The organism is Streptomyces sp. NPDC093568 (genome assembly GCF_044764945.1).
In the GTDB taxonomy this organism is placed as follows: domain Bacteria; phylum Actinomycetota; class Actinomycetes; order Streptomycetales; family Streptomycetaceae; genus Streptomyces.
Genome location: NZ_JBIWJD010000001.1, coordinates 115,344 through 229,337, shown reverse-complemented (window position 1 = coordinate 229,337; position 113,994 = coordinate 115,344). Strand labels below are relative to the sequence as shown.

The following is a 113,994-nucleotide window of genomic DNA, read 5'->3' as shown; positions in this document are numbered from 1 at the left end:
ACCCTGAAGGGCTCCACGGACGGCGAGAACTGGACCACCCTGGACACCCGCACCGGCGAGTCCTTCTCCGAGCCGTTCCAGACCAAGACGTACGAGATCGCCAATCCCGCCGAATACCGGCATTTCCGGCTTGACATCACCAAGAACAACGGCGGTGACATCCTTCAGCTCGCCGACGTCCAGTTCTCCAAGGGCGGGAGCGCGGATCCGATACCGCAGGACATGCTCTCGCTCGTCGACCGCGGCCCGAGCGGCTCGCCGACGGCGAAGGCGGGCGCCGGCTTCACCGGCAAGCGGGCACTGCGCTACGCCGGACGGCACACCGCCGACGGCAAGGCGTACTCGTACAACAAGGTCTTCGACGTCGATGTGGCCGTCGGGCGCGACACCCAGCTGTCGTACCGGATCTTCCCGTCGATGGCGGACGGCGACCGGGACTACGACGCCACGAACGTCTCCGTCGACCTCGCCTTCACCGACGGGACCTATCTGAGCGATCTGAGGGCGACCGACCAGCACGGGTTCCCGCTGACCCCGCAGGGGCAGGGAGCCGCCAAGATCCTGTACGTCAACCAGTGGAACAACGTGGCCTCGCGGATCGGGTCGGTCGCGGCCGGCAAGACCGTCGACCGGATCCTGGTGGCGTACGACTCCCCCAAGGGCCCGGCGAAGTTCCGGGGCTGGCTGGACGACGTGGCGCTGAAGGCCGTACCGCGGGAGAAGCCGAAGGCGCATCTGTCCGACTACGCCCTGACGACCCGCGGCACCAACTCCAGCGGTGGCTTCTCGCGCGGCAACAACTTCCCCGCGACGGCGGTGCCGCACGGGTTCAACTTCTGGACCCCGGTGACCAACGCGGGCTCGCTGAGCTGGCTGTACGACTACGCGCGGTCCAACAACGACGACAACCTGCCGACGATCCAGGCGTTCAGCGCGAGCCACGAGCCCAGCCCCTGGATGGGCGACCGGCAGACCTTCCAGGTGATGCCGTCCGCCGCGTCCGGCACGCCCGACCTGGGCCGTGCGGCCCGGCAGCTGGCCTTCCGGCACGAGAACGAGACGGCACGGCCGTACTACTACGGCGTGCGGTTCGACAACGGCCTCAAGGCGGAGATGACGCCGACCGACCACGCGGCCGTCATGCGCTTCACCTACCCCGGTGACGACGCGAGTGTGCTCTTCGACAACGTCACCGACCAGGCGGGGCTGACGCTCGACAAGGAGACCGGGACGTTCACCGGCTACTCCGACGTGAAGTCGGGGCTGTCGACGGGGGCGACCAGGCTGTTCGTGTACGGCGTGTTCGACGCGCCGGTGGACGAGGGGGCGTCGAGCGGGGTCAAGGGCTATCTGCGGTTCAAGCCCGAGAACAAGACGGTCACCCTGCGCATCGCCACCTCGCTCATCAGCATCGACCAGGCGAAGGACAACCTGCGCCAGGAGATCCCGGACGGCACCTCCTTCGACACCGTGAAGAGCCGGGCCCAGCGCCAGTGGGACAGGCTGCTCGGCAAGGTCGAGGTCGAGGGCGCCACGCCGGACCAGCTGACCACCCTCTACTCCAGCCTGTACCGGCTGTACCTGTACCCGAACTCCGGCTTCGAGAAGGTCGGTTCGAAGTACCAGTACGCCTCTCCGTTCTCGCCGATGCCGAACCCGGACACCCCGACGCACACCGGCGCGAAGATCGTCGACGGCAAGGTGTACGTCAACAACGGCTTCTGGGACACCTACCGGACGACCTGGCCGGCGTACTCGCTGCTGACCCCGGGCCAGGCGGGCGAGATGGTCGACGGGTTCGTGCAGCAGTACAAGGACGGCGGCTGGACCTCGCGCTGGTCCTCCCCCGGCTACGCGGACCTCATGACCGGCACCTCCTCGGACGTCGCGTTCGCCGACGCCTACGTCAAGGGCGTCGACTTCGACGCGAGGTCGGCGTACGACGCGGCCGTGAAGAACGCCACGGTCGTGCCGCCCTCGTCGGGTGTCGGCCGCAAGGGCATGACCACCTCGCCCTTCCTCGGCTACACGAGCACCGACACCCACGAGGGCCTGTCGTGGGCGCTGGAGGGCTACCTCAACGACTACGGCATCGCGCAGATGGGCCGGAAGCTGTACGAGAGGACCGGTGAGAAGCGGTACAAGGAGGAGTCGGCGTACTTCCTCAACCGCGCCCAGGACTACGTGAACCTGTTCGACTCGAAGGCCGGCTTCTTCCAGGGCCGCGACGCCCAGGGCGACTGGCGGGTCGAGTCTTCCAAGTACGACCCGCGCGTGTGGGGTTACGACTACACCGAGACCAACGGCTGGGGCTACGCCTTCACCGCCCCGCAGGACAGCCGCGGCCTCGCCAACCTCTACGGCGGCCGGGGCGGGCTCGCGGACAAGCTCGACGAGTACCTCTCCACCCCCGAGACGGCCTCGCCCGACTTCATCGGCTCCTACCCCGGTGTCATCCACGAGATGACGGAGGCCCGGGACGTGCGGATGGGCATGTACGGGCACTCCAACCAGGTCGCCCACCACGCCCTCTACATGTACGACGCGGCCGGACAGCCGTGGAAGACGCAGAAGAGCGTGCGTGAGGTGCTCTCGCGGCTGTACACCGGCAGCGAGATCGGGCAGGGCTACCACGGCGACGAGGACAACGGCGAGCAGTCGGCGTGGTTCCTGTTCTCCGCGCTCGGCTTCTACCCGCTGGTGATGGGCAGCGGCGAGTACGCCGTCGGGTCCCCGTTGTTCACCAAGGCGACGGTCCATCTGGAGAACGGCCGGGAGCTGGTCGTCAAGGCGCCGCGGAACGGCGACCGCAATGTGTACGTCCAGGGCCTGAAGGTCAACGGCGTTCCGTGGAAGTCGACTTCGCTCCCGCACTCGCTGATCGCGAAGGGCGGGGTCCTGGAGTTCGACATGGGCTCGCGGCCCTCGTCCTGGGGCACCGGCAAGAACGCGGCGCCCGTGTCGATCACCCAGGACGACAAGGTGCCGACACCGCGGGCCGACGTGCTGAAGGAAGCGGGCGCGCTGTTCGACAACACCTCGGCGACCAACGCGACGGTGACCTCGGTGGACCTGCCGACCCAGGAGGCGGCCAAGGCGGTCCAGTACACGCTGACCTCGTCGGACCGCACCAAGGCGCCGGCCGGCTGGACCCTCCAGGGCTCCTCGGACGGGACCGAGTGGACGACCCTGGACCGTCGTACCGGTGAGTCCTTCAGCTGGGACCGGCAGACCCGGGCGTTCTCGGTGAGGACGCCGGGGACGTACGAGCGGTACCGCCTGGTGCTGGACGGCGAGGCGATCCTCACGGAGGTCGAACTCCTCGCCGGATAGCGGTAGTTGACGTAATCGGCTCGGGGGAGGCGTCCGGCACGGCGCCTCCCCCCTGCTGACAGATCGTGATCGCCGTGCCTATGATGCGGGCGATGAAGAACTTCTCCTCTCGTGGATTGGGGGAATCGTCCGCGCAAGGTGAGTGCTGATGGCATCTCACTTCGCGAACGCGATTCCGACCCGCCTGTCGATGTGGCAGCGCGTACGCGAGTACGCCGTGCCACCGTCCATGATCGAGACCGCGACCGCGCGGCGTGCCACCGGTGACTGGGCCGGGGCCTGCGCTGCCGCCCGTGTCGACGTCGATCTCGATCTGCGCGCCGTGCGCCAACGCCACGGCACCGAACTCGTCACCCTTCTCCGTGCGGACCTGCGTCGGCTGGCGCCGGATCTGCTGCGCTGGCACATGCCCCGGATCGCCCCCGACGGGTGGCTGCGGCCCGGCCTGACCCTCTCCCTGGCCCGCTATCCCGGTCGGCTGCATCTGGTGGTGCGTACGCCGCCGGCCTGGGCCGACGCCGGACAGCGGATGTCGCTGGCCCTGTGGGAGGAGTCCGGCAGCGGCGCCGTCCCCGGCCATCCGCACCCGCACCCCGACCGGCGGTTCCGCCTCGATCTGCACCGGCACCTCTGGGACGCGGGGCGCAGTGGCGAGCTGACGCGCCGATGTGCCGCCATCACGGCTTCCGACTCCTCGTGGGACGAGTCGAGTTGGGCCGAAGCGAGTTGGGCCGGCGAGGCCGAGCTGCTGTTGCGGGCCGAGGGCCGCGCCCGTGGGGCGTTCACCGTGCGCCTCGGCGCGCGCAGCCGCGCGGTGCTCGAACTCGTCGCCCCCGACGACAGCCACGTCCCGACGCTCCGGTCGCCGCGCCGGCCGTTGCCGCCCCAGGAGGTCGCGGCGCTTCCGGTACTGCCGGAGGCGGCGGCCCGGGTCCTGCCGGATCTGGAACTGCTGCGGGCCGGGCTGGTCACGGTCGACCGGCTGCATCCGCTGGTCGCCGCCGCGCTGCGGGCGTACGGCCCCGCTTCGGCGCCCCGTCCCGTGCCCGAGCCCGCCGATCCGCATCGGGTGGAGTGCCGGGGCGAGGTGCACCGGATCGCACTGCGGGACGGTGTGCTGACGGCGGTCGACCACCAACCGGCCGAACTGCGCCGGGAGGAACTGCTGGTGGCGCTCGGCGGCCCCGCGCTGCCCTGCTTGCGGGCGATCGACTCGGTGCACCGCAGCCCGCAGGCGCTGCCGGCGGTCCGGGAGCGGCTCGGCCACGGCGATGTCACCGGGGCGCTCGCGGTGATCGAAGGGCTGCTCGGTCCCGGCGCGATGCTGCGCGACGGACCGCTCCGGGAGGAGCTGGAGTCGGCCGCGGCCCGCCGCGTCGAGCACGGGCTCTTCCGTGCGGGGCTGGTCGCCGAGCATCCCGCCGCCGGTGGCGGGGCCGAAGTGCGGCGGGGCCGGCTCGACCGGCGTACGCCCCTCCCGTGGCGCCGCAAGCGCGGCAGCCGGACCCGGCCGCGTACCGGCCTGCCCCTCTGACCGGACGGATTCGTCCCCTCTTCTTCCCAGCCTTCGGGCTGTCCCGTTCTCTCGACCCCACCTGGTGATGCCCATGACTTCTCGTGCCCTGCTGTCCGTCGACCCCCAACTCCGCCTTGCCGAAGACCTCCTGACGCGCCTTCGTACGACCACCACCGAGCCGCGCCCCGACGAGCAGCTCGAAGCCCTCACCCTGGCCGTCGCGGCCGATCTTCCGGTGCTGCTCTGGGGCGAGCCGGGCATCGGCAAGACCGCGGCCCTCACCCAGCTCGCCGCTTCCCTCGACCTGCCGCTGACCACCGTGATCGCCAGCGTCCACGAGCCGACCGACTTCTCCGGGCTGCCCATCGTGGGCGACGACCCCGCCGTGCGGGGCGTGCCGATGGCGCCGCCGCAGTGGGCCGTGGAGCTCGTACGGGCCGGGCGGGGACTGCTCTTCCTGGACGAACTGTCCACCGCCACCCCGGCCGTCCAGGCGGCGCTGCTCCGGGTCGTGCTGGAGCGGCGGGTCGGCGCCCTCCAACTGCCGCCGGGGGTACGGATCGTGGCGGCCGCCAATCCACGCGCCTCGGCGGCGGACGGGTGGGAGCTGAGCCCGCCCCTGGCCAACCGGTTCGTGCACCTCTACTGGGTGTACGACCGGGAGGTGGTGGTGCGGGGTCTCGGCGGGGTCTGGCCCCGGGCCGAGCTGCCCCGTCTGGACCCCGATCGGCTGCCGGAGGCCGTGGCCTTCGCCCGGCGCGCGGTCTGCGGCTTCCTGGAGGCCCGGCCGACGCTGATCCACCGGCTGCCGAGCTCCGAGACGCGGCGGGGCGGGGCGTGGCCCTCGCCCCGGAGCTGGGAGGCCGCGCTCACCCTGCTGGCCTTCGGCACGGCCGCCTCCGTCTCCCGGGAGGTGCTGGCGCTGCTGGTGCGGGGGGCGGTGGGAGACGGGCCGGGTCTTGAACTCCTCGCCCATCTGGACCGGATGGACCTGCCCGACCCGGAGCTGCTGCTGGCCGATCCGGCCCGTGCCGAGCTGCCCGAGCGGGGTGACCTCCGGCAGGCCGCGCTGGAGGCGGTGGTCGCCGCCGTCGGGGCACGGCCGGAGCGGGCGCGCTGGGAGGCGGGCTGGGCGGTCCTGGTCCGCGCTCTGGAGACCGGCGCCCCGGACCTGCTGGTCGCCCCGGCCAAGGCACTGGCCGCGGTGCGGCGCGACGACTGGGCGGTGCCCGAGGCGGTGGAGCGGCTGACCGCGGTCGTCGGCCTCGCCGACCGCGCGGACCGGTCGGTGGAACGGGTCAGGGCCAAGAGCGCGGGGCGGGTGAGCGCATGACGGGAACCACGACGCGCCCCTTGCCGCGGCCGATGCCCCCGCCGCCTGCGCCGCGCCCGGTACGGGCGAACGTCCCGGCGGCACCGGTCCGGCGCGGCGGGCCCGACAACCCGGCCGGGGTCCCGCTGGACATGGAGAAACTGCTGGCCGCCCGGCTGCACGCGGTCAAGGTCCGCCCCTACCTCGCCGCCGCGCTGTTCGCGCTTCAGGTGGTGGAGGACCGTGCGGTGCCGACGATGGCAGTGGACGCGCACTGGCGCTGCTACGTCTCCCCGGGCTTCGTGGCGCGCACCCCGTTGGAGGAGCTGGCGGGTGTCTGGGTGCACGAGGTCTCCCATCTGCTCCGGGACCATCACGAACGGGGCGCGCGCTACGCGCGGGAGCAGGAGGGCGACGGGCCGGGCGAGCGAAGCGAGATGGGGGTCCCCCGGGCCGAAGGCTGGGGGAGGCTGCGCAGGAACATCGCCGCCGACTTCGAGATCAATGACGACATCTACGGCGACGGCCTGCCCCGGCCCACCGGGGCCGTACTCCCCTCTGTGCTGCGGCTGCCCGAGGGGCTGCTGATGGAGGAGTACCTGCGCACGGCGTCGCTGTCCGGACTCGTCGCCGATCTGGCCTGGCTGGACTGCGGGGGCGGCGCCGACGGCCAGGAACGGCCGTGGGAGCTGGGGCCGGACGGGGCTCATGGGCTGACCAGGCAGCAGCGGGACGCCGTGCGGTTCCGGGTCGCCGAGGGGATCAAGGGGCGTCCGGGCGAGGCCCCGGAGGGGTGGCGCCGATGGGCGGAGGAGGCCTTCCATCCGCCGCAGCCCTGGCGGCAGTTGCTGGGCGCGGCGGTGCGCTCCGCGGCCGGTGCGCCCGGCGTGGGCGAGAACCACAGCTACCGGCGCCCGTCCCGGCGCTCGGCCGCCGTCCCCGGGGTGCTGCTGCCGAGCCTGCGCCGCAACCCGCCCCGGGTCTGCGTGGTGATCGACACCTCCGGGTCGGTGAGCGACGCCGAACTGGGCGGCGCGCTGCTGGAAGTGGCGGCGATCTCCCGCGCGGTGGGCGGGCGCCGCGACCTGGTCTCGGTGATCTCCTGCGACGCGGCGGCCGGGATCGCGGCACCGATCTGCCGCGCCGAGGACATCGAGCTGATCGGCGGCGGGGGCACGGATCTGCGCTCGGGTTTCGCCCGGGCACTGCGCTCCGGGCCCCGGCCGGACGTGATCGTCGCGCTGACGGACGGCCAGACGCCCTGGCCGTCCGAGCAGCCGCCGTGCCGCACCGTCGTCGGGCTTTTCCCGCGCCCGGCGCCCGCCGTGAACGAGGACGACCCGGACTATGTCCCGGACACCCCGCCCTCGTGGGCACGTGTCGTCACCATCGGCTGACAGCGGCGCCGCCACGCCGGGGCGGCGCCGTCAGACGTCAGCCGAGGGCCAGCGTGAAGACGTGCAGATCGCCCTTGTCCGGCAGCCTCACGCTCGCGATCGTCCTCCCCTCCGGTGCGGTGAACGGCCGGGTGGCGAACACATAGGTGTCGACCGGATCCCGGTCCGCGCCCGGGACGTTCCGGTACGCGGCCCGCGCGACGACCTCGTTGCCGTACTGCACGGTGCCGGCGCCGCCGCCGACGGTCCAGTCGGTGAAGGCGAGGTCGACGGTGTCGGTGCCGCCGTCGGTGTAGGTGACGGTGGCCTTGGCCTGCTGGTTGCCGTTGACAGCACTGCCCAGGAACGACAACCGACGTGTGGGAGCGGCCAGTTCGATCGTCTGGCCCGCCGCCGAGACATTGTCCGGGCGCCCGCTCGGCGAGCCGGGCCAGGTGAAGGTCAGGCCACCGCCCACCGTGCCCTGCCCGCCCGGCGGCAGACCGGCGTCGGCGAGGGCCTGGCGGGAGTAGCTCCAGCCGCCTCCGTCGTAGTCGGCCTCGTCGTGGTCACCGGCGTCGTCGGACACACCGGTGTTGTTGTAGGCCGCGAGGAGAGTGCCCGGCGCCGCGACGGTCAGGGACACGGGCTGGGCGTACGAGGTGTCGCCCGATGTCACGGTGACCTCGACGGCGTAGAAGCCCTGGGCCGTACCGTCGGCGGAGGTCAGCGTGATCTCCTGCGAGCCGTCGGTCACCGTGCCCGCGGCGGGTGTCGCGGTGATGCCGGCGGGCGCGTCGACCCGGAAGCGCACCTCGGGGCCCGCTCCCCCGCTCATCGACAGCGCGCGGATGCCGACCTCGGCGCTCCCGCCGGGCGCGACGGTCGCCGTGGTCGGGCCGACGCCGATCTGGTACGGCTGCTCGCCCGCGCGGAAGGAGGGCGGCGCCTCGGACGCGCCCCAGGCCGGGGCGGGCGTACCGGAGAGGGCGAAGTCCAGCCGGCCGCCGTCCCGCACGAAGGACGCCGGCAGCCAAGGGCGGTCACTGGTAAGGCCGTTGACCTTCAGGGAGCGGATGTACGGGGCGTCGGCGGCCGCTCCCTGGGCGTGTACGGAGATGTCGGCGCCGTTCGGGCGGTCGATCTCGACGCGCGGGAACAGCGGTGAGGCGAGGACCAGTTCGGCGCGCGACGGTACCTGCGGGTACATGCCGAGCGCGGAGAAGACGTACCAGGACGACATGGCGCCGAGGTCGTCGTTGCCGGGGATGCCACCGGGCTCGGTGGACCACAGCTCGCGCATCGCCGCCCGGACGGTCTCCTGCGTCTTGTACGGGACGCCCGCGTAGGCGTACAGGTAGGGCACGTTGATGGACGGCTCGTTGTCCAGCTCGGACTTCTCCCCGCCGCTGCCGGTGAAGGCCCAGCCGCCGTCGGTGTCGTGGAAGAAGGCGTCGAGCCGTCGCACGGCCGCGTCACGGCCCCCCATGGCGGCGAACAGCCCCGCCGGGTTGTGCTGCACCATCCACGTGTACTGGGCCGCCGTGCCCTCGACGAACCCGTTGCCGGTGGCCGGGGTGAAGCCGGTGACCCAGCTGCCGTCGGCCTTGCGGTTGGCGATGTATCCGCCGGACGGGGTGGCCGCGGCGTTGAAGTTGTTCTGCCACCACTGGGAGCGCTCGGCGAAGGTCCTGGCCGTGTCCCGCTCCCCCGCGTCGGCGGCGAGCCGGGAGAGCGCGAAGTCGGCGCCGGACATCTCCAGCGTCTCGGCGGCGCCGCCCCAGGCGTTGGACACGGACGGCATGTAGTGCCGCTTCAGGTACTTGTCCAGGGAGGGGCGCTGCCCGACGGACAGCACGGGCTTGCCGGCCGGGGACAGGTCCTGGTCCGTGGGTACGGTCGCCGCCTTGACCAGCGAGGCGAGCGCGCCGCGCAGGTCGAAGTCCGTCCCCCCGAAGGCCCGGATGCCGGCCAGGGCGATCGGTGACGGATCCCCGTTCATGACGTGGGTGCCGCCCGCGCCGTGCAGCCAGCGGTCCCAGATGCCGCCGTTCTGCTGCGCCAGCTCGTACAGCGACTGGGCGATGTCCGAGCCGACGCGCGGGTTGAGGAGGGTGAGCAGCTGGACCTGGTCGCGGTAGACGTCCCAGCCGGAGAACGTGCCGTACTGGGCTCCGTGACCGCGGCTGACGGTGTGCACCTGGCCGTCGGAGCCCCGGTATCGACGGTCGGCGTCACTGATGACGTTCGGGTGCAGCAGGGCGTGATAGAGCGCGGTGTAGAAGGTGGTGCGCTCGGCGTCGGTGCCGCCGCCGACCCGGATCGCGGAGAGTCGCTGGCGCCAGGCGCGGTGCGCGGCGTCCCGTACGGCTTCGAAGGAGCGCTGCGGCGGGTTCTCCGCGGCGAGGTTGGCCTCGGCGCCGGCCTGGCTGACGTACGAGATGCCGACCTTGACGTTCACCGGTCCGGTACCGGGCGCGAACTCGACGTAGCCGCCCGCACCCTTCCCGGCGACGGGGCGGCCGCCGTTCGCGAACCCGCCGGTGCCGCCGCTCGCCTCGGTGGACCCGGGGTCGAGCCTGTCGTCCTGCCAGGTGCCGGTGGCCTTGAAGGCGCGGTCGAAGCGGGCGGTGAAGTGCAGCGTGTAGTACGGCCGTTGTCCTTCCCTATCAAGGTAGCCGCAGAAGTTCCCGGAGGTGACGGAGCCGGAGATCGTGCGGTCGCCGGGGTCGATCCGGACCGTCGAACCGGTGGAGCCCACCTCGGAGTTGGCGGTCCGGACGAGCAGCGAGGCGGGCTTGCCGTCCGGGAACGTGAAGCGCGCCGAGCCGGTACGGCCGGTGGCGGTGAGGTCGGCGGTCACACCGGACGCGAGACGGACCCGATATCGGCCGGGCTCGGCGGTCTCGTCGGCGTGGCTGAAGTCGGAGGCGTAGACGGCGTCCTTGGTGTCGCTCGCGGGCGAGGAGGTGACCTCACCGGCGTACGGGAAGAACGGGATGTCTCCGCTGCCGCCGGCACAGCCGGTGCCGGACATGTGGGTGAGGCTGAAGCCGCGGATGCGGGTGGCGTCGTGGTGGTAACCGCCGGGTGCGGCCGTGCGGGTGGCGTCTCCCCGGGTGTTCTCGGGGCTGAAGGAGAACATGCCGAACGGGGTGACGGCCCCCGGGAAGACATTGCCGCCGTTCTTGGTGCCGATCAGCGGATCGACGTACGACGTCGGGTCCTTGACCAGGTCCGGGGGTGCCGTCGGCGCCGCGAGGGCGGGGGTGGCGCCGCCGACCGCGAGCACGGCGGCGAGCAGCAAGGACGTACGCCTTGGGGACAGTCTGGGACGGAAACGCATGACGCGGCCCCTCCTCCTTCGGACGGGTCGCGCACCACGGGTCGCACAAGCCGCAGGGACAGTAGCGTGTGCCACCGGTACCACGGAAGGGCGCGTTCCGACGGGGACCACGCGGGGTGCTCACCCGCATGGGGCAGCCGGAGTTGGCCTGGCTGGCGCCGGTTGACGCCCAACTGGCTTGACATCGTTGTCCGTTGAGGCGGTAGAGTCATCCGGCAGACCATCAGACAACGTTGTCGCACCGCGACCTCGCCACAAGCCACGTATCAACCGGACGGTCCCACTTCCCCCCCTCGGGCCCGTTCGGCTCGCGGACCCGGTGGACAGCGGCTCACGCCCACCGGGTCCGCCCCGAGCGCCGGTTCAGCCCACTCGGCAGGGCAGAGCCGTCGTACTGTCGCCGCCGGCGCCGGAGACGACATAGCCGAACGTCGTGCTCTCGCCCCTATCGAGGGAGCCGTTCCAGCCGGCGTTGTGGACCATCACGTCCTGGCCGGTGTAGGTCGCGTTCCCGCTCCACAGGCTCTCGACCTTCTGCCCGGCCGGGAGCGTCCAGTCGACCATCCAGCCGAGCATCGGGACGTCTCCGGAGTTGGTGACGGTCACCTCGGACTGGTAGCCGCCCGACCAACTGCCGGTCGTGCGGCGGGCGGCCGAGCACTCACCGGGAACCGGGTCGGTCGGGTTGCCGGGCTCCTTGATGCCGGTCACCTCGCCGTTGCCGCCGTCGAAGACGATGTCGGAGCAGGAGTAGAAGGTCTCGGCGCTGTCCGAGCGCTGCCAGACCATGTAGATGAGATGGCGGCCCGACTTGTTCGCCGGAAGCCGCCCGGTCCAGGAGTAGTTGGCCTCGACCGTGCCCGGGGAGCCGTTGAGGGGCGGGTGGTCGACCGAGAGGAAGGGCCGTTCCTCCATGTCGGCCCAGGTGAGGGTCTTGGTCGGGTCGAAGCCGTCCTTGGTGAGGTAGACGTAGAACCAACCCGGGTGCGCGGCCCAGGCGTTGTAGGAGAAGTCGACGGTCGCGCCCGAGGTGAGGTGGGTGAGCGGCCAGTCCTTGCTGGGGGTGTTGAAGCCGGTGAAGTTGGTGTTGCCGCCACTGCAGAGCTCACCGTCGGGCACGAAGCCGCGGGTGCGGCCGGCGCCGTCGGAACGCAGCACGGAGAACCAGTTGTAGAACGGGGTGGTGCCGCTGACCTGCTGGGCCGCCTTGCAGGCCGGGTTGACGGGCTTGATCTCGCCGGTGTCGGTGAGCCCGTCCTGCCAGCACAGGAAGGTGCGGCTGCCGGGCTTCATGGGGGTGCCGTGGGCCTCCGCCCGGCTGCCGGTGGTCATGACGAGGGCGACGGCCGGGATGGTGGCGAGGAGGGAGATCAGGATGAGGAAGAGGGCTTTGGTGGGGGTGGGGTGGGTTAATCGGCAGGGGGTGTGTGAGGGGGGCGTCCGGTCGGCTCCCGTGCGCTTTTTTGTCAGGATCATGACATACCAGTCCGTTCCTTGAGGTACGGGCCGTGCGGGTGTGGGTGTGTACGGGTGCGCGGGTGTCACTGGCGGTGCCACGTGCGGGTGCGGGGCGGGAGCGGTCCGGGGCGGCGGGTTCCGGTCCACCGCAACTATGGGAGCGCTCCCACCCCGTCTGTTGCGGAAGGTAGCGCCGGGAGGCGTGGTTGTAAACGCTTTTGACAGCTGTCAATGGCGTGCCATGGCATCGCCGGTTCGGGTGGCGATACCTTCGTAAGTACGATCACGACGCGTATCGGCGTCCACACTGGCGGCCATGAGGCCTGCCACTGAGGACACCTGGATGATCCCTCCGGCCCGCGGTTGGACCTTCGATCAGGTCAAGCACTTGGAGCTACCGTTCGACTGGGAACTCGTGGACGGCAAGATCGTGCTCCGAGGACGGACCAAGTTCTGGCACAACCGGGTGCGGGACAAGCTGGCGGCGGCCCTGGAGGCGGCGCGCACCGAGCCGTACCAGGTCGTGTCCGAGCAATGCGTGATGGTCGACGACCAGAACACACCCAAGCCCGATGCGATCGCCTTCGACCCCCGAACGCTCAACTTCTTCGAGACTGAGTGCATCCCGGTGGCAAAGGTCTCTCTCGCCGTAGAGGTCGTCTCCCCCGGCTCCCGCCAGGACGACCGCGTACGCAAGCCCGCGCTCTTCGCCGCCAACAAGGTCCCGTTCTACTGGCGCGTGGAGTTGGACCGGGATCAGAGGCTCGCGGTGCACGAGTACTGGCTCAACGCGGACACACTCGCGTACTTCCCCGCGCCGTCCCACCCGGTCCACCAAGACAAGCTGATCACGGAACTGCCGTTTCCGGTCGAGATCGACCTCGACGCGCTCGTCGGATTCTGACTCCCGCCACGACACCGGGACAGGTCTCGACCGGGCCGGCTCACTTCACCGCGGCGGTCGCACATCCCGGCGCTGGATCGCCGCGGTGCCGCCCAGTTCGTCGAGGAGGTCGGCCAGCAGGGTGCGTGCCGTGTCGAAGGTGGCGGGGTTCGAGCGTCGACGCAGTCGTGCTTCCAGTGCCGCGCGGGCGCTCCGGGCGGCGGCCACGGCTTCCACTCCGCGGCGGGTGAGGGTGACTCGGCGGATTCGGGCGTCGAGGGGGTCCTGGATGCGCTCCACGTAGCCGAGCCGCTCCAGTTCGGCGACCGCCTTCGAGGCGCCCTGCTGGGTCATGTCGAGCTTCGCCGCGAGGTCGCTCACGGTCGGCTGCGCGTCGATCAGGTGCTGGAACACATAGCCGTGGGACATCCGCAGGTCGCCGAAGCCCCTTGCGGCCAGGTCCTCCTGGACGGCGGTGGTGGTGGCGAACCCGAGGAAGAGGGCGAGGCTGCCGAGGTCCAGGTCGCTGGGGGCGAGAGGCCGCTGAGGTTGCTGAGGCTGCTGCACGGTTCCAGGATCTATTGCACAACCATAGTTGTGCAACTACGGTTGTGCGTATGTCACCGTTCAGCGATCACCCTCACGTCCGCACCGCTGTCCGCTATCACGAGGCCGTGGCCCGGCTGGCCGCGCCCGAGGAGCTGGAGCCGTTCCTGCATCCGGACTTCGTCCACACGCAACTTCCCAATGCGCTGTTCCCGGCCGGTGCCGCCCGGGATCGCGCGGAGACCCTCGCGGCATCGCGGCAGGCCCGCACCCTCCTGGCGGAGCAGCGGTACGAGGTGATCAGCGCGGTAGCCTCCGGCGATCAGGTCGCCCTGGAGGTCAAGTGGTCCGGCACCCTGGCCGTTCCGTTCGGCGATGTGCCCGCGGGCCATGTGCTCCGCGCACACATCGCGGCGCTTCTGGATTTCCGGGACGGGAAGATCGTCGCTCAGCGCAACTACGACTGTTACGAGGGACAGGCGTTGGCCGCGCGCTGAGGGAATCCCGTGTTCCGGCTGAGCCCGGCGATGTCACGGGAGGAGAACGACAAGGGCCGCACCCCCCTGTGATCGGGGATGCGGCCCTCAACTGCCGAACTGCCCTGCCGTACCGCTTACTTGCGGATCAGGCTGCGCAGCACGTACTGCATGATGCCGCCGTTGCGGTAGTAGTCGGCCTCACCGGGGGTGTCGATGCGGACGACCGCGTCGAACTCGACGCCCGTGTCGGTGGTGACCTTCACCGTGCTCGGGGTGGTGCCGTTGTTCAGCTCCTCGACGCCCGCGATGGAGAAGGTCTCCTCGCCGGTCAGGCCGAGCGAGTCGGCCGACTGGCCGGCCGGGAACTGGAGCGGCAGGACGCCCATGCCGATGAGGTTCGAGCGGTGGATGCGCTCGTACGACTCGGTGATGACGGCCTTGACGCCGAGGAGGGCCGTGCCCTTGGCCGCCCAGTCGCGGGACGAGCCGGAGCCGTACTCCTTGCCGCCCAGGATGACCAGCGGGATACCGGCGGCCTGGTAGTTCTGCGAGGCGTCGTAGATGAACGACACCGGCGCGTCGGCCTGGGTGAAGTCGCGGGTGTAGCCGCCCTCGGTGCCCGGCGCGATCTGGTTGCGCAGGCGGATGTTGGCGAACGTGCCGCGGATCATGACCTCGTGGTTGCCGCGGCGCGAGCCGTAGCTGTTGAAGTCGCGGCGCTCGACGCCGTGCTCCGTGAGGTACTTGCCGGCCGGGGTGTCGGCCTTGATGGCGCCGGCCGGGGAGATGTGGTCGGTGGTGACCGAGTCGCCCAGCTTGGCGAGGACGCGGGCGCCCGTGATGTCGGAGACCGGGGTGGTCTCCATCGTCATGCCCTCGAAGTACGGGGGCTTGCGGACGTACGTCGACTCGGCGTCCCACTCGAAGGTGTTGCCGGTCGGGATCGGCAGGGCCTGCCACTGGGCGTCGCCCGCGAAGACGTCGGAGTAGGACTTGGAGAACATGTCCTCGCCGATGGCGTTCGCCACGACGTCGTTGACCTCGGCCTCGGAGGGCCAGATGTCCTTCAGGAAGACCGGGTTGCCGTCCTGGTCGGCGCCCAGGGCGTCACGGGTGATGTCCACCTTCATGGAACCCGCGAGGGCGTACGCGACGACCAGCGGCGGGGAGGCCAGGTAGTTCATCTTGACGTCGGGGTTGATACGGCCCTCGAAGTTCCGGTTGCCGGAGAGGACCGAGGTGACCGCGAGGTCGTGGTCGTTGACCGCCTTGGAGACCTCCTCCGGCAGGGGGCCGGAGTTGCCGATGCAGGTGGTGCAGCCGTAGCCGACGAGGTTGAAGCCGACCTTGTCGAGGTAGGGGGTCAGGCCCGCCTTGTCGAAGTAGTCGGTGACGACCTTCGAACCCGGGGCGAGGGTGGTCTTGACCCACGGCTTGCGGGTCAGGCCCTTCTCGACCGCCTTCTTGGCCACCAGCGCGGCGGCGACCATGACGTACGGGTTGGAGGTGTTGGTGCAGGAGGTGATGGCCGCGACCGTCACCGCACCGTGGTCGATCTCGTACGTCGAGCCGTCGGGGGCGGTCACGGTGACCGGGTTCGACGGGGCGCCGTTGGGCGCGATGGCCGGGGCGTCGGAGGCCGGGAAGGACTCCTTGCCCGCCTCGTCGACGTCGTCGACGTAGTTGCGGACGTCCTGGGCGAACTGCTGGGCGGCGTTGGCCAGGACGATACGGTCCTGCGGGCGCTTCGGGCCGGCGATCGACGGGACGACCGTCGACAGGTCCAGCTCCAGCTTCTCGGAGAAGTCCGGCTCGGCGGCCGGGTCCAGCCAGAGACCCTGCTCCTTGGCGTACGCCTCGACGAGCGCGACCTGCTGGGCGTCACGGCCGGTCAGGCGCAGGTAGTTCAGGGTCTCGTCGTCGATCGGGAAGATCGCGGCGGTGGAGCCGAACTCCGGCGACATGTTGCCGATGGTGGCGCGGTTCGCGAGGGAGGTCGCGGCGACGCCCTCGCCGTAGAACTCGACGAACTTGCCGACGACGCCGTGCTTGCGGAGCATCTCGGTGATGGTCAGCACGAGGTCGGTGGCGGTCGTGCCCGGGGTGAGCTCACCGGTCAGCTTGAAGCCGACGACGCGCGGGATGAGCATGGAGACCGGCTGGCCGAGCATCGCGGCCTCGGCCTCGATGCCGCCGACGCCCCAGCCGAGGACGCCGAGGCCGTTGACCATGGTGGTGTGCGAGTCGGTGCCGACGAGGGTGTCCGGGTAGGCCTGGCCGTTACGGACCATGACCGTCCGGGCCAGGTGCTCGATGTTCACCTGGTGGACGATGCCGGTGCCCGGCGGGACGACCTTGAAGTCGTCGAAGGCGGTCTGGCCCCAGCGCAGGAACTGGTAGCGCTCCTTGTTGCGGCCGTACTCCAGCTCGACGTTCTGGGAGAAGGCCTCGTGGGTGCCGAACTTGTCGGCGATGACGGAGTGGTCGATGACCAGCTCGGCCGGGGAGAGCGGGTTGACCTTCGCGGGGTCGCCGCCGAGCTCCTTCACGGCCTCACGCATGGTGGCGAGGTCCACGACACAGGGCACGCCGGTGAAGTCCTGCATGATCACGCGGGCCGGCGTGAACTGGATCTCCTGCGACGGCTGGGCCTGGGAGTCCCAGCTGCCGAGGGCGCGGATGTGGTCGGCGGTGATGTTCGCGCCGTCCTCGGTGCGGAGGAGGTTCTCCAGCAGCACCTTCAGGCTGTACGGAAGGCGGGCCGAGCCTTCCACCTTGTCCAGCCGGAAGATCTCGTACGACTCGTCGCCCACCTGCAGCGTGCTGCGGGCGTCGAAGCTGTTCGCCGACACGACAGTCTCCTTCTTTGATGTGCGCGTTCCCACCGCATCCTGCCGCCACGCCGACTCGGCCGATCCGCTAAGGTAAGGCTAAGTTAGGCAACCCTTACTCCGGGACCGTCGACGGCGTGTGGCTGCGGTACGCCTCGGCAGATATCTCGATGTCGAGATAACTCTAGTACATGGGGCCGGGATGGTCATGCCCAGGGTTTCCGTGTGCACCCTTTGCATAATCATGAGTACTGATGCATACTCTTCCTATGTCCAAGGTCCTCACCTCCCTCCCCACCGGCGAACGCGTCGGCATCGCCTTCTCGGGCGGGCTCGACACCTCGGTCGCGGTCGCCTGGATGCGCGACAAGGGTGCCGTCCCGTGCACCTACACGGCCGACATCGGCCAGTACGACGAGCCCGACATCGCCTCGGTGCCCAGCCGCGCCAAGACCTACGGCGCCGAGGTCGCGCGCCTGGTCGACTGCCGTGCCGCCCTGGTCGAGGAAGGCCTGGCCGCGCTGACGTGCGGCGCGTTCCACATCCGTTCCGGCGGGCGCGCGTACTTCAACACCACGCCGCTGGGCCGTGCCGTCACTGGCACCCTGCTGGTGCGGGCCATGCTCGAGGACAACGTCCAGATCTGGGGCGACGGCTCGACCTTCAAGGGCAACGACATCGAGCGGTTCTACCGCTACGGACTGCTCGCCAACCCGAACCTGCGGATCTACAAGCCCTGGCTCGACGCGCACTTCGTGACCGAGCTCGGCGGCCGCAAGGAGATGTCGGAGTGGCTGGTCGCCCACGGCCTGCCCTACCGGGACTCGACGGAGAAGGCGTACTCCACGGACGCCAACATCTGGGGCGCCACCCACGAGGCCAAGACCCTGGAGCACCTGGACACCGGCGTCGAGACCGTCGAGCCCATCATGGGTGTGCGGTTCTGGGACCCGACCATCGAGATCGCCGCCGAGGACGTGACGATCGGCTTCGAGCAGGGCCGGCCGGTCACGATCAACGGCAAGGACTTCGCCTCCCCCGTCGACCTGGTGATGGAGGCCAACGCCATCGGCGGCCGGCACGGCCTCGGAATGTCGGACCAGATCGAGAACCGGATCATCGAGGCCAAGAGCCGCGGCATCTACGAGGCGCCGGGCATGGCCCTGCTGTTCGCGGCGTACGAGCGCCTGGTGAACGCGATCCACAACGAGGACACCCTCGCCCAGTACCACAACGAGGGCCGGCGCCTGGGCCGCCTGATGTACGAGGGCCGCTGGCTGGACCCGCAGGCGCTGATGATCCGCGAGTCGCTCCAGCGGTGGGTCGGCGCGGCCGTCACCGGCGAGGTCACCCTCCGCCTGCGGCGGGGCGAGGACTACTCGATCCTCGACACCACCGGCCCGGCGTTCAGCTACCACCCGGACAAGCTGTCCATGGAGCGCACCGAGGACTCGGCCTTCGGCCCGGTCGACCGGATCGGCCAGCTCACCATGCGCAACCTCGACATCGCCGACTCGCGCGCCAAGCTGGAGCAGTACGTCGGCCTCGGCCTGATCGGCACCGGCAGCCCCACCGTCGGCGCCTCCCAGGCCGCCGCCACCGGGCTGATCGGCACCATGCCGGAGCTGCCTGAGGGCGGCGCCGAGGCCATCGCCTCGCGCGGCGAGGTCTCGGAGGAGGACGCCGCGCTGGACCGCGCCGCGATGGAGTCCGGCACGGACTGACGGCCACACGAGGACGGACCACGGAAGGGTCCGGTCGGACGCCACAGGCGTCGGACCGGGCCCTTTCTTGTGGCCCGACGCGCGTTACTTCCCGGCACGGGTCACCTTCCGGCACGGGTTCTCTCCGACATGCCATCAGTTCGCAAGGTCGGGGTAACCGAGAGGTACGCAACCCGTACCCGACTCCGAAGGGAGGCCTCCGTGGGCCTCACGTTCCGCAAGAGTTTCCGGATCCTTCCGGGAGTGCGACTGAACATCAACCGGCACTCCTGGTCCATCACCACCGGTGGCAGCCACGGCCCGCGACACACGCACAGCAGCACGGGACGTCGTACGACATCGATGGATTTGCCTGGACCTTTCGGATGGCGCCGCACTCGTTCGGCCAGGCGGCGTTGACACCCCGTCACCCGAATGGCCCCCCAGAGAAGGTGCCATCTCATATCTGAGATAACCTCAACCTCATGGCAGACGACTACCTCGTACGCATCGGCAAGCTCATCCGTGTCGCCCGGCAACACCGCGGCTGGACACAGGCGCAGCTGGCCGAGGCGCTCGGCACTTCTCAGAGCGCCGTCAATCGCATCGAGCGCGGCAACCAGAACATCAGCCTTGAGATGATCGCCCGAATCGGTGAAGCCCTGGACAGCGAGATCGTGTCGCTCGGGTACGCCGGGCCGATGCATCTGAGGGTGGTCGGCGGACGTCGGTTGTCCGGTTCGATCGACGTCAAGACCAGCAAGAACGCCTGCGTGGCCCTGCTGTGCGCCTCACTGCTCAACAAGGGGCGCACAGTGCTGCGCCGGGTCGCCCGCATCGAAGAGGTCTACCGCCTGCTGGAGGTGCTCAACTCCATCGGCGTGCGCACCCGTTGGATCAACGACGGCGTCGACCTGGAACTCGTGCCGCCGGCCGAGCTGGACATGGCGGCGATCGACGCCGAGGCGGCCGTACGCACGCGGTCCATCATCATGTTCCTCGGTCCGCTGCTGCACCGCATGGACCGCTTCAAGCTGCCGTACGCCGGCGGCTGCGACCTCGGCACCCGGACCATCGAGCCGCACATGATCGCGCTGCGCCGGTTCGGACTCGAAGTGGCGGCGACCGAGGGCCAGTACCACGCCACCGTCGACCGGTCCGTGCGCGTCGGCCGGCCGATCGTGCTGACCGAGCGCGGCGACACCGTGACCGAGAACGCGCTGCTGGCCGCCGCGCGGCACGACGGTGTCACGGTCATCCGCAACGCCTCGTCCAACTACATGGTCCAGGACCTGTGTTTCTTCCTGGAGGCGCTCGGTGTGCGCGTCGAGGGCATCGGCACGACGACGCTCACGGTCCACGGTGTGCCGACCATCGACGTGGACGTCGACTACTCCCCCTCCGAGGACCCGGTCGAGGCGATGAGCCTGCTGGCCGCCGCCGTGGTGACGGAGTCGGAGCTGACGGTGCGTCGCGTGCCGATCGAGTTCCTGGAGATCGAGCTGGCGGTCCTGGAGGAGATGGGCCTCGACCACGACCGCACGCCCGAGTACTTCGCCGACAACGGCCGTACCCGGCTGGTGGACCTCACCGTCCGGCCCTCCAAGCTGGAGGCGCCGATCGACAAGATCCACCCGATGCCGTTCCCGGGCCTGAACATCGACAACGTCCCGTTCTTCGCGGCCATCGCGGCCGTCGCCTCGGGCAAGACCCTGATCCACGACTGGGTCTACGACAACCGCGCGATCTACCTGACCGACCTCAACCGCCTGGGCGGCCGCCTCCAGTTGCTGGACCCGCACCGCGTCCTGGTCGAGGGCCCGACCCGCTGGCGCGCCGCCGAGATGATGTGCCCGCCGGCCCTGCGTCCGGCCGTGGTCGTGCTGCTGGCGATGATGGCGGCGGAGGGCACGTCGGTGTTGCGCAACGTGTATGTCATCAACCGGGGTTACGAGGATCTCGCCGAGCGGCTGAACTCCGTCGGGGCGCAGATCGAGATCTTCCGGGACATCTGAGTCACGCATGCCGCCGCACTCCGTGCGCCCCGCGGTGAAGCGGGTCGGAATCGGGTGCGGCGGCATCCGTGGGCCACTCAGTCCACCGGATGCCCCGGCGAGATCCCCCCGGCATCCCCAAGCCGCAACAACGGCCCGTCATACGCCCCGCGCCCACCCCACTCGACCGGGTCGAGGACGAAGCCGATGTGGTCGCCTCCGCCGACGCGGGTGATGATCCGGCCGACGAACCAGGCCGGTGCGTCCTGGAGGATGACCGCCCCGCCGTACCCCTCCCGCCAGCGCACCTCCCCCGCGTCCCGGAACTTGTCCTCCCGGTCGCCGGTGTGGCCGCCGAACAGCTCGGCGAGGGCGTGCTGTTCGCGGGCCAGCAGGTGCACGGCGAGGACCTCTGCGGTGCGTGCCACCCGGAAGGTGTGGTTGACCTCCGACAGCCACACCACGAACCGCACCGGCCGGATGGAGCACTGCGAGGCGAAGCCGACCAGACAGCCGGCCCGCTCGCCGCCCGCCGCGGCCGTGACCACGCACATGTCGGGGTCCAGCCGCCCGACGAACTCGTCCATGCCCGCCATGCCCACGCCGCTCCCGTCGCCCGTGACCGCGCCTGTTACATCACCTCACCACGGAGCGCGGGTCCATGCCATCCCTCCACCCACCCACCCATCCGTCCAGCCAGCCAGCCAGCCAGCCAGCCAGTGGACCGGCCACCCGTACGTCCCGCGGGTAGGCTCACCGATCATGACCGTCGCCCGTTCCGTCGTCCTGTTCGCCGTCGCCGCCCTGTTCGAGATCGGTGGTGCGTGGCTGGTCTGGCAGGGGATCCGGGAGCACAAGGGCTGGATCTGGGTCGGCGCCGGGGTCGTCGCACTCGGTCTGTACGGCGTCGTGGCCACGTTCCAGTCCGACGACAACTTCGGGCGCATCCTCGCCGCGTACGGCGGGATCTTCGTCGCCGGGTCCATCGCCTGGGGCATGGTCGCCGACGGCTACCGGCCCGACCGCTGGGACGTGCTCGGCGCGCTGGTCTGCCTCGCCGGGATGGCCGTGATCATGTACGCGCCGCGCGGCAGCTGAGCCGCTGGGCCTGAAACCGCCTCCCGGGGACTGAAACCCGCCTGAAGCCGTTCTGAACCGCCCCGGCCGCAAGCTCTGCGGCATGACGACAACGCCTCACGAACTCGCGATCGCCGCCACCGGGCTGCGCAAGTCGTACGGGGACAAGACGGTCCTCGACGGCATCGACCTCCAGGTGCCCACGGGCACGGTCTTCTCCCTCCTCGGTCCGAACGGCGCCGGCAAGACCACGACGGTCAACATCCTGTCGACCCTGATCTCCGCCGACGGCGGGCAGGCGCGGATCGCCGGGCACGACGTCACGGCCGAGGCGCACGCGGTGCGGGCCGCCATCGGGGTCACCGGGCAGTTCTCCGCCGTGGACGGACTGATCACCGGCGAGGAGAACATGCTCCTGATGGCCGACCTGCACCACCTCTCCCGCGCGGAGGGCCGCAGGGTCACCGCCGGCCTCCTCGAACGCTTCGACCTCGTCGACGCCGCGAAGAAGCCCGCCTCCACCTACTCCGGCGGTATGAAGCGCCGCCTCGACATCGCCATGACGCTGGTCGGCGGCCCTCGGATCATCTTCCTGGACGAGCCGACCACCGGCCTCGACCCGCGCTCACGGCACAACATGTGGGGGATCATCCGCGAACTGGTCTCCGGCGGTACGACCGTCTTCCTCACGACGCAGTACCTGGAGGAGGCCGACCAGCTCGCCGACCGCATCGCCGTCCTCAACGGCGGCAGGCTCGTGGCCGAGGGCAGCGCCGAGGAGCTCAAGCGGCTCGTTCCCGGCGGGCATGTGCGGCTTCGGTTCTCCGACCCGGGGCTCTACGAGCGGGCGGCGACCGCGCTGCGCGAGGCCGGTCGCGACGACGAGGCACTCACCCTGCAGATCCCGAGCGACGGCAGCCAGCGCGAACTGCGCGCCATCCTCGACTGGCTGGACGCCGCCGGCATCGAGGCCGACGAGTTGTCCGTGCACACCCCGGACCTGGACGACGTCTTCTTCGCCCTGACCGGCAGCCCCGTACCCACCCAGCCCACCGGTTCCACCGGTTCCACTGGTTCCACCGGTTCCACTGGTTCCGCCGACAAGGAGACCGTCCGATGAGCACCGCCACCCACGCTGTCCGCGACAACCTCACCATGCTGCGGCGCAACATCCTGCACGCCCGCCGCTACCCCTCCCTCACCCTGAACCTGCTGCTCACGCCGGTCATCCTGCTGCTGCTCTTCGTCTATGTCTTCGGCAACGTGATGAGCGCCGGCATCAACGGCGGCACAGCGAACCGCGCCGACTACGTCGCCTACCTGGTCCCCGGCATCCTGATGATGACCATCGGCGGGATCGCGATCGGCACCGCGGTGTCCGTGGCGATGGACATGACCGAGGGCATCATGGCCCGGTTCCGCACCATGGCGATCTCCCGGGCCTCCGTGCTGATCGGCCATGTCGCGGGCAGCGTGATCCAGGCGCTGCTGGCCCTGACCGTGGTGCTGGGTGTCGGGCTGGCCATCGGCTTCCGGCCCGACGCCTCGCCGATCGAGTGGCTCGCGGCGGCGGGGCTGCTCACGCTCGTCAGCGTGGCGCTGATCTGGCTCGCGGTCGGGATGGGCCTGGCGTCCCCCAACGCCGAAGGGGCCAGCAACGCCGCCCAGCCGCTGATGATCCTGCCCCTCCTGGGCAGCGCCTTCGTACCGGTGGACGCCATGCCGGGCTGGTTCCGCTGGTTCGCCGAGTACCAGCCCTTCTCGCCCTTCATCGAGACCCTGCGCGGCCTGCTCATGGGCACCGAGATCGGCACCCGGAACGCCGTCCTCGCGCTCGTCTGGTGCCTGGCCCTGACCGTGCTCGGCTACTGGTGGTCCAAGGCGCAGTTCAGCCGTGAACCGCGCCAGTGAGCTCCCGCACCGCCGCGACCCGCAACTCATCGCGCCCCAGGGCGGCGTACCTCGACCTCGCGTCGGCGTACGCCGCCCGGTCGGCGTTCTCGGCCGCCTCCCGGGACCGGGCCGAGGAGAAGGTGGGGAAGTCCCGCACCACCGGCATCCGTTCCGCCAGCGCCAGCAGCCGTACGGCCGAGGCGTCTCCCCGGGCGAGCCCGACGAAGCCGAGGGCGAGCAGGACCGTGCCGTACACCGGCAGTTCCACCGGGGCCCCCTCACGGGGAGAAGCGGAGGAGCCGGGGGAACCGGAGGAGCCGGTCAGCATCCGAAGCAGCCGTTCCCGCAGGTGCTCGGCCAGATCGGCCACCGGCTCCAGCCGGCCGTGCTGGGCGTGCGCCGCCACCGCGGCCGACTGCATCCGCAGCACCCATGTGTCCAGGAAGGGATCGCCGACGGCGCGCAGGCTGCTGTCCCGCAGCCGCTCCACGCCCTGGCGCCACAGTCCGAGACCGACCTCGGTGAGTCCCCGGCCCAGCGCGATCTCCGCCCGGACCGGCAGGTCGGAGGTGTAGGTCTGGGCGTCCTCGGGCTTCGGGGTCGACGCGGCGAGCCGTAGCCAGTACTCCGCCTCGTCGACCTCGCCACGGTGCAGGCAGGCGAGGACCAGCCCCCAGTGGATGCCGCCCGAGTCCAACCAGTCGCCGAACTCGCCGAACGCGTCGAGCGCGGCCCGCAGGTGGTCGTACGCCTCCGCGCCCCGCTCGGACTGCAGGCACAGCTCGCTGACCCGGCCGTGCCCGAGCAGTTGCATCGTCGGATTGGCGAGCGGCGACAGCGCGTCGAGCATCCGCCGGGCACACTCCAGCGCCCGTTCCGTCTCGTGCTCGGACTCCCACACGTAGCTGGCGACTCCGGACGCGATGCCCGCGAGCATGGGCTCGTCGGCGTCGCAGAGTTCCTGCAGGCGCTCGTATCGCGGCGGACGTATGTCCGGGACGGCGCACAGCACGACGGCCATCGCCCGCACGAGGGTGTCCGGCCGGGCGGGCGGCAGCCGGCGCAGGGTGACGAGCTGGCGTACGGCGTGCGGGCCGAGGCCCATGAAGACGCTCGCCGCGCACACCGCCGCCGCGCTGCGGGCCGGTTCCACGTCCTCGGGGTTCTCGGGGCCGGGGAGGAAGTGGGACAGCGGGCCGGCGGTCTCGGCCGCCAGGCCCGCGAGCCGGGCGTAGTTGCTGCCCGTGGCCCACAACGACGACAGCACCGCCGTGACGGCGGCGGTGGTGGGACCGTCGGTGCGGGCGAGCGCGTGGCGCAGGGCGAGCACGAGGTTGTCCTGCTCGGCCCGGACGCGGTTCCAGGACGCCAGCGGTTCACCGCTGAACAGCACGTCGTGGTGGGCCCGGCCGAAGTCCCGTGCCCACAGGAGGAAGCGGTCGGTCAGCACCTCGTCCTCGCCGGCCTCGCCGCGCCGGGCGGCGCTGAACTCCCGCAGTGTCTCCAGCATGTGGAAGCGGACCCCGGAGGCGTCGTCGCCCACCTTGATCAGGGACTGGCCGGCCAGCTGCTCCAGCAGTTCGAGCGCGTCCCTGGTCTCGCCGAGCACGTACTCGGCCGCGTCCGCGGTGAAGCCGCCGGGGAACACCGACAGGGCGCGCAGGGCCGCCTGCCCGTCGGGCTCCAGCAGGTTCCAGCTCCACTCGACCACGGCCCGCAGCGTGCGATGCCGCTCGGGCGCGTCACGGGCGCCGCCGCGCAGCAGCGCGAACCGGTCCCGCAGGCGGCGCGAGATGTCGGCCACGGACAGCACCCGCACGCGGGCCGCCGCCAGTTCCACGGCGAGCGGCAGGCCGTCCAGGTGCCGGCAGACCTCGGCGACCTGGTCGGCGGGCAGTTCCACGCCGGGCCGCGCGGCCCGCGCCCGCTGCTCGAAGAGTTCGACCGAGGTGGCCAGGGACAGCTCCGGCAGGGCGTGCACGGACTCCGAGGTCAGCCCCAGCGGAGCCCGGCTGGTGGCCAGCACCCGCAGCTCCTTGGACCGCGACACCAGCGCCTGTACGAGGGCGGCGGCGCCGTCGATCACATGCTCGCAGTTGTCGAGCACCAGCAGGGCGGGGCCGGGACCCAGCGCGCCGAGGATGCCGGCGACCGCGTCCTTGTCCGCGCCGCCCGCGAACTGCGGGCCCTCCCCGGCGCCGACGGCCGAGGCCACCTCGGCGGCGACGTCGTCGTCGGCGGTGACACCGACCAGGCTCACGAAGTGCACCAGCGGCTGCTCGGCCGTCCGGCTCACCGCGTGGGACAGCCGCGTCTTGCCCAGCCCGCCGGGCCCCACGACCGTCACCACGCGTGCCGCGCGCAGCAGCCCGGCCACGGCGGCGACGTCGGTGTCCCGGCCGAGCAGCGGGTTCGGTTCGTGGGGGACGCCATGGCGGGCGGGCGGCGCGTCCGCGCGCAGCAACTCCTGGTGCACGGACCGCAGTCCGGGCCCGGGGTCGGCGCCGAGGTCGTCGCGCAGCGCGCGGCGATAGAGGTCGTACCGGCTCAGCGCCGCCGCCCGCCCGGCCGTGGCGGCCTCGCAGCGCAGCAGCTCGGCCAGCACCTCCTCGTCGCGCGGCAGCTCTCCGGCCAGCTCGGCCAGCGGTGCGGCGGCCTCTTCCTGGCGCCCCACACGGGCGAGGGCGAGCGCCCGGTAGCGGACCAGTGAACGGTGGGCCCGGGTGCGGTCGGCGCGCAGTGCCACCACGGGATCGTGCACGTCCTCCCCCGCGCCGGCGCCCGTGCCGCCGTCCCACAGCGCCAGGCCCGCCTCGGCCTGCGCCAGGGCGCCCGCGTGATCCCCCGCACGCGTCCGCTTGGCGCTCGCCGTCTCGTGCAGCAGCAGCGCGGACGCGTCGACCTGGGTCTCGTCCAGCGCCAGCCGGTACCCGGTCGGTGTGCTCACGATCAGATCGGCGCCCAGCTGCCCCCGGAGCCGTGACACCAGGACCTGCACCGCCTTGCCGGGCCGCTCCGGCAGCTCGTCCGACCACAGCCCTTCCACCAGCCGGCCCGTGCTGCAGCCGGTGCGCAGCTCCTGCGCGAGCAGCGCCAGCAGTCCGCGCAGCCGGGGCGCGGTGATCTCCCGGCCGTGCCAGGCGACTTGGGACAGCAGGGTCAACTCGGTCGTCACGCGTGCAGACTAGCCGCGTGGACAGGGTCGGCGCCGCATGCGCTAAGCTTGGATCACGAGCTGGTCGCCGCGACTCGGTGCGACTGGTGATGCGTTGGTGGTCCAAGGAAAGACGCCCCGCTTCCTGCGGGGAAATGCAGGTGCAAGGCCTGCCCGGCGCTCCATTACGAGCCCGTCCGTGCAATGCGCGGACGGGCTCGTCGCGTTGCCGGTCAGTCGTCGGGGGCTCCGGCGCCGCTGAGGGCCCGGACCGTCTTCTCCGGGTGGGCGAGGGAGCGGGCGGCGAGGCGGAACTGGCCTAGCTTGTCGACGATTGTCTGCCCGACCGGGGTGTGGCCCCAGACGCTGATGCCCTGGTGGGTGCTGGGTTCCCAGGTGGTCTCGTCGATGACGAGGGGGTTCCAGCCGACCTCCCACTCGAAGCCGGAGGGGGTGCGGGCGTAGTAGGAGAGCTCCTTGTCGTTGGTGTGCTGTCCGATGGACAGGGCCATGTCGAAGCCGAGTTCGTGGACCCGGTCGTAGCTGCGGGCGAGGTCGTCCAGGGTGGCCGCCTGGATGTTGAGGTGCTGGACGCGGGTGCGGACCGGGTCGATCGGCAGGCCCCGGACGGCGGCGACGGCGATGGAGTGGTGGCGTTCGTTGACGCGCAGGAAGCGGATCTTGAGCTTGACGCCGCTGATCGTCTCGTCGATGCAGTCGGTCAGGCGGGCGTCGAAGACGGTGCCGAAGTAGGCGCGCGTCAGGGCGGGTCTGGTGGAGGTGATCGCCACATGGCCCATGCCCGCGTCGCCCGTGACCCACCGGGACGCGAGCATCCGCAGCGGCTCGGGCGACAGGACGGGAGTGGTGTAGATCTCCTGGGTGATGCCCTTGGGGCCGGGGAAGCGCAGCAGGCGTTCGACGCCGCGCTGGGCCGCCTCCTCGGCGGTTCCCTCGGCGCACGGCACGCCCTGCGCCCGGACGCGGGCCTCGATCCGCTCGAAGGCGCTGTGGTCGTCGACGTGCCACCCGGTCGCGACGACGTCCTCGGCGGGCCCTCTGCGCAGCAGGAAGCGGCACTCCTGGTCGTCGAGGCGGAAGCGCGTCAGACCGGTGTCGAGGTCGTCGTGGTGCATGCCGATGGCGTCGGTGCCGAAGCGGCGCCAGTCGGTGAAGCGGTTGGTCTCGATGACGAGGTGGCCCAGGCGCACCGCGCCGAAGACGCTCGTGTTCGTCGGCCTCATCGACTTCATCGACGGCCTGCCAGGAAGTCGGCGCACAGCCGGTTGAACAGCTCGGCGCGCTCGAACTGCACCCAGTGCCCGGTGTTGGCGACCTCGTACAGGTCGCAGTTGGGCATGCGGTCGGCCAGCATGCGGCCGCCGGACGGGCGGTTCACCTTGTCGGCCGCACCCCACAGGACCAGGGTCGGCACGGGCAGCCGGGAGAGACGGCGGTCGCGGGTGAAGTCCGTTCGCCACAGCGTGCGCAGCGCGTTCGGGCCGGACGGCCGGCGCAGCGGCGGCGCCGCGATCACCTCCGGGTCGACGCTGGCCTGGTAGCGGGCGTCGATCACCGAGTCGGGGACGTCGGCGGCGTTGAAGACGAGATAGGTGCGGATGAACTTCTCCAGCTTCAGGCGCGAAGGGCCGCTGCCCGAGTAGTAGTTGAGGAGGCTGTTCAGGCCGGGTGTGGGCAGGGCGCGGGTGGTGCCGATGCCGCCGGGGCCCATCAGGACCATGCGGTCGACCCGGTCGGGGGTGTCCAGGGCGAGGCGCAGGGCGCAGGCGCCGCCGTAGGAGTTGCCGACCAGGTGGGCCTTGTCCAGGCCGAGTTCGTCGAGCAGGCCGCGGACGTGCGAGGCGAGGTACCCGAAGGGGTCGGTGCCGTCCACGCCCTTGCTGCTGCGGCCGTAGCCGGGCAGGTCGGGGACGATGACCCGGTGCCGCTCGGCCAGTTCGGCGATGTTGCGGGCGTAGTTGGAGACGCCGGAGGCGCCGGGGCCGCCGCCGTGCAGCAGCAGGACGGGCGGGCCGTCGCCGGTCTCGGCGACGAAGATCTTCCTGCCGAGGACGTCGAGCAGCGACTCCCGCATCGTCGGCGGGCCGGTGGGGTGCGTGTTCATGGGGTTCCCTGGGCGGTGGTGGAGGTGGTCGCACGTGCGGCGGGGGTGAATCCGGCCGGGGGCGAGGGAAGTTGCGCGCCGGCGGGGGCGGCCGCGTAGACGTAGGCGTCGGGGCGCAGGGCGAGGGTGGCGGCCCGGTGCTCGGCCAGCCAGGCCCGCAGTACGCCGTCGTGGTCGACGACGGCACCCTCCGCCGGACGTGAGCCGGGCGGCAGGACGGTCAGCGCGGGGACGCCGTGGCGCTCCCACTCGGGTTGCGGGGTGGGCGGTCCGCCGTGCAGGAGCAGCCAGCGGCCGCCGAGCGCGTCGTCCAGGCGGATGCGGGTGCCGTCCTGGCCGGTGACCCATGGCTGGGGGATCTGGCGGCCGGAGGCCCTGGTGCGGGGGCGGGCCTGGAGGCCGTCGGCGTAGTGGGCGACGGGGATCCAGTGGGAGTCCTGCAGCCGGCCGCCGAAGCCCGGTATCCGGGTCAGCAGCGGCAGCAGCGAGTCCCGGAGCCGGGTGACCGAGCGCCGCCGTTCGGTGATGATCCGGCCGACGAACACCGCCCTTCTGGTCACCTCCTTGACGTGCGGCTTGCGTTCCGCCTCGTAGGAGTCGAGCACCGACTCGGGCAGCTCGCCGCGCAGCACCGCGTCGAGCTTCCAGCACAGGTTGGCCACGTCGCGCACCCCGGCCGCCATGCCCTGCCCGATCCACGGCGGCATCGCGTGCGCGGCGTCGCCCGCGAGAAAGACCCGGCCCGTCCGGAAGCGGGCGGCGAAGCGCACGTGGTGGCTGTAGACGGTGGCGCGCAGGATCTCGATCTGGTCCCGGCCGATCCCGTACCGGGACACCATGGCGTGGATCGCCTCGTCGGTGGTCAGGTACGTCTCGTCGTCGCCCGGCAGGACCGGGAACTCCCAGCGGTGGTGGCCCAGCGGTGTCGGGCAGTCGACCGCGGGGCGGGCCGGGTCGCAGCGGAAGCGCAGCCGGTCGTGGTCCGGCCACGGCTTGAGCATCCTGGTGTCGACGACGACCCAGCGGTCCTCGTACGTCCGTCCCTCGTACCCCACGTTGAGCTGGGCGCGGGTGAGGCTGGAGCCGCCGTCGGCCGCGATGACGTACCGGGCGCGCAGCCGTCGTACGGAGTCGTCTGCGGTGCCCACCACCGTGAGCTCGACGCCGTCCGGGGACTGGCTCAGCCGCAGGCACTCGTGCCGCAGCCACACTTCCACGTTGGGGTAGCGGTCGACGCCGTCGCGCAGGACCTGTTCCAGCGCGGGCTGGTAGAGGAACATCTGCGGCGGATGGCCGTGGCCGCGCGGGGTGGGGTGCGCGCTGAGGAAGGCGCGGCCGCGGGCGTCGACGAAGTCGAGCGGTCGGTCGGCCAGCATGTCCTGCTTGAGCCGGTCGGCCAGTCCGACCCGCTGCCAGATCCGGATGACCTCCTCGTCGGTGGAGATCGCCCGCGCCCGGGAGTAGATCTCGGCGTCGCGCTCCAGCACGACGACTCTGAGTCCCGCGGCGCCCAGCAGGTTCGCGGCGGTCACCCCTGTGGGCCCGTATCCGATGACCGCCACGTCGTAGGGGGCGTCTCCGGCCCCCTCGTCGGTTCTTCTCCCGGCCCTGTTCGCACCCATCAGGCCACCTCACTGTCGTCCCTGTCGCGGCTCTTCGCGGATCTGCACGGCCTTGCGCTGCTCGGCGTTGCCTTGCACTGCTCTGCGCGGCCCTTGCTGTAGTGGTCACTCCAATTGGAACGGACGCTACGGTAAGCTCGGCGTCAGGACCGGTCAAGTGCCGGCACGACGGGAAGGGCAGCTCCCATGACCAGGCCTCCGACGGCGCGCAGAAAGCGTGCGAACGGCGTGGAGTCGCGGCAGCGCATCCTCGACGCCACCGTCGAGATCGCCGGCGAGCGCGGCTACGAGGGCACGTCGATCGCCGCGGTCAGTGCCAAGTGCGGGCTCCCGGCGAGCTCGATCTACTGGCACTTCGAGGACAAGGACGACCTGATCGCCGCGGTCATCGAGCGCGGCTTCGCGGCCTGGCTGAGGGCCGTCGAGCTGCCCGGCGACGAGAGCGCGCCGCCGCTGGAGCGGGTGCTGGCGTTGGCGGCGAACGTGGCGAATTCGCTGGTCGAGGCGCCGGACTTCCTGCGCCTCGGCCTGATGCTCGCCCTGGAGCGCAATCCCGCCGGGCCCCGGGGCCGGCAGGTCTTCCTCGACGTGCGCGACATCGCGCGGCGGCGGATCGCGGACATGTTCCGCACCCTGTTCCCGTCCCTGGACGAGGACGTCGTACGCACGCTCACGACGTACGCCATGGCCGGCGCGGACGGGCTGTTCGTGCACCGGGAGATCGCCGGGGACGGTGTCGACCTGGCGGCGATGTTCGAACTGCACGTGCGGCTCGTGTACGAGGCGGCCGTCCGCGCGGCGGCGAGGAGCCACGGACGAGCCCGCCCCGCCCCGGAGAAACGGGCACATCCCCTCCCCACGGAAAGGCGACAGACCCCACCATGACCACCGCACCCCGCCGGATCGACGTCCACCAGCACCTCGTCCCGCCCCTGTACCGCGACGCCCTGGCCAGGGCCGGCATCGTCGAGGCGGGCGGTCGTGCCGTGCCCGACTGGAGTCCCGAGGCGGCCCTGGAGCAGATGGACCTGCTGGGCACCGAGACGGCGATCCTGTCCCTGTCCACCCCCGGCACCGGCTTCCTCACCGAACCGGACGAGGCGGCGGACCTGGCCCGGCGGCTCAACGACTTCTCGGCCGGCCTCGCCGCCCGGCACCCCGCACGCCTCGGCTGGCTCGCCACCCTGCCCATGCCCGACGTCACCGCGTCCGCGCGGGAGGCCGAGCGCGCCCTCGCCGAACTGGGGGCCGACGGGGTCACCCTGCTCGCCAACAACCAGGGCGGCTATCTCGGCGCCGCGGGCCAGGACGCGCTGTGGCGGGTCCTCGACACGCACGGCGCCGTCGTGTTCGTCCACCCGGCCGAGCTCCCCGCGCCCGCCGTGGACGGCATCCCGCCGTTCGCCGCCGACTTCCTCCTCGACACGACCCGCGCCGCCTATCTGCTCGTGCGCAACGGCATCCCGGGCCGGTACCCGGACATCCGGTTCGTCCTCAGCCACGGCGGCGGCTTCGTGCCGTACGCCTCCCACCGCATGGCGGTCGCCATCGCCGCCGACACCGGACGCAGCCCCCGCGACGTCCTGGAGGACCTGCGCGGCTTCTACTTCGACACCGCGCTCTCCTCCAGTCCCGCCGCCCTGCCCACGCTCCTCGCCTTCGCCCGGCCCGGTCACGTCCTGTTCGGGAGCGATTGGCCGTTCGCGCCGGCCGCCGCGGGCCAGTACTTCGCGGGCGGACTCGACAGCGGCGTCGATCCCGGGACCCTCGCGGCGGTCAACCGCGCCAACGCCGAAGCGCTCTTCCCGCGCCTGGCCGGCAGCCCGCCGGCGCCCCCGTCGCCCCGTCCGCTCCCGGCGCGGCTGCGCCAGTCCGCGCAGCGCGCCGGAGCCCGGCTCTTCTTCAAGCTCGTCCAGCCCGGCACCGACTGAGGTGCGACGCCTACTCGTTCAGCTCGGCCCAGACCGTCTTGCCGCGCCGCGCCTGCCGGGTGCCCCACTGCGCGGCGAGCTGGGCGACCAGCAGGAGGCCACGACCGCCCTCGTCGAGGACGCGGGCCCGGCGCAGGTGCGGGGTGGTGCTGCCGGCGTCGGACACCTCGCACAGCAGGGAGCCGGCCTCGGCGCCGTCCGGACCGCCGTCGGGCTGGGGGCGGATCAGGCGCAGGCTGATCGGCGAACGGCCGTAGCGGATGGCGTTGGTGACGAGTTCGCTGACCACCAGTTCGGCGACGAAGCCGAGTTCCTCCAGTCCCCAGGCGGTCAGTTGCCGGGTGACGTCCGCGCGGGCCCGCGCGACGAACGCCGGGTCGGCCTCCACCTCCCAGGTGGCGACCCGGTCGGCCCCGAGCACACGGGTGCGGGCGAGGAGCAGCGCGATGTCGTCGTCGGGCCGCGCGGGCAGCAGCGCCCCCAGCACGGTGTCGCAGACCGCCTCCAGGGAGGGTGCCGGGCGGGCGAGGACCTGGCACAGCGTGCTCAGGCCCGCGTCGACGTCGTGGTCGCGGGTCTCGATCAGACCGTCGGTGCACAGCGCGATCAGGCTGCCCTCGGGCAGCTCGACCTCCACCGTCTCGAAGGGCAGCCCGCCCAGTCCGAGCGGCGGTCCGCTCGGCAGGTCAAGCAGCTCCGCCGTGCCGTCCACGACCACCACGGCCGGGGGCACATGGCCCGCGCGGGCCATGGTGCAGCGCCGGGACACGGGGTCGTAGACGGCGTACAGGCAGGTGGCACCGATGTCTCCGCCGACATCGGCGTCCGGGTCGGCGTCGGGGTCCGTGCACGCCTCGGTGAACAGCCGCAGGACGACGTCGTCCAGGTGGGTGAGGAGCTCGTCGGGCGGCAGATCCATGTCGGCGAGGGTGCGTACGGCGGTCCGCAGCCGGCCCATGGTGGCGGCGGCCCGGATGCCGTGGCCCACCACGTCGCCCACCACGAGAGCCACCCGCGCGCCGGACAGCGGGATGACGTCGTACCAGTCGCCGCCCACGCCGGCCTCGGAGCCGGCCGGCAGATAGCGGTAGGCGACGTCGACGGCCGACTGCTGCGGCGCCTGCCGCGGGAGCAGGCTGCGCTGGAGGGTGATGGCGGTGGCGCGCGCGTGGGTGTAGTGGCGGGCGTTGTCCACGGCGACGGCGGCCCTGGCGACGATCTCCTGGGCGAGCAGCAGGTCCTCGTCGTCGTAGCGCGCGGCGCTGCCGTACCGGTGGAACTCGGCGACGCCCAGGGTGGTGCCCCGGGCGCGCAGCGGCACGACGAGCGTCGAATTGGCTCGCGGGCCGGCGGACTGCGCGTCGTGCTCCTGCCTGCTGGGCCGCCCGCTGCCCAGGGCGTCCGCGCACGCCGATCCCTCCGGACAGCTGTGCAGTTGCTGGGGCTCGATCGCCGGTGCCGGTCCGATACCGGCCGCCGGACCCTGGGCCATCCGGCGCAGCATCAGCGGGCCCTCCGCCGCGGCGTCCCGGCCGCGGAGCGCGGTGTCCAGCAGGTCGACGGTGACGAGGTCGGCGAAGTGCTCGGTGGCGAAGTCCGCCAGCTCCTGTGTGGTGCGGGCGATGTCCAAGGTGGTCCCGATGCGCATGCTGGCCTCGTTGATCATCGCCGACCGCCACTCCAGCCGCCGGTCCCGCTCCTCCTGGAACGCCTCGACACCCTGCTCCGACACCCGGTCCACGTACGTGGTCGACATCGCCACCAGCTCCCGCGCCGCCGCGCTGACCTGCTCGGCGTCGTCGCTCAGCCGGAGGATCTCCACGAGCAGCCGGTCGTTGACGATGCCCTGCGCCAGCCGGAACGCACGCAGCGTCACACTCATGGGCGCGCCGCGCCGGGCCAGTGCCCGGACGCGCTCCGCATCCTGGGGCGGCGGCTCGATCCGCTCGTAAGGGATGGCGTGCCGAAGCCCGTACAGGGCGGCCTCGATGTGATCGGCGACGTTCTCGGAGGCTATCCGGGCCACATCCGGGTCCTCCCACAGCAGCGGCAGTTCGCGCCGCAGGCTCCGTTCCACGTCGGCGGCGAGCTCGTCCGATCGCACAGCGAGCTCTTGCGCCGCGCGCGACAGAAGACGGCCGGCCGTGGGCTCCACACTCACGACGGTACGCCGGTCGCGCGCACGGCTCAGGGCGGACGGGCCGACGGGCGCCGAACCCCGTCAGCCGCCGCCGCGCAGCACCCGGGACAGTCCCAGCGCCGCCGTCCGCACGGCGGGCGCCAACTGGGCGGGGCTGAACCGAGAACGCGGCACCGCCACCGAGAGGGCGGCGACCGTGGTGCCGCCCGCGAAGACGGGCGCCGCGATGCAGCTCACGCCGAGCGCGGCCTCCTGCTCCTCGTAGGCGAGGCCCGAGACCCGGGTCTTCTCCAGGGCCATGCGCAGCCGGTCCGGGTCGGTGATCGAGTGGGGCGTGAGGCTCTCCAGGGGCCGGGACAGGACCTCCTCGGTCAGTTCGGCGCCGGAGAACGCGAGCAGGGCCTTGCCGACGCCGGTGCAGGTCAGCGGCAGGCTGCCGCCGATGCGGGAGGGCAGTTGGAGGGCCTCGTGACCGTGGATGCGCTCCAGGTAGACCACCTCCATGCCGTCGCGGACGCCGAGGTGGACGGTCTCGCGAGTGGCCTCGAACAGGTCCTGGAGGAACGGCAGCGCCGCCTCGCGCAGATCGAGCCGGTGCGGCACCAGCGAGCCGAGCTCGAACAGCTTCGCCCCGAGCCGGTACCGGTTGCCCGAGCGTTCCAGCCAGCCGAGGCGGACCAGGTCCGCCGCCAGCCGGTGCACGGTGGGCTTGGGCAGGCCGGTGCGCGCAGAGAGTTCCGACAGGCGGTACGGGCCGCCGCTCGGGCTGAAGCTGTCCAGGATGACCGCGGCTTTCTCCAGCATGCTGCCGCTCGTGTTGTTCCGTGCCACGGAACAAAGGTTGGTCGAACGTTGTGGCCCTGTCTATACCGGTGAGGCGATCGCCGCATGTCGCATCCCGCACCCTGGAGGTATCCCGTGTCGACCCCACCCGAAGGCACTCGCCCAGGCGTCCGCCCCGGCGCCGCGTGGCCGGACGCCGCCCCGCCACCGGCCGTCGTCAAGGCCGCCGACCTGCTCGCGGAGGCCGCCCGCACCGGGACCGCGTGTCCTCCGGTGCGCGAGTTGTTCGACGACGGCGGCGACCTGGAGACCGCCTACGCCGTACAGCGGCTGGGCGTCCGGCGCGGCCTGGACGCCGGCCGCCGGATCGTGGGCCGCAAGGTCGGCCTGACCTCCGTGGCCGTACAGCGCCAACTCGGCGTGGACCGGCCCGACTTCGGCGCCCTGTTCGCGGACATGGCCGTGCCGGACGGCGGCGAGGTGCCCGCCGGCCGGCTGCTCCAGCCGAAGGTGGAGGCCGAGGTGGCGCTCGTGCTCGGGCGGGACCTGCCGCACCGCGCCTGCACGGTCGTCGATGTGCTGCGGGCGGTCGACTTCGCGCTGCCCGCGCTGGAGATCGTCGACAGCCGGGTGCGGGGCTGGGACATCTCCCTGGTCGACACGGTCGCCGACAACGCCTCGTGCGGCCTGTACGTCCTGGGCGCGACCCCCGTCCCGCTCACCGCCGTCGATCTGCGGACCGTGACGATGACCATGACGCGGGGCGGCGGGACCGTCTCCGAGGGCACCGGTGCCGACTGTCTGGGCGGTCCGCTGAACGCGGCCGTGTGGCTGGCGTCCGCGCTCGCCGAGCGGGGCGATCCGTTGCGCGCGGGCGACCTGGTGCTGACCGGCGCGCTCGGTCCGATGGCGCCCGCCTCGGCAGGGGATGTGTTCGAGGCACATATCTCCGGGCTGGGCTCTGTGCGGGTCGGCTTCGCACAGGACGGGGGCGAGCTGTGAGCACCAAGGTCGCCGTCATCGGCTCCGGCAACATCGGAACCGACCTCATGATCAAGATCCTGCGGCTGTCGGAGACGCTGGAGATCGCCGCCGTGGCCGGCATCGATCCGGCCTCCGACGGCCTGGCACGCGCCCGCCGGCTGAAGGTCGCCACGACCCACGAGGGCGTCGAAGGGCTGGTCGCGCTGGACGAGTTCGCCGACGTGGAGATCGTCTTCGACGCGACCTCGGCCGGCGCCCACCGCCACCACGACGCGGTGCTGCGCCCGCTGGGCCGCGCGCTGGTCGACCTCACCCCGGCCGCCCTCGGACCGTACGTCGTCCCGCCGGTCAACGGCGACGCCCATCTCGACGCCCCCAACGTCAACATGGTCACCTGCGGCGGCCAGGCCACCATCCCGATCGTGGCCGCGGTGGGCGCCGTCACGCCCGTCCACTACGGCGAGATCGTCGCGTCCATCGCCTCCCGCTCCGCCGGACCGGGCACCCGCGCCAACATCGACGAGTTCACCGAGACCACGTCCGCCGCGGTCGAGCGGGTCGGCGGTGCCGCGCGCGGCAAGGCGATCATCGTCCTCAACCCGGCCGAACCCCCGCTGATCATGCGGGACACCGTGCACTGCCTGGTCTCCGACTGCGCGACCGAGGCGGTCACGGCGGCGGTCGAGGAGATGGTGGGGCGGGTCCAGGCGTACGTCCCCGGCTACCGCCTCAAGCAGAAGGTGCAGTTCGAACGGGTGCCGTCGGACGATCCGCTGCGGGCCCTGGCCGCCGGCGCGGGTGACGCCCTGAAGGGCTCCGTCTTCCTGAAGGTCTCCGTCTTCCTGGAGGTCGAGGGCGCCGCGCACTACCTCCCGGCGTACGCCGGGAACCTCGACATCATGACCTCGGCCGCGCTGCGCACCGCGGAACGCATGGCCGCCGCCCGCGCCCCGCAGGAGGCCTCCCGATGACCCGTCTCTACGTCCAGGACGTGACCCTGCGGGACGGCATGCACGCCGTCCGGCACCGCTACACCGTCGACCAGGCCCGTGCCGTCGCCGCCGCGCTGGACGCCGCCGGGGTCGCCGCGATCGAGATCGCGCACGGCGACGGCCTGGCGGGCTCCAGCATCAACTACGGCGTCGGCGCGCACACCGACTGGGAGTGGATCGAGGCGGTGGTCGACGCCACCCGGCACGCGGTGCCCACGACCCTGCTGCTGCCCGGCATCGGCACCCTGCACGACCTGCGGCAGGCACACGCCCTGGGCGTCCGCTCGGTGCGCGTCGCCACACACTGCACCGAGGCCGACATAGCGGCCCAGCACATATCCGCGGCCCGGGACATGGGGATGGACGTCGCCGGGTTCCTGATGATGTCCCACCTGGCCGAGCCCGCCGAACTGGCCCGTCAGGCCAAGCTGATGGAGTCCTACGGCGCCCATTGCGTGTACGTCACCGACTCCGGCGGCCGCCTCACCATGGACGGCGTCCGCGACCGCTTCCGCGCCTACCGCGACGTCCTGGACCCCGCCACCGAGCTCGGCATCCACGCCCACCACAACCTCGCCCTGGGCGTGGCCAACACGGTCGTCGCCGTCGAGAGCGGAGCGGTTCGTGTGGACGCCTCGCTCGCCGGGCAGGGCGCGGGGGCCGGCAACTGTCCCCTCGAAGCGTTCGTGGCGGTCGCCGATCTCATGGGCTGGGACCACATGTGCGACCTGTTCCCCCTGATGGACGCGGCCGACGATCTCGTACGACCGCTGCAGGACCGTGAGGTCCGGGTGGACCGCGAGACCCTCAGCCTCGGCTACGCGGGCGTGTACTCCAGCTTCCTGCGCCACGCGGAGACGGCCGCGGCCCGCTACGGGCTGGACACCCGCGGCATCCTCGTGGAGGTGGGGCGCCGGCGGATGGTCGGCGGGCAGGAGGACATGATCACGGACGTCGCGCTGGACCTGGCCGCCCGTGCGCGGGCCGCGTCCTGACCGCGACGCACCGCGCCGCGCCCCTTCGACGGGAGGGGCGCGGCGGGCGGTGTTCGGTGCCGGTGTCGACGCAGGTGCCGGTGTGGGTGTCGGTACCGGTGTGGGTGTCGACGCAGGTGTCGACTGCCGTCACGCCTTCGACAGGGTGATGTTCTTCTTCGCCACCGCGTGGAAGCGGGGCATGGGCAGGCCGCCCAGGCCTTCGACGGGGAAGAGCTCCACGATGGTGGCCTCGACGTCCGCCTTGCCGTGCTCGAGGGTGGCCGGGGAGGGCAGGCTCTTGTTCTGCCAGCGGTGCTTCTTGCCGTCGCACTCGGCGAGGGTGCCGCCGATGGAGTACCGGTTGGCGGACGCCTGCTGGCCGACGGAGGCGCTCACGAACGTGGGGCCCTTGCTGTCGCGGCAGGTGTAGGTGCCGGAGACGGTGACGGTGCCGTCCTCGGCCAGCGGGACCTTGCTGTCGACGGTCACGGTCTCCTCGGGCGCCGCTTTGGCGTCGGAGTCGGCGGGCGCCGAGGGCGCGGCGACCAGCAGGAGCAGAGCGGCGCCGACGGCGGTGGCGAGAGCGGGGCGCAGGGGCATGGGAAGACCTCCCGGGTGAGCGGAGTGGGGCCTTCCACTGGTACCCGGCCGATGCGCCCGGGGACGTGATCGTCACCCCTTCGGTGGCGAGTCCGACCCGAGCTTCGTGGATCGGTCAGAGAGTTGTCCGCGTGTTGTCACGGTTCACGGCGGGCCGTTCCGATGAGTTCGCAACGGGCGCATGGTCTACCCATATGGACGACCCACACGGCTCGTCCGCCCTATGTGGAGGTGCGCCATGTGTTCCCACCAGCCTTCGTGCCCTTCCTCCGACGCCCGCAGCAGCGCCCATGTGGTGGCCGCACATCCCGAGCAGGGCTGGAGCCTGCTGTGCGACGGGGCCATCGTCTTCGACGACAGCGGTGAGCTGCTGCCCGACGGCCGCGTGGTCGCACCGCACCGCGTACCGAACGAGCGCCTCGCGATGGCGGCCTGAGCAGGACCCCGACGGACGCACAGGTCTACGGCAGCACGGCGAACCCGTCGAGCTCCACCATCGCCTCCTCGTCCCAGAGGCGCACGACCTCGACGACCGCCATCGCCGGGTAGTCCCGGCCCGCCAACCGCCGCCACACACGCCCGAGTTCGGCGGCCTGGGTGCGATACGCCGCGACGTCGGTCGCGTAGACGGTCACCCGGGCCAGGTCGGCCGGTGTTCCGCCGGTCGCCGCCAGCGCGGCCAGCAGGTTGGTGAGCGCCCGCTCGAACTGCTCGCGCAGCGTCCCCCCGACCACCTTGCCGTCGGCGTCGAGCGCGGTCTGCCCGGCCAGGAAGACGACGCGGGAGCCGGTGGCGACGACCGCGTGGGAGAAGCCGGTGGGCGGGGACAGGTCGGACGGGTTGACGCGCTCGGTGCTCACTGGCCGGCCTCCTTGCCCTTGTCCCTGTCCCTGTCCCTGCCCCTGTCCCTGTCCCTGTCCCTGTCCCTGTCCCTGTCCTTGACCTTGTCCTTACCCCTGTCTTTGTACAACTCCTTGGCGATGATGCCGCGTTGGACCTCGCTGGCGCCCTCGTAGATGCGCGGGGCGCGCACCTCTCGGTAGAGGTGTTCGAGCAGGTGGCCGCGGCGCAGGGCACGCGCACCGTGCAACTGGACCGCCGCGTCGACGACATGCTGTGCGGTCTCCGTGGCCAGCAGCTTCGCCATCGCGGCGCGCTTCGGGACGTCCGGGGCCTGCTCGTCGTGCGCCGTCGCCGCCGCGTACACCATGAGACGCGCCGCCTCGGTGCGCAGGGCCATCTCGGCGACCTGGTGCGCGACGGCCTGCAGGTCCTTCAACCTGCCGCCGAACGCCTCCCGTCCGGCGGTGTGGGCGAGGGTGGCGTCCAGGGCCGCCTGGGCCATGCCGACGGCGAAGGCGCCGACGCTCGGCCGGAAGAGGTTGAGGGTGCCCATGGCGACCCGGAACCCGCGGTCGGGCTCGCCGAGCACGTCGTCGGCGGTGACGGGCACGGCGTCGAAGGTGAGGGCGCCGATGGGGTGCGGCGACAACATGTCGAGGGCGTCTCCCGTGAGGCCGGGGCGGTCGGCCGGCACCAGGAAGGCGGTGACGCCGCGGGAGCCGGCGCCGGGTGTGGTGCGGGCGAACACCGTGTAGAAGTCGGCCTCGGGGGCGTTGGAGATCCAGCACTTCTCGCCGGTGAGCCGCCAGCGGGCGGGGCCGTCGCGGTCCGCGGCGAGCGAAGGGGCCGGCGCCGGTGCGGATCGGTCCGGCCGGGAGGTGTCCCGCTCCGCGCGCAGCTCCAGCGCCGCCGCGTCCGACCCGGCCCCCGGCTCGCTCAGCGCGAACGCCGCCACCGCGCTGCCGTCCGCCACGCGGGGCAGCCAACGCTCCCGCTGGGCCGGATTGCCGTGGGCGTGCACGGGGTGCGCGCCGAGGCCCTGCAGGGCGAGCGCGGTCTCGGCCTCCGTGCAGCCGTAGGCGAGGGACTCCCGCATCAGGCACAGCTCGAGCGCTCCGGAGGTGAAGAGCCGCTCCAGCAGGCCCAGGCGCCCGAGCTCGGCGACGAGTGGGCGGTTGACGTGCCCCGGTTCGCCCTTCTCGGCGAGCGGGCGCAACTGGTCGGCGGCCAGTGCGCGCAGTTCGGCACACCATGCGGTCTGTGGCGGATCGAGCGAGAATGCGGGCACTGCCGACCTCCCTGCGGAGCCGTCCGTGACGGGCCTCTCGACGGGCCTCCTCGAGGGACCAGCTCGACGATATCGCGCACTGTTGACTGCCGTCACCAACACGATACGCTCCCTGTGCGAGCCCACCACGACGCCCACAAGGCAGCCCACACGGCAAGGGGGCGAACCGCCATGGCCGGTCTGCACCGCTCCGCGCACGTCGACACCTTCGCCCGTGAGCATCTGCCACCGCCCGACCAGTGGCCCGAGCTCCGTTTCGACCTGCCGGGACTGCGTTACCCCGAACGGCTCAACGCCGCCGCCGAGCTGCTCGACGGCCCCGACGGCGATCGGCCGGTGTTCCACACCCCGTTCGGCGACACATGGACGTACGGCACACTGCGCGCCCGCGTCGACCGGCTCGCCCATGTGCTCACCGACCACCTCGGTGTCGTGCCGGGCAACCGGGTGCTGCTGCGCGGCCCGACCACGCCCTGGTTGGCGGCCTGCTGGCTGGCGGTGCTGAAGGCGGGCGCGGTCGCCGTCACCGTGCTGGCCCAGCAGCGCCCGCACGAGCTGCGGACCATGTGCGAGATCGCCCAGGTGCGGCACGCGCTGTGCGACGTCCGCGCCGTCGACGACCTCGCCAAGGCAGAGATACCCGGCCTGCGCATCGCGACGTACGGCGGCGACGCCCCCGACGACCTGCTGCGCGTCCCCGCGCCCGACACGCCGTACCCGGCCGCCGCCACCGCCGCCGACGACGTCGCGCTCATCGCCTTCACGTCCGGCACCACCGGACGGCCCAAGGGCTGTATGCACTTCCACCGGGATGTGCTCGCGATAGCCGACACCTTCTCGGCACATGTGCTGCGACCACATGTGGGCGATGTCTTCGCCGGCAGTCCCCCGCTCGGCTTCACCTTCGGCCTCGGCGGGCTCGTCATCTTCCCGATGCGGGCCGGCGCCAGCGCCCTGCTCCTCGAACAGGCCGGTCCCAAGCAGCTGTTGCCGGCCATCGCCGAGCACCGGGTCTCCGTGCTGTTCACCGCGCCCACGGCGTACCGCGCGATGCTCGACGAGCTCGACTCGCACGACATCTCCTCCCTGCGGCGCTGCGTCTCCGCGGGCGAGAACCTGCCCGCCGCCACCTGGCGGGCCTGGCACGAGCGGACCGGGCTGCGCGTCATCAACGGCATCGGCGCCACCGAGCTGCTGCACATCTTCATCTCCGCCGCCGACGAGCACATCCGGCCCGGGACGACGGGCGTGCCGGTGCCGGGCTGGCACGCGCGCGTGGTCGACGACGAGGGCCGGGAATTGCCCGACGGGGAGCCCGGCCTGCTCGCCGTGCGCGGTCCCGTCGGCTGCCGCTATCTCGCCGATCCGCGCCAGCGCGAGTACGTGCGCCACGGCTGGAACGTCACCGGCGACACCTACGTCCGGGAGAGTGACGGCTACTTCCGCTATGTCGCCCGCGCGGACGACATGATCATCTCGGCCGGGTACAACATCGCGGGCCCCGAGGTCGAGGAGGCCCTGCTGCGCCACCCGGACGTGCTGGAGACGGCGGTGGTGGGGCGGCCCGACGAGGCGCGCGGGCAGGTCGTGGTGGCATACGCGGTGCTCAGGGAGGGTGCGCGCCGGGACGCGGAGGGGCTGCGCGCCTTCGTCAAGGCAGAGCTGGCGCCGTACAAGTGCCCGCGCGAGATCTTCTTCCTGGACGCGCTGCCGCGCACCGCGACCGGCAAGCTCCAGCGCTTCCGGCTGCGCGACGGCGGTGCCCCGCCGGGTGACCACCAGTGATCCGCACGACCTAAGATGATCAACGTGTCCGACCAGCATGCACCACGGTCTCTCATCGTCACGCTCTACGGCGCCTACGGCCGCCACATGGCCGGCCCGGTGCCGGTCGCCGAGCTGATCAGACTGCTGGCCGCGGTCGGCGTGGACGCGCCTTCGGTGCGCTCGTCGGTGTCGCGGCTGAAGCGGCGCGGGCTGCTGCTGCCTGCCCGGACGGCACAGGGCGCGGCCGGGTACGAACTCTCCCCGGACGCGCGTCAGTTGCTGGACGACGGCGACCGCCGCATCTACACCGCCGCGCCGCCGGACGACGAGGGCTGGGTGCTCGCGGTGTTCTCGGTGCCGGAGTCCGAGCGGCAGAAGCGCCATGTGCTGCGCTCCCGGCTGGCCGGGCTCGGCTTCGGCACGGCGGCCCCGGGCGTGTGGATCGCGCCCGCGCGGCTCTACGCGGAGGCCCGGCACACGCTGCAGCGGCTGCGCCTGGAGCAGTACGTCGACTTCTTCCGCGGCGAGCACCTCGGCTTCACCCCGACCGCCGAAGCGGTCGCCCGCTGGTGGGACCTGGCCGCGATCGCCAAGGAGCACGACGCGTTCCTCGACCGCCACGCGCGTGTGCTGCACGAATGGGAGCGCCGGAGCGAGACCCCGCCGGAGGAGGCGTACCGCGACTACCTCCTCGCCCTGGACTCCTGGCGCCATCTCCCGTACACCGACCCCGGTCTGCCGGCCCGGCTGCTGCCGGAGGGCTGGCCGGGCGCACGCTCCGCGGCCGTCTTCCGGGGACTGCACGAGCGGCTGCGGGACGCGGGGGCGACCTACGCGGGGCTGTGACCTCGGGACCGCGTGGCCCGGCGGACTGCGTACGCCCTCAAGTCCCCAGTGTCAGCCGGGGTTTGGGGCCGTCCGTTCGGCCGGTCTGGGGGCGGCGGCTGCCTGCCCGGTACGGGGCGGGCCAGCCGACTCCCGGGCCGTCGTAGCCCTGCTCGGCCGCCGCGTGCAGCGTCCAGTGCGGGTCGTACAGGTGCGGGCGGGCGAGGGCGCACAGGTCCGTACGGCCCGCGAGGATCAGGGAGTTGACGTCGTCCCAGGACGAGATCGCGCCGACCGCGATCACCGGCAGCCCGGTGGCGTGCCGGATCCGGTCCGCGTACGGCGTCTGGTACGAGCGCCCGAACTCCGGCCGCTCGTCGGCCACGACCTGCCCGGTCGACACGTCGATGGCGTCGGCGCCGTGCGCGGCGAAGGCGCGGGCGATCTCGACGGCGTCCTCGGCGGTAGTGCCGCCCTCCGCCCAGTCGGTCGCGGAGATACGCACGGTCATGGGCCGTTCCTCGGGCCAGACACCGCGTACGGCGTCGAAGACCTCGAGCGGGAAGCGGAGCCGCTTCTCCAGGGAGCCGCCGTAGGTGTCCGTGCGGAGGTTGGTGAGCGGGGAGAGGAAGCCGGAGAGCAGATAGCCGTGAGCGCAGTGCAGTTCGAGAAGGTCGAAGCCGGCCCGGGCGGCACGCCAGGCGGCCGACGTGAACTGTTCGCGGATGTCGGTGAGCTGGGCGCGCGTGAGCTCGCGCGGGGTCTGGCTGCCGGGCTTGTAGGGGAGCGGGGACGCGGCCATGAGCGGCCAGTTGCCGTCGTCCAGCGGCTCGTCCATGCCTTCCCACATCAGCTTGGTCGAGCCCTTGCGCCCGCTGTGGCCGAGCTGGACGCCGATCGCGGTGCCCGGCGCCCGGGTGTGCACGAACTGGACGATCCGGCGCCAGGAGTCGGCCTGCCTGCCGGTGTAGAGCCCGGTGCAGCCGGGGGTGATGCGGCCCTCCGGGCTGACGCACACCATCTCCGTCATCACCAGGCCGGCGCCGCCGAGGGCACGGGCGCCGAGGTGGACGAGATGGAAGTCGCCGGGGACGCCGTCGGTGGCGGAGTACATGTCCATCGGGGACACGACGACCCGGTTGCGCAGGGTCAGGCCGCGCAGCCGGAAGGGGGTGAACATCGGCGGTGTGCCGGGCGGGCAGCCGAAGTCGCGCTCCACGGCCCCGGTGAAGTGGGCGTCGCGCATCCGCAGGTTGTCGTGGGTGACACGGCGGCTGCGGGTGAGCAGGTTGAAGGCGAACTGGCGCGACGGCTGGTCGAGGTAGAGGCCGAGGTTCTCGAACCATTCCAGGCTGGCGCGGGCGGCGCGCTGGGTGGAGGCGACGACCGGCTTGCGCTCCTCCTCGTAAGCCGCCAACGCCCGCTCCAGGGAAGGCTGTTCCTCCAGGCAGGCGGCGAGGGCGAGGGCATCCTCCACGGCCAGCTTGGTGCCCGAACCGATGGAGAAGTGGGCGGTGTGGGCGGCGTCGCCGAGCAGGACGACGTTGCCGTGCGACCAGCGTTTGTTGACGACCGTGCGGAAGGTGGTCCAGGCCGACTTGTTGGACTTCAGCGGCCGTCCGCCGAGCGCCTCCGCGAAGATCTTGGCGCAGCGTTCGACGGACCCCTGCTCGTCGAGGTCCGCGAACCCGGCCGCCTGCCAGACCTCGTCGCGCATCTCGACGATCACGGTGGAGGCATCGGCCGCGTACGGGTAGCCGTGCAGTTGCATCACGCCGTGCTCGGTCTCGGCGATCTCGAAGCGGAAGGCGTCGAAGGCGAAGTCGGCGGCCAGCCAGATGTAGCGGCAGTGGTGGGAGACCACATGGGGGCGGAACACATGGGTGTAGGCCTCGCGGGTGGCACTGTGCACACCGTCCGCGGCGATGACCAGGTCGTACGTCTCGGCGAGCCGGGCCGGGTCGGGGGCCGCGGTGCGGAAGCGGAGCTGGACGCCGAGGTCGTGGCAGCGGTTGTGCAGGATCTCCAGGAGGCGGCGCCTGCCGAGGGCGGCGAAGCCGTGTCCTCCGGAGGTCTGGCGGGTGCCCCGGTGGACGATGTTGATGTCGTCCCAGCGGGTGAAGTGCGCCTGCAGGGCCTCGTACACGACGGGGTCGGCGTGTTCGATGCCGCCGAGGGTCTCGTCGGAGAGGACCACTCCGAAGCCGAAGGTGTCGTCGGGGGCGTTGCGTTCCCATACGGTGACTTCGCGGGCCGGGTCGAGGCGTTTCAGCAACGCCGCCGCGTAGAGGCCGCCGGGGCCGCCGCCGATGATCGCGACTCGCAGGGGGTGGCTTGTCTTCGTCGGCGACTGCGTGTTTGTCGTGGCCGGCCACGCCCGCGCGGCGGTGGCCGCAAATTCGATTCGGCCCCGCGTCCCTTCGGTCTGCACGATCACCGCCCCTTCCACTGGGGAGGACGCTTCTCCGTGAAAGCCGCGTGGAACTCCGCGTAGTCCTCGCCGTTCATCAACAGGGCCTGCGTCGACGCGTCCATCTCCACCGCCGCCGCCAGCGGCATGTCCAGCTCGGCCGTCAGCAGGGCCTTCGTCTGGGCGTACGCGAGGGCCGGGCCGTCGGCCAGGCGGCGGGCGAGGGTCTGGGCGGCCTCGTCCGCACTCCCCTCCTCCGCCAGCTCGCTGATCAGGCCGATCCGCTCGGCCTCCGGCGCCCGGACCGAATCGCCCAGCATGAGCAGACGGGTCGCGTGGCCGAGGCCGACGACCCTGGGCAGCAGGTAGGCCGCGCCCATGTCGCCGCCGGAGAGACCGACGCGGGTGAAGAGGAAGGCGAAGCGGGCGGTGGGGTCGGCCACCCGGAAGTCGGCCGCGAGCGCCAGTACGGCACCCGCGCCCGCCGCCACCCCGTGCACCGCCGCGATCACCGGGAACGGACACTCCCGTACGGCCCGCACGACCTGCCCGGTCATCCGGTTGAAGTCGAGCAGCTGGGCGGTGTCCATGGAGAGGGTCGCGCCGATGATCTCGTCCACGTCGCCGCCGGAGCAGAACCCGCGGCCCTCGCCGGCCAGCACCAGAGCCCGTACCGCCTTCTCCCGGGACAGCTCGGCGAGCAGATCGCGCAGGTCGGCGTAGGCGCCGAAGGTGAGCGCGTTGAGTTTCTCGGGGCGGGCGAGGGTGACGGTGACGACCCCGTCGGTGTGCTCGACCCTCAGATGCTTCCAGTCGGGGGTGCGGGCGGCGGAGCCGGTGAAGGGACTCATGACGTGCGGCCTCCTCGGGCGGACGGCGGGCACTGACTCAGTGAGCTCTACCTCTGCCCTTCGAGCTCTACTCCCCGAAGTTATCACCCAACTTTGACTGTCGTCACCGGCACGCAATAGGCCACCTCGCCGCGACCCCTGCCGGTCACTCGCCGTGACCCACCTCGGTCATCGCCGTGACCCACCCCGGTCATCGCCGTGACCCGCCCCGGTCACATCCGTCACGGCTCGGCGACACCCGCGTAACGGCGGGATCGTCCGCGCGAGGCCGACCGTTCACCTGGGTAAGCCGCATGTCAGTCGGGGCCGAAGGTCCCGAACGGCGCCCACCGAGCGCTTCCTCGGCGTGGCGCCGTACCATTCATAAGGTTGAAAGCAGGACAGCCTGCTCATGAACGGACCCACCTTGTACGATCGCTCGCCCGCCGCCTGGCGCATCGCCCTGCCGCACACCACGGCGGCCGTGCCCGTCGCGCGCGCACTGGTCCGTACGGCGCTGGCCGAGCTGGAGCACGGAGCGTGCAGCGACACCGCCGAGCTGCTCACCGCGGAGCTGGTCGCGAACGCCGTGGAGCACACCGCGGGCAACGGCCCGATAGAGCTGGTCGTGGAGCTGCTGCCGTCCGGCTGTCAGGTCGAGGTCCACGACCCGGACCCGGCCCCGCCGGGCAACCTGACCCGCCCCACCGGGGGCGACCCCGACCCCTGGCAGGAACACGGCCGCGGCCTGCTCCTGATCCGCACCTTGAGCTCGTCCTGCGGCCACCGCCCGACCGAGTCCGGCAAGGCGGTCTGGTTCCGGCTGCCGACGGTGCCGGCGCAACGCCGCCCCGCGTAAGCCCGCCCCGCGGCCGCACCCCGCCGTGGCCATCGCACCCCGACGCGGCCACGCACCCCACCGCGGCCACCAAACCCCACCGCGGCCACCGCGCCCGCTCAGGCCAGCGTCGCCACCAGCACGGCCTTGATCGTGTGCAGACGGTTCTCCGCCTCGTCGAAGACCACCGCGTGCTCCGACTCGAAGACCTCGTCGGTCACCTCGAGGGACTCCAGACCGTACGTCTCGAAGATCTCCCGCCCGACCTTCGTGCCGAGGTCGTGGAAGGCCGGCAGGCAGTGCAGGAACTTGACGCCCGGGTTGCCCGTCGCGCGCAGGACGTCCATGGTCACCGCGTAGGGGCCGAGCGCGGCGATCCGCTCGGCCCAGACCTCCTTCGGCTCCCCCATCGACACCCACACGTCGGTGGCGACGAAGTCCACGGCACGCACCCCCTCGGCGACGTCCTCGGTCAGGGTGATCACGGCACCGCTGTCCTGCGCCAGCTTGCGCGCCCGGGCCACGATGTCGTCCTGGGGCCAGTAGTCCCGGGGCGCGACGATGCGCACGTCCATGCCGAGCAGCGCGGCGGTGATCAGATACGAGTTGCCCATGTTGAAGCGGGCGTCGCCCAGGTAGGCGAAGGCGATCTCCTTGAGCGGCTTGTCGCTGTGCTCCGTCATCGTCAGCACGTCGGCGAGCATCTGCGTGGGGTGCCACTCGTCGGTCAGGCCGTTGTAGACGGGCACGCCGGCGTAGGCCGCCAGGTCCTCCACCTTCTCCTGGCTGTCCCCGCGGTACTCGATCGCGTCGTACATCCGGCCGAGCACGCGGGCGGTGTCCCGCACGGACTCCTTGTGGCCGATCTGCGAGCCCGTGGGATCGAGGTACGTTGTGGAGGCGCCCTGATCGGCCGCCGCGACCTCGAACGCGCAGCGGGTACGTGTCGACGTCTTCTCGAAGATCAGCGCGATGTTCCTGCCTTGCAGGTACCGCGTCTCGGCCCCGGCCTTCTTGGCGGCCTTCAGCTCGGCGGCCAGCTCGATGAGCGCGAGGAACTCCTGCTCGTTGAGGTCGAGCTCCTTGAGGAGGTGGCGGCCGGCGAGGGCGGTCGGGACAGTCGCCATGGGGCGCTCCAGAGATACGAGAACAGGGGGACAGGGACCGGACTCTGGAAGTCTATACGATAGATAGAATTAATATACGGGGGCGCGTTCGACCGGACAGCTCATGCACCGCGGCCCGCCCCTTCCCCTCCCCAGCTCGCTCCCCGGAATCTCGATCACCTCGACGCCCTGCTTGCGCAGATGCGTGTTGGTGGTGGAGTTCCGCTCGTAGGCGACCACGACACCCGGCTCGACGGCCAGCACGTTGCAGCCGTCGTCCCACTGCTCCCGCTGGGCCGAGTGGACGTCCTGGGTCGCGGTGAGGACGCGGATCTCGCTCAGGCCGAGCGCGGCGGCGATCGCGCGGTGCATGTGCTCCGGCGGATGGTCGGTGACCTTCAGCTCCTTGTCGCCGGCGCCCGGCTCGATGGTGTACGAGCGGAGCATGCCGAGCCCCGCGTACTGGGTGAAGACATCGGCGTCGACCATCGTCATCACGGTGTCGAGATGCATCAGGGCCCGCCGCTTGGGCATGTCGAGGGCCACGATCGTCTGGGCGGACCCTGCGGCGAACAGCTTGTGGGCGAGCATCTCGACGGCCTGCGGGGTCGTCCGCTCGCTCATGCCGATGAGGACCGCGCCGTTGCCGATCACCAGGACGTCCCCTCCCTCGATGGTGGAGGGGTAGTCGGCCTGCCCCTCGGACCAGACGTGGAACGTTTCGTCACGGAACAGCGGATGATGCCGGTAGATCGCCTCGAAGTGCACGGTCTCGCGCTGCCGGGCGGGCCAGCGCATGGCGTTGACGGAGACGCCGTCGTAGATCCAGGCGGAGGTGTCGCGGGTGAAGAGGTGGTTGGGCAGGGGCGCGAGCAGGAAGTCGTCGAGCTCCATGACATGGAAGCGCACGGAGGTCGGCTCGGGGTGCGCCTCCAGGAACTCCCGTTTGGTCATGCCGCCGACGAGCGCCTCGGCCAGCTCGGGCGAGGGCAGGCCCTCGAATGCCGCACGGAGGTGGTCGGTGGCGAGCACCCCGTACTCCTTCTCGTCGAAGACCCGGTCCAGGACGAGTTCGCGGGCCGCCGGGATCTCCAGGGCCTCGGTGAGCAGGTCGCCGAAGAGATGGACGGTGACCCCCCGGTCGCGCAGCACGTCGGCGAACCCGTCGTGCTCGGCGCGCGCCCGGCGCACCCACAGCACGTCATCGAAGAGAAGGGCGTCCTTGTTGCCGGGGGTGAGCCTTTTGAGCTCCAGATCCGGCCGGTGCAGGATGACGCGGCGCAGCCGCCCGGCCTCGGAGTCGACATGGAATCCCATGCCTCCATCCTGACCAACAGGGGCCGCGTTCACCCCCTCCTTGCCGACAACTTCTTTTCGTCCTCTTGACGACAAGCGCGCCCCACGATTATCGTCCACATGACGAAAAAGAGGGGGCAGACTCCATGGCCGACATCACCCGGCGCCTCGGCTGGCGCCATCTGCGCGGCGCGCCGACGGCGCACATCCGCCACCACCGCGGCGGCAGGCTGCTGCACGACGGCCCCGGGCTCAGCTTCTGGTTCCGTGCGCTGACCGCCGCGATCTCCGAAGTCCCGGTCGATGACCGGGAGTTGGCGATGACCTTCCACGCCCGTACGTCCGACTTCCAGGACGTGGCCGTCCAGGCGACGGTCACCTACCGGATCAGCGACCCGGCCGCGGCCGCCGCCCGCCTCGACTTCTCGATCGACCCCGACACGGGCGCCTGGCGCACCGCTCCCCTGGAGCAGCTCGGCACCCTGCTCACCGAGACGGCCCAGCAGCACGCGCTGGACGTCCTGTCCCGTACCCCGCTGTCGGCGGCCCTGGTCGACGGGGTGTCGGCCGTGCGGGAGCGGATCACGCAGGGCCTCGGCCAGGAACCCCGCCTCCCGGCCACCGGCATCGAGGTGGTCGCCGTACGCGTCATCGCGCTGCGTCCGGAACCGGAGGTGGAGCGGGCGCTGCGCACGCCGGCGCGCGAGCAGATCCAGCAGGAGGCGGACCGGGCGACGTACGAACGAAGGGCGGTCGCCGTCGAGCGGGAGCGCGCCATCGCCGAGAACGAACTGGCCAGCCAGATCGAACTCGCCCGCCGCGAGGAGCAGTTGGTCGACCAGCGCGGCACGAACGCCCGCCGCGAGGCCGAGGAGCACGCGGCCGCGGACGCGGTCAGGGCAGAGGCGGAGGCGGCCCGCACGGTACGGCTGGCGGAGGCGGAGGCCACCCGGTCCGTACGCCTTGCCCGAGCCGAGGCCGAGGGCGCGCGTGAGGTCGGTGAGGCGCGGGCCCAGGCGCAGGCGGCCTGGCTGCGGGTGCACGCGGACGTGGACGTGGCGACGCTGCACGCCCTCACCGGGACACGGCTCGCGGAGAACCTGCCGCGGATCGACAGCGTGACGGTGTCCCCGGACGTGCTGACCGGGCTGCTCGCCCAGCTCGGCCGGCAGGAACGGGCGTGAGCCTCGCCCCCCGGGTCGTCCTCGTCCACCGGACCACGGAGTACGAGGAGTTGGTGGCCCGGCACGGCACACACGGCCAGGCCGCCTTCTTCCTGTCCTCCCGGGGCCGCGACATCGAGGAGATCGCCGAACGCCACCGCCGGACGCGTCAGGCGCTGACCGAGGTGACCTCGGCCATCCCCCTGACCTGGCGTCAGACCCGGGTGGAACGGGCCGACCTGGACCGCTTCCTGTTCGCGCCGGAGGACGTGGTGGTCGTGGTCGGCCAGGACGGCCTGGTCGCCAACGTGGCCAAGTACCTCGCCGGCCAGCCGGTGCTGGGCATCGACAGCGACCCCGGCCGCAACCCGGGCGTGCTGGTCCGGCACCGTCCCGCGGACGCGGCCAGGTTGTTCGCGTCCACGCAATCCGCGAGGGGCGACTGCGACGAACTCACCATGGTCGAGGCCGTCGCCGACGACACCCAGCGCCTGGTGGCGCTCAACGAGATCTACCTGGGCGCCGTCGGTCACCAGACGGCCAGATACCGCCTGGGCCTGGAGGACGACGGGGGTGTCGTCGAGGCCCAGGCCTCGTCCGGGGTGCTGATCGGCACCGGGACGGGCGCGACCGGCTGGATCCGGTCGGTCTGGCAGGAGCGGGGAGGGCGGCTGCGGCTGCCCTCCCCCACCGAGGAACGCCTGCTGTGGTTCGTACGGGAGGCCTGGCCGTCCCCGGCCACCGGTACGTCCCTGGTGGCCGGGGAGCTCGCGGCCGCGGCCCGGCTCCACCTCACCGTCGAGTCCGAGCGGCTGGTCGCCTTCGGGGACGGGATGGAGACCGACGCGGTCACGCTGACCTGGGGACAGACGGTCCGGGTCGGTGTGTGCCCGGACCGTCTGCTGCTCGTCAACTGACGGTCACAGCCGCGGGTCCACCGGCTCCGACTCCAGCGCCAGCACCCCGAACACCGCCTCGTGCACTCGCCACAGCGGCTCTCCCTCCGCCAGCCGGTCCAGGGCCTCGAGGCCGAGTGCGTACTCGCGGATGGCCAGGGACCGCTTGTGGTTGAGGAACCGCTTGCGCAGCCGGTCGAGGTTGTCGGGGCGCGTGTACTCCGGACCGTAGATGATCCGAAGGTACTCGCGGCCCCGGCACTTGATACCGGGCTGCACCAGCCGGCCCTCACTGCTGCGGACCACCGCGCCGAGCGGCTTGACGACCATGCCCTCGCCGCCCCGGCCGGTCATCTCCAGCCACCAGTCGACGCCGGCCCGCACCGACTCCGGGTCACCGGTGTCGACGTACAGGCGCCGGGTGGTCTGGAGCAGGCCGCTGCCGTCGTGCTCCACGAGCCGGTCGAGGAGCGCGAGCTGCTCGTCGTGCGGGAGCGCGGCGAGGCTGCGGCCCTGGACCGCCAGGATCTGGAACGGCGCCAGGCGTACGCCGTCCAGGCCGTCCGTCGTCCAGCAGTACCGGCGGTACGCGTCCGTGAACGCGGCCGCGTCCGACGCCCGTTCGCGCTGGCGCGCCAGCAGGTCCGACACGTCGACACCGCGCGCGGCGGCGCCCTCCAGCGCGGCCAGCGCACCCGGGAACGCGGCCCCGGAGGCGGCACCGACCGCCGCGTACTGGGCGCGCAGCAGGCCCGACGCCTTCAGCGACCAGGGCATCAGCTCGGCGTCGAGCAGCAGCCAGTCCGTCTCCAGTTCGTCCCAGAGCCCGGCCTCGCCCACAGCCGTGCGCAGCCGGTCGAGGATCGCCTCCGTCACCGACGCGTCGTCGAAGAAGGGCCGTCCGGTACGGGTGTAGATCGATCCCGTGGGACCGTCCACACCGAACCGTCCGCGCGCGGCCTCCGCGTCCCGGCAGACCAGGGCGACGGCGCGCGAACCCATGTGCTTCTCCTCGCACACGACCCGCTCGACACCGTCCTGCGCGTACTGCGCGAAGGCCTCCGCCGGGTGCTCCAGATAGCCGTCGACGTGACTCGTGGCCGTCGGCGCCATGGTCGGCGGGAGGTACGGCAGCAGCCGCGGATCGACCGCGAAGCGGCTCATGACCTCCAGGGCGGCCGCCGCGTTCTCCTCACGGATCGCGACACGGCCCTGGTGCCGGGTCTCCACGACCCGGCGCCCGTGGACGTCGGCCAGGTCGAGCGGTCGCCCGTCCTGGCCGCCCGGCGCCTCCGTCCGCAGCGGCCTGGCCGGCTCGTACCAGACCTTCTCGGCCGGTACGTCGACCAGCTCCCGCTCCGGCCAGCGCAGCGCGGTCAGCTTGCCGCCGAAGACCGCGCCGGTGTCCAGGCAGATGGTGTTGTTCAGCCAGGTGGCCTCCGGGACCGGCGTGTGGCCGTACACCACGGCCGCCCGCCCCCGGTAGTCCTCGGCCCACGGGTAGCGCACCGGCAGCCCGAACTCGTCGGTCTCCCCGGTGGTGTCGCCGTACAGCGCGTGCGAGCGCACCCGCCCCGACGTACGGCCGTGGTACTTCTCCGGCAGCCCGGCGTGGCAGACCACCAGCCGGCCGCCGTCGAGGACGTAGTGGCTGACGAGCCCGTCGATGAACTCCCGTACCTCCGCCCGGAACTCCTCGCTCTCGGTCCCCATCTGCTCGATGGTCTCGGCGAGTCCGTGCGTGTGCTGGACCTTACGGCCCTTCAGGTAACGCCCGTACTTGTTCTCGTGATTGCCCGGCACGCACAGCGCGTTGCCCGACTTCACCATCGACATCACGCGGCGCAGCACACCGGGGCTGTCCGGGCCGCGGTCGACGAGGTCGCCGACGAAGACGGCGGTACGGCCGTCCGGGTGCGCCCCGTCGACGTAGCCCAGCTTGCCCAGCAGCGACTCCAGTTCGGCCGCGCAGCCGTGGATGTCGCCGACGATGTCGAAGGGGCCGGTGAGGTGGGTGAGGTCGTTGAAGCGCTTCTCGGTGACGACGGTGGCGTTCTCGACGTCCTCCACGCCGCGCAGGACGTGGACCTTGCGGAAGCCCTCGCGCTCCAGGTGCCTGATCGAGCGGCGCAGTTCGCGGATGTGCCGCTGGATGACCCGGCGCGGCATGTCGGCCCGGTCGGTGCGGGCGGCGTTGCGCTCGGCGCACACCTCCTCGGGCACGTCGAGCACGATGGCTATCGGCAGCACGTCGTACTGCCGGGCCAGCTCGATCAGCTGCCGCCGGGAGTCCTGCTGCACGCTGGTGGCGTCGACCACCGTACGGCGGCCTGCGGCCAGGCGCTTGCCGGCGATGTAGTGCAGGACGTCGAAGGCGTCCCGGGTCGCGCTCTGGTCGTTCTCGTCGTCGGAGACCAGGCCGCGGCAGAAGTCGGAGGAGATCACCTCGGTGGGCTTGAAGTGCCGCCGGGCGAACGTCGACTTCCCGGAGCCGGAGGCGCCGACGAGGACGACGAGGGAGAGGTCGGTGACGGGCAGGACACGCCCGTTCGCTGCCTGAGTCATGCGGCCTTCGCCTCCTTCTCGTCGTGGTTCACGTTGCTGTTCAGGGTGAATACGGCCATCTGTGTGGGCGGCCCCACCTCCGGGTCGTCGGGCCCCACGGGCACGAACTCAACCCCGTACCCGTGCCGTCCGGCGACCGCGTCCGCCCAGGCGCGGAACTCCTCGCGCGTCCACTCGAACCGGTGGTCGCCGTGCCGGACGTGGCCGGCCGGGAGGGTTTCCCAGCGGACGTTGTACTCGACGTTGGGGGTCGTCACGAGGACGGTCCTCGGGCGGGCCGCGCCGAACACCGCGTACTCCAGGGCGGGCAGCCGGGGCAGGTCGAGGTGCTCGATGACCTCGCTGAGCACGGCGGCGTCGTAGCCCCCCAGCCGCTTGTCGGTGTAAGCGAGGGAGCCCTGGAAGAGCTTCACGCGCGAGGCCTGCCGCTCGCCCATCCGGTCCAGCTTCAGCCGCCGGCCGGCGATGGTGAGCGCCCGCATCGACACGTCCACACCCACGATCTCGGTGAACACCGGGTCCTTGAGCAGGGCCTGCACCAACTGGCCCTGCCCGCAGCCGAGGTCGAGCACGCGCGTGGCGCCGGCCGCCCTGAGCGCGGCGAGGATCGCGTCCCGTCGCTGCACGGCGAGCGGGGTCGGCTTCTCCTCTACCTCGCTCTCGGCCCCGACGGCGTTGTCGATGTCCTCGACCTCGCTGTCGTCGGCCTCGGCGAGCCGCACCAGCTCCAGCCGCTCCATCGCCTCGCGGGTCAGCGACCAGCGGCGGGACAGATACCGGCTGGTGATCACCTTCTGCTCCGGGTGGTCGGGCAGCCAGCCCTCACCGGCCCGCAGCAGCTTGTCGACCTCGTCGGAGGCGACCCAGTAGTGCTTGGCGTCGTCGAGGACGGGGAGCAGCACGTAGAGGTGGCGCAGCGCCTCGGCGAGGGTCAGCGCCTGCGACTCCAGCACGAGCCGCACATAGCGCGAGTCGCCCCACTCGGGGAACTGCACGTCCAGCGGCACGGGCTCGACGGTCACGGCCCAGCCGAGCGGCTCGAACAGCCGCCGTACGAGCTCCGGGCCACCGCGGGCCGGCAGCGCGGGCACCTCGATGCGCAGGGGCAGCGGCTGGGCGGCGCGCTCGGGACGGGCGTTGCACACGCCTCGCATCGCGCTGGAGAACACCGCGCTGAGCGCGACCGCGAGCAGCGACGAGGCGGCGTACGGCCGGTCGTTCACATACTGCGCGAGCGCCGCGTCGGGCGCCCCGCCCCGGCCCTTGCCCTTCCCCCGCCGGACCAGCGCCACCGCGTCCACCTCCAGGAGCAGCGCCGCCGTGCAGCGCTCGGCGTCCGCCTCGGGGTAGAGGACGTGGGCCGTGCCGTAGGAGGTGGAGAACGTCTGCGCCTTCTCGGGATGCTTGTGCAGCAGGAAGCCGAGATCGGTGGCGGGGCGTTCGCGGGTGCCGGTGGTGGTGATGGTCAGGAACACGGTGGGTCGGCCTTCGAATAGGGTCTGAGCTGCGCCTGTGCGCCGCCTGTACAAGTTACAGAGCGCGGCTCGGAACCACCTGGGGTTTTTGCCGCCCGGCAGGCAGACCCGGCCCGCAGACCCGGCCCGCAGACCCAGGCCGAGGGCCCCGGACCGCGGCCCCGGGGGCCGGTTGCTCCCGAGGGCCGCGGAACGGACGCGGCCGACCGAGGGGTTACGACAGCTGGGACTGGACCTGGGAGGAGATGAGCTCCAGGTGGTCCAGGTCGGACAGGTCGAGGACCTGGAGGTAGATCCGCCGGGAGCCGATCTCCTGGTACCGACCGATCTTCTCGACGACCTCGGCGGGAGACCCGGCGAGCCCGTTGATCTTCAGCTCGTCCACCTCGCGCCCGATCGCCGCGGCGCGCCGGGCGACCTCCTGGTCGTCCTTGCCGACGCACACGACAAGGGCGTTGGAGTAGACGAGGTCGTCCCCCTTGCGGCCGAGCTCCTCGGCGGCGGCCCGCACCCGTCCGAACTGCCGCTCGCTGTCCTCGATCGAGGCGAAGGGCATGTTGAACTCGTCGGCGTACTGGCCGGCCAGCCGCGGCGTGCGGGTGGCGCCGTGCCCGCCGATCAGGACCGGGATCCTGCTCTGGGCCGGCTTGGGCAGGGCGGGCGAGGCGGTGAGGTCGTAGTAAGTGCCGTGGAAGTCGAAGGTCGCGCCAACCTCCGTCGCCCACAGCCCCGTGACGATGGCGAGCTGCTCCTCCAGCCGCCCGAACTTCTCCTTCGGGAAGGGAATGCCGTATGCCTGGTGCTCCTCCTCGAACCAGCCCGCGCCCAGGCCGAGTTCGACACGGCCGCCGGACATCTGGTCGACCTGGGCGACCTGGATGGCGAGCACGCCGGGCAGCCGGAAGGTGCCGGCGGTCATCAGGGTGCCGAGGCGGATCCGCTTGGTCTCGCGGGCGAGCCCGGCGAGCGTGATCCATGCGTCGGTCGGCCCGGGAAGGCCGTCACCGGAACCCATCTTCAAATAGTGGTCCGACCGGAAGAACGCGTCGAAGCCAAGGTCCTCGGTGGCCTTCGCCACGCTGAGCAAGGTGTCGTAGGTGGCCCCCTGCTGGGGCTCGGTGAAGATGCGAAGATCCATGGCTCCATCCTGCACGCCTCACGACCCGTCAACCGCACCGGTCCCCCGGGCCCGCGCATCCCCGGTCGGGTGAATTCCGTCAACGCCGAAGCCGCCGTCTGCCCGGACCAGTGACCGGCCCCCACGGTGATCGTTGGCTCGGTCGGAGCCGGACCGCCCGGCCCCCGCCCGGCCTGCGAACGCGCCGGTGCGTCATCGTGTCGGCCCGCTGTCAATGGGGGGGCCGGAGGCCCGAGGAGGCCGTCATGTCCGAGGAATTCGCGCCACCGCAGAGCGGCGGCACCGGCCAGCCGAAAGGGCTGCTCCAGCAGATGGAGGAGCTGATGGCCGCCCTGAACGCGGATCTGTCGGCCCTGGACGCGGACCTACAGGCGACCGGCGGCCCCGGGCAGGGCCGGAGGCAGGAGAACGAGGCGGGCTGACGGGCGACCGCGGGCGGTGCTGGGGGCCGCGAGCCGGTGCCGGGGACCACGAGCCGGTGCCGGGAGCCACGAGCCGGTGCTGGAGGCCGCGCCCCCAGGCCCCCCGCTCCGCCCTGAAGCCCGGCGAAGCCCGGCGCCGAGGAGATCCCGTACCCCGCCGCGCTACCCCGCCTCCCGCTCCGCCAGCACCTCTTCCCGGTCCGCCAGTCTCCGCAGCATCTCCAGCACCCGGTCCCGGGACTCGTCCGCCGCGTCGATCGCCTCCATGCACTGCCAGTACGTCGTCTCGTCGTCCGCCGCGCTGGCCAGGCCGACCATGGCGATTCCGACCTCCCCCAGCAGGCTGCCCAGATGCATCAGCGCCTGCCGTGCGTCGCCCAGCTCGGTGAGCTGGGCCGCGCGTAAGTCGCCGTCCGCCAGGTCCGGCACATCCAGCACCCCGCACCCACGCCCCGCGAGCTCCGTCAGCCCCAGCGCCTCGCCCCGCAGTTCGGGTGGACCGAAGACCGCCAGCCGGCTTCCTATCGCCTGAGCCAGGGCCTGCGCCTGCCACACCTCGGTCATGGTCTCGGGCGCGCCCCCACTACCCGCCAGCGCACGCCTGCTAGTCAAGATGAGCCGCACCGCGTCCATCCGCAGTCCCCGTCTGTCGCGACGCGCTGCCCACGCGTCCGCCCGAACTCCCTTGTTCACTACCCAGAGTGAGGGCGCTTGAGACGAAAAGCCAGAGGAAGACGGAAATCTATGGACAACTTTTCGGTTGCGGCCACCTGAATGAATACGGAGCGTACAAGCGGACGAAGGCCTTCCCCGGCGCTCGCCTACGGCGCGGGAAACCTCCGTTCGTTCCGGTCGATCTTCGCGTCCAGCGCGGCCAGCACATCGATCCCGAGCACCTCACACAGCTGCAGGAGATACGCCAGCACGTCCGCGACCTCATCCGTCACGCGCGCCGCGGTCCCGGCGTCGTCCATGACCCGCGCCGACTCCTCCGGCGTCAACCACTGGAAGATCTCGACGAGTTCGGACGCCTCGACGCTGAGCGCCGCGACGAGGTTCTTCGGCGTGTGATACGGCTGCCAGTTCCGCGCGGCGGCGAACTCGGCCAGCCTGCGCTGCAACTGGGCCACGTCAAGAGGTTCGGTCACGCGTCAAGATGTACCACCGTCACGCCGTCCTCCCCGGCCACCGCCGACCCGTCGCTCACCGCCCCGACCACCCGGATGTGCCCCCGCTCGCACATCCGCGAGGCCAGCCGCAGCAACTCCCCCCGCTGCCCCGGATCCAGTCCCCGGTCCAGCCCGTCCGCCAGCACGGTCAGCGTCTGCAGGGCCGCGGGCACCTCACCCGCCGGGTCGACCTCCAGCACCCCGGGCCCCGTCAGCAGCACCAACGACAGCGCGAGATACCGCAGCTCCCCGTCCCCCAGCCGGCCGAGCCCGGTCCGCACCCCGTCCCCCCGGTCGAGTACGGCCCGCACGGTGCCGTCCGTCAGCACCTCGGCGACGACGTCCGCCACCGGCCCCGCGCACCCCGCCCGGGCCGCCGCCACGAGCCGCGCGTGCCGCTGCCCGCACTCGGCCCGGGTCCGCCACAGCACATCGGCGAGGTTGTCGCAGCCGCCGAGCAGCCGCCCGGAGCCGACCGGCACCGCGTCCCGCATCCGCTCCGGCCGAGGGTCGCAGGCGAACACCGACCGCAGGGCCACCACCATCTGCTCGGCCGCCGCCAGCACCCGCCGCTGCCCGTCCGTCTTGCCGGCCACCCGCAGCGGCAGCAGTGCGGTGCCGAGCCGGTCGTCGGGCAGCGGCGCCCGCGTCACCGGCGACTGTCCGGCCGTGTGCCAGGCGGCCTGCACCCAGGGCCGGCTCGGATCACGCAGGGCGGTCTCCAGCAGGACCAGGCCGCCCGCGCTCAACCGCTCCCCCACGATGCGCAGTTCGGGCTCGGCCTGCACGGCGACGTCGAGTCGCACCGACCCCTCGGGCCCCTCGGCGGTGCAGCCGATGCGGAAGCCGCGCCGCCGCTGGGCGTCGGGCCGGGCCCGCTCCGGAACGCAGGCCACCGGGTCCGGGAACACCTCCCCGATGCCCGCGCCGCCGCCGAGCCGCGCCAGTGCCTCGTACGCCCGTAACGCGCTGCTCTTCCCGCTGCCGCTCGGCCCGGTGAAGAGCGTGAGCGCGCCGAGCGGGAACGCGGCCCGCCGGTGCCCGGCGAACGCGGACAGCCGCAGCTCGGTAAGCCGCGGCCTGCACAGCACCTCGCCGGCATCCTCCGTACCGGGCGGCCCGGCCGCACGGCGTTCCTGAGACGGCGGGGACACGGCACCAGACACACACGACACGCCCATGTCCGGACCGTAGGCCCCCTACCGACGGGCGAACCGTTCCACCCGGCACCCTTCCTACGATCGAGCGAGCGCCCCGGCGAGCCCGTCACGCGCCCGGGACCCCGGCCCCCTCCATCAGCCCGCTGACCTCGGTCCCCGGCGGCGTCAGCAGAAACACATTGCGGTCCACCCGGTGCATCCCGCTGCCCAGCCCGAAGACGACACCCGTGCTGAAGTCGAGGACCCGCTTGGCGACCTCGCCCTCCGCGCCCGTCAGGTCCAGCAGCACCGGAATCCCGGCCATCAGTGTCTCGGCGACCTCGCGGGCGTCCCCGAACACGTTGACCCGCAGGACGACGAACCGGCGCCGGGGCTCCGTCACCGCCTCCGGCATCGCCCGGTGATCGACCGCCGACGGCCAGGCGTCGCGGCCGCGCAGCGGCACGACCTGGGCGAGCCCTTCCCACTGTTCATCGGTGACGTCGTGGCTGTTCACCGGCTCCCCCCGCCTTGCTTTGCCTTCGATGCCTGCACCAGCCAATTCTTACGTCAAGTCACCCGTTCGGCCCAACTGCGACACGGACCGCGACGGTATCGGATGGGGTCGTATCCCTCACATCGGGCCATCCGCGACTGTGTGGCCGACGTAACTCCCGTGGGTCTGCTCGTCCTTCCTCGCCGACGCCGAACCGGGCACCGAGGTGCCGGTCTTCGTGCAGCGCTCCCCGCACTTCCGGCCGCCGGCCGACGCCTCGACGCCGATGGTGATGGTCGGGCCGGGTACGGGTGTCGCGCCCTTCGTCGGCTTTCCGCAGGAGCGGCGCGCGCTCGGGCACAAGGCGCCCAACTGGCTGTCCTTCGGCGAGCAGCACCGGGCGAGCGACTTCTACTACGAGGACGAGCTGACCGCGCTGCTCGCCGAGGGCACCCTAGACCGGCTCGACACGGCCCTCTCCCGCGACCAGCGCAACAAGGTGTACGTCCAGGACCGGATGCGCGAGCACGGCCCCGAGCTGTGGCGCCGGCTCCAGGACGGTGCCCACTTCTACGTCTGCGGCCACGCCTCGCGCAGGGCCAAGGACGTGGACCGGGCGCTACGTGCGGGACGTCTACTGACCGCCTCCCGCTGCGCCCCGGGTGCTTCTCACCCGGCTCACACCGGACTCTTCACCTCCCTCGGCACCGTGCTCACCAGGCCTGATTACGGTCCGGTGGCGTGCAGTCGGCAGAACAGCAGATCGTGACACCGGGCCGGCGGCCACAGTCGCCGACAGCCGCCGTCCCGGAACCCCCCGCCCAGTGGCACCGCGTCCTGACCCTCCTCGCGGACGTCAGTCTCTTCATCGGCACGCGGGCGATCTGGACGTCGGCGGCGAGCCACCGGCTCGTCGTGGCCGCCGCCATCTCGGCGTGCTACGCCGCGATCCTGGTCTGCGGCGTGGTGGCGCTCACCGTGCGGGAGGCGAGGTCGCTGGCCCGGGTCGACGGTTGCGTCCTGGTGACCGGGGTGACGCTGACGCTGTGCGCGTGGGCGATGCACCACGGCGGCAGCGACGAGGCGGTCCTCACCACCCAGGCCGCGCGAACTGGTCGCCGGGCACCCGGTGTACGGGCAAGCGTGGCCCTGGCTCTTCGGTCACGGCGTCGCCCTCACCCCGACGGTCACGGGCGGCTACGACTTCACGTACGGCTATCCGCCCCTGGCCCCGCTGCTGACCGCGCCGCTGCTGTGGCTGGGGCACGGGGCGCTGCCCGCGACGGTCGTGAGCACGGCGGCCCTGATCGCCGGGACCGTCGCGCTGTGGGGGATGCTGCCCGCCCCGTGGCGGTCGGCGGCGACCATGGTGTGCCTCGGCTTCGGGTTCCTGCCGTCGTACGGCCGCCTCGGCTATCCGGCGATCGTGGCGCTGGCCCTGCTGGTGCCGGTGGTGGTGCGCTGGCCGCGGACCGGGCGGGGCGGGCTGCTCGGGGCCGGCGGGCTGACGCGGGCGGCATGCCTGGGGGCGGCGTGCGCGGCACAGCAACTGCCCTGGTTCCTCGCGCCGTTCCTGCTGGCCGGGATCTACGCCGTGCGGCGCGGAGAGCTGGGCGCGCGGGCGGCGGCGCTGGTGACGGCGCGCTTCGCCGGGGCCGCCGGGGTCGTATGGCTGCTGATCAACACCTATTTCGTGGTGAGCGAGCCGGGCACCTGGATCCGGGGCATAGCGCTGCCCCTGACCCAGGGCGCGGTGATCCACGGGCAGGGCGTGGTCGGCGTCTCGCTGTACCTCACCGACGGCAGTGACCGCCTCGACTGGTACTCCCACGCGAGCATCCTGCTGGCGGCGGGGCTGCTCGCCCTGTCGGTGCTGTTCGTACGGCGGCTGGGGCCCGCGGCGACCGTGCTGCCGTGGTGTGCGTTCTTCCTGGCGACGCGCTCCCAGGACGGCTACTACCTGATGATGACGCCGCTGTGGCTGGCGGCGGCGGTGACCGCTCCGGCGGCGGAGTTCGCCGCGGCCTGGCAGCCGCGTCCGCGGGTGCTGTCGAGGCGGTCGGCGCGGATCGCGGCGGCCGTGCTGCTGATCGCCCCGGCCCTGGCGAGCGCGGTGTGGGCGGCGACCGGGACGCCGCCGCTGAGCCTTCGCCTCGCGTCCGTGCGGTGGGCGACGCCGACTGCCGTGGCGCGCCTGGAGGTCGACGTCACCAACAAGGACACCGCCGCCCTGACGCCCCACTTCACGCTGACCACGGGCCAGGGCATGGGCCGGTACTGGACGGTCGTACGGGGTCCGGCGACGCTGTCCGCCGGTGCCACGGCGCGCTACGAACTCCGGCCGCCGGCGGGGCGGTTCGCGCTGCCCCGGGCGGGCGTACGGATCCGGCTGCGGGCCCTGACGGCCGTACCGCAGACGCTGTCGAGCGTCGACCTCAGGCTGCGGCCGTCCGCGTGAAGCGCAGGGTGGTGGCGACCGTGGTGTGGCCGCGCATCATGCCGAGCTGGTTCCAGCTCATGCCGAACTGCTCGCGGTCCACGGTGAACTCGGCGTCCAGGGTGAGCGACCGGTCGTCCGCGCCGACGAGGCGGGCCGTGACGGACTTGGGCCGGCTGACGCCGCGGACGGTGAGCTGACCGACGACGTGCACCTCGTCGGTGCCGCGCAGCTCCGCGCTGCGGACCGAGAAGGTGATCTCGGGGTGGTTGCCGGCGTCGAAGAAGTCGGCGGAGCGCAGGTGCTCGTCCCGCTTGGCGTTGCGGGTGTCCAGCGAGGTGGCGTCGACGGTGATCGTGCCGACGGCGGAACCGTCGGGCCGCACCTCGCCGTTGCCGGTGACGGTGGCGAAGGCGCCCTTCACATTGACCAGGCCCCACATCGTCCTGTGCCGTACGGCGACGGTGGAGGCGGCGGGGTCGAGCTGCCACAGGCCTGTTTCCACGGCGACGGTCATGATCCTTCTCCAGCGACTTGTCGTTCAAATTTGGATGACTGAACGCTAGCCCATAATCCAAAACTGAACAACCATCTCGTCCAAAAATGAACGACAGGTAGAATCGGGCCATGTCCGCCCCACACGAAGACCCCACCGACCAGCTCGAATGCCCCTCCGCCCAGGGCGGTGGGCTGCTCCCCGCCGAGCTGCGCGGCTGGATGCTGCTGCTGGCGGCGACGGGCGCCGTCGAGCAGGAGCTGCGCTCGGTCGTCAAGGAGCGGCTGGACGTCTCCCACGACGAGTTCCTCGTGCTCTGCCTGCTCGCCGAGCAGCCCGCCTCGGGCAGCCTGCGGATGACCCGGATCGCGGAGCTGCTCGGCCGCCCCAAGACCCGGCTCACCTACCAGATCGCCTGCCTCCAGCACGCCGGTCTCGTCACCCGCAAGTCGGTGTGCGGGGACAAGCGGGGCGTCGAGGTCGCCCTGACGGACAAGGCGCGGCGCCTGCTGACGGAGTCCTCCGAGGCGCTGGCCCGCACGGTGAAAGTGGCGCTCGCCCGGTTCGTGGGGCCGGAACAGCGGGACGCGCTGTCCCACCTGGTCCCCGATCTCGCCGAGGAGCCGGAAGGGAGTTGAGCGGCCGGCGAACGTTGCGCGCACGAGCGGCGTCATAGCGGTACCCGTCCCCGAAGGGAGTGCCGCCATGCCCGCCGTACTCGTGACCGCCCGTGCCGCACTGGTGGGAGGCCTGATCTGCGCGGCCGCCGCCTGCGGCACCGAGACCGACCCCGCACGGGAACTCGCCCCATGGCAGGAACCCGCCGCGTACACCTACACGCTCCGCTCCACCGAAGGGGAACGGAGCCTCATCGGCACCTTCCGGATCACCGTCCGCGACGGCGCGGTGGTCAAGGCGGTGGGTCTCGACGACAGCGGCAGGCGCGTGGTCGAGGACATCCCCGAGGAGGTGCCCACCATCGGGGAACTGCTCGCGGAGTTGGAGCAGGCGCGGCGCGACGACGCCGACAAGGCCGAGGCCGAGCACGCCGACGACGGGCATCCGGTGCGGATCTCGCTGGACTGGATGGAGAACGCGATCGACGACGAAGCCCTGTACGTCATCAGCGACTTCGCGCCGGGCCGCGGCTAGCGGGACATCGGGAGAGCGATCTCCGGCGCCGGCAGCCTGGGGCGCCCAGCACGACGCCGCACTCGACAAGCGGCCGACGCCATCGCGGCGTCGCGCGGGAGTTCGGCGAGAAAGGGTTCGACCGGGGACGGCCATCGGCCGCCCGCCGGCAGGGCGGTTCCGGTACAAGATCCCGAATCCCGGCGCGCCAAAGGATGATTTGGGGCATTTCTCATTAATCTCCCTTGGCTGTAAGGGGTCACTCCTTACGCCACGCATCCACTTCGCTCCACCGGAGATGACATGCACAAGCTTCGCAAGGCCGCGGTCCTGGTCGCCGCCCTCAGCACCGTCGGAGTCCTGACCGCCGGAACCGCCCACGCGGACGGCCCCGGGGGCAACGAGTACGGCGTCAAGCAGAGCACCAACTGCAAGTCCCACGACCTGAACATCGACATCCTCGGCGTGGTCGGCCTGCTCAACGGCGTCCTGGGCAACGGCCTCAACGGCGAGGGCGACTCGGGCAGCCAGAGCACGCACCTCGGCTCGACGATGGGCTGCAACAACAGCGCCTTCTAGTCCGAGCCGCCTCACCACCAGAGGCATCAGGCGGTCAGCGAACAGCTGACCGCCTGACTGGTGTTCCCGCGCAGGGGGCGGGCGGGTCCGGTCAGCCCGCCGCGAGCGTCACCCCCGCGTAGGCCACCGCCGTCAGGCCACCGCCGTCAGGGCGAGGACGGCGGCGGGTACGGCCCGGGCGGGAGGGTCGCCGTGGCGCAGGTGGACCGCGGCGGCCGCGGCCACGCCGTACCGGTCGGGTCGGGGCTCGGGCCGTCAGAACTCAGCAGCGCCAGCCCGATGACGGCGGCCACGCCGAGCGGGGCCGAGGCCGGTCCGAGCAGCAGCCCGGCGATGCCTGCCGCCTCCAGGAGGCCGATGACCCGGTAGTGGCCCGGGGACATGCCGAGGTGGGCTGCCGCCCGGCGCATGAACGGCACCGCCGCGATCTTCGCCACGCTCAGGGGCACGAGGACCAGGCAGAGCGGGCCGGCGAGGGCGAGTTGAGCGGTCGTCATGCCGACCCTCCCCGGCGTTCGGCGCCCAGGCGGGCCAAGTGGTCGATGAGGTCGGGGGCACAGGGCCTCGGCGACCTCGGGGAGACGTTCCACGACGTCGTGGATGTCGGCGCTGCCGAGGCGTACGCCTTTGCGGTTGAGGGTGCTGTCGGAGCGGCCGTGGGCGATGACCGAGCCGTGCCCGGTGACCGTGATCCAGTCGCCGTGCCGCCATACGCCGGGGTACGAGGAGAAGTAGGCGTCGCGGTAGCGGGTGCCGTCGGGGTCGTTCCAGACTTACAGCGGCATCGACGGCATGGGACGGGTGAGCACCAGCTCGCCGACCCGGCCGGTGACGGGGCGGCCCTCGGTGTCGTACGCGGCCAAGGCCACGCCCAGGTGGGGTGCGGACAACTCCCCCGCCCGGACCAGTGTGTTGGGCGCGCTGCCCGCGAAGCCGGACACCACGTCGGTGCCGCCGCTGATCGAGGCGAGCAGGACGTCCTCGCCCACGTGGTCGCGGACCCAGGGGTAGGCGGAGGCTGGCAGGGCGGAGCCGGTGCAGCCGACCACGCGGATCGAGCACAGGTCGTGCGCGGACGGATCGATGCCGAACTTGGCCATGCCCAGCAGGTACTGGGGGCTGGTGCCGTCCTTCTACAACCACTTCGACTCGAAGACGGAGCTGTTCGAGGCGGCGGTGGAGGACGCGCTGGGGGAGTACGGCCAGACCTTCGACGACCGGCTGCGCGGGATCGACGATCCGGCGGAGCTCGTGGCCGCCGGCTTCCGGCTCAGCGCGCGGATGGCGGACTCCCGCCCCGAGCTGATGCAGGTCCTGCGCCGCCGCGGCCTGTGGCACATCCACGCGGACAACGGCCTGGCCACACGGGCCCTGCGGGACCTTCAGACCGGCATGGCGTCCGGCCGCTTCACCTCGCTGGACCCCACGGTGGCGCTCTCCGCACTGGGCGGCACCCTGCTGTCCCTGGTGGAGCTGAGGTTCGCCCGGCCGGAACTGGACGGCGACGAGGCCGCCGTGAACCTCGCCGAGATGGTGCTGCGCATGCTGGGCGTACCGCCGGAGGAGGCCCACGAGGTCGCCCGGCGCCCGCTCCCCGACCTCACCTGACGCTCGCCTCCCGCGCGGAGGTGTCATCCGGGCGGAAGGTGACCGAGCTGCCGGTGAAGCGGGCGTCGATCCCGTCCGGCGAGGTGCCGACCGATCGCAGGCGCAGCCCCCGCGGAACACTGCGCAGCGCGATGGGCTCCTCCAGAGCCCTGTCGATCACCTCCTTCAGCGGCGGGAGCAACTCGCCCTGCCCGGCACGGACATCCGTGAAGGCGATGCGGTTGCCCGGTGCCGCCAAGAGCGCGGCGCTCACGGTCACCTCGCCGATCAGCGGCAGGCTCGCCGTCGCGTCGACCCGGCCCGGCGCGTCGCCCTGGGACACGGTCACACCGAGGGCGTTCGACACGTCCGCGTAGGACAGGAACGCGGTCGCGTCGACCTCGCGGGCGTGCGCCTCGCCGGCGCTCCCCGAGGTCTTCAGCCCGTCGAGACCGACCGTCAGCCTGGTCACCGGCAGGGGCCGGGTCGTCCCGTCGGCCGGTATGTCGTGGGCGGTCAGATCGACGTGCCGCAGGGTGCCCCGCGCCAGCTGGGTCAGCACGGGAAAGCCACTGACGTGCACCGACGGCCGCTCCGCGGTCCCCATGCCGTCCTGGAACGCCTCGGCCGTACGGCTCTCCGCACGCACCGCGGCGACCCGGTCGACCACGCCGGCCCCCACCAGCACGGCGAGGAGGGACCCGACGACGATGACGCGACGCGGCACGTTCGGAGCGTTGTCGGGCTGGGACTGGTACATGGGCGTCCTTCCGGTGGGGGTTCGGACCGGGTTCCCATAGTTGCACGTCCAGGGGTAATTAACGAAGCGGTGCTCCAGGGCAGGCGAACGGCGGCCGACGCGCGAAGGGCCGTACCCGAGCGGGTACGGCAATTCGCCATGCGCGGGAGCCGTGGCCGGCCTGGGCACCGGCGGCCCTCCGGATCACCCCGAGGTCGTGTCCCCGTGGCGGCGGTACGCCTTCACGACGCTGGCGTAGCTGTTCTTCGCGTGGCCCTGGGCGATGACGCCTTCCATCAGTGCCTCGGAGTACTTGGGCAGTTCGGCGTCGACGCCGAGCGCCTCGCTCTCCTCGACGAGGTGCCTGAGCGCGCCCAGGTGCGTCTCCAGGGTGGCGTCGTTGGCCGGGAACTCCTCGTCGCCGGCGTCGATCTGCGCGGCGTAGTCGGCGGTGAACATCTTGATGGCGTCGAGCCACATGTGCGCCCACGGCAGGAACTCCCGCGCCTTGACGCCGCCGGTCTCCACGATGGCGACGCCGTGCAGGAAGCTGTTGAGGGCGCCCCACATCAGGCCGAGCAGCGACACGTCGAAGAGCGCGGGCTTGCCGTGGTCGGTGCCGAGGTAGGTGGTGCCGCCGCCGAGGAGCCTCAGCACGGGCTCGTGGGCGTCGAAGGCGGCCTGGTCACCGGCGTAGAAGAGGACGGACGTCTCGGCGCCGATGCCGGGCGGGGTGATCATGATGGCGCCGTCGAGGTACTCGGCGCCGTTCTTCTCCGCCCACTCGGCGGTCTGCCGGGCCTGCTCGGAGGAGCCCGTGGTCAGGTTGACGACGGTCTTGCCGCGCAGGGCGTCGCCCAGCGAGCCGATGACGTCGTGGACGACGTCGTACGTCGACACGCACACGACAACGAGGTCGCTCGCGGCGACGGCGTCGGCGGGGTTCGCGGCGAGCACCGCGCCGTCCGCGACGAGTCCGTCGGCCTTGTCCGCCGAACGGTTCCACACGGTGGTGGCATGACCCGCCTTCAGGAAGGCGGCGGCCAGGGCCTGCCCCATGAGGCCGAGGCCGAGCACCGACACCGGGGGGTGGTTGTCACCCATGAATCAGTTCCTCCAGTACGAAGTGGTGGCTGAACGGGCCGGCCCGCGGAGCGCGCCGACCGCATCCCTGCGGGAACCCTCGCGTCTGCCGCTTCGGATTCACCTCGGACGGCTTCGGAACCGCTGCGCGAGGACGCTTCGGGCCGCTCACCGAGACCCCTCTTTCCGCCCAAGTCGCCCCTGTCGACGCCCGGTTACGCTGAGATCATGGAATTCGGGGTGCTGGGGCCGCTGGAGGTGCGCACGGACAACGGACGTGCCGTGCGGGTACCCGAAGCCAAGGTCCGCTCGCTTCTCGCGGACCTGCTCGCGCACCGCGGGCGGGTCGTCCCGGCCGGCCGGCTCATCGAGGACCTGTGGGGCGGCTCGGCGTTCACGGTCCGGCCCACGGCCTCGCTCCAGGCCAAGGTGTCCCAGCTGCGGCGGGCCCTGGAGGACGCGGAGGCGGGCGGCCGCGAACTGGTCGTACACCGGCCGCCCGGATACTTCCTGGACGTTCCCGCGGGCGCGCTGGACGCCGACCGCTTCCGCGAACTGGTCGGCCGGGCCCGGGCCGTCGAGGACCCCGTGGCGCGGGCCGCGCTGTACTCCGAGGCGCTGGCGCTGTGGCGCGGCCCCGCCTTCGCCGAGTTCGCGGACCAGCCGTCGGTCCGGCCGACGGCGGCGAGCCTGGAGGAGGAGCGCCTCACCGCGGTGGAGGAACACGCGGAGGTCCGGCTGGAGTTGGGCGCGCACAGCCTGCTGGTCGGCGAGCTGACCGAGCTGGTGGCGCGGCACCCGTTGCGCGAGGGGCTGCGGGGCGCGCTGATGTGGGCGCTGTACCGGGTGGGGCGCTCCTCCGACGCGCTCGACCACTTCCACGATCTACGCCGCCGGCTCGACGACGAGCTGGGCCTCACCCCCGGCCCGCCCCTGGAGTCGCTCCAGCAGGCCATCCTGCGTCACGACCCGGCCCTGGCCCGGCCGAAGCACGCCGCGGGGGTGCCGATGGGGCCCGCGCCGACCGGTTCGGCCTCGCCGCTGGTGGGCCGCGACCAGGACGTCCAGGCGCTCCGGGCGCTGCTCTCCCGGCGCCGCCTGGTGACGCTCACCGGCCCGGGAGGGGTCGGCAAGACCCGTCTCGCCCAGGCCACGGCGCAGAGCCTGGCGGGCGCGTTCGCCGAGGGCACCTGGCTGGTGGAGCTCGCCGACGCCGGGGGCCTGGAGCGGTTCGCCGGCGTGGAGTCGCTGGCCGAGCAGGTCATGGCGGCCCTGGGAATCCGGGAGGGCACCGCCGACGACGACCGCGACGGCCCGGTGGACCGCCTCGCGGGCGCGCTGGCCGGCCGGCGGCTGCTGCTCGTCCTGGACAACTGCGAACACGTCGTGGAGGCCGTGGCCCGGCTGGCGGGCCTGCTGCTCGGCAGGGCCCCGCACCTCCACATCCTGACGACCAGTCAGGAGCCGTTGCGCACCCGGGACGAGACGGTGTACCCGGTGGCGCCGCTGTCGCTGCCACCCGTGGACGGTCGGGATCTCGACACGCTGGCGAGCGCCGGCGCCGTACGCCTCTTCGTGGACCGCACGACAGCGACGGACCCCGATTTCGTGCTCGACGCCACGACCGCTCCCCTCGTCGCCGATGTGTGCCGGCACCTGGACGGCATCCCGCTCGCGCTGGAGCTGGCCGCCACACGCGTGCGGTCACTCGGCATCAGGGAGCTGCGCGACCGCCTCGACGACCGCTTCCGGCTGCTCAACAGCGGCTACCGGGACGCGCCTTCCCGGCACCGGACGCTCCAGGCCACGCTCGACTGGAGCTGGGGCCTGCTGGACGTCCGGGAGCAGACCGTGCTGCGCAGACTGTCGGTGTTCGCCGAGGGCTGCGGCCTGCCGGCCGCCGAGGACGTGTGCTCCGGCGACGGTGTGTCCCCCGCGGACGTCCTCGACGCGCTGGGCCTGCTCGTGGAGCGCTCTCTGGCCGTCCGCGCCGACGGACCGCGCGGTGCGCGCTACCGGTTGCTGGAGTCCGTCGCGGTGTACGCGCGTGACAGGCTCACCGAGTCCGGCGAGTACGCCGGGACCGCCGCCCGGCATCTACGCCACTGCGTCCGACTCGCCGAGCGGGCCCGGCCGCATCTGCACGAGCGGGAGCAGGCCCGTTGGTTGCAGTACCTCGACGCGGAGGCGGCCGACGTGCAGCGCGCACTGGCCGAGGCGGCCCGCTCCGGGGCCGCGCAGGAGGCGCTGCGCCTGGTCAACTCGCTGACCTGGTACTGGTACGTCCGCGGCCGGCTGGGCGAGGCCCGCAGAGCACTCGCGACGGCCCTGGACACACCGGGCGACGCCACGCCCGGGGAGCGTGCGGAGGCGGTCTTCTGGTACTCGGGCATCCGGCTGCTGCTCGGCGAGCACGACGTGGGGTGCGACACCGCGCGGGAGTACCCGGCCGAGTCCGGTCCGGAGTCGGTCAGGGCGCAGTGGTTCCTGGCGCACGCGCAGTGGACGGTGGGGGCGCTGGCCGAGGGTGAGCGGCGGGTCGAGCACGTCCTGGCCCGCTTCCGCGCCCTGCGCGACCCGTGGGGAATCGCCGCCTCGCTGACCACTCGCGCCGGTTTCGCCCTGGCGCGCGGTGACCTGGAGGGGGTGCGCGGCAACGCCGAGGAGGCCCGCGCCCTCTTCGCGGAACTGGGCGATCCGTGGGGCCGGTTGAAGACGGCGGACCTGCTGGGCAGGCTCGCCGCGGTCAACGGCGACTACGACCAGGCGGCCCGGCTGCACCGGGAGAGCCTGCGGATCACCGAGGCCCTTGAGACCTGGCCGGAGATGTCGGCGAAGCTGTCGGGCCTCGGCCGGATCGCGCTGCTCACCCAACGCTATGGCGAGGCCGACGACCTGCACACGCGCGCCCTGCGGCTCGCCGCCGAACAGGGCAACCGGCCCGCCGAGCAGTTCGCCGCGCTGGGCCTGGCGTTGAGCGCCCGGCGCCAGGGCCGGCTCGCGGACGCCGAGGAGTGGCTGCGGCCCTGGCTCGACTGGAACCGCCGGCGCGGCGACGCCCCGGGCCTCGCGCTGGTCCTCGCCGAACTGGGCTTCATCGCCGAACAGCGCGGCGATGCCGGCCGCGCGCTCGCCCACCACCGGGACGGCCTCATGGCCGCCGCGACCACCGAGGACCCCCGCTCGGTCGCCCTCGCCCTCGAGGGCCTGGCGGGCGCGTACTCCCTGGCCGGCGCCCCGGAGCGGGCCACCCGCCTGCTCGGCACGGCGGCGGCGACCAGGGAACGGGCCGGCGCACCCCACCCGCCGGCGGAGCGGGGCGACGTGGAGCGCATCACGGCCCGCCTGCGCGCCGCGATCGACGAGCCCACGTACGCCCATGAGTTCGGCGTCGGCACCCGGCAGGACCACGAGAGCCAGGCGAGGGCGGAGTCGACGCCGGCCGCACACTGATGTCCCGGCGGTGTCCTCCGCCGCTCTGCTTGGCGTCGGGAAGAGCTTCCGCACGGCGCCGAAACGAAGCGGCACCCTTGCCGACAGTCGCGCGGCGGCCTGGGTATCGTCCGACTCGATGTCCTGGTCCGCGGCTCAGCGGCCGGCACCGAGGAGGAGCACCATGGCCGATCGCCGGCAGGGAACGGCGTCGAACGACGAGCCCGAGCCTCAGGCCGGAGAGGACCATCGGGCGAGCGCGCGCGACACGGTGCGCCTGGCCGTGGTCATCGGTGCCCTCGGTGTGGTCTTCGGCGACATCGGCACCAGCCCGATCTACACCCTGCAGACGGTGTTCAACCCCGACGACCCGCACCCCGTCCCGGTCAGCACGGACAACGTGTACGGCGTGGTGTCGCTGGTGTTCTGGTCGGTGATGATCATCGTGACGGTCACGTACGTGCTGCTGGCCATGCGCGCCGACAACGACGGCGAGGGCGGCATCATGGCGCTGATCACCCTGCTGCGCCGGTGGAGTTCACAGCGTGGGCGCCGAGCCGCAGCCGTGCTGGCCGCCCTGGGCATCTTCGGTGCGTCGCTGTTCTTCGGGGACAGCATGATCACCCCGGCGATCTCGGTGCTGTCCGCGGTCGAGGGACTCAAGGTCGTCGAGCCGTCCCTGGACAGCGCGGTCGTACCCGTCACCGCGGTGATCATCGTGATCCTGTTCCTGGTGCAGCGCAGGGGAACGGCGGCGGTGGGCCGGGTGTTCGGGCCGGTCATGATCGCCTGGTTCCTGGCCATCGGGGCGTGCGGCGTCGTCGGCATCGCCGACCACCCGGACATCCTCAAGGCACTGTCGCCGACGTACGCGTTGGGCTTCCTGTTCGGCCATTGGGGTACGGCCTTCTTCGCCCTGGCGGCGATCGTCCTCGCGGTCACCGGCGCCGAGGCGCTCTACGCCGACATGGGACACTTCGGCCGCCGCGCGATCACCCGGGGCTGGCTGATTCTCGTCCTGCCCGCCTGCACCCTCAGCTACATGGGCCAGGGCGCGCTCATCCTCGACGATCCGGCGAACATCAGCAGCCCGTTCTTCCTGCTCGTGCCCGACTGGGGACGGTGGCCGATGGTGCTGCTGGCGACGGCGGCGACCGTGATCGCCTCCCAAGCGGTGATCACCGGCGCGTACTCGGTCGCCTCCCAGGCCGCCCAGCTCGGCTACCTGCCGCGCCTGCGCATCGCGCACACCTCGGAGTCGACCATCGGTCAGATCTACGTCCCCTGGATCAACTGGCTGCTGATGGTCTCGGTCCTCACCCTGGTCTTCGCGTTCCGCTCCTCCGAGGCGCTGGCCTACGCGTTCGGCATGGCGGTCACCGGCACCATCACCATCACCACCCTGCTGTTCTTCTACGTCGCCCGCGCCAAGTGGGGTACGCCCACCTGGGTGCTCGCCCTCGGCGGGGGCGTGCTCCTCTTCGTGGACCTGCTGTTCGTGGCCGCCAACATGACCAAGCTCGTGCACGGCGCGTGGCTGCCGCTGCTGATCGGCCTCACCGCGTTCACCGTGATGACGACCTGGCAGCGCGGCCGCGAGCTGGTCACCGTGCAACGGGCGCGCGCCGAGGGGGCGCTGCCAGAGTTCGTCGAGGACCTCCGCAGCGGCGAGGCCTCCACGCGCATGGTCCCCGGCACGGCCGTGTTCCTGAACCGGGGCAAGGAGACCGCGCCGTTGGCCATGCGGGCCAACGTCGAGCACAACCATGTCCGGCACGAGCAGGTCGTGATCCTCGCCCTCAAGACCGAACCGGTGCCCCGCGTCCCGGCCGAGCAGCGGGTCGTCGTCGACGACCTCGGCTACGCCGACGACGGGATCATCCACGTCACCGCCCGGTTCGGCTACATGGAGACACCGGACGTGCCCGGCACCCTGGCCATGCTCGACCCGGCCGTGACCGAAGGGCCGTTGCAGCTCGACCAGGCGTCCTACTTCCTGTCGAAGATCGAGCTCCATCGAGGGAAGGCGCCGACGATGGCCCCTTGGCGCAAGCGGCTGTTCATCGCCACGTCCTACATCACGGCCGACGCCGCCGAGTACTTCAGCCTGCCGCGCGACCGCACGGTCATCATGGGCTCCCACATCGAGGTGTAAACGCGCACGAGGGCAAGCCGAGCGGCCTCACGCCTTGTGCTGCATGGAACGCCGTGCAGGATTGCCCTGCTCCGCGGCCTTCGGATCCTTCTCGTCGGCCTTGGCCCGGACGCCGTCGGCGATGCGTTTGCCGATGGTCTCGTCGATGTTGGACCAGTAGGCGAAGGCCCGCTCCAGAACCGGTTCGCTCACTCCGTTGAGGAGATGTCCGACGACGTTGTCGACCAGCCGGTCCCGCGCGGCGTCGTCCAGAACCTCGCGCACCATGGTGCCGGGCTGCCCCCAGTCGTCGTCCTCCGGATGGGAGACGTAGGCGGAACGGGTGATCTCACCGTCGGCCGACCAGCTCGGCGGGGTGCCGTAACGCTCCGTGTCCGCGGCGGGACCGCCCTTGGAGTTCGGGGCGTACACCGGGTCGGTGGTGTTCCGGTAGGCCATCGCCCCGTCCTTGGAGTACGTGTGGACGTCGACGACGGGGGCGTTCACCGGAAGCTGCTGGTAGTTGCCGCCGATGCGGTGGCGGTGAGCATCGGCGTAGGAGAACAACCGGGCCAGCAACATCCGGTCCGGGCTCGGCCCGATCCCCGGGACGAAGTTGTTGGGCTGGAACGCCGCCTGCTCGATCTGGGCGTGGTTGTCGGTGGGGTTCCGGTCGAGCGTCATGCGGCCGACCGGGATGAGCGGGTAGTCACCGTGCGGCCACACCTTGGTGAGGTCGAACGGGTTGAACCGGTAGCCCGCCGCCTCCTCGTACGGCATCACCTGGACGTACAGGGTCCAGCTCGGGAAGTCCCCGTCCCGGATGTGCTCGAAGAGATCCCGCGTGTGGTAGTCGGTGTCCACGGCGGCCATCTGATCGGCCTCGTGCTGGGTGAAGTACTCGATGCCCTGATCGGTCTTGAAGTGGTACTTCACCCAGAACCGCTCGCCGCGGGCGTTGATCCACATGTAGGTGTGGGAGGTGTACCCGTTCATGTGACGCCAGGTCCGCGGGATGCCCCGGTCCCCCATCAGCCAGGTGACCTGGTGGGCGGACTCCGGGGAGAGCGTCCAGAAGTCCCACTGCATGTCGTGGTCGCGCAGGTTGTTGTCCGCACGGCGCTTCTGGGACCGGATGAAGTGCTGGAATTTCATCGGGTCCTTCACGAAGAACACCGGCGTGTTGTTGCCGACCATGTCGTAGTTGCCTTCGCTGGTGTAGAACTTCACCGCGAAGCCGCGCGGGTCACGCCAGGTGTCCGGGCTGCCACGCTCGCCGGCGACGGTCGAGAAGCGGATGACCAGGTCGGTGCGGGTGCCCGGCTGGAAGAGGGCCGCCTTCGTGTAGGCGCTGACATCGTGAGTGACCTCGAAATGACCGAACGCCCCGCTCCCCTTGGCATGCGGCTGGCGCTCGGGAATCCGCTCCCGGTTGAACTGCGCCATCTGCTCGATCAGGTAGGCGTCCTGCAGCAGGACCGGCCCCCCGGGCCCCAGGGTGAGTGAGTGTTCGTCGCTCTCCACCGGTGCGCCGGAATCGGCCGTGGTGGCGGGTCGGATCTCCGTCATGAGTCTGCCTTTCGTGGTGCGTCAGCAGTGACGTCGCGATTCCTCGGGCTATCGCGATTCCTCGGGCTATGACGTCGGACCAGTGCGATCGACAGCCACCTCCACGCGCCGCACACCCCGCGAACGCACCGGAAGCAGCGCCCACCGGCACCTTGTGCCCTCTGGTCGCGTGATCCTCAGAGGGCGGGATAAACACCGTCATTCCGGCCGATCTGCGCGCGGGGGCGTTGGCCGGCGGACCGTCGCCCGCATTTCCGCAGATCAACGGCGCGCAGGGCACCGTCGGCGGCTCGTTCCTCGAATGGATCAATTGCTGCCGACCACGCCGGCCATCACGCCGCCGTCGACGTCCCAGACGGCGCCGGCCAGTCGCCCCTGGCCCCGCCCAGGACGGACGAGCCGACCAACCGGCGCCCCTGACCGGTGAGGTCGATCAGCTGTGTTCGGTGGCCGAGTGGCGCTTGGTCTCGTCCATGAAGGCCGCAGTGGCTCGGCAGAGCTGTTCGAGGAACTGAGTAAGAGTCGGGGCTGTCGGCTCGAAGCCGTCGAGCCATGACGCCGTGGTGGACCGGTGAACCTGCCCGCTCTGATCGAGAGCGAAGAGCATCCCTCCGCCGTCGCTGCCGAACACGATGCCGGTGCGGTCGTCGGTCAGGCGGACTGGTCCGTATTCGGTGAGGTGGTCGAGCACCAGGTCGGGCGAATGGATGAAGTATCCGTGGTCGATGTCGGGCAGCTGCAGCTCGGCGATCGAGGAGTAGAAGGTGACCAGGGCCGCGGGGACGGCGGCGCCTTCCAGCCGCGCGGCCGCCGCTCGGCTTTGGTCGTCGGCCACGAGAACGTCGTTGTCGCCCGGTGGATAGCCATAGGCGGTCTCGAAGCGGGCGAGGGTCTGCTCAAGCATGGCGGTGATCTCGCGTTGCCAGGCAGCGAGCCAGTCGGCTGCGAGGTCCGAGGTGGTCATCCGGTGCCCTGTTCTCTGCCGTGAGCGAGCGCACGCTCAAACCGGCAGGTCAGGAGCCCTTAGCAGACGGCTCCAAAATAGCCACACACTCCACATGATGAGTCATCGGAAACAGATCGAACGCCCGAAGCATCCGCACCCGATACCCCCCATCCCGGAAGTACCCCAAATCCCGAGCCAACGCCGCCGGATCGCAAGCCACATACGCGATCCGCCGAGCCCCCAGCGCCGCCAGATGCGCCACCGTCGCCCGGCCGGCCCCCGCCCGCGGCGGGTCCAGGACGATCAGGTCGACCTCGGTGATCCCCGTGCGCGGCAGTACCGCCTCGACCTTGCCCTGCTCGATCCGGACGCGATCGAAGTCGGCGAGGTTGTGCCGGGCGTCCTCGACGGCCCGCTTGCTCGACTCGATGCCGAGGACCGCGCCCTTCTCGCCGAGACGGTCGGCCAGGGCGCCGGCGAAGAGGCCCACGCCGCAGTACAGGTCGAGCGCCATCTCGCCCTTGCGCGGGAGCAGGCCCTGCATGACCGCCGTCACCAGGGTGTCCGCGGCCTTCGGGTGGACCTGCCAGAAGCCGCCGCTGCCGACGCGGTACGTACGGCCGTCCGCGCGCTCGCGGACGAAGGGGCGGCCGTGCACCCGGTGCGTCCCGCCGTCCTTCTCGCCGATCCGCATCACCGACACCGGCCGGTCCAGTTCGACGATCGGCAGCCGTGCGCCGGGCCGGGGGGCCAGGATCACCTGGCGGTCCTGCGAACCCGTCGCGGCGATCGCCTCGACCGACGCCGTGCCGGACCAGTCCCGCTTCTCGATGCCCAGCTCGCTGACGCCCTCGGCGGCGATCATGCAGTGGTCGACCGGCTCCACCTCGTGCGAGCGGTGCCGGCGCAGGCCCGCACGGCCCTCGGCGTCGACCGCGTACTGCACCCGCGTCCGCCACTGCGGCACCTGGCCCGCGGGCAGCTTGTCGCCCTCGGCCGGCATCACCGTGCCGTCCCAGCCGACGTCCTCGGGCGTCAGGCCCGCGAGCCGCTGAAGCTGCTCGGCGACGACCTCGCCCTTCAGCCGGCGCTGTGCCCCCGGCTTGGCGTGCTGCCAGTCGCAGCCCCCGCAGCGGCCGGGGCCGGCGAAGGGGCAGGGGGCCTCGATGCGGTCCTTGGAAGCCGTGAGGATCTCGACGGCGTCGGCGCGCAGGAAGCGGTCGCCCTCCTCGCCCTCGGTCACCCGGGCCACGACCCGCTCACCGGGCAGCGTGTGGCGGACGAACAGCACCTGGCCGGCGTCGGTGCGGGCGATGCAGTGCCCGCCGTGGGCGACGGGGCCGATCTCGACCTCGTACTCCTCCCCCACGAGCGACCCCGCCTGCGGTTTCTTCGGTTCTGCCTGCATGGCGGAGTGACTCCAGATCAAGACGGGGGATACGGCCCTCGGCAGAGGTCTGCGGATCGCTCCGGTTCAGGGCCTGACAACAGCCCACCAGTCTACGTGCTCGCCGCCCCCGTCACTTACGGGCTTCCTCCTCCTTGGCCCGCTCCTGGGCCGGACCGCGCCGCACCGCACCGGGTGCGTTCCACTCCTGCTGCTTACGGGCGCGGGCCTTGGCCACCTCGGACGACTGGAGCTGGTACGGCACCGAGGTCACCATGATCCCGGGCGTGAACAGCAGCCTGCCCTTGAGCCGCAGCGCGCTCTGGTTGTGCAGCAGGTGCTCGTACCAGTGGCCGACGACGTACTCGGGGATGATGACCGAGACGGCGGCGCGCGGGGACTCCTTGCGCAGGCTCTTCACGTATTCGATGATCGGCCGCGTGATCTCGCGGTAGGGCGAGTCGAGCACCTTCAGCGGTACGTCGATCCCGCGCCGCTCCCACTCCTCGCGCAGCGCCTTGGTCTCCGCCGGGTCGACGTTGACGCTCAGCGCCTCCAGGGTGTCCGAGCGCAGCAGCTTGGCGTAGGCCAGGGCGCGCAGCGCGGGACGATGGATCTTGGAGACCAGGACGACGGAGTGCACCCGGGAGGGCCGGACGCTGTCGTCGCTGGGGCCCTCGGGGGCGGAGAGTTCCTCGGAGACGTGGTCGTAGTGGCGGCGGATGGCCGTCATCGTCACGTAGAAGATCACCATGCCGAGCAGGGCGACCCAGGCGCCGTGCGTGAACTTGGTGACCAGGACGACGACCAGGACGAGCCCGGTGAAGAAGGCGCCGAAGGTGTTGATCGCGCGGGAGCGGATCATGTGACGGCGCTTGGCCTGGTCCTTCTCCACGGCCAGCAGGCGGTTCCAGTGGCGGACCATGCCGGTCTGGCTGAGCGTGAAGGACACGAACACGCCGACGATGTAGAGCTGGATCAGGCGCGTGGAGTCGGCGCCGTAGATCCACACCAGCAGCGCGGCCGCGCCCGCCAGCAGCACGATGCCGTTGGAGAAGGCGAGCCGGTCGCCGCGGGTGTGCAGCTGGCGCGGCAGGTAGCGGTCCTGGGCGAGGATCGAGCCGAGCACCGGGAAGCCGTTGTAGGCGGTGTTGGCCGCGAGGAACAGCACCAGCGCGGTGGCCGCGGCCAGCACGATGAAGAAGAAGCTGCCCTTGCCGAAGACGGCCTCGGCGACCTGGGTGATCACCGGGTTCTGGACGTAGTCGGCGCCGACCGCGACGCCGTCCTTCAGCAGGTCGACGGCCGGGTTCTCGGCCATACGGACCTTGGTCGCCATGGCGAGCCCGATGATGCCGCAGAACATGGTCACGGCCAGCAGGCCCATCGCGGCGAGCGTGGTCGCGGCGTTCTTCGACTTGGGCTTGCGGAAGGCCGGGACGCCGTTGGAGATCGCCTCGACACCGGTGAGCGCGGCGCAGCCGGAGGAGAAGGCACGGAGCAGCAGGAAGACCATCGCGAAGCCCGCGAGGCCCTCGTGCTCCGGCTTGATCTCGTACGACGCCGTCGGTGCCCGCATGCTGTCGTCGAGGACGAGCCCGCGGAACGCGCCCCACGCGATCATGATGAAGACGCCCGCGACGAATACGTACGTCGGGATGGCGAAGAGGCTGCCGGACTCCCGGACGCCGCGCAGGTTCATCACGGTCAGCAGCAGGATCACCGCGGCCGCGCACTCGACCTTGTGCTCGACCACGAACGGGATCGCGGAGCCGAGGTTCTCGATGCCGGAGGAGATGGAGACCGCGACGGTCAGGACATAGTCGACCAGCAGCGCGCTCGCCACCGTCAGGCCCGCCTTGGGGCCGAGGTTGGTGTTGGCCACCTCGTAGTCGCCGCCGCCGCTCGGGTAGGCGTGGACGTTCTGCCGGTAGGAGGCGACCACCGTGAACATCAGCACGACGACCGCGACCGCGATCCAGGGGCTGAAGTGGTAGGCCGACACACCCGCGATGGAGAGGACCAGCAGCACTTCTCCGGGCGCGTACGCCACGGAGGACAGCGGGTCGGAGGCGAAGACGGGCAGCGCGATGCGCTTCGGCAGGAGCGTTTCCGCCAGCCGATCACTGCGCAGTGCGCGCCCGATCAGAATCCGCTTGGGCACGTCGGTCAGTTTGGACACAACAGAGAATCGTAGGCCCCCGGCCTGGGGCGGAGCACATCCGGGTGAAATCACGCACGGCGCGGGGGTGAATTCCGTGCCGCGCCAGCGCCGGGCGGGGAGCCGCGAGACGCGCCCATGCCTCCATGACCTGCGTCGGTACGCTCATCACATCCGGGAGACACCATGTCGCAGACGACCGCTCAGCTCCTCGGGGCCCTCGTCTCGCTCGCCGGACTCGGCGTCCTGGCACTGGCCAGCGTCCGCAGCTTCAACCGCCGTTGAGGGCTCGTACGGGGCGCGGCGGGCCGGAGGTTACGGTGGACCGAGGCACACGCGCGTCCACGATCCGTACCGCGAGGGATCATTCCGGCCATCGCCCGGCATGATGTTGCCCAGCGGTCCGCGACCGGCCCGCGTCTGTTGCCCGGCGAACCGAGAGAAGGTTATGAGCACCACGTTCACGCAAGTCAGACGCCTCACGAGGAGTGCGGGGTAAACGCCGTGCACATCGTCATCATGGGTTGCGGAAGGGTGGGCTCCGCTCTGGCCCAGACCCTGGAGCAACAAGGGCACACGGTCGCGGTGATCGACCAGGACCCCACCGCGTTCCGGCGGCTGGGCCCCGGTTTCGGTGGCCGCCGCGTCACCGGCGTCGGCTTCGACCAGGACACCCTGCGCGAGGCGGGCATCGAGGAGGCCGGCGCCTTCGCCGCGGTCTCCAGCGGTGACAACTCGAACATCATCTCCGCGCGGGTGGCGCGCGAGATGTTCGGCGTGGAGAACGTCGCGGCCCGCATCTACGATCCCCGCCGCGCCGAGGTCTACCAGCGCCTGGGCATCCCCACCGTGGCCACGGTCCGCTGGACGGCCGACCAGATGCTGCGCCGGCTGCTGCCCTCGGGCGCCGAGCCGCTGTGGCGGGATCCCACCGGCGGCGTCCAGCTCGCCGAGGTGCACGCGTCCCCGGCCTGGGTGGGCCACAAGATCAGCCGGCTCCAGGAGGAGACGGGCGTCCGGGTGGCGTTCCTGACCCGGCTCGGCGAGGCGATCCTGCCCACCTCGCAGACGGTTCTGCAGGAGGGCGACCTGGTGCACGTGATGATGCGCAGCGACGAGGTCGACAAGGTCGAGGCGTCCTTCGCCAAGGGTCCCGAAGAGGAGGGCGGTCACTGATGAGGGTCGCCATTGCCGGTGCCGGTGCGGTGGGCCGCTCCATCGCGGGCGAGCTGCTGGAGAACGGCCACGAGGTCCTGCTCGTCGACAAGGCGCCGACCGCCATCTCGGTCGAGCGGGTCCCGCAGGCGGAGTGGCTGCTGGCCGACGCCTGCGAGATCACCTCGCTGGACGAGGCGGCGCTGCAGCGCTGCAACGTGGTCATCGCGGCCACGGGTGACGACAAGGTCAACCTGGTCGTCTCCCTGCTGGCGAAGACCGAGTACGGCGTTCCGCGCGTCGTCGCCCGGGTGAACAACCCCAAGAACGAGTGGCTGTTCAACGAGTCGTGGGGCGTGGACGTGGCCGTGTCCACCCCGCGCCTGATGTCCGCCCTGGTCGAGGAGGCGGTGAGCGTCGGCGACCTGGTCCGCCTGCTCCGCTTCAGCCACGGCGACGCCAACCTCGTCGAGCTGACCCTCCCCGAGGAGTCGGCCCTGGCCGGCACCCAGGTCGGCGACGTGGAATGGCCGCAGGACACGTCCCTGGTGACGATCATCCGCGGCACCCGCGTCCTCACCCCCTCCCGCGAGGACTCGCTGGAGGCGGGCGACGAGCTCCTGTTCGTGGCCGCGCAGGCCCGCGAGGAGCAGCTGGAGGACCTGCTGTCGGTCCGCCGCGAGGACACGAAGAGCTGAGCCCCTGAAGGGCGTACGACGACGGAGGGCGCCCCGCGCGTGCGGGGCGCCCTCCGTCGTCGTACAGAGGTCCAGCAGGACTAGCCGTCCCGGCGGTGCCGACCCGCCGCGCTCTCGCCGCCCTCCGCGGCCAGCGCCTCCTGGCGCTCCTTCTCGGCCTTCTCGGCCTTCTCCGCCGCCTCCATCTCCGCGAAGACGTCGATGGGCGCCGGCGCCTTCGCCAGGAAGACCCAGGTCAGCCACACGGCCAGCAGGAACGGCGGGATCTTCAGGGCGACGAGGACCCACCCGAACTGCGTGGTGTCCGCCCACCAGTACAGCGGGAAGAGGACCGCGCACTTGGCCAGGAGGATCAGGCCCCAGGCGTAACTGGCCTTGGCGTACGCCTTCTTGCGGCCGGGGTTGCGCGTGCGCCAGGAGAGGTTCTCCTTGAACACCGGGCCGAGGATCAGGCCGATCAGCGGCACCCCGCACAGCGTCGTGATGATGTACGCGAGCGCCAGGCCCAGCGTGTAGAGCATGCCGGGCAGGTAGAAGTCCTTCGCGTTGCCCGTCATCATCGCGAACACGACACCGAAGGCGACGCCGAAGACACCGCTGAAGGCGTGCTTGACGGTGTCCCGCATCACCAGGCGCACCACGACCAGCAGCAGGGACACCGCGAGCGCGGCGATGGCCGACAGGTGCAGGTCCTTGTTGATCGTGAAGATGGTGACGAAGAGCAGGCCGGGCAGGACCGTCTCGACCATGCCGCGCATGCCGCCGAAAGCCTCGAACAGCGCGGCCTCGGTCACCGCCCGGGAGTCGTGCTCGGTGTCTGCGGTGGTGTCTTCGGTCGGCTTGTCGAGCGACGTCACCGGCTACTCCCGTCCAAGGGGTCTCAGTTCGTATTTCGGGTTGAACAGCACCCGGCGGCCCCGGCTCATGGCGATCCGGCCCGATGCGATCAGCCGGCGCCCGGGCTCTATGCCCACTATGGAGCGCCTGCCGAGCCACACCACGTCCAGGGCGGCGGAGCCGTCGAACAGTTCGGCCTCGAGGGCCGGGACTCCCGCACGCGGCCGCAGGGTGACCGTGCGCAAGGTACCAGTAACCGTCACCACCTGCCGGTCATGACAGTCACCGATCTTGGTGCATCCGGTGGTCTCGGCGTCCTCTCGCAGCTCCTCGGACTCCAGGTCCTCCTGCGACGAGGAGAGCCGGTCGAGCATGCGCCTGAACCGGCCCACCGACTTTTCGGAACGAGGAACAGCACTCATGACTCGAAGCCTACCGGGGTGCACCGAAACCTACGTACCCCCGGGGCCGGGGCCCGAACCGACCCCTGCCGGGGAGCTCACTTCTCGAACCGGTAGCCCATTCCGGGCTCGGTGATGAAGTGCTTCGGATGCGACGGGTCCGACTCCAGCTTCCTGCGCAACTGGGCCATGTACACCCGCAGGTAGTTCGTCTCCGTCCCGTACGACGGCCCCCACACCTCCTGCAGCAGCTGCTTCTGGCTGACCAGCCGGCCCGTGTTGCGGACCAGCACCTCCAGCAGATGCCACTCGGTGGGGGTCAGCCGTACGTCCCGGCCGGCCCGGTTCACCTTCTTCGCGGCGAGGTCGACGGTGAACCCCTCGGTCTCCACGATCACGTCGTCGTCGCCGGCCCCGGTGGGCTCGGCCCGGCGGACGGCGGCCCGCAGCCTGGCCAGCAGCTCGTCCATGCCGAACGGCTTGGTGACGTAGTCGTCGGCGCCCGCGTCCAGCGCCTCGACCTTCTCGTCGGAGGAGTGCCGGGCGGACAGCACCAGGATCGGCACCCGGGTCCAGCCGCGCAGCCCGCGGATCACCTCGACGCCGTCCATGTCGGGCAGACCGAGGTCGAGGACGACCACGTCGGGGTGGCGGGTGGCGGCGAGTTCGAGGGCGGTGGTGCCGTCGTGGGCCGCGTCGACCTCGTACTTGCGGGCCTTGAGGTTGATCACGAGGGCGCGCACGATCTGCGGCTCGTCGTCGATCACCAGCACCCTCGTGGGGCTCTGGGGGGTGCCCCCGGCCGCGCTCACCATGTGACCTGCCTTTCGAGTTCCTCGGGGCGCCCGTCCGCGCCTTCCGCCTGGAGATGGTCCGCGGGCGTCCCTGCCTCGGCGCGGAGCGTGAGCACCATGGTGAGGCCGCCGCCGGGCGTGTCCTCGGCGTTGAGAGTGCCGCCCATCGCCTCGGCGAAGCCGCGCGCGACCGCGAGGCCGAGGCCCACTCCGGCGCCGCGCGGGGCGTCGCCGTACCGCTGGAAGGGCGCGAAGATGCGCTCCTTGGCCTCGTCCGGCACACCGGGACCGCGGTCGACCACCCGCACCTCGACCCGTTCGGCCATGGCGCTGGCGGCCACCAGGACCCGGCGGTCGTCCGGGCTGTACTTGACGGCGTTCTCGACCAGGTTGGCCACCGACCGCTCCAGCAGCCCCGGGTCCACGGCGACCATCGGCAGCGTCTCCGGGATGTCCAGCTCCACGCTGCCCTCGGGCACGCCGCCCAGCGCCATCGGCACCACCTCGTCGAGGTCGATCTCCCTGATCAGCGGGGTGACCGTGCCGGTCTGCAGGCGGGACATGTCGAGCAGGTTGCCGACAAGGTGGTCGAGCCGGTCCGCGCCCTCCTCGATGCCCTCCAGCAGCTCCGCCTCGTCCTCCTGCGACCACGCCACGTCGTCGGACCGCAGCGAGGACACCGCCGCCTTGATGCCGGCGAGAGGGGTACGCAGGTCATGGCTGACGGCGGCGAGCAGCGCGGTACGGATCCGGTTGCCCTCGGCCAGTTCCTTGGCCTGGTCGGCCTCGCGCTGGAGGCGCTGGCGGTCCAGGACGACGGCGGCCTGGGCGGCGAAGGCGGCGAGCACGCGCCGGTCCTCGGCGGGCAGCACCCGGCCGGTCAGCGCGAGCGCCATGTGGTCACCGACGGGCACGTCGACATCGGCGTCTTCAGGCCGGGCGGGCGCGGCTCCGACGCCCACGCTGCCCGCGCAGGTCCACGGGTCGACGTCGCTCTCCCGCTCCAGCAGGGCCGCCGAGTCCATGCCGAAGGTCTCGCGGACCCGCTCCAGCAGCTCCTCCAGGCCGGTCTCGCCGCGCAGCACGTTCCCGGCGAGGAAGGACAGGATCTCCGACTCGGCGCGCAGCCGGGCCGCCTGGTGGGTGCGGCGGGCGGCGAGGTCGACGACGGAGGCGACCGCCACCGCCACGAAGACGAAGATCACCAGCGCGAGCAGGTTCTTGGGGTCGGCGATCGTGATGCGGTGCACCGGCGGTGTGAAGAACCAGTTCAGCAGCAGGGAGCACACCGCCGCCGAGGCCAGCGCGGGATAGAGCCCGCCGAGCAGGGCCGCCGCGACGGTCAGGGTCAGGAACAGCAGCATGTCGTTGGCGAGGCCGAGATCGGCGTCGACATGGGTGAGCAGCAGGGTGAGCAGCGCCGGACCGCCGACGCCGACGAGCCAGCCCGCGATGATCCGGGTCCGGCCCAGGCGCGCTCCCCTGGTCACCGGCAGTCCGCGTCCCTTGGCGACCTCGTCGTGCGTGACGATGTGCACGTCGAGGTCGGGTCCGGACTCCCGGGCGACCGTGGCGCCGACGCCGGGCCCGAAGACGTACTGCCAGCTCCTGCGCCGGGAGGAGCCGAGCACTATCTGGGTGGCGTTGGCGCCGCGCGCGAAGGCCAGCAGCGCCGCCGGGATGTCGTCGCCGACGACGTGGTGGAAGGTGCCGCCGAGGTCCTCGACGAGGGTGCGCTGGACGGCGAGTTCCTTCGGTGAGGCGGACGTCAGCCCGTCGCTGCGGGCTATGTAGACGGCGAGCACCTCACCGCCGGCGCCCTTCTCCGCGAGCCGGGCGGCCCGGCGGATCAGCGTCCGCCCCTCCGGGCCGCCGGTCAGACCGACGACGATCCGCTCCCGCGAACCCCAGATCTTCGACACCCGGTGATCGCTGCGGTACTGCTTGAGGTACTCGTCGACCCGGTCGGCGACCCACAGCAGCGCCAGCTCCCTGAGCGCGGTGAGGTTGCCGGGGCGGAAGTAGTTCGACAGGGCCGCGTCGACCTTGTCCGGTTGGTAGATGTTGCCGTGCGCCATCCGCCGCCGCAGTGCTTGTGGCGACATGTCGACCAGCTCGATCTGGTCGGCGCGGCGCACCACCTCGTCGGGGACGGTCTCCTGCTGCCGTACGCCGGTGATGGACTCGACGACATCGCCCAGGGACTCCAGGTGCTGGATGTTCACGGTCGAGACGACGTCGATGCCGGCCGCCAGCAGCTCCTCCACGTCCTGCCAGCGCTTGGCGTTGCGGGAGCCGGGGATGTTGGTGTGGGCGAGCTCGTCGACGAGGGCGACCTGGGGGTGCCGGGCCAGGACGGCGTCCACGTCCATCTCGGTGAAGCGGCTTCCCCGGTACTCCAGCTCCTGGCGCCGTACCCGCTCCAGCCCGTGCAGCATCACCTCGGTGCGCGGCCGGGCGTGGTGCTCCACGAAGGCGACGACGCAGTCGGTGCCCCGCTCCACGCGGCGGTGCGCCTCGGACAGCATGGCGTACGTCTTGCCGACGCCCGGTGCCGCACCGAGGTAGATCCGAAGCTTGCCGCGTCCCATGGTCCCCATTGTCTTCCGCCCGCCGCAGCCTGCGCGGCGGCCTTGCAGCGTCGACCTTACGGCCAACAATTGCGACAAACGGGGCCCGGGAGGGCGGCGGGGGCGTCTTTGACGCGATTCTGACGCTCCCGCCGCGCGAGGGGCGTCTCAGCTGGGGTTGTCGCCGTGGGTGAGGGTCTCCCAGGCCACGAAGAGGTTGTTGGAGCCGGCCGGGCGGCCCCGCTCGGTGAGCGTCTGGGTGTTGGTCATCGCGATGCCGAGGCGGTTGTGCAGGGCGTTGTAGCCGACCTCGGTGACGGGCCCGAGGCCCAGCTTCAGCGAGCCGCCGCACAGCCAGCTCGGGGCGGCCGTGCCCAACTGGTACTTCGCCTGGAACCCGAGCGCCTGCCGCAGCCGTTCGCCGACGTCGGTGCCGTAAAGGTCCTGGCCCTGGATGCGGCTGGTCTCGGCGACGTGGGAGATCGCGGAGATGCCGTACCCGGTGTGGGTGAAGTCGCGGCAGGTCTCCTGGGTGAGGCCGGTGACGAAGGTGCCCTGTCCCTGCCAGTAGTTGACGATCTTCTCGCGGGTGTTGAGGTTCTGGCTGGGCACGGTCTTCGGCAGATCGCCGTCGGAGGACAGATAGACGTAGGCGGCGGTGCGGGTGCGGAACTTCGCCATGGCCTTGTCGTACGACGCCTTGTCCTCCAGGAAGACGGAGATGCCGACGGCGGCCTCCATCATCGACAGCTCCCAGTTCCCGTTGGAATTGGAGCCGTTGATGATCTCGGGCAGATAGACGTCGCGCAGCATGGTCGCGAACCGACCGGAGTTCGCCCAGCTCCCCGTGTACGTGTACTTGATGATCTCGGCGGCCTTGGGCCAGGAGGAGCCTGCCCAGCCGGTCTGCAGGGGCGCGTTGCTGTTGGTGTGGTCCCTGATCACCGCGGACCAGGCGTCCATCAGCTCGATGGCCTTGCGCGCGTGCCACTCGTCGCGGGTGATGTACCAGGCGAGGGCCTGGGTGTACGCGGCTATCGCGTCCTCGCGCTCGTCGGTGCAGCCGTAGTTCGGGTTCGAGTACGAGCCGCACTCGACGACCGCACGGGGCTTGGGCGTGCGGTTCGGATCGGCGTACTTGCTCGCCATCATCTGGTCGAAGGCACCCTTCCAGGGCTGGGCGCCGGCGTTGACCTTGGAACGGGCGAAGTCCAGCTGGGACTTGGAGACGGTGACGCCGGGGTGGGCGAAGGTGCTGGGGGCGGCACCGGCGGGCCAGGCGAGGACACCGGCGACGAGGGCGGCCGCGGCCGCGAAGAGTGCGGTTCTGCGCATGCGTGGGGGGCCTTCCGTTCTCGTATGTGAACGCGAAGCGCCTTTATGAACAGGCGCGTTGGCCGGAGACGGTAGGTACAGACCAATGCGCCGTCAAGAGTTCACGCACGAGAAAGGGCCGCACCCCTGGGGGGTACGGCCCTGGTGTCTCTTCGAAGCTCAGCGCACTTCGGTGATCTCCGGTCCGCGCTGGAGCTGGCCCATGCCGCCGGAGAAGCGCGAGCCGGCCTCCTCCTGCTGGACGCCCTCGGGAACCATCTGGGCGTCCTCCGGCAGCTTCAGGACGATCGGGTCACGGGGAGCCATCGGGCCCTCGCCGCGGACCACGACCGTGTCCCGGAAGATCTGCTCGAGCAGGCCGGCCGCCTGCGGCTGCACCGCGCCCTGGCCCGAGATCACACCGCGCAGGAACCAGCGGGGACCGTCCACACCGACGAACCGCACGACCTGGAAGCCGCTCGTGCCGTCCGGCAGTTGCACCGGCACCTGGGCCCGCAGCTCCCAGCCGAGCGAGCCCTCGACCTCGTCGACGATGCCCCCCTGCTGGGTGATGCCGGAGCCGATCTCCTCGCGTACCTCGCTCCAGATGCCCTCACGCTTGGGCGCGGCGAAGGCCTGGAGCTGGATCGCGCTGTCGCGCAGCACCACGGTCGCCGCGACGATCGCGTCGCCCGCGACCTCCACACGCAGTTCCATGCCGTCGACGCCCGGCACGAACATGCCGCCCAGGTCCACCCGGCCCTCGCCGGGATCGCGGACCTCGGAGCTGTCCCACGGCCCGTCGGGACGCGGTTCCGGTTCGAGCCGTACGCGCTCACGCGTGCCCTCGTCGTCCGCCTCAGAGTCGATGTCGACGACCTGCTCGGGCTCGCCGGCCGCGTCCTCGGCGGCACCCTTCTTGTTGCGACGTCCGAACACGTCACTGTCCTTCCCGGTCGGATACGACCGAAGCGTATCGATTCCCACCCGTTGCGCCGCCATCGGCGGCCCCATCGCTTGTATCGCTTGTGCCGCTTGCGCTGCCCACCGCGGCATGGCCGCCGGTGGACCCGAAGCCCCCCTCGGCCCGTGCCGAATCGGGAAGCTCCGCGACCTCCTGGAAGCGAACCCTCTCGACCTGCTGGACAACCAGTTGGGCGATCCGGTCGAAGCGCTCGAACCGCACGGTCTCATGCGGGTCGAGATTCACCACGATCACCTTGATCTCCCCACGGTACCCGGCATCAACCGTCCCTGGGGCATTCACCAGGGCGACACCGAGACGGGCGGCGAGACCGGAGCGCGGGTGCACGAAAGCCGCGTACCCCTCCGGGAGCGCGATCGACACCCCCGTGGGCAGCACGGCCCGCTCCCCCGGCTTCAGTTCGCGGCTCTCGGTGGTGCGCAGATCTGCCCCCGCGTCGCCGGGGTGCGCGTACGTCGGAAGCGGTACGTCCGCATCGACGCGCCGGATCAGCACGTTCAGGGGAGCACGGCTCACGGGTTCACCTCGAAGGCACGGGCCCGCCGCACCTGGTCCGGATCGTCCATGGCGGCCCGGATCTCCTCCGGGCGGCCGTTGTCGATGAAGTGGTCGACCTTCACCTCGATGAACAGGGCGTCGGCGCGCACGGCGACGGGCCCGTCGGGACCGCCGATCCGCCCGGTGGCGGTGGAGAAGATCTTGCGGCCCGCCACGGCCGTCACCTCGGCCTCCAGGTACAGGACCGTGCCCACCGGAACCGGCCGCGCGAAGTCGGTCTCCAGCCGTCCGGTCACGGCGATGGTGCGCAGCAGCCAGTTCAGCGAGCCGAGGGTCTCGTCGAGGGCGGTCGCGAGCACACCCCCGTGGGCGAGCCCGGGCGCGCCCTGGTGAGCGGGCTGCACGGTGAACTCGGCGGTGATGCTGACGCCGTCACCGGCCCGCGCCTCCAGATGCAGCCCGTGGGGCTGCTCGCCGCCACAGCCGAAACACTTGCCGTAGTGCGCACCGAGAAGCTCACCGGGCGCGGGAGCATCAGGGTGCCGCACCGGTTTCACGGCGTCGGCCGGAGGCTTAAGAGCTGCTGAAGTACCTCTCACAGCCGCAGACCTTACCCGCGCGTCGGCCACATCCGGACACCGTGCCAAGCTTGGCTCATGCAGCTCTCCGCCGCCCCCTACGAAGAACGCCTCACGGCCCCCCGCTCCTGGTGGCTGATCTCGTTCCTGGTCGGGCTCTCCCTGGCCCTGATCCTTCTGCCCTTCGGCACCCTGCCCATGCTCGCCGGGCTGGCGGGCGGCACCGCCGCGGCGGCCGTCATGGCCAGTTCGTACGGCTCGATCCGGATCCGTGTGGTGGGCGACTCGCTGATCGCGGGCGAGGCGAAGGTCCCGCTGCGCGCGCTCGGCGAGGCGCACGTCCTGGACCCGGAGGAGGCACGGGCCTGGCGCACCCACAAGGCCGACACCAGGGCCTTCCTGCTGCTGCGCGCCTACATTCCGACGGCCCTGCGCGTGGAGGTCACGGACCCCGAGGACCCGACGCCGTACCTGTACCTGTCGACCCGTGCGCCGGAGCGGCTGGCCGAGGCGATCAGGGCGGCCAAGGCCGCGGCCTAGCACACCAGATCGGGCCGTCACCGGCCCGGTCAAGCCTTGTCCCGCACCTCGCAAAAACTTCGCCGCGTCACTCCGAACGGCCCCTCGGGGGGCGGGATCTCAGCCGTCGCCGAGCTCCTTGCGCCCGAGGTCGCGCGTGATGTCCCGCATCCGCAGCGGCTCCGCGGGGCGCTCCAGCGGCGGCAGCTCGGGCAGCTCGTCCCAGGGCACCTGCATCTTGCGCAGGTCCGTCCGGATCCGTGCCGCGAGCTTTCTGGTGTCCCGGCGGTTCATGACCGCGCCCACGGCGGCGCCGACCATGAACGGCATCAGGTTCGGCAGGTTGCGCACCATCCGCTTCATGATCTGCTGGCGCAGTTCGCGCTTCATCTGCCCGCCGAGCGCCGCGTTGACCGTCATCGGCTTCATGGGGTCGATGCCGCGTTCCTCGGACCACGAGGACAGATACGCGGTGCTGCGCTCCCTGAGATTGCCGGGCGGGCGTACGCCGTACACCTCGTGCAGTTCGGCGATCAGCTTCAGCTCGATCGCCGCCACACCGGTGATCTCGGCGGCCAGCTCGGTCGGCATCGCGGGCGGCACCGGCAGCATCGCCGCCGCGCCGACTCCGGCACCGACCGTGGAGCTTGCGTTCGCCGCGCCCGCCACGAGCTTGTCCGCGAGTTGCTCGGGCCCGAGGCCCGGGAACTGCCGACGAAGCGTCGCGAGGTCCCGTACGGGGATCCTGGGGGCGTACTCGATGATCCGGTCGGCGAGGTACCCAAGGCCCGCTCTGGCGCGGCTGCCGCCCTTACGGACGCCTTCCCTGGCCTTCTCCCGGATCACCGCGACCCGCCTTCTGGCCACGGGCGCGGGAGCCTCGACCGGCGCCGGGAGGTCGGAGCCGGACATCGGTTCGAGCGAGGCCCCCTTGCCGGGAGAGCCCCGCTCGTCGTCACGCGCGCCGTACGAGCCGTCGGACGGCCCTTGGTCCGCTCCCCACTTCGGAAAGCGGCGCTTCCGAGGTGGGGTCGAGCCAGTCATGCCCGACCCGGCCTCAGTCGCAGTCGCGGCAGATCGGCTGACCGTTCTTCTCGCGGGCCAGCTGGCTGCGGTGGTGCACCAGGAAGCAGCTCATGCACGTGAACTCGTCCTGCTGCTTCGGCAGCACCCGGACGGCCAGCTCCTCGTTCGAGAGGTCCGCGCCGGGCAGCTCCAGGCCTTCGGCGGCCTCGAACTCGTCGACGTCCACAGCGGAGGTCGACTTGTCGTTCCGCCTGGCCTTCAGCTCTTCAAGGCTGTCCGAGTCGACGTCGTCGTCGGTCTTGCGTGGGGTGTCGTAATCCGTTGCCATGTCGCTCTCCCCCTCTGGGTGTCTGCGGTGTCTCCAGCGCACGTAACGCGTGAGAGGCCGGACTTGTGCCCGACCCGAGGCGGAGATTTTGCCTCACATCAAGGTCTGTTACTCAATCGACACCCAACCGGACTCCTCAAGAGTGATCGGCTTGGATGGCGAACGGGACCGTACACGGTCCTAAGGCCGCAGTTCAAAGGCGTCTCACCGTGTACTTCCCGTGATCAAGACCCTCGAAAACCCGGATTTTCCCGGCTTTCCGACGGGCGCCATGATCACGGAGAGTAGATGGCCTGAAAACCGTCCTTGTGATCGATCACACATGCGACCGTTCGCTCGACGCCTTGAAAATTCCGCGCAAAGCGAACATCCCCGTAGCTGCGGCGAGTGTCGGGGCACATGGTCTCAGACCGGAAGGGTGACTCGCATCACGAGCCCTCCTCCCTCGCGTGGCTGCGCGGCGATGTGCCCGCCGTGCGCCCGCACCACGGACCGCACGATGGACAGCCCGAGGCCGACACCCTTGTCGCTGCCCGTGCGCTCCGTACGCAGGCGTCTGAACGGCTCGAAGAGGTTGTCGATCTCGTACGCCGGCACCACCGGCCCGGTGTTCGAGACGACCAGGACCGCCTGCCCGTGCTGGATCTCGGTGGTGACCTCGACCCAGCCGTCGTCCGGGATGTTGTACCGCACGGCGTTCTGCACCAGGTTCAGGGCGATGCGCTCCAGCAGGACGCCGTTGCCCTGGACCACCGCGGGCTTCTGCTCGCCGCGGATCACCACGCCCTTCGCGGCCGCCTCGGCGTGCACCTGGTCGACGGCCTGCTCGGCGACCTCGGCGAGGTCGACCGGCTTGCGCTCGACGATCTGGTTGTCGCTGCGGGCGAGCAGCAGCAGGCCCTCCACGAGCTGCTCACTGCGCTCGTTGGTGGCCAGCAGCGTCTTGCCGAGCTGCTGGAGCTCCACCGGCGCGTTCGGGTCCGACAGGTGCACCTCGAGGAGTGTGCGGTTGATCGCGAGCGGGGTGCGCAGTTCGTGCGAGGCGTTGCCGACGAAGCGCTGCTGGGCCGTGAAGGCCCGCTGGAGACGCTCCAGCATCTCGTCGAAGGTGTCGGCGAGTTCCTTCAGCTCGTCGTCCGGTCCGTCCAGCTCGATACGGCGGGACAGGTCCGAGCCGGCCACGGCGCGCGCGGTGCGGGTGATCCGCCCGAGCGGCGACAGGACGCGGCCCGCCATGGCGTAGCCGAAGGCGAAGGCGATGATCGCCAGGCCGAGGAGGGCGAGGAGGGAGCGGCTGAGGAGATCGTCCAGCGCGACCCGGCGCTGGCTGTCGATGCACTCGCTGATCGCCTCGTTGAACTGGGAGATCGTGAGGCCGGCCTTGATCGCGGGGCAGTTCTCGCTGGTGACCTGGAGTTCCCGGCCGTCCACGATCTTGAACAGGGGTTCGTTGCCCGTGTTGATCGCCTGCGCGGCCAGCAGGTAGATGATCGACAGCAGCAGGATCCCGGCGATCAGGAACATGCCGCCGTAGAGCAGGGTGAGCCTTATCCGGATGGTGGGGCGCAGCCACGGGAAGGGGGGCTCGGCCCTGCGGGGGTCCCAGGTGGGCTTGGGGGGCGCCTGGGGAGGCGCGGGAGTCGTTGCCATGGTCGATCAGATCCGGTAGCCGGAGCCGGGCACGGTGACGATGACCGGCGGCTCACCCAGCTTGCGGCGCAGGGTCATGACGGTGACGCGCACGACGTTGGTGAACGGGTCGGTGTTCTCGTCCCAGGCCTTCTCCAGGAGCTGCTCGGCCGAGACGACCGCGCCCTCGCTGCGCATCAGCACCTCCAGGACGGCGAACTCCTTCGGCGCCAGCTGCACCTCCTTGCCGTCGCGGAAGACCTCGCGGCGGTTGGGGTCCAGCTTGATGCCGGCGCGCTCCAGGACGGGCGGCAGCGGCACGCTGGTGCGGCGGCCGAGGGCACGCACGCGTGCCGTCAGCTCGCTGAAGGCGAAGGGCTTGGGCAGGTAGTCGTCGGCGCCGATCTCCAGGCCCTCGACGCGGTCGCTGACGTCGCCGGAGGCCGTCAGCATCAGCACCCGGGTGGGCATGCCGAGTTCGACGATCTTGCGGCAGACGTCGTCGCCGTGGACGAGCGGGAGGTCGCGGTCGAGGACCACCACGTCGTAGTCGTTGACGCCGATGCGCTCCAGGGCGGCCGCACCGTCGTACACGACGTCGACGGCCATGGCCTCCCGGCGCAGTCCGGTGGCCACCGCATCGGCGAGCAGTTGCTCGTCCTCGACGACGAGTACGCGCACGTCGCTTGTCCTTCCTGTGTCCACCCGCGTAGCTCCGGTCGGGCGCGCGGGCAGGGGTCTCGGTTGGGTGTGTAGGCCTCCATCCTGCCCTTTTCGGCCATAAGTCGGCGGTAAGACGGGTGAGCGGCCCTTGAAGGACGGGTGTGAGGCCCGGGAATGCGAGATTTTCTCTTCCGGTTGAGGTTTCCGTGGGAGGGAGCGCGGGGAGGACGGCATGTACACCCCGCGATCACGCTCTGCATGTACCGCAGCACCATGCGGTACGGCGCAATCCGCTTTCCGCAGAGCGGGTGTGGGTGTCCGGCACGGTCGCCGCCCAGCACGGGCAGCGCTGGGCACCTACTGGAGACGTGATCGTCCCTTCCGATCGGCACACCCCCGTGCCACCGACCCACGACCCAGGACGAGGGGGCGCAGCATGGACGCATTCACCGCAGGACTTCTGCAGCGCATAAAGACGACCGAGTCCGACCTGACGCGGGCTCGTGACGAGGGCGACGAGTTCCTCGTCGAGGTTGAGCAGGGCGAGCTCGACGACCTGCACCGCCTCGCCGCCGAGCATGGTGTGGAAGTCGGCGTGTCCGGCGTCTGACCGGCTTTTGAGCACGACCGCGGCCTCCGACGAATCCAGCGTCGGAGGCCGCGTTTTTTGTGCCCTGGGGGGCCGGGTGGGCCCCGGTGGTGCCCGTGGGGGCGGTTGGGCCCCGGTCGTGCCTGCGGGCCCGGGTGGGCCCCGGTCGTGCCTGCGGGCCCAGGTGGGCCCCGGTCGTGCCCGCGAGCCCGGTTGAGCCCCGGTCGTGCCTGCGAGCCCGGCTGGGCCCCAGTCGTGCCTGCGAGCCCAGGTAGTCCCCAGTCGTGCGTGCGAGCCCGGGTAGTCCCCAGTCGTGCCCGCGAGCCCGGGCGGGCCCCAGTCGTGCCTGCGAGCCCGGGCGGGCCTCAGTCGTGCCAGGCGCCGAACTCCTCCAGGAGCTGCTGGAGGGGCTCGAAGACTCCTGGGGTGGCCGCCACGGTCAGGTCGCGGGAGGGGCGCTCGCCGGGGCGGCCGCCGGTCAGGGCGCCCGCCTCACGGGCGATGAGGTCGCCCGCGCCGAAGTCCCAGGCGTTCAGGCCCCGCTCGTAGTAGCCGTCCAGGCGGCCCGCCGCCAGGTCGCACAGATCGATCGCGGCCGAGCCGCCGCGGCGGATGTCGCGCAGCAGGGGGATCAGACGCCGTGCCACGTCGGCCTGGTGGGTGCGGACCTCGGTGACGTAGTTGAAGCCGGTAGAGACCAGCGCCTGCTCGAGAGGGGCCGTGGGGCGGCAGGTGAGCCTGCGTTCGCCGGCCCAGGGGCCGGTGGCCCACGCGCCCGCGCCGCGTACAGCGTGGTACGTCTCGCCGCGCATGGGGGCCGCCACGACGCCGACGACCGTCTCGCCGTCCTGCTCGGCCGCGATCGAGACGGACCAGGTCGGCAGGCCGTAGAGGTAGTTGACCGTGCCGTCCAGGGGGTCGATCACCCAGCGGACTCCGCTCGTGCCCTCGGTCGAGGCGCCCTCCTCGCCGAGGAAGCCGTCGTCGGGGCGGTGTTCGGAGATCAGGTTCGTGATCAGCTTCTCCGCCGCGATGTCCATCTCGGTGACGACGTCGATCGGGCTGGACTTGGTCGCGGCGACCGCGAGGTCGGCCGGGCGGCCGTCGCGGAGGAGTTCGCCGGCTCGGCGGGCGGCCTCCAGGGCAAGGTCGAGCAGGTCCGTGTGCGGGGCGTCGGTCACGGGGCTCCTCATGCGTAGGGGCTGTCGGCGCCGGCCGCGGCGGGCCGGGGGGCGCGGGACGGGCAGCAGCCGACCGGGCAGAGGTTGTGGCTCGCGCCCAGTGCGCCGAGGGCGCAGGGGGTGACCTCCTCCGCGCGCTGCACGGCGGCCCGCTCCAGGACGAGGTCGCGGATCGCGGCGGTGAAGCGCGGGTCGTCCCCGACGGTGGCCGAGCGGCGCATCGGCAGGCCCAGCTCCTCGGCCTTGGCCTTGGCCTCCGTGTCGAGGTCGTAGAGGACCTCCATGTGGTCGGAGACGAAGCCGATGGGGGCGATGACGACCGCGGGAACACCGGCCGCGTGCCGCTCCTCCAGGTGGTCGCAGATGTCCGGCTCCAGCCAGGGGATGTGCGGGGCGCCGGAGCGGGACTGGTAGACGAGCTGCCAGGGGTGGTCGACGCCGGTGCGCTCGCGGACCGCGTCGGCGATCAGCTGGGCCACGTCCAGGTGCTGCTCGACGTACGCGCCGCCCTCACCGTGGTCCTGGACCGGGCCGGAGGAGTCGGCGGCGGCCGTGGGGATGGAGTGGGTCGAGAAGGCGATGTGCGCGCCCGCGCGGACGTCCTCGGGGAGGTCGGCGAGAGAGGCGAGCACGCCGTCGATCATCGGCTCCAGGAAGCCCGGGTGGTTGAAGTAGTGCCGGAGCTTGTCGATCTTCGGCAGCTCCAGGCCCTCGGCCTCCAGGGCCGCCAGTGAGTCGGCGAGGTTCTCGCGGTACTGGCGGCAGCCCGAGTAGGAGGCGTAGGCGCTGGTGGCGAGGACGAGGATGCGGCGGTGGCCCTCGTTGACCATGTCGCGCAGGGTGTCCGTCAGATACGGCGCCCAGTTGCGGTTGCCCCAGTGGACCGGCAGATCCAGTCCGTGCTCGGCGAAGTCCTTGCGCAGGGCGTCGAGCAGGGCGCGGTTCTGGTCGTTGATGGGGCTGACGCCGCCGAACCGGAAGTAGTGCTCGCCGACTTCCTTCAGGCGTTCGGTGGGGATGCCCCGCCCGCGGGTGACGTTCTCCAGGAACGGGATCACGTCGTCCGGACCCTCGGGGCCGCCGAAGGAGAGCAGGAGCAGGGCGTCGTAGGGGCTGGCATCGCGCGCGTCTGGCATGGGTCGATCCTGTCATCCGGTGCTGACAGCCGGGAAACGGCGGGGTGACCGCCCCGGGTTCCCGGTTCGTCCGGACGGGTGCGTTAGGGTCACCTAACTCGTAAGCTGTCTCGGCCGACGAGACGCCTTACCGCGCGCTCCGGGGCCCCACTCGTCCACGCTTGCTTCCGCCTGACCGGAGACCTCCGTGCCCAGCCCCTACCGCGCCCTGTTCGCCGCTCCCGGCAGCAAGGCCTTCTCCGCCGCGGGTCTCCTCGGCCGGATGCCGCTGTCGATGATGGGCATCGGCGTGGTGACCATGGTGTCGCAGCTGACCGGGCGGTACGGCCTGGCCGGCGCCCTGTCGGCCACCATCGCGCTCGCCGCGGCCGTGGCGGGCCCTCAGGTCTCGCGCATGGTGGACCAGTACGGGCAGGCCCGGGTGCTGCGCCCGGCGACGCTGATCTCGCTCGCCGCGGGGGCCCTGCTGCTGTTCGCGGCGCACTACGCGTGGCCGGACTGGGTGCTGTTCGTGGCCTGCGTCGGCGTCGGCTGCGTGCCGAGCGTGGGGGCGATGATCCGCGCCCGCTGGGCCGCGCTGTACCGGGGCACGCCCCAACTGCACACCGCGTACTCCTTCGAGTCCGTGATCGACGAGGTGTGCTTCATCTTCGGGCCGATCATCTCCATCGGGCTGTCCACCGCGTGGTTCCCGGAGGCCGGGCCACTGCTCGCCGGCTGCTTCCTGGCGGTGGGCGTCTTCTGGCTGACCGCGCAGCGCGCCACCGAGCCCGCGCCGCACCCGCGCGAGAAGCGGGGCGGCAGCTCGGCCCTGCGCGCCCCGGGACTGCAGGTCCTGGTGGCCACCTTCGTGGCGACCGGCGCGATCTTCGGGGCCGTGGACGTGGTCACCGTGGCCTTCGCGGACGAGCAGGGGCACAAGAGCGCCGCGAGCGTGGTCCTCGCGCTGTACGCCGCGGGTTCCTGCGCGGCGGGCCTCGTCTTCGGGCTGCTGCGCTTCAAGGGAGCACCCGAACGTCGTTGGCTGCTGGGCATATGCGCGATGGCCGTGAGTATGATCCCCCTCCTACTGGTCGGAAACTTGCCGTTTCTGGCCGTGGCGCTGTTCGTCTCGGGCATGGCCGTCGCTCCCACGATGATCACCACCATGTCCCTGATCGAAGAGCACGTACCACGCGCGCAACTGACCGAGGGCATGACCTGGGTGAGCACCGGGCTCGCGGTCGGGGTCGCGCTCGGCTCCTCCATGGCCGGCTGGGTGATCGACGCGGCCGGTGCGGACGCCGGGTACGGGGTGCCGGCGGTGTCCGGGGCCGTCGCGGTCGCGGTCGGTTTCCTGGGGTTCCGCCGGCTCAGCAGGCCGGCCGCGGGTCGGGGAGGCACCGTTGAGCAGCACAGCGAGCGGCAGGAACGGCACGTGGCGTAACTGGGGCGGCAACATCGCCGCCCGCCCCGCGCGCGAGGTCGCTCCGGCCTCCGTGGAGGAGCTGGCCGGGGCCGTACGCCGGGCCGCCGAGGACGGCCTGAAGGTGAAGGCGGTCGGCAGCGGACACTCGTTCACGTCGATCGCCGCCACCGACGGTGTGCTGATCCGGCCTCAGCTGCTGACCGGCATCCGGGACATCGACCGGGACGCCATGACCGTCACGGTCGAGGCCGGTACCCCGCTGAAGCGGCTGAACCTGGCCCTGGCGCGCGAGGGTCTGTCGCTCACCAACATGGGCGACATCATGGAGCAGACGGTCTCGGGCGCCATCAGCACCGGCACCCACGGCACGGGCCGCGAATCGGCCTCGATCGCCGCCCAGATCAAGGGGCTTGAGCTGGTCACCGCCGACGGTTCGGTGCTCACCTGCTCCGAGAAGGAGAATCCGGAGATATTCGCGGCCGCCCGCATCGGCCTCGGCGCGCTGGGCGTCGTCACCGCGATCACCTTCGCCGTGGAGCCGGTCTTCCTGCTCACCGCCCGCGAGGAGCCGATGCCGCTGGAGAAGGTCCTGGCGGACTTCGACGAACTGTGGGCCGAGAACGAGCACTTCGAGTTCTACTGGTTCCCGCACACCGGCAGCACCAACACCAAGCGCAACAACCGCAGCGCGGGCCCGGAGCAGCCGGTGGGGCAGTTCGCGGGCTGGTTCGAGGACGAGTTCCTCTCCAACGGCGTCTTCCAGGCGGCCCAGTGGGTCGGCCGCGCGGTGCCGGCCTCGATCCCCGCGATCGCCCGGATCTCCAGCAAGGCGCTGTCCGCGCGGTCCTACACGGACATCCCCTACAAAGTCTTCACATCACCGCGCCGGGTGCGCTTCGTGGAGATGGAGTACGCCGTCCCGCGCGAGGCCGTCGTCGAGACGCTGCGCGAACTCAAGGCCGTGGTCGAGCGCTCCGGTCTGCGGGTCAGCTTCCCCGTGGAGGTCCGCACCGCCCCCGCCGACGACATCACGCTGTCCACCGCCTCGGGCCGCGACAGCGCGTACATCGCCGTCCACATGGTCAAGGGCACTCCGTACCAGCGGTACTTCACCGCCGCCGAACGCGTTTTCACCGCGCACGAGGGGCGCCCGCACTGGGGCAAGGTGCACACCCGTGACGCGGAGTACTTCGCCCAGGTCTACCCGCGCTTCGGCGAGTTCACCGCGCTGCGGGACCAGCTCGACCCCGACCGCCTCTTCCAGAACGACTACCTGCGCAGAGTGTTGGGGGCGTAGCGCCCGCCGCGGCCACCCCGCCCGTTCGGCCACCTGCGCGGCAGCCGGACGTACGGACGAAACCATTGGCTCCGTTTCTGACATTTGCGTGAAGTACGCCACGTTCAAGGTCGAAAAACGCCCAACCCACGGCCGAGTCACGCCCCTTGTCAGAAGTTGGGCGGCGTGCCAATCCACGCACGTGGCCCAAATGGAGTACTGTGGCGAGCCCTGGGTCCGGTCTCCCGCCTGGGCATCCGTGGCCTTCAAGGACCGCCGGGAGGGGGCTAGTTGCACAGGGTGACGGAGTTCGTCACTTAGCGTTGCGAATAGGTAACCGTGCCATAACGGCGATCCAGGGCCCTGGCCCGACACGCCGGGCAACTCGGCAAGGTTGTGGCAGGCTGCACCCGGGCAGGCCACACTCGACTAGCGGAAGCAGCGACGCACGTGACGTCGGCAGGCACCACCCGGGAGGTCCCCATGCCCGAACTGCGTGTCGTGGCCGTCTCGAATGACGGCACACGGCTGGTGCTCAAGGCTGCCGACGCAACGGAGTACACCCTTCCGATCGACGAACGCCTGCGCGCAGCGGTGCGCGGCGATCGCCCGCGCCTCGGCCAGATCGAGATCGAGGTGGAGAGCCATCTCCGCCCCCGTGACATTCAGGCGCGTATACGCGCCGGAGCCACCGCGGAAGAGGTCGCCCAGCTCGCGGGCATCCCCGTCGACCGCGTACGGCGCTTCGAGGGCCCCGTGCTCGCCGAGCGCGCGTTCATGGCCGAGCGGGCCCGCAAGACTCCCGTCCGTCGGCCCGGCGAGAACGCGGCCGGTCCGCAGCTCGGCGAGGCCGTCGCGGAGCGGCTGCTGTTGCGCGGCGCCGACAAGGACACCGTGCAGTGGGACTCGTGGCGCCGCGACGACGGCACCTGGGAAGTGCTGCTGGTCTACATGGTGGCGGGCGAACCGCACTCGGCGAGCTGGACGTACGACCCGCCCCGGCGGCTCGTCCAGGCCGTCGACGACGAGGCGCGCTCGCTGATCGGCGAGTCCGACGACCTCGCCGCGCCGGAGCCCAGCTTCCCGTTCGTGCCGCGGATCGCCCGGCTTCCGCGTGAGCGGTCGATGGACCGTGCCCTCGACACCGCGCGGCCGAGCCTGCCGGCCCAGGCCTCCGAACCCGTCGAGGAGGTGGCGGAGGAACGGGACTCGCTGACCAGCCTGCTGGAGGCGGTGCCGAGCTTCCGCGGCGACCTGGTGGTGCCCGAGCGGCCGTCGGAGCCCGAGGTGGAGGAGCCGGTGGCCGAACCGGCCGCGGAAGAGCCCCCCGCGCCAGCCGCCTCCGCCGGTTCCGCCTACGCGGACGTCCTCATGCCGCGCTCCGTCGGCGGTCACCGCGATCGCCTCATCGGCTCCACGGACCGCCAAGCCGAGGCGGACGGCGTCCGCCCGGGCCGCCGCGCCGCCGTCCCGAGCTGGGACGAGATCGTGTTCGGCACGCGGCGCAAGAAGCAGGAGTAGTCGGTCGTACGGCCGCGGAGGTGGTCGTACGGAACGAGGGCCGCGCTGGTCTCAGCGCGGCCCTCGTGCTGTGCCGGGCGGCTGCCGGACGCCCGCCGGTCGCGCGGCGAGCGTCCGTCCTCCACCCCTTCGGCTACTGCGGATCCGGTCCCACGGCCACCGGGCGTGAGGCGTCCGACGACCACTCCGACCACGAACCCACGTACAGGGCCGCCGGAATGCCCGCTACCGCCAGGGCCAGGGCCTCATGGGCGGCGGACACGCCCGAGCCGCAGTACACGCCGACCTCCGTGCCCTCGGTGGCGCCCAGCGTCTTGAAGCGGGCCTGGAGTTCCGCGGCGGGCAGGAAGCGGCCGTCCGCGTCGACGTTGTCGTTCGTGGGCGCGGACAGCGCGCCCGGGATGTGGCCGCCGACCGGGTCGATCGGCTCGACCTCGCCGCGGTACCGCTCCCCCGCCCGCGCGTCCAGCAGTACGCCCGACCGGGCGAGCGCCGCCGCGCCGTCGGCGTCGAGGAGACCCGTCGCCCCGGGCACCGGCTCGAAGTCGCCCTCGGCCGGGCTCGGTACCGCCGTCTCCAGCGGGCCTTCCCAGGCCGGCAGCCCGCCGTCGAGGACCCGGACGTCGGGGTGACCCGTCCAGCGCAGCAGCCACCACGCGCGGGCCGCCGCCCAGCCCTGTCCGCCGTCGTACACAACCACCGGCGTCCCCGACGACACTCCCGCCCGTCGCATCGCCGTACCGAATTCGGCCAAGTCCGGCAGCGGGTGACGGCCGCGCGCACCGGGCGCGGAGGCGAGTTCCCGGTCCAGATCCACGTAGACCGCGCCGGGGAGGTGCCCGGCCCCGTACGCGGCCCGGCCGTCGAACGGGGGCTCGCCGGACGCCTTGGACATGGTCAGCTGCCAGCGGACGTCGAGCAGCACCGGCGGGTTCTCGCCCGTCAGCGCGCTCGCGAGTTCAGGTGCGGAGATGATGGCGTTCATGGCCACCATCCTTGCGCACGGGGTGGCCGCATCGCCCGGCTCCGGATACTCTGCCCGCCGGACAGGTCCGATCACCCGGCGTACGGGATCGGGCACATGCTGTACAGCCGATCGACATCCTTCGGCAATCGCACGGAAACGGGCGGTAAATCGCACACCGGGCATCCTCCGGTCACCGGCCGTCGTGCGGCGGCGCGCCCGCAGCGCGCCCGGCCACGGGTGGTGCGAGCATCGGCTCAGGGGTCGGGACAGCGGAAGCGACGCGGCCACCGCGAGGGGCCGAGGGAGAGTGACGATGACCGAGGCACGGGGGTCGGCCGGCCCGAACGGCGCGACGCACGCCCGGCACACGCCCGGCACGCCCAGCTGGGTGAGCCTGATGGTGCACGGACTGGCCGCCACCGAGGAGTTCTACGGCGCCCTGTTCGGCTGGGAGTTCCGGCCCGGCCCCCAGCAGCTCGGCCCCTACGTCCGGGCCCTGCTCGACGGCCGTGAGGTGGCCGGCATCGGCCAGCTGCCGCCCGACCGCCACCTCCCCATCGCCTGGACGCCCTACCTCGCCTCGAACGACGTGGACCTGACCGCCGAGACGGTACGGCTGTGCGGCGGCACCGTCGGCGTCGGCCCGCTGGACGCCGCCGAGGCCGGCCGGATGGCGATCTGCTCCGACCCCTCCGGCGCCGTCTTCGGCCTGTGGCAGGCGGCGCAGCACCTGGGCACGGCCATCACGGGCGTGCCGGGCACCCCGGCCTGGAACGAGCTGGTGACCTTCGAGTCCGTGACCGTCGCCAAGTTCTACGAGTCGGTCTTCGCCTACGAGGAGGAGGCGGTCGTCTCCGCCGACTTCGACTACGTGACCCTGCACATCGACGGCCGTCCGGTCGCCGGCATCCACGGCGTGGGCAACGCCCTGCCCCGGGACCGGGGTCCGCACTGGATGACGTACTTCGAAGTCGCGGGCACCGACGAGGCGGTGGCGCAGGTCGTCGACCTGGGCGGCCATGTGCTGCGCCCGGCCCACGACAGCGCCCACGGCCGGGTGGCGACGGTGGCGGACCCGGAAGGAGCCCGCTTCTCCGTCATCGAGAACCCGCGCTGACGCCCACCGGGGGCCGGCGCCGGTCTCAGACCTGGGGCACCGGCAGGACGTCCGGGGACAGCGCGGCCGCCCTGGCGCCGGCCGCGGTCATCCGGCGGCGGTGGTGGCGCCGGCACAGCACCTCGTAGCCGACGGCGTCCGCCTGGTTGACGTCGCCGACGACCACCTGGGCGCCCTCGACGACCATCTCGCCGCCTATCGTGCGGGCGTTGTGCGTGGCGCGGGCGCCGCACCAGCACAGGGCCTCGACCTGGAGCACCTCGACCCGGTCGGCGAGTTCCACCAGGCGCTGGGAGCCGGGGAACAGCTTGGTGCGGAAGTCGGTGGTGATGCCGAAGGCGTAGACGTCCAGGCCCAGGTCGTCGACGACGCGCGCGAGTTGGTCGATCTGCTGCGGGGCGAGGAACTGCGCCTCGTCGGCGATGACGTAGTCGGCGCGGCCGCCCCGGGAGAGGTGGTCGACGAGGTACGCGTACAGGTCCTTGCCGTCCTCGACCTCCACCGCGTCGGTGACCAGGCCGAGCCGCGAGGACAGCTTGCCCTCGCCCGCGCGGTCGTCACGGGTGAAGATCATGCCCGCGAGACCACGCGCCGAACGGTTGTGCTCGATCTGGAGAGCCAGCGTCGACTTCCCGCAGTCCATCGTTCCGGAGAAGAACACCAGCTCGGGCATGTGGAGTTGAGCACCTTTCGGCATCAAGGGGGATCGAGGAACGTTTCAGGAGCGTACTTCGAGCAGGGGGACCAACTGCTCGGCGGGGGTCATCGAGCCGTGGTTGCCGACCATCGCCGACTCCTTCGGCTCCCGCTCGGACGCGATGATCAGGACGTCGTCCCGCGCGGCCGCGACGACGTCGCCGATGCGGTCGTACACCCGCTCGTCGATCCGCGGCCCGAACCAGCCCGCCTCTATCGCCTCGTCCCGCGAGGCCACCCAGAACTGCTCGCCGAGCACCTCGCGCCAGCAGGTCAGTACGTCGCCCGCGGCGCCCGGCACCGCGTACACATGCCGCGCCCGGCCCTCGCCACCCAGCAGGGCGACGCCGGCGCGCAGCTCCCAGTCCTCGTCGAAGTCGATGCGGTGCTCTTCGTCGAAGGGGACGTCGATCATGCCGTGGTCGGCGGTGACGTAGAGCGCGGTGCGCGGCGGGAGCTGCTCGGCGAGGCGCTGGACGAGCCGGTCGACGTACATGAGCTGGCCGCGCCAGGTGTCGGAGTCGACGCCGTAGCGGTGGCCGGCGCCGTCGAGTTCGGCGTAGTACGTGTAGACCAGGGAGCGGTCGCCGGCGGCCAGTTGCTCGGCCGCGAGGTCCATGCGCTCCTCGCCGCTCAGCCGCCCGAGGAACGTTCCGCCACTGAGCGCGACCTTGGTCAGCGGGGTGTTCTGGAAGGTGGGCGAGGACACCTGGGCCGCGTGCACGCCCGCCCGGTGCGCCAGCTCGAAGACCGTGGGGTACGGCTGCCATGCGCGCGGCGACGTGAACGGCTTCCAGCGCAGCTGGTTCATCAGCTCGCCGGTCTGAGGATTGCGTGCGGTGTATCCGGGCAGGCCGTGCGCGCCCGGGGGCAGGCCGGTGCCCACGGAGGCGAGGGAGGTCGCGGTGGTCGCCGGGTAGCCGGTGGTGAGCGGGCGCCCGGTGCCGCCGCGCGAGCTGCCGAGCAGCGAGGCCATGAACGGCGCGTCCTCGGGATGCGCCTTGAGCTGCTCCCAGCCGAGGCCGTCGATCAGGAACACGCAGTTGCGGTCGGCGGCGGTCAGTTCGCCGATCGTGGCGGTCATGCCCGGTACGGCCATGCCTGCGGCCAGGGTGGGCAGCAGGTCGGCGAGGGACCCGCCGCCGTACTCGGGGCGGGGCGCGGAGGAGACGGCGAGGGGTTCGGGATGCGGGTCCCAGGCGGTGGACTGAACCATCAGCGCGCGATGTCCGCGGTCGCCTCGGAGAGCGACTGCGCGAAGGCGAGCGCCTGGCGCACCGTCTCCGGGCCGTCACCGGCCTCGCTGACGCGCAGGCTGAGGTCGTCCGCCGTCGAGCTGCCCGTGTAGCCGTGGTCCGCCTCGCAGTTGGGGTCGCCGCAGGCGGCGGGCTCCAGGTCGATGCGGGAGACCGCGCCCCAGCCGATGGTGAGGACGACCTCGCGGGGCAGCGTGCCCGGCGCGTACTGCTCGGGGTTGGCGACCACGCGGCTGACCACGACCGAGGAGATCCGGCCGAGCTTCACGGACTCGGTGGACGTGGTGGCGTACGGCGTCGGGGAGGTGTTGTCCGCGGCCTGTTCGTCGGTGTGGCTCACGATGAAGCGGTTGCCGGTGAGGACGAGCACCGTCACATGCCGCCGCACCTCGTTCTGGTCGAACGTCGTCTCCTGGTGGACCAGGTACGACCGGATGGGCTCGCCGCCCACGGCGGCCTCCACCGCCTCGGCCACGAGGGCCGGGTAGTAGCCGCTGCGCTCGATCGCCGCACGCAGCCCCTGGGTCGTCGTACTGGTCTTGGCCATGACGCCCATCCTACGGGGGAGCACTGACTGCGAGGCACCGCTCAGGATGGTCTCAGTACGTCGGGAGGGTCCTCGGTCCGAGGTCGTCGCGGGCGGGTGGCGGGGCCAGGCGGACGGAGGCGCCGAGGACGCTCAGGCCGTGGGTGGCGACGACGACCGGCTCCAGGGTGACCGCGACGACCTCCGGGTGGTCGTCCACCAGCCGCGACACCCGCAGGAGCAGCTCCTCCAGGGCGGGGGTGTCGACGGGGGTGGAGCCGCGCCAGCCGAAGAGGAGGGGTGCCGTCCGGATCGAGCGGATGAGCGAGGTCGCCTCGCGGTCGGTGACCGGGACCAGCCGGTGCGCGGTGTCGCCGAGGAGCTGGGAGGCGGCTCCGGCCAGCCCGAAGGACAGCACGGCGCCGGCCGCGGGGTCGATCACGGCCCGTACGACGGTGTCGACGCCGCGCGGGGCCATGCGCTGCACGACCGGGCGCAGCTCCTCGGGCTTGCCGAACAGGTCGGTCAATTCGGCGTACGCCCGCCGCAGTTGCTCCTCGTCCGCCAGGTCGAGCCGGACGCCGCCGAGGTCGGCGCGGTGCCGCAGGTGCGGGGCCGTGGCCTTGAGGGCGACGGGGTAGCCGAGGGTGCGGGCGGCGTCGGCGGCCGTGTCAGGGGTGGGGGCGTGCAGGGCGCGGTGCGCCTCGATGCCGTACTTGCCGAGCAGGTCACACGTCTCGTCCATGCCGAGCGTGAGGCCCTGACCGCGCGCGAGCAGCCCGTCGATCAGCCGGGCCGCGCCCTTCTCGTCGATGTCCTCGTACTCGGGCACCTTGCCGGGCTCGGCCGCCTCGCGCCGCCACTGGGCGTACCTGACGGCTTCCCCGAGGGCGCGGACGGCCCGCTCGGCGGCGGGGTAGGCGGGGATGAGGCGGGGGGCGTCCGCCGGGGTGTCCGCCGGCTGGGGCGGTGCCTCGACCGGGAAGTCGAGGGGGCGGATCGGGTGGGTGCGGAGCGCGGAGCCGGGTGCGGCCGAACCCGAGCGCGGTGCCGTGCTGGCGGCGGCGGACAGCGCCTCGGCGAGCCCGCCCAGCTCCACGTGCACCACAAGGACCGGCTTGCCCGGCACCCGCTCGGCCGCCGTGCGCAGGGCCTCCGCCAGCTCGGCGTCCCCGGTCGACGCGTCGCCGATGGCCGGTATGGCGGTGACGACGACCGCGTCGCAGGTCTCGTCGGCGAGGGCGTGCGAGAGCGCCTCGTGGAAGTCCGCCGCCGAGGCCGCCGTCGTCAGGTCCAGCGGCGGCAGGGGCCGCAGGCCCTCCGCCAGGCACGCGTCATAGGTCAGCAGTCCCAGTGACTCGGAGTTGCCCAGGATCGCCACGCGCGGCCCGGCGGGCAGCGGCTGGCGGGCGAGCAGCAGCCCCGCGTCCACCAGCTCGGTGATCGTGTCGACCCGGATCACGCCGGCCTGGCGCAGCAGCGCGGAGACCGTGGCGTGCGGCAGCCGCGTGGCCCGTACCGCGTGCCCCTGGGGCGCGGCGCCGCCGTGCCGTGCGCCCTGGACCACCACCAGCGGCTTCGCGGCGGCCGTGCGCCGGGCGAGGCGGGTGAACTTGCGGGGGTTGCCGATGGACTCCAGGTACATCAGCGCCACGTCGGTGTCCGGGTCGTCGTACCAGTACTGCAGGACGTCGTTGCCCGAGACGTCGGCCCGGTTGCCGGAGGACACGAAGGTCGACACGCCCGTGACTCCGGTCACCCCGCCGCCGCGCCGGTGCAGCCGGGACAGCAGCGCGATGCCGATCGCGCCGGACTGCGCGAACAGGCCGATCCGGCCGGGGCGGGGCATCTCGGGCGCGAGCGAGGCGTTCAGCCGTACGTCGGCGGAGGTGTTGATGACCCCGAAGGCGTTCGGGCCGATGATGCGCATGCCGTACGCGCGCGCGTGCCGGACGAGTTCGCGCTGCCGCTCGCGCCCGTCGGGGCCGCTCTCCGCGTAACCGGCGGAGAGCACGACCAGCCCCTGCACGCCGTGCTCGCCGCACTCGGTGACGACTTCGGGGACGTACTCGGCCCGGACGGCGACCACCACGAGGTCGACCTGCTCCTCGATGTCCCGCACGGTGCGGTGCGCGGGGACTCCGTCGAGCTCCTTGAGGTCCTCCGGGAACGCCCTGTTCACGGCGTACAGCCGCCCCGTGAACCCGGCGTCCCTGATGTTGCCGAGAACGCTGCGGCCCACCCCGCCGGGCGTGCGGCCCACGCCGACGACGGCGACGGAACCGGGCACCAGCAGCCGCTGCACGGACCGGGCCTCGGCGCGCTGCTCGCGCGCGTACTGCACGGCGAGGGAGCGGTCCGTCGGCTCCAGGTCGAACTCCAGGCGTACGACGCCGTCCTCGAAGCTGCGCTTCTGGGTGTACCCGGCGTCGGTGAACACCTTGATCATCTTGGTGTTGGCCGGCAGCACCTCGGCGGCGAACCGGCGGATGTCCCGCTCGCGCGCGACCGCGCCGATGTGTTCGAGCAGAGCGGAGGCGACACCGCGGCCCTGGTGGGCGTCCTGGACGAGGAAGGCGACCTCGGCCTCGTCGGCCGGTGCGGACGCGGGCATTCCGTCGGCGCCGATCCGGTCGTAGCGTACGGTGGCGATGAACTCGCCGCCCACCGTGGCCGCGAGTCCCACCCGGTCCACAAAGTCGTGGTGCGTGAAGCGGTGGACGTCCTTCGCGGACAGTCGCGGGTAGGGCGCGAAGAAGCGGTAGTACTTCGACTCGTCCGACACCTGCTCGTAGAAGCTGACCAGGCGCTCGGCGTCATCGACGGTGATGGGGCGGATGCGCGCGGTGCCGCCGTCGCGCAGCACCACGTCGGCTTCCCAGTGGGCGGGGTACTCGTGCCGGTCCGAGGCGCTCTGCATGGGGCCCAGAGTACGGCTCGCGTACGACAACGGCGCGAGGCAGTCTGTGGAGGACGGAAGTCGGGTCGAGGCCGCGACCCGACGGTCACCGAAGGGCGGGACGTTCGTCCCGTTCCGGCGTGCTTCACGGGTGTGGGAAACTGGTCTAGACAACCCTGAAAACCGAAGGGCAGCATCACATGGCTGAGCGCCGCGTCAACGTCGGCTGGGCCGAGGGCCTTCACGCCCGCCCCGCCTCCATCTTCGTCCGAGCCGCCACGGCCACAGGCGTCCCGGTGACGATCGCCAAGGCCGACGGCAACCCCGTCAACGCGGCCTCCATGCTGGCCGTCCTGGGCCTGGGCGCCCAGGGCGGCGAGGAGCTCGTCCTCGCCTCCGACGCGGACGGGGCGGACGCCGCCCTCGACCGTCTGGCGAAGCTGGTCTCCGAGGGTCTCGAGGAACTGCCCGAGACGGTCTGAGTGACCTGAGCGGGTATCCGTAGCGAACGGTGAAGCCGCGTCCGCCTTGTCCGGCGGACGCGGCTTCACTCATTTCGAGCGGGCGTCGACGGAATTCACGGCACCGTGGCGGCGCATCCGAAAAAGGGCAGCGTAAATTCACCGCCGCCGAATATCTCTCTTTGTATACGGTGCCTGTGTTAATGCCGCAGGCTCGGCATGTTTACGGGATGTTGCGAATTCCTCACACGCTCCGGGCGCGCGCCGGCGGGGCCGAGCCGCAGCCGGTGTGCGGAGATCGCGCGCTCGGTGTGCAGTGCCGTGAGCGCACGGGCGCGTTCGCCGTCGCCGCGCGCCACCGCGTCCACGATCGCGCCGTGCTCGGCCCAGGACTCCACGGGGTTGGCCGGGGCCTCCACGGCATACATCCAGGCGATCTTGTGGCGCAGCTGGGTCAGCATCGAGGTCAGGGCGGGGCTGCCGGAGGCCTGGGCCAGCGTCTCGTGGAACCAGCCGCCCAGGGAGCGCAGGTCGTCGCTGTTTCCCCGCCTGGCCCGCTCCTGTCCCAGCCTGACCAGGCCGCGCAGGACCTTCAGATGGGCCTCGGTGCGGCGCTGCGCGGCCCGGGAGGCGCCCAGCGGCTCCAGGAGGGCGCGCATCTCCAGCAGGTCGGCGGCCTCCTGCTCGGTCGGTTCGGCGACGCACGCGCCCGCGTGCCGACGGGTCACCACGAACCCCTCGGCCTCCAGGGTGCGCAGGGCCTCCCGGACGGGGACGCGGGAGACGCCGTAGCGGCGGGCGAGCAGTTCCTCGGTGAGCCGGCCGCCACGCTCGTGGACACCGGCGACGATGTCGTCCCGGATCGCCGTGCACACCGAATGCGCCGGAATACGCATGACCGACCTCCGCTTTAATCCCCGTGAAACGTCGACGAATGACGTGTTCTCGGTGACTCTATTGCAACGGGCCGGAATTTCCGACGCCGGGCCGGAATCCATGGATATTTTTTGGACAGCGGATCGGATCGGAAACGCCGAAAGCCCCGGCTCGGGGAGCCGGGGCCTCGGTCGGACGCGGTGCCGGCGTCAGACGTTCACGCCGTGCGAGCGCAGGTAGGCGATCGGGTCGATGTCGGAGCCGTACTCCGGGGAGGTGCGGGCCTCGAAGTGCAGGTGGGGCCCGGTGACGTTGCCGGTGGCGCCGGACAGGCCGATCTGCTGTCCGGGAGTGACGCTCTGGCCCACCGAGACGCCGATGGACGACAGGTGGCCGTACTGGGTGTACGTGCCGTCGTTCATCTTGATCACGACGTTGTTGCCGTACGCCCCGCCCCAGCCGGCCTCGACGACGGTGCCGGCGCCGACCGCGTGGACGGCGGTGCCGCTCGCGGCGTGGAAGTCGATGCCGGTGTGGCTGCCGGAGGACCACACGGCCCCGCCGGCCTTGTAGCCCGTGGAGACGTACGAGCCGGCGATCGGGGTGACGAAGGACAGCAGGCGCTTGCGCTCGGCCTCACGGGCGGCGCGCTCCTTGACCTCGCGCTCCAGCGCGGCCTTCGCGGCCGCCTTCTTGCGCGCGGCCTCCTGTGCGGCCTTCTTCGCGGCGGCGGCCTCCTTGGCCGCGCGCTCCTGGGCGATGGCCTGGGCGTCGATCTGGTCCACGATCGAGTTCTCGACGGTGATGACGGGGATGAGGCCGGTCTGCTCCGCGGCGGGCTCGGCGGCGAGCGCCGGAGCGGCCAGCGTGCCCATGACGCCGGTGGCGGTGAGTGCGGCGACGCCCGCCGCACGGGCGGTGGAGCGCTGCATCCGGCTGGGCCGGCGATGCTTCCCGCTGGGACGACTCTTCCCGGTGGCGCAGGTGAACGCCATGTAGTGGCTGGTCCTTTCCTTCCCTCTCGCCTACCGGGTTAGCTGACGGGTTCGGAGCAGGAAGGTCTCCTACGGACCCCCTCGCGGCTCGCGCGGGCGTCCGATTCACCCCAGGGACTGCGGTGGGTCCCCGGCTCCCCTGGCTCGCGCCGTACGGGGACTCGGCGATGGCTGTCCGGTGCCGCGGGCGCGGCGCCGTGCCTGACGGACAGCCCGGAAGACGCTAAACGGGACAACTTTCAATCCCCAAACGGATCCCGGCTTTTGTAGTGCATCCCACAGGTCAGACAGGCAACCTCTCCCTCAATTCGGGCATAAAGGGGCCCTGGTGACTCTTTCGTCACCAGGGCCCCTACGCGCGCGTGGCGCCAGGAGCGTCTCCTGGAACCGCCCGCCGGCGTCTACTCGGCCGCCACGACCGTGACTTCGCCGATGCCGAGGGCCTCGACGGGCTCCCGGATCTCGGCCGCGTCGCCGACGAGGATCGTCACCAGACGGTCCACCGGGAAGGCGCTCACCGCCGCCGCGGTGGCCTCGACGGTGCCGGTGGCGGCGAGCTGCTGGTACAGCGTCGCCTGGTAGTCGTCGGGCAGGTGCTGCTCGACCTGGTCCGCCAGCGTGTTCGCCACGGACGCGGCGGTCTCGTACTTCAGCGGCGCCACCCCGACGAGGTTCTGCACGGCGAAGTCCCGCTCGGCGTCGGTGAGCCCCTCGGCGGCGACGCCCCGCAGGACCTTCCACAGGTCGTCCAGGGCCGGGCCGGTGTTCGGGGTGTCGACGGAGCCGCTGATCGCGAGCATCGCCGCGCCCGAGCCGTCCGGGGCGGAGCGCAGGACCTGCCCGAAGGCGCGCACGCCGTAGGTGTAGCCCTTCTCCTCGCGCAGGACCTTGTCCAGGCGGGAGGTGAGGGTGCCGCCGAGGCAGTACGTGCCGAGCACCTGGGCGGGCCACACCCGGTCGTGCCGGTCGGCGCCGACGCGGCCGATCAGCAGCTGCGTCTGGACGGCGCCGGGACGGTCGACGATGACGACGCGCCCGGTGTCGTCGGCGGTCACCGGCGGGACGGGGCGAGGCTCGGCCGAGGAGCCGGTCCAGGCGCCCAGGGTGTCGCCGAGCAGGGCGTCGAGGTCGACGCCGGTCAGGTCGCCGACGACCACGACGGTGGAGGTGGCGGGGCGGACATGCCGCTCGTAGAAGGCGCGTACGCCCGCCGAGTCGATCCCCTCGACGGTGTCCTCGGTGCCCTGGCGGGGGCGGGACATGCGCGAGGTCGGCGGGAACAGCTCCTTGGAGAGCTCCTTGGCGGCTCGGCGCGAGGGGTTGGCCAGCTCGTGCGGGATCTCGTCGAGGCGGTTGCGCACCAGGCGCTCCACCTCGGCGTCGTCGAAAGCGGGCGCCCGGAGCGCGTCGGCGAGCAGGCCCAAGGCCTTCGGCAGCCGGGAGACGGGGACTTCCAGGCTGACGCGGACGCCGGGGTGGTCGGCGTAGGCGTCGAGCGTGGCGCCGCAGCGCTCCAGCTCGGCGGCGAACTCCTCGGCGGTGTGCTTGTCAGTGCCCTCGGACAGGGCGCGCGCCATGATCGTGGCGATGCCGTCGAGGCCCTTCGGCTCGGCGTCCAGGGGCGTGTCCAGGAGCACCTCGACGGCGACGACCTGCTGGCCGGGGCGGTGGCAGCGCAGGACCGTGAGGCCGTTGTCCAGCTTGCCGCGCTCGGGTGCCGGGAATGCCCAGGGCCGCGGCCGGCCGGCCTTGGGCTGCGGGTGGAACTCCATGCTGGCGAGCTCGGTCACTGGGCCGACTCCTCGTTCTCGTCGGTGGTGGCGGCTTCCGCGTCCTCGTCGGCGACCGGCTCGTACACCAGCACCGCGCGGTTGTCGGGACGCAGCCGGGCCTGGGCGACCGCCTTGACCTCCTCGGCGGTGACGTCGAGGACGCGCTTGACCGCGGTGAACGCCAGCTGCGGGTCACCGAACAGGACGGCGTACCGGCACAGTTCGTCGGCGCGGCCCGCGACCGTGCCGAGCCGGTCCAGCCACTCGCGCTCGAGCTGGGCCTGGGCGCGCTCCATCTCCTCGGCGGTGGGGCCCTCCTGCGCGAAGCGGGCGAGCTCCTCGTCGACGGCCGACTCGATGACGGGCACCTCGACATCGCCGGAGGTCTTCACGTCCAGCCAGCCCAGGGAGGGCGCTCCGGCCAGGCGCAGCAGGCCGAACCCGGCCGCCACCGCCGTACGGTCACGCCGCACGAGCCGGTTGTACAGACGGGAGGACTCGCCGCCGCCGAGCACGGTCAGCGCCAGGTCGGCGGCGTCGCACTCGCGCGTGCCGTCCTTGGGGAGGCGGTAGGCCGCCATCATCGCGCGCGCCGGGACGTTCTCCTCGACGACCTCGCGCAGCTGCTCGCCGATGGTGTCGGGCAGCGAGCCGTCGCGCGGCGCGGGCTTGCCGTCGTGGGAGGGGATGGTGCCGAAGTACTTCTCGACCCAGGCGAGCGTCTGCTCGGGGTCGATGTCGCCGACGATCGACAGCACGGCGTTGTTGGGCGCGTAGTAGGTGCGGAAGAACGCGCGGGCGTCCTCCAGGCTGGCCGCGTCCAGGTCGGCCATCGAGCCGATCGGCGTGTGGTGGTACGGGTGCCCGTCCGGGTACGACAGGGCGGTCAGCTTCTCGAAGGCCGTGCCGTACGGAACGTTG

95 protein-coding genes, 3 pseudogenes and 1 riboswitch (2 of these 99 running past the window's edge) are annotated in these 113,994 nt (G+C 71.7%); of the genes and pseudogenes, 41 read left to right on the top strand and 57 right to left on the bottom strand.

Translation table 11 applies throughout. The features are described 5' to 3' along the window. The 4 genes from ACIRD7_RS00965 to ACIRD7_RS00950 all read left to right on the top strand — a co-directional run. A protein-coding gene (locus ACIRD7_RS00965) for a GH92 family glycosyl hydrolase (RefSeq protein ID WP_403447942.1) crosses the window boundary here: on the top strand, window positions 1-3,333 show its 3' portion. It extends 468 nt beyond the left edge of the window; the window shows 3,333 of its 3,801 coding nt (coding positions 469-3,801); the start codon falls outside the window, past its left edge; it ends in the stop codon at window positions 3,331-3,333. 148 nt (window positions 3,334-3,481) lie between these two features. Next, window positions 3,482-4,867: a hypothetical protein gene (locus ACIRD7_RS00960; RefSeq protein WP_403447940.1), complete on the top strand. Its 1,386-nt coding sequence runs from the start codon at window positions 3,482-3,484 to the stop codon at window positions 4,865-4,867. A 73-nt stretch (window positions 4,868-4,940) separates the two neighbouring features. Beyond that, complete coding sequence (locus tag ACIRD7_RS00955) at window positions 4,941-6,182, top strand: AAA family ATPase (protein WP_403447939.1); 1,242 nt, start codon at window positions 4,941-4,943, stop codon at window positions 6,180-6,182. Window positions 6,183-6,313: 131 nt separating this feature from the next. Further along, on the top strand, window positions 6,314-7,558 hold the full coding sequence (locus tag ACIRD7_RS00950) for a VWA-like domain-containing protein (protein ID WP_403451594.1): 1,245 nt from the start codon (window positions 6,314-6,316) through the stop codon (window positions 7,556-7,558). A 37-nt stretch (window positions 7,559-7,595) separates the two neighbouring features. Here the strand turns inward: ACIRD7_RS00950 and ACIRD7_RS00945 are convergent, their stop codons facing one another. Further along, entirely contained in the window at window positions 7,596-10,883 is a 3,288-nt protein-coding gene (locus ACIRD7_RS00945) for a GH92 family glycosyl hydrolase (RefSeq protein WP_403447938.1), read from the bottom strand. Window positions 10,884-11,246: 363 nt separating this feature from the next. Beyond that, entirely contained in the window at window positions 11,247-12,359 is a 1,113-nt protein-coding gene (locus tag ACIRD7_RS00940; protein WP_403447936.1) for a lytic polysaccharide monooxygenase, read from the bottom strand. Window positions 12,360-12,657: 298 nt separating this feature from the next. On the opposite strand from ACIRD7_RS00940, the gene ACIRD7_RS00935 reads away from it, so the two are divergent. Next, complete coding sequence (locus ACIRD7_RS00935; RefSeq protein ID WP_403447934.1) at window positions 12,658-13,245, top strand: Uma2 family endonuclease; 588 nt, start codon at window positions 12,658-12,660, stop codon at window positions 13,243-13,245. 45 nt (window positions 13,246-13,290) lie between these two features. Here the strand turns inward: ACIRD7_RS00935 and ACIRD7_RS00930 are convergent, their stop codons facing one another. Then, window positions 13,291-13,791 carry a MarR family winged helix-turn-helix transcriptional regulator gene (locus ACIRD7_RS00930; protein ID WP_403447933.1) on the bottom strand — a complete coding sequence of 167 codons (501 nt, stop codon included), beginning with the start codon at window positions 13,789-13,791 and terminating at the stop codon, window positions 13,291-13,293. A gap of 50 nt (window positions 13,792-13,841) precedes the next feature. Here ACIRD7_RS00930 and ACIRD7_RS00925 point away from each other — a divergent pair, with 50 nt between their 5' ends. After that, window positions 13,842-14,267, top strand: coding sequence for a nuclear transport factor 2 family protein (locus ACIRD7_RS00925; protein ID WP_403447931.1), 426 nt, complete (start codon window positions 13,842-13,844; stop codon window positions 14,265-14,267). Window positions 14,268-14,383: 116 nt separating this feature from the next. Here the strand turns inward: ACIRD7_RS00925 and acnA are convergent, their stop codons facing one another. Further along, complete coding sequence (acnA, locus tag ACIRD7_RS00920) at window positions 14,384-17,101, bottom strand: aconitate hydratase AcnA (protein WP_403447930.1); 2,718 nt, start codon at window positions 17,099-17,101, stop codon at window positions 14,384-14,386. Between the two features lie 248 nt (window positions 17,102-17,349). Here acnA and argG point away from each other — a divergent pair, with 248 nt between their 5' ends. The 3 genes from argG to ACIRD7_RS00905 all read left to right on the top strand — a co-directional run bounded on the left by argG (window position 17,350) and on the right by ACIRD7_RS00905 (window position 20,798). Beyond that, window positions 17,350-18,804: an argininosuccinate synthase gene (gene argG, locus ACIRD7_RS00915; RefSeq protein WP_403447928.1), complete on the top strand. Its 1,455-nt coding sequence runs from the start codon at window positions 17,350-17,352 to the stop codon at window positions 18,802-18,804. Window positions 18,805-19,005: 201 nt separating this feature from the next. Beyond that, on the top strand, window positions 19,006-19,203 hold the full coding sequence (locus ACIRD7_RS00910) for a DUF4236 domain-containing protein (RefSeq protein ID WP_403447926.1): 198 nt from the start codon (window positions 19,006-19,008) through the stop codon (window positions 19,201-19,203). Between the two features lie 65 nt (window positions 19,204-19,268). Further along, window positions 19,269-20,798: a helix-turn-helix domain-containing protein gene (locus ACIRD7_RS00905; protein WP_403447925.1), complete on the top strand. Its 1,530-nt coding sequence runs from the start codon at window positions 19,269-19,271 to the stop codon at window positions 20,796-20,798. A 77-nt stretch (window positions 20,799-20,875) separates the two neighbouring features. Here the strand turns inward: ACIRD7_RS00905 and ACIRD7_RS00900 are convergent, their stop codons facing one another. Further along, window positions 20,876-21,373: a flavin reductase family protein gene (locus tag ACIRD7_RS00900; RefSeq protein WP_403447923.1), complete on the bottom strand. Its 498-nt coding sequence runs from the start codon at window positions 21,371-21,373 to the stop codon at window positions 20,876-20,878. Window positions 21,374-21,539: 166 nt separating this feature from the next. Between ACIRD7_RS00900 and ACIRD7_RS00895 the strand changes: the two genes are divergently transcribed. The 3 genes from ACIRD7_RS00895 to ACIRD7_RS00885 all read left to right on the top strand — a co-directional run bounded on the left by ACIRD7_RS00895 (window position 21,540) and on the right by ACIRD7_RS00885 (window position 23,765). Next, entirely contained in the window at window positions 21,540-21,875 is a 336-nt protein-coding gene (locus ACIRD7_RS00895) for a YnfA family protein (protein WP_403447921.1), read from the top strand. A gap of 82 nt (window positions 21,876-21,957) precedes the next feature. Continuing rightward, window positions 21,958-22,974 (top strand): ATP-binding cassette domain-containing protein, encoded by a 1,017-nt coding sequence (locus tag ACIRD7_RS00890; RefSeq protein WP_403447919.1) that lies wholly within the window; start codon window positions 21,958-21,960, stop codon window positions 22,972-22,974. Continuing rightward, window positions 22,971-23,765: an ABC transporter permease gene (locus ACIRD7_RS00885; RefSeq protein ID WP_403447917.1), complete on the top strand. Its 795-nt coding sequence runs from the start codon at window positions 22,971-22,973 to the stop codon at window positions 23,763-23,765. Before ACIRD7_RS00890 ends, ACIRD7_RS00885 begins: the two co-directional genes overlap by 4 nt. On the opposite strand, the gene ACIRD7_RS00880 is transcribed toward ACIRD7_RS00885, so the two are convergent. From ACIRD7_RS00880 to ACIRD7_RS00865, 4 genes are all read right to left on the bottom strand, one after another. Next, on the bottom strand, window positions 23,743-26,922 hold the full coding sequence (locus tag ACIRD7_RS00880; protein WP_403447915.1) for an ATP-binding protein: 3,180 nt from the start codon (window positions 26,920-26,922) through the stop codon (window positions 23,743-23,745). The genes ACIRD7_RS00885 and ACIRD7_RS00880 overlap by 23 nt on opposite strands. Window positions 26,923-27,134: 212 nt before the next feature. Continuing rightward, entirely contained in the window at window positions 27,135-28,145 is a 1,011-nt protein-coding gene (locus ACIRD7_RS00875) for a VOC family protein (RefSeq protein WP_403447913.1), read from the bottom strand. Window positions 28,146-28,150: 5 nt separating this feature from the next. After that, window positions 28,151-29,026, bottom strand: coding sequence for an alpha/beta fold hydrolase (locus ACIRD7_RS00870; protein ID WP_403447911.1), 876 nt, complete (start codon window positions 29,024-29,026; stop codon window positions 28,151-28,153). Then, on the bottom strand, window positions 29,023-30,648 hold the full coding sequence (locus ACIRD7_RS00865; protein ID WP_403447909.1) for a bifunctional 3-(3-hydroxy-phenyl)propionate/3-hydroxycinnamic acid hydroxylase: 1,626 nt from the start codon (window positions 30,646-30,648) through the stop codon (window positions 29,023-29,025). Before ACIRD7_RS00865 ends, ACIRD7_RS00870 begins: the two co-directional genes overlap by 4 nt. Before the next feature lie 186 nt (window positions 30,649-30,834). Between ACIRD7_RS00865 and ACIRD7_RS00860 the strand changes: the two genes are divergently transcribed. Both ACIRD7_RS00860 and ACIRD7_RS00855 read left to right on the top strand, forming a co-directional pair. Further along, window positions 30,835-31,533: a TetR/AcrR family transcriptional regulator gene (locus ACIRD7_RS00860; RefSeq protein ID WP_403447908.1), complete on the top strand. Its 699-nt coding sequence runs from the start codon at window positions 30,835-30,837 to the stop codon at window positions 31,531-31,533. Next, complete coding sequence (locus tag ACIRD7_RS00855; protein ID WP_403447907.1) at window positions 31,530-32,579, top strand: amidohydrolase family protein; 1,050 nt, start codon at window positions 31,530-31,532, stop codon at window positions 32,577-32,579. Before ACIRD7_RS00860 ends, ACIRD7_RS00855 begins: the two co-directional genes overlap by 4 nt. Before the next feature lie 10 nt (window positions 32,580-32,589). Here ACIRD7_RS00855 and ACIRD7_RS00850 read toward each other — a convergent pair whose 3' ends face one another. Then, on the bottom strand, window positions 32,590-34,683 hold the full coding sequence (locus ACIRD7_RS00850; protein ID WP_403447905.1) for a SpoIIE family protein phosphatase: 2,094 nt from the start codon (window positions 34,681-34,683) through the stop codon (window positions 32,590-32,592). A 117-nt stretch (window positions 34,684-34,800) separates the two neighbouring features. Further along, on the bottom strand, window positions 34,801-35,523 hold the full coding sequence (locus tag ACIRD7_RS00845) for an IclR family transcriptional regulator (RefSeq protein ID WP_403451592.1): 723 nt from the start codon (window positions 35,521-35,523) through the stop codon (window positions 34,801-34,803). Window positions 35,524-35,733: 210 nt separating this feature from the next. On the opposite strand from ACIRD7_RS00845, the gene ACIRD7_RS00840 reads away from it, so the two are divergent. From ACIRD7_RS00840 to dmpG, 3 genes are read left to right on the top strand one after another with little or no spacing between them, the layout of a single operon-like run. After that, window positions 35,734-36,504, top strand: a complete 771-nt coding sequence (locus ACIRD7_RS00840) for a 2-keto-4-pentenoate hydratase (protein WP_403451590.1) — start codon at window positions 35,734-35,736, stop codon at window positions 36,502-36,504. Beyond that, window positions 36,501-37,457, top strand: coding sequence for an acetaldehyde dehydrogenase (acetylating) (locus tag ACIRD7_RS00835; RefSeq protein WP_403447903.1), 957 nt, complete (start codon window positions 36,501-36,503; stop codon window positions 37,455-37,457). The genes ACIRD7_RS00840 and ACIRD7_RS00835 overlap by 4 nt, the downstream gene beginning before the upstream one ends. Beyond that, complete coding sequence (gene dmpG, locus ACIRD7_RS00830; protein WP_403447902.1) at window positions 37,454-38,473, top strand: 4-hydroxy-2-oxovalerate aldolase; 1,020 nt, start codon at window positions 37,454-37,456, stop codon at window positions 38,471-38,473. Before ACIRD7_RS00835 ends, dmpG begins: the two co-directional genes overlap by 4 nt. Before the next feature lie 129 nt (window positions 38,474-38,602). Here dmpG and ACIRD7_RS00825 read toward each other — a convergent pair whose 3' ends face one another. After that, on the bottom strand, window positions 38,603-39,055 hold the full coding sequence (locus ACIRD7_RS00825; protein ID WP_403447900.1) for a DUF6299 family protein: 453 nt from the start codon (window positions 39,053-39,055) through the stop codon (window positions 38,603-38,605). A gap of 238 nt (window positions 39,056-39,293) precedes the next feature. Between ACIRD7_RS00825 and ACIRD7_RS00820 the strand changes: the two genes are divergently transcribed. Next, window positions 39,294-39,491 (top strand): DUF5999 family protein, encoded by a 198-nt coding sequence (locus tag ACIRD7_RS00820; RefSeq protein ID WP_403447899.1) that lies wholly within the window; start codon window positions 39,294-39,296, stop codon window positions 39,489-39,491. 25 nt (window positions 39,492-39,516) lie between these two features. On the opposite strand, the gene ACIRD7_RS00815 is transcribed toward ACIRD7_RS00820, so the two are convergent. Next, a complete protein-coding gene (locus ACIRD7_RS00815; RefSeq protein ID WP_403447897.1) occupies window positions 39,517-39,915 on the bottom strand; it encodes a RidA family protein in 399 nt (132 codons plus the stop codon). Then, a complete protein-coding gene (locus ACIRD7_RS00810) occupies window positions 39,912-41,186 on the bottom strand; it encodes an acyl-CoA dehydrogenase family protein (RefSeq protein ID WP_403447895.1) in 1,275 nt (424 codons plus the stop codon). The genes ACIRD7_RS00815 and ACIRD7_RS00810 overlap by 4 nt, the downstream gene beginning before the upstream one ends. 171 nt (window positions 41,187-41,357) lie before the next feature. On the opposite strand from ACIRD7_RS00810, the gene ACIRD7_RS00805 reads away from it, so the two are divergent. Further along, entirely contained in the window at window positions 41,358-42,971 is a 1,614-nt protein-coding gene (locus tag ACIRD7_RS00805; protein WP_403447893.1) for an AMP-binding protein, read from the top strand. A 15-nt stretch (window positions 42,972-42,986) separates the two neighbouring features. Next, complete coding sequence (locus ACIRD7_RS00800) at window positions 42,987-43,799, top strand: PaaX family transcriptional regulator C-terminal domain-containing protein (RefSeq protein ID WP_403447891.1); 813 nt, start codon at window positions 42,987-42,989, stop codon at window positions 43,797-43,799. A 37-nt stretch (window positions 43,800-43,836) separates the two neighbouring features. Here ACIRD7_RS00800 and ACIRD7_RS00795 read toward each other — a convergent pair whose 3' ends face one another. Together ACIRD7_RS00795 and ACIRD7_RS00790 are read right to left on the bottom strand one after the other, a co-directional pair. Next, window positions 43,837-46,104, bottom strand: a complete 2,268-nt coding sequence (locus ACIRD7_RS00795; protein WP_403451588.1) for a bifunctional salicylyl-CoA 5-hydroxylase/oxidoreductase — start codon at window positions 46,102-46,104, stop codon at window positions 43,837-43,839. A 107-nt stretch (window positions 46,105-46,211) separates the two neighbouring features. Beyond that, complete coding sequence (locus tag ACIRD7_RS00790) at window positions 46,212-47,039, bottom strand: enoyl-CoA hydratase family protein (protein ID WP_403447890.1); 828 nt, start codon at window positions 47,037-47,039, stop codon at window positions 46,212-46,214. A 391-nt stretch (window positions 47,040-47,430) separates the two neighbouring features. On the opposite strand from ACIRD7_RS00790, the gene ACIRD7_RS00785 reads away from it, so the two are divergent. Further along, window positions 47,431-47,877: an ATP-binding protein gene (locus ACIRD7_RS00785; RefSeq protein WP_403447888.1), complete on the top strand. Its 447-nt coding sequence runs from the start codon at window positions 47,431-47,433 to the stop codon at window positions 47,875-47,877. 98 nt (window positions 47,878-47,975) lie between these two features. Here ACIRD7_RS00785 and argF read toward each other — a convergent pair whose 3' ends face one another. Continuing rightward, window positions 47,976-48,983, bottom strand: coding sequence for an ornithine carbamoyltransferase (gene argF / locus ACIRD7_RS00780; RefSeq protein ID WP_403447887.1), 1,008 nt, complete (start codon window positions 48,981-48,983; stop codon window positions 47,976-47,978). Between the two features lie 69 nt (window positions 48,984-49,052). After that, entirely contained in the window at window positions 49,053-50,279 is a 1,227-nt protein-coding gene (locus ACIRD7_RS00775; RefSeq protein ID WP_403447885.1) for an arginine deiminase, read from the bottom strand. Window positions 50,280-50,404: 125 nt separating this feature from the next. On the opposite strand from ACIRD7_RS00775, the gene ACIRD7_RS00770 reads away from it, so the two are divergent. Continuing rightward, window positions 50,405-51,442, top strand: coding sequence for an SPFH domain-containing protein (locus tag ACIRD7_RS00770; protein ID WP_403447884.1), 1,038 nt, complete (start codon window positions 50,405-50,407; stop codon window positions 51,440-51,442). Next, window positions 51,439-52,338, top strand: coding sequence for a hypothetical protein (locus ACIRD7_RS00765; RefSeq protein WP_403447882.1), 900 nt, complete (start codon window positions 51,439-51,441; stop codon window positions 52,336-52,338). Before ACIRD7_RS00770 ends, ACIRD7_RS00765 begins: the two co-directional genes overlap by 4 nt. 3 nt (window positions 52,339-52,341) lie before the next feature. Here ACIRD7_RS00765 and ACIRD7_RS00760 read toward each other — a convergent pair whose 3' ends face one another. The 3 genes from ACIRD7_RS00760 to ACIRD7_RS00750 form a co-directional block, all read right to left on the bottom strand. Then, window positions 52,342-54,882 carry a polynucleotide kinase-phosphatase gene (locus tag ACIRD7_RS00760; protein ID WP_403447881.1) on the bottom strand — a complete coding sequence of 847 codons (2,541 nt, stop codon included), beginning with the start codon at window positions 54,880-54,882 and terminating at the stop codon, window positions 52,342-52,344. Next, a complete protein-coding gene (locus tag ACIRD7_RS00755; RefSeq protein ID WP_403447879.1) occupies window positions 54,879-56,357 on the bottom strand; it encodes a 3' terminal RNA ribose 2'-O-methyltransferase Hen1 in 1,479 nt (492 codons plus the stop codon). Before ACIRD7_RS00755 ends, ACIRD7_RS00760 begins: the two co-directional genes overlap by 4 nt. Before the next feature lie 214 nt (window positions 56,358-56,571). After that, window positions 56,572-57,495: an LLM class F420-dependent oxidoreductase gene (locus tag ACIRD7_RS00750; RefSeq protein ID WP_403447877.1), complete on the bottom strand. Its 924-nt coding sequence runs from the start codon at window positions 57,493-57,495 to the stop codon at window positions 56,572-56,574. Window positions 57,496-57,740: 245 nt separating this feature from the next. Here ACIRD7_RS00750 and ACIRD7_RS00745 point away from each other — a divergent pair, with 245 nt between their 5' ends. Then, window positions 57,741-57,917, top strand: a complete 177-nt coding sequence (locus tag ACIRD7_RS00745) for a hypothetical protein (RefSeq protein ID WP_403447875.1) — start codon at window positions 57,741-57,743, stop codon at window positions 57,915-57,917. Between the two features lie 162 nt (window positions 57,918-58,079). Here ACIRD7_RS00745 and ACIRD7_RS00740 read toward each other — a convergent pair whose 3' ends face one another. From ACIRD7_RS00740 to ACIRD7_RS00725, 4 genes are all read right to left on the bottom strand, one after another. Continuing rightward, window positions 58,080-58,550 carry a DUF6099 family protein gene (locus tag ACIRD7_RS00740; RefSeq protein ID WP_403447873.1) on the bottom strand — a complete coding sequence of 157 codons (471 nt, stop codon included), beginning with the start codon at window positions 58,548-58,550 and terminating at the stop codon, window positions 58,080-58,082. Between the two features lie 188 nt (window positions 58,551-58,738). Continuing rightward, the gene (locus ACIRD7_RS00735; protein WP_403447872.1) at window positions 58,739-59,065 is read right to left on the bottom strand and encodes a nucleotide pyrophosphohydrolase; all 327 of its coding nucleotides are present in this window, start codon (window positions 59,063-59,065) and stop codon (window positions 58,739-58,741) included. Further along, window positions 59,062-60,267, bottom strand: coding sequence for an AAA family ATPase (locus tag ACIRD7_RS00730; protein ID WP_403447870.1), 1,206 nt, complete (start codon window positions 60,265-60,267; stop codon window positions 59,062-59,064). Before ACIRD7_RS00730 ends, ACIRD7_RS00735 begins: the two co-directional genes overlap by 4 nt. A gap of 85 nt (window positions 60,268-60,352) precedes the next feature. After that, the gene (locus tag ACIRD7_RS00725; protein ID WP_403447869.1) at window positions 60,353-60,742 is read right to left on the bottom strand and encodes a cell division protein SepF; all 390 of its coding nucleotides are present in this window, start codon (window positions 60,740-60,742) and stop codon (window positions 60,353-60,355) included. A gap of 163 nt (window positions 60,743-60,905) precedes the next feature. On the opposite strand from ACIRD7_RS00725, the pseudogene ACIRD7_RS00720 reads away from it, so the two are divergent. Together ACIRD7_RS00720 and ACIRD7_RS00715 are read left to right on the top strand one after the other, a co-directional pair. Continuing rightward, window positions 60,906-61,490: pseudogene (locus tag ACIRD7_RS00720) on the top strand (hypothetical protein); the annotation flags it as partial. Then, window positions 61,487-63,179: pseudogene (locus tag ACIRD7_RS00715) on the top strand (hypothetical protein). The pseudogenes ACIRD7_RS00720 and ACIRD7_RS00715, both read left to right, overlap by 4 nt. Here the strand turns inward: ACIRD7_RS00715 and ACIRD7_RS00710 are convergent. Continuing rightward, window positions 63,157-63,675 carry a YceI family protein gene (locus tag ACIRD7_RS00710; RefSeq protein WP_403447867.1) on the bottom strand — a complete coding sequence of 173 codons (519 nt, stop codon included), beginning with the start codon at window positions 63,673-63,675 and terminating at the stop codon, window positions 63,157-63,159. The pseudogene ACIRD7_RS00715 and the gene ACIRD7_RS00710 overlap by 23 nt on opposite strands. Before the next feature lie 110 nt (window positions 63,676-63,785). Between ACIRD7_RS00710 and ACIRD7_RS00705 the strand changes: the two genes are divergently transcribed. From ACIRD7_RS00705 to ACIRD7_RS00695, 3 genes are all read left to right on the top strand, one after another. Continuing rightward, the gene (locus tag ACIRD7_RS00705) at window positions 63,786-64,292 is read left to right on the top strand and encodes a MarR family winged helix-turn-helix transcriptional regulator (protein ID WP_403447866.1); all 507 of its coding nucleotides are present in this window, start codon (window positions 63,786-63,788) and stop codon (window positions 64,290-64,292) included. 67 nt (window positions 64,293-64,359) lie between these two features. Continuing rightward, window positions 64,360-64,806: a DUF6174 domain-containing protein gene (locus ACIRD7_RS00700; RefSeq protein ID WP_403447865.1), complete on the top strand. Its 447-nt coding sequence runs from the start codon at window positions 64,360-64,362 to the stop codon at window positions 64,804-64,806. A gap of 282 nt (window positions 64,807-65,088) precedes the next feature. Continuing rightward, a complete protein-coding gene (locus ACIRD7_RS00695; RefSeq protein ID WP_403447863.1) occupies window positions 65,089-65,364 on the top strand; it encodes a hypothetical protein in 276 nt (91 codons plus the stop codon). A 146-nt stretch (window positions 65,365-65,510) separates the two neighbouring features. Here ACIRD7_RS00695 and ACIRD7_RS00690 read toward each other — a convergent pair whose 3' ends face one another. Both ACIRD7_RS00690 and ACIRD7_RS00685 read right to left on the bottom strand, forming a co-directional pair. Next, on the bottom strand, window positions 65,511-65,861 hold the full coding sequence (locus ACIRD7_RS00690) for a DoxX family protein (protein ID WP_403451586.1): 351 nt from the start codon (window positions 65,859-65,861) through the stop codon (window positions 65,511-65,513). 33 nt (window positions 65,862-65,894) lie between these two features. After that, window positions 65,895-66,491, bottom strand: a pseudogene (locus ACIRD7_RS00685) (acetoacetate--CoA ligase); the annotation flags it as partial. Between ACIRD7_RS00685 and ACIRD7_RS00680 the strand changes: the two are divergent. Then, on the top strand, window positions 66,463-66,972 hold the full coding sequence (locus tag ACIRD7_RS00680) for a TetR/AcrR family transcriptional regulator (protein WP_403447861.1): 510 nt from the start codon (window positions 66,463-66,465) through the stop codon (window positions 66,970-66,972). The pseudogene ACIRD7_RS00685 and the gene ACIRD7_RS00680 sit on opposite strands and share 29 nt — an antisense overlap. Here ACIRD7_RS00680 and ACIRD7_RS00675 read toward each other — a convergent pair. Both ACIRD7_RS00675 and ACIRD7_RS00670 read right to left on the bottom strand, forming a co-directional pair. Continuing rightward, entirely contained in the window at window positions 66,965-67,711 is a 747-nt protein-coding gene (locus ACIRD7_RS00675) for a DUF2993 domain-containing protein (RefSeq protein ID WP_403447860.1), read from the bottom strand. The genes ACIRD7_RS00680 and ACIRD7_RS00675 overlap by 8 nt on opposite strands. A gap of 183 nt (window positions 67,712-67,894) precedes the next feature. Then, window positions 67,895-68,794, bottom strand: a complete 900-nt coding sequence (locus tag ACIRD7_RS00670; RefSeq protein WP_403447858.1) for an NAD(P)-dependent oxidoreductase — start codon at window positions 68,792-68,794, stop codon at window positions 67,895-67,897. 207 nt (window positions 68,795-69,001) lie between these two features. Here ACIRD7_RS00670 and ACIRD7_RS00665 point away from each other — a divergent pair, with 207 nt between their 5' ends. Both ACIRD7_RS00665 and ACIRD7_RS00660 read left to right on the top strand, forming a co-directional pair. Next, window positions 69,002-72,226, top strand: coding sequence for a BTAD domain-containing putative transcriptional regulator (locus ACIRD7_RS00665; RefSeq protein ID WP_403447857.1), 3,225 nt, complete (start codon window positions 69,002-69,004; stop codon window positions 72,224-72,226). 163 nt (window positions 72,227-72,389) lie between these two features. Continuing rightward, entirely contained in the window at window positions 72,390-74,360 is a 1,971-nt protein-coding gene (locus tag ACIRD7_RS00660; RefSeq protein ID WP_403447856.1) for a potassium transporter Kup, read from the top strand. Between the two features lie 27 nt (window positions 74,361-74,387). Here the strand turns inward: ACIRD7_RS00660 and ACIRD7_RS00655 are convergent, their stop codons facing one another. From ACIRD7_RS00655 to ACIRD7_RS00640, 4 genes are all read right to left on the bottom strand, one after another. Then, complete coding sequence (locus ACIRD7_RS00655) at window positions 74,388-75,908, bottom strand: catalase (RefSeq protein WP_403447854.1); 1,521 nt, start codon at window positions 75,906-75,908, stop codon at window positions 74,388-74,390. 433 nt (window positions 75,909-76,341) lie between these two features. Next, a complete protein-coding gene (locus ACIRD7_RS00650) occupies window positions 76,342-76,872 on the bottom strand; it encodes a hypothetical protein (RefSeq protein ID WP_403447852.1) in 531 nt (176 codons plus the stop codon). A gap of 49 nt (window positions 76,873-76,921) precedes the next feature. Next, window positions 76,922-78,262 carry a class I SAM-dependent RNA methyltransferase gene (locus ACIRD7_RS00645; RefSeq protein ID WP_403447850.1) on the bottom strand — a complete coding sequence of 447 codons (1,341 nt, stop codon included), beginning with the start codon at window positions 78,260-78,262 and terminating at the stop codon, window positions 76,922-76,924. A gap of 112 nt (window positions 78,263-78,374) precedes the next feature. Beyond that, window positions 78,375-80,423, bottom strand: coding sequence for an APC family permease (locus ACIRD7_RS00640; RefSeq protein WP_403447848.1), 2,049 nt, complete (start codon window positions 80,421-80,423; stop codon window positions 78,375-78,377). A gap of 483 nt (window positions 80,424-80,906) precedes the next feature. Between ACIRD7_RS00640 and ACIRD7_RS00635 the strand changes: the two genes are divergently transcribed. Then, window positions 80,907-81,578, top strand: coding sequence for a potassium channel family protein (locus ACIRD7_RS00635; RefSeq protein ID WP_403447846.1), 672 nt, complete (start codon window positions 80,907-80,909; stop codon window positions 81,576-81,578). Then, a complete protein-coding gene (locus ACIRD7_RS00630; RefSeq protein ID WP_383408876.1) occupies window positions 81,578-82,255 on the top strand; it encodes a potassium channel family protein in 678 nt (225 codons plus the stop codon). The genes ACIRD7_RS00635 and ACIRD7_RS00630 overlap by 1 nt, the downstream gene beginning before the upstream one ends. A gap of 80 nt (window positions 82,256-82,335) precedes the next feature. On the opposite strand, the gene ACIRD7_RS00625 is transcribed toward ACIRD7_RS00630, so the two are convergent. From ACIRD7_RS00625 to ACIRD7_RS00590, 8 genes are all read right to left on the bottom strand, one after another. Continuing rightward, a complete protein-coding gene (locus ACIRD7_RS00625) occupies window positions 82,336-83,112 on the bottom strand; it encodes a DUF3159 domain-containing protein (protein ID WP_403447844.1) in 777 nt (258 codons plus the stop codon). Between the two features lie 3 nt (window positions 83,113-83,115). Next, entirely contained in the window at window positions 83,116-83,514 is a 399-nt protein-coding gene (locus tag ACIRD7_RS00620; protein ID WP_403447842.1) for an OB-fold nucleic acid binding domain-containing protein, read from the bottom strand. A 77-nt stretch (window positions 83,515-83,591) separates the two neighbouring features. Then, the gene (locus ACIRD7_RS00615; RefSeq protein WP_403447841.1) at window positions 83,592-84,308 is read right to left on the bottom strand and encodes a response regulator; all 717 of its coding nucleotides are present in this window, start codon (window positions 84,306-84,308) and stop codon (window positions 83,592-83,594) included. Further along, on the bottom strand, window positions 84,302-86,878 hold the full coding sequence (locus ACIRD7_RS00610; protein WP_403447839.1) for a DUF4118 domain-containing protein: 2,577 nt from the start codon (window positions 86,876-86,878) through the stop codon (window positions 84,302-84,304). Before ACIRD7_RS00610 ends, ACIRD7_RS00615 begins: the two co-directional genes overlap by 7 nt. A gap of 147 nt (window positions 86,879-87,025) precedes the next feature. Next, on the bottom strand, window positions 87,026-88,192 hold the full coding sequence (locus tag ACIRD7_RS00605) for an alginate lyase family protein (protein ID WP_403447837.1): 1,167 nt from the start codon (window positions 88,190-88,192) through the stop codon (window positions 87,026-87,028). Between the two features lie 159 nt (window positions 88,193-88,351). Next, window positions 88,352-89,110: a DUF3710 domain-containing protein gene (locus tag ACIRD7_RS00600; RefSeq protein ID WP_403447835.1), complete on the bottom strand. Its 759-nt coding sequence runs from the start codon at window positions 89,108-89,110 to the stop codon at window positions 88,352-88,354. A 1-nt stretch (window position 89,111) separates the two neighbouring features. After that, the gene (gene dut, locus ACIRD7_RS00595) at window positions 89,112-89,672 is read right to left on the bottom strand and encodes a dUTP diphosphatase (protein ID WP_403447834.1); all 561 of its coding nucleotides are present in this window, start codon (window positions 89,670-89,672) and stop codon (window positions 89,112-89,114) included. Continuing rightward, window positions 89,669-90,253, bottom strand: a complete 585-nt coding sequence (locus ACIRD7_RS00590) for a PaaI family thioesterase (protein WP_403447832.1) — start codon at window positions 90,251-90,253, stop codon at window positions 89,669-89,671. Before ACIRD7_RS00590 ends, dut begins: the two co-directional genes overlap by 4 nt. 57 nt (window positions 90,254-90,310) lie before the next feature. On the opposite strand from ACIRD7_RS00590, the gene ACIRD7_RS00585 reads away from it, so the two are divergent. After that, complete coding sequence (locus ACIRD7_RS00585; protein WP_403447830.1) at window positions 90,311-90,772, top strand: DUF3093 domain-containing protein; 462 nt, start codon at window positions 90,311-90,313, stop codon at window positions 90,770-90,772. Window positions 90,773-90,871: 99 nt separating this feature from the next. Here ACIRD7_RS00585 and ACIRD7_RS00580 read toward each other — a convergent pair whose 3' ends face one another. From ACIRD7_RS00580 to ACIRD7_RS00565, 4 genes are all read right to left on the bottom strand, one after another. Continuing rightward, entirely contained in the window at window positions 90,872-91,795 is a 924-nt protein-coding gene (locus ACIRD7_RS00580; protein WP_403447828.1) for a hypothetical protein, read from the bottom strand. A gap of 13 nt (window positions 91,796-91,808) precedes the next feature. Then, window positions 91,809-92,105: a DUF4193 domain-containing protein gene (locus ACIRD7_RS00575; protein ID WP_005481602.1), complete on the bottom strand. Its 297-nt coding sequence runs from the start codon at window positions 92,103-92,105 to the stop codon at window positions 91,809-91,811. 405 nt (window positions 92,106-92,510) lie between these two features. Continuing rightward, window positions 92,511-93,755, bottom strand: a complete 1,245-nt coding sequence (locus tag ACIRD7_RS00570) for a sensor histidine kinase (protein WP_403447827.1) — start codon at window positions 93,753-93,755, stop codon at window positions 92,511-92,513. 6 nt (window positions 93,756-93,761) lie between these two features. Next, a complete protein-coding gene (locus ACIRD7_RS00565; RefSeq protein ID WP_007385219.1) occupies window positions 93,762-94,415 on the bottom strand; it encodes a response regulator transcription factor in 654 nt (217 codons plus the stop codon). Window positions 94,416-94,833: 418 nt separating this feature from the next. Between ACIRD7_RS00565 and ACIRD7_RS00560 the strand changes: the two genes are divergently transcribed. Further along, a complete protein-coding gene (locus ACIRD7_RS00560) occupies window positions 94,834-95,007 on the top strand; it encodes a hypothetical protein (RefSeq protein WP_403447826.1) in 174 nt (57 codons plus the stop codon). 344 nt (window positions 95,008-95,351) lie between these two features. On the opposite strand, the gene ACIRD7_RS00555 is transcribed toward ACIRD7_RS00560, so the two are convergent. Together ACIRD7_RS00555 and ACIRD7_RS00550 are read right to left on the bottom strand one after the other, a co-directional pair. Beyond that, window positions 95,352-96,167, bottom strand: coding sequence for an inositol monophosphatase family protein (locus tag ACIRD7_RS00555; RefSeq protein WP_403447825.1), 816 nt, complete (start codon window positions 96,165-96,167; stop codon window positions 95,352-95,354). Between the two features lie 8 nt (window positions 96,168-96,175). Continuing rightward, complete coding sequence (locus ACIRD7_RS00550; protein WP_403447823.1) at window positions 96,176-97,303, bottom strand: ferrochelatase; 1,128 nt, start codon at window positions 97,301-97,303, stop codon at window positions 96,176-96,178. Window positions 97,304-97,490: 187 nt separating this feature from the next. On the opposite strand from ACIRD7_RS00550, the gene ACIRD7_RS00545 reads away from it, so the two are divergent. From ACIRD7_RS00545 to sepH, 3 genes are all read left to right on the top strand, one after another. After that, the gene (locus tag ACIRD7_RS00545; RefSeq protein ID WP_403447821.1) at window positions 97,491-98,729 is read left to right on the top strand and encodes an MFS transporter; all 1,239 of its coding nucleotides are present in this window, start codon (window positions 97,491-97,493) and stop codon (window positions 98,727-98,729) included. Further along, window positions 98,689-100,008: a D-arabinono-1,4-lactone oxidase gene (locus ACIRD7_RS00540; RefSeq protein ID WP_403447819.1), complete on the top strand. Its 1,320-nt coding sequence runs from the start codon at window positions 98,689-98,691 to the stop codon at window positions 100,006-100,008. The genes ACIRD7_RS00545 and ACIRD7_RS00540 overlap by 41 nt, the downstream gene beginning before the upstream one ends. A gap of 462 nt (window positions 100,009-100,470) precedes the next feature. After that, window positions 100,471-101,508, top strand: a complete 1,038-nt coding sequence (sepH, locus tag ACIRD7_RS00535; protein ID WP_403447817.1) for a septation protein SepH — start codon at window positions 100,471-100,473, stop codon at window positions 101,506-101,508. Window positions 101,509-101,641: 133 nt separating this feature from the next. Here sepH and ACIRD7_RS00530 read toward each other — a convergent pair whose 3' ends face one another. Beyond that, window positions 101,642-102,493 carry a sulfurtransferase gene (locus ACIRD7_RS00530; protein WP_403447815.1) on the bottom strand — a complete coding sequence of 284 codons (852 nt, stop codon included), beginning with the start codon at window positions 102,491-102,493 and terminating at the stop codon, window positions 101,642-101,644. Window positions 102,494-102,788: 295 nt separating this feature from the next. Between ACIRD7_RS00530 and ACIRD7_RS00525 the strand changes: the two genes are divergently transcribed. Continuing rightward, window positions 102,789-103,592, top strand: a complete 804-nt coding sequence (locus tag ACIRD7_RS00525; RefSeq protein ID WP_403447813.1) for a VOC family protein — start codon at window positions 102,789-102,791, stop codon at window positions 103,590-103,592. A gap of 25 nt (window positions 103,593-103,617) precedes the next feature. On the opposite strand, the gene ACIRD7_RS00520 is transcribed toward ACIRD7_RS00525, so the two are convergent. From ACIRD7_RS00520 to ACIRD7_RS00505, 4 genes are read right to left on the bottom strand one after another with little or no spacing between them, the layout of a single operon-like run. After that, on the bottom strand, window positions 103,618-104,265 hold the full coding sequence (locus ACIRD7_RS00520) for a thymidine kinase (RefSeq protein ID WP_403447812.1): 648 nt from the start codon (window positions 104,263-104,265) through the stop codon (window positions 103,618-103,620). A gap of 45 nt (window positions 104,266-104,310) precedes the next feature. Next, window positions 104,311-105,504: an alkaline phosphatase family protein gene (locus ACIRD7_RS00515; RefSeq protein ID WP_403447810.1), complete on the bottom strand. Its 1,194-nt coding sequence runs from the start codon at window positions 105,502-105,504 to the stop codon at window positions 104,311-104,313. Next, on the bottom strand, window positions 105,504-106,100 hold the full coding sequence (locus ACIRD7_RS00510) for a DUF5998 family protein (protein WP_403451584.1): 597 nt from the start codon (window positions 106,098-106,100) through the stop codon (window positions 105,504-105,506). Before ACIRD7_RS00510 ends, ACIRD7_RS00515 begins: the two co-directional genes overlap by 1 nt. 43 nt (window positions 106,101-106,143) lie before the next feature. Further along, the gene (locus tag ACIRD7_RS00505; RefSeq protein WP_403447809.1) at window positions 106,144-108,990 is read right to left on the bottom strand and encodes a GNAT family N-acetyltransferase; all 2,847 of its coding nucleotides are present in this window, start codon (window positions 108,988-108,990) and stop codon (window positions 106,144-106,146) included. 179 nt (window positions 108,991-109,169) lie between these two features. Here ACIRD7_RS00505 and ACIRD7_RS00500 point away from each other — a divergent pair, with 179 nt between their 5' ends. Further along, entirely contained in the window at window positions 109,170-109,451 is a 282-nt protein-coding gene (locus tag ACIRD7_RS00500; protein WP_403447807.1) for an HPr family phosphocarrier protein, read from the top strand. 179 nt (window positions 109,452-109,630) lie between these two features. Here ACIRD7_RS00500 and ACIRD7_RS00495 read toward each other — a convergent pair whose 3' ends face one another. From ACIRD7_RS00495 to ACIRD7_RS00480, 4 genes are all read right to left on the bottom strand, one after another. Continuing rightward, window positions 109,631-110,326: a GntR family transcriptional regulator gene (locus tag ACIRD7_RS00495; protein ID WP_403447806.1), complete on the bottom strand. Its 696-nt coding sequence runs from the start codon at window positions 110,324-110,326 to the stop codon at window positions 109,631-109,633. A gap of 189 nt (window positions 110,327-110,515) precedes the next feature. After that, window positions 110,516-111,301 carry a M23 family metallopeptidase gene (locus ACIRD7_RS00490; protein WP_403447804.1) on the bottom strand — a complete coding sequence of 262 codons (786 nt, stop codon included), beginning with the start codon at window positions 111,299-111,301 and terminating at the stop codon, window positions 110,516-110,518. Window positions 111,302-111,313: 12 nt separating this feature from the next. Next, window positions 111,314-111,478, bottom strand: a riboswitch (cyclic di-AMP (ydaO/yuaA leader). Between the two features lie 224 nt (window positions 111,479-111,702). Continuing rightward, window positions 111,703-113,091: a M16 family metallopeptidase gene (locus ACIRD7_RS00485; protein WP_403447802.1), complete on the bottom strand. Its 1,389-nt coding sequence runs from the start codon at window positions 113,089-113,091 to the stop codon at window positions 111,703-111,705. Further along, a protein-coding gene (locus tag ACIRD7_RS00480; RefSeq protein ID WP_403447801.1) for a M16 family metallopeptidase crosses the window boundary here: on the bottom strand, window positions 113,088-113,994 show its 3' portion. Its footprint extends 443 nt past the window's final position; only the last 907 of its 1,350 coding nucleotides appear in the window; the start codon falls outside the window, past its right edge; it ends in the stop codon at window positions 113,088-113,090. The genes ACIRD7_RS00485 and ACIRD7_RS00480 overlap by 4 nt, the downstream gene beginning before the upstream one ends.

Coding starts and splice junctions, on each gene's coding strand:
- ACIRD7_RS00960 (WP_403447940.1), top strand. CDS start 3,482: ATGGCATCTCACTTCGCGAACGCGATTCCGACCCGCCTGTCGATGTGG.
- ACIRD7_RS00955 (WP_403447939.1), top strand. CDS start 4,941: ATGACTTCTCGTGCCCTGCTGTCCGTCGACCCCCAACTCCGCCTTGCC.
- ACIRD7_RS00950 (WP_403451594.1), top strand. CDS start 6,314: ATGGAGAAACTGCTGGCCGCCCGGCTGCACGCGGTCAAGGTCCGCCCC.
- ACIRD7_RS00945 (WP_403447938.1), bottom strand. CDS start 10,883: ATGCGTTTCCGTCCCAGACTGTCCCCAAGGCGTACGTCCTTGCTGCTC.
- ACIRD7_RS00940 (WP_403447936.1), bottom strand. CDS start 12,359: ATGATCCTGACAAAAAAGCGCACGGGAGCCGACCGGACGCCCCCCTCA.
- ACIRD7_RS00935 (WP_403447934.1), top strand. CDS start 12,658: ATGAGGCCTGCCACTGAGGACACCTGGATGATCCCTCCGGCCCGCGGT.
- ACIRD7_RS00925 (WP_403447931.1), top strand. CDS start 13,842: ATGTCACCGTTCAGCGATCACCCTCACGTCCGCACCGCTGTCCGCTAT.
- argG (WP_403447928.1), top strand. CDS start 17,350: ATGTCCAAGGTCCTCACCTCCCTCCCCACCGGCGAACGCGTCGGCATC.
- ACIRD7_RS00905 (WP_403447925.1), top strand. CDS start 19,269: ATGGCAGACGACTACCTCGTACGCATCGGCAAGCTCATCCGTGTCGCC.
- ACIRD7_RS00900 (WP_403447923.1), bottom strand. CDS start 21,373: ATGGCGGGCATGGACGAGTTCGTCGGGCGGCTGGACCCCGACATGTGC.
- ACIRD7_RS00895 (WP_403447921.1), top strand. CDS start 21,540: ATGACCGTCGCCCGTTCCGTCGTCCTGTTCGCCGTCGCCGCCCTGTTC.
- ACIRD7_RS00890 (WP_403447919.1), top strand. CDS start 21,958: ATGACGACAACGCCTCACGAACTCGCGATCGCCGCCACCGGGCTGCGC.
- ACIRD7_RS00885 (WP_403447917.1), top strand. CDS start 22,971: ATGAGCACCGCCACCCACGCTGTCCGCGACAACCTCACCATGCTGCGG.
- ACIRD7_RS00875 (WP_403447913.1), bottom strand. CDS start 28,145: ATGAGGCCGACGAACACGAGCGTCTTCGGCGCGGTGCGCCTGGGCCAC.
- ACIRD7_RS00870 (WP_403447911.1), bottom strand. CDS start 29,026: ATGAACACGCACCCCACCGGCCCGCCGACGATGCGGGAGTCGCTGCTC.
- ACIRD7_RS00865 (WP_403447909.1), bottom strand. CDS start 30,648: ATGGGTGCGAACAGGGCCGGGAGAAGAACCGACGAGGGGGCCGGAGAC.
- ACIRD7_RS00860 (WP_403447908.1), top strand. CDS start 30,835: ATGACCAGGCCTCCGACGGCGCGCAGAAAGCGTGCGAACGGCGTGGAG.
- ACIRD7_RS00855 (WP_403447907.1), top strand. CDS start 31,530: ATGACCACCGCACCCCGCCGGATCGACGTCCACCAGCACCTCGTCCCG.
- ACIRD7_RS00845 (WP_403451592.1), bottom strand. CDS start 35,523: ATGCTGGAGAAAGCCGCGGTCATCCTGGACAGCTTCAGCCCGAGCGGC.
- dmpG (WP_403447902.1), top strand. CDS start 37,454: ATGACCCGTCTCTACGTCCAGGACGTGACCCTGCGGGACGGCATGCAC.
- ACIRD7_RS00825 (WP_403447900.1), bottom strand. CDS start 39,055: ATGCCCCTGCGCCCCGCTCTCGCCACCGCCGTCGGCGCCGCTCTGCTC.
- ACIRD7_RS00820 (WP_403447899.1), top strand. CDS start 39,294: ATGTGTTCCCACCAGCCTTCGTGCCCTTCCTCCGACGCCCGCAGCAGC.
- ACIRD7_RS00805 (WP_403447893.1), top strand. CDS start 41,358: ATGGCCGGTCTGCACCGCTCCGCGCACGTCGACACCTTCGCCCGTGAG.
- ACIRD7_RS00800 (WP_403447891.1), top strand. CDS start 42,987: ATGATCAACGTGTCCGACCAGCATGCACCACGGTCTCTCATCGTCACG.
- ACIRD7_RS00790 (WP_403447890.1), bottom strand. CDS start 47,039: ATGAGTCCCTTCACCGGCTCCGCCGCCCGCACCCCCGACTGGAAGCAT.
- ACIRD7_RS00785 (WP_403447888.1), top strand. CDS start 47,431: ATGAACGGACCCACCTTGTACGATCGCTCGCCCGCCGCCTGGCGCATC.
- argF (WP_403447887.1), bottom strand. CDS start 48,983: ATGGCGACTGTCCCGACCGCCCTCGCCGGCCGCCACCTCCTCAAGGAG.
- ACIRD7_RS00775 (WP_403447885.1), bottom strand. CDS start 50,279: ATGGGATTCCATGTCGACTCCGAGGCCGGGCGGCTGCGCCGCGTCATC.
- ACIRD7_RS00770 (WP_403447884.1), top strand. CDS start 50,405: ATGGCCGACATCACCCGGCGCCTCGGCTGGCGCCATCTGCGCGGCGCG.
- ACIRD7_RS00760 (WP_403447881.1), bottom strand. CDS start 54,882: ATGACTCAGGCAGCGAACGGGCGTGTCCTGCCCGTCACCGACCTCTCC.
- ACIRD7_RS00750 (WP_403447877.1), bottom strand. CDS start 57,495: ATGGATCTTCGCATCTTCACCGAGCCCCAGCAGGGGGCCACCTACGAC.
- ACIRD7_RS00745 (WP_403447875.1), top strand. CDS start 57,741: ATGTCCGAGGAATTCGCGCCACCGCAGAGCGGCGGCACCGGCCAGCCG.
- ACIRD7_RS00740 (WP_403447873.1), bottom strand. CDS start 58,550: ATGGACGCGGTGCGGCTCATCTTGACTAGCAGGCGTGCGCTGGCGGGT.
- ACIRD7_RS00730 (WP_403447870.1), bottom strand. CDS start 60,267: ATGGGCGTGTCGTGTGTGTCTGGTGCCGTGTCCCCGCCGTCTCAGGAA.
- ACIRD7_RS00710 (WP_403447867.1), bottom strand. CDS start 63,675: ATGACCGTCGCCGTGGAAACAGGCCTGTGGCAGCTCGACCCCGCCGCC.
- ACIRD7_RS00705 (WP_403447866.1), top strand. CDS start 63,786: ATGTCCGCCCCACACGAAGACCCCACCGACCAGCTCGAATGCCCCTCC.
- ACIRD7_RS00700 (WP_403447865.1), top strand. CDS start 64,360: ATGCCCGCCGTACTCGTGACCGCCCGTGCCGCACTGGTGGGAGGCCTG.
- ACIRD7_RS00695 (WP_403447863.1), top strand. CDS start 65,089: ATGCACAAGCTTCGCAAGGCCGCGGTCCTGGTCGCCGCCCTCAGCACC.
- ACIRD7_RS00690 (WP_403451586.1), bottom strand. CDS start 65,861: ATGACGACCGCTCAACTCGCCCTCGCCGGCCCGCTCTGCCTGGTCCTC.
- ACIRD7_RS00680 (WP_403447861.1), top strand. CDS start 66,463: ATGCCCAGCAGGTACTGGGGGCTGGTGCCGTCCTTCTACAACCACTTC.
- ACIRD7_RS00675 (WP_403447860.1), bottom strand. CDS start 67,711: ATGTACCAGTCCCAGCCCGACAACGCTCCGAACGTGCCGCGTCGCGTC.
- ACIRD7_RS00670 (WP_403447858.1), bottom strand. CDS start 68,794: ATGGGTGACAACCACCCCCCGGTGTCGGTGCTCGGCCTCGGCCTCATG.
- ACIRD7_RS00665 (WP_403447857.1), top strand. CDS start 69,002: ATGGAATTCGGGGTGCTGGGGCCGCTGGAGGTGCGCACGGACAACGGA.
- ACIRD7_RS00660 (WP_403447856.1), top strand. CDS start 72,390: ATGGCCGATCGCCGGCAGGGAACGGCGTCGAACGACGAGCCCGAGCCT.
- ACIRD7_RS00655 (WP_403447854.1), bottom strand. CDS start 75,908: ATGACGGAGATCCGACCCGCCACCACGGCCGATTCCGGCGCACCGGTG.
- ACIRD7_RS00650 (WP_403447852.1), bottom strand. CDS start 76,872: ATGACCACCTCGGACCTCGCAGCCGACTGGCTCGCTGCCTGGCAACGC.
- ACIRD7_RS00645 (WP_403447850.1), bottom strand. CDS start 78,262: ATGCAGGCAGAACCGAAGAAACCGCAGGCGGGGTCGCTCGTGGGGGAG.
- ACIRD7_RS00630 (WP_383408876.1), top strand. CDS start 81,578: ATGAGGGTCGCCATTGCCGGTGCCGGTGCGGTGGGCCGCTCCATCGCG.
- ACIRD7_RS00620 (WP_403447842.1), bottom strand. CDS start 83,514: ATGAGTGCTGTTCCTCGTTCCGAAAAGTCGGTGGGCCGGTTCAGGCGC.
- ACIRD7_RS00615 (WP_403447841.1), bottom strand. CDS start 84,308: ATGGTGAGCGCGGCCGGGGGCACCCCCCAGAGCCCCACGAGGGTGCTG.
- ACIRD7_RS00610 (WP_403447839.1), bottom strand. CDS start 86,878: ATGGGACGCGGCAAGCTTCGGATCTACCTCGGTGCGGCACCGGGCGTC.
- ACIRD7_RS00605 (WP_403447837.1), bottom strand. CDS start 88,192: ATGCGCAGAACCGCACTCTTCGCGGCCGCGGCCGCCCTCGTCGCCGGT.
- ACIRD7_RS00585 (WP_403447830.1), top strand. CDS start 90,311: ATGCAGCTCTCCGCCGCCCCCTACGAAGAACGCCTCACGGCCCCCCGC.
- ACIRD7_RS00580 (WP_403447828.1), bottom strand. CDS start 91,795: ATGACTGGCTCGACCCCACCTCGGAAGCGCCGCTTTCCGAAGTGGGGA.
- ACIRD7_RS00575 (WP_005481602.1), bottom strand. CDS start 92,105: ATGGCAACGGATTACGACACCCCACGCAAGACCGACGACGACGTCGAC.
- ACIRD7_RS00570 (WP_403447827.1), bottom strand. CDS start 93,755: ATGGCAACGACTCCCGCGCCTCCCCAGGCGCCCCCCAAGCCCACCTGG.
- ACIRD7_RS00560 (WP_403447826.1), top strand. CDS start 94,834: ATGGACGCATTCACCGCAGGACTTCTGCAGCGCATAAAGACGACCGAG.
- ACIRD7_RS00550 (WP_403447823.1), bottom strand. CDS start 97,303: ATGCCAGACGCGCGCGATGCCAGCCCCTACGACGCCCTGCTCCTGCTC.
- sepH (WP_403447817.1), top strand. CDS start 100,471: ATGCCCGAACTGCGTGTCGTGGCCGTCTCGAATGACGGCACACGGCTG.
- ACIRD7_RS00530 (WP_403447815.1), bottom strand. CDS start 102,493: ATGAACGCCATCATCTCCGCACCTGAACTCGCGAGCGCGCTGACGGGC.
- ACIRD7_RS00525 (WP_403447813.1), top strand. CDS start 102,789: ATGACCGAGGCACGGGGGTCGGCCGGCCCGAACGGCGCGACGCACGCC.
- ACIRD7_RS00520 (WP_403447812.1), bottom strand. CDS start 104,265: ATGCCCGAGCTGGTGTTCTTCTCCGGAACGATGGACTGCGGGAAGTCG.
- ACIRD7_RS00515 (WP_403447810.1), bottom strand. CDS start 105,504: ATGGTTCAGTCCACCGCCTGGGACCCGCATCCCGAACCCCTCGCCGTC.
- ACIRD7_RS00510 (WP_403451584.1), bottom strand. CDS start 106,100: ATGGGCGTCATGGCCAAGACCAGTACGACGACCCAGGGGCTGCGTGCG.
- ACIRD7_RS00505 (WP_403447809.1), bottom strand. CDS start 108,990: ATGCAGAGCGCCTCGGACCGGCACGAGTACCCCGCCCACTGGGAAGCC.
- ACIRD7_RS00500 (WP_403447807.1), top strand. CDS start 109,170: ATGGCTGAGCGCCGCGTCAACGTCGGCTGGGCCGAGGGCCTTCACGCC.
- ACIRD7_RS00495 (WP_403447806.1), bottom strand. CDS start 110,326: ATGCGTATTCCGGCGCATTCGGTGTGCACGGCGATCCGGGACGACATC.
- ACIRD7_RS00490 (WP_403447804.1), bottom strand. CDS start 111,301: ATGGCGTTCACCTGCGCCACCGGGAAGAGTCGTCCCAGCGGGAAGCAT.